Raw genomic sequence first — 113,110 nt, 5'->3', positions numbered from 1 at the left:
TCGCTGCCCGCACGTACGGCCGCGGGCGGGCGCCGGGCCGGGCGGAGGATGCCCGTCCGGCCGGGCGCCGTGGGTCACTTGGCCATGGCCTTCTCGATGTCGTCCAGGACGGACAGGGCCGCCAGGCCGCCGCCGAGGCTGGTCCACTTGGAGCCGTCGATCTCGGTGGCGTGGCCCTCGCGGACCGCGCCGAGCTGACGGTAGGCGGGCTTGGTCTTCAGCTCGGCGAACAGGTCGGCGTCCTTGCCCTTGGCGGCGAGAGTACCGATGAACAGCCAGTCGCCGTCGATCTGCTGGATGTCCTCGTCACTGATCGGGGTGGAGTGGCCCTGGCCGCGCTCGTTCTGGACGCCGGGCCGCTTGAAGCCGAGGTCCTTCAGGATGTCGCTGATGAACACGCCCTGCTGCATCACGGCGGTGCCCTTGGCGGAGTAGCGAGCCACCGAGACGGTGGCGCCGGCGCGCGGGCCGAGCTTCTTCTCCAGGGCGGCAACCTTGTTCTCGTAGCCGGTGAGGAAGGTCTTGGCCTCGTTCTGCTTGCCGAGGACCCGGCCGGTGAGGTCGAGCGCCTTCTTCCAGTCCTTGTCCTTGCCGATGGTGACGACGGTCGGTGCGACGGCCTTCAGCTGCTGGAGCACCTTCGGGTCGGCGAGCTGTCCGGCGAGGATGACGTCGGGCTTGGCGCGCAGCACCTTCTCGATGTCGGGGCCGGTGACGGCGCCGACGACCGGTATGTCCCCGGCCCGGCCGGCGAGGTATCCGGGGGCGCCCTTCTGGCCGCGGCCGGCGGTCAGACCGATCGGCTTCACCCCGAGGGCCAGCGCGGAGTCGAGGTCCATCTCGCTGAGCGCGACCACCTTGGCGGGCTTGGCGGGGACTTCGACCTCGGTGCCGGTGGCGTCGGTGACGGTGACCTTTCCGGCGCCGCCGGTCTTCGCCTGCCCGGAACCGGACTCGTCCCCTCCGCAGGCGGTGAGGGCCAGCGCCAGGGCGGTGGTGACGGCGGCCGCCGCGGTCCGGCGGACGCGCGGCAGGGTGTGGATGGACATGTCTGTGCTCTCCGAGTGGTGAAGTCCGGCGCCGGGACGGCGTTTGACGGAACAGCTGGTGCCGGGCATGCCGGGGAAACCCCGGTGTCCGGGCCTGTCGGGCGACGAAAGCCCCGGTCAAGCCTTAGGTTAGGCTAACCTTATGTTGGTTGCGCAAGAGGCCGGGCCCCCCGTGGGCGACACCCAGCCCCCTCCCTCACGGGCGTCCGGTCACCACCGGCGCATCCTGACCACCGCGGTCGCCCTGACCGTACTGCTGGCCGTCCTGGTGCTGCTGTCCCTGCTCATCGGCACCGGGTCCAGCCCCGTCGCGCGCGCGTGGGACTTCCTCACGGGCGATCCGGCAGCCCGCGCCGATGCCCAACTCCGGCTCGCCGTCCTCGACGTACGGCTGCCGCGTACCCTGGCCGCCGTCCTCGTCGGTGTCTCCCTCGGCGCCGCGGGCTGTCTCCTCCAGGCCGTCACCCGCAACCCTTTGGCCGAAACCGGACTGCTCGGCGTGAACTCCGGCGCCGCGCTCGGCGTCGTCATCGGCCTCACCTACTTCGGGGTGGACTCCTCCTACGCCCTGCTCGGCTGGGCCCTCGTCGGCGGCACGGCCGCCAGCGCGGTGGTCCTGCTGCTGGCCGCCTCGGGCCGGGCCGCGGCGTCACCGCTGCGGCTGGTGCTCGCCGGTTCCGCGCTCGGCGCCACCTTCCACGGCATGACCTCGTACGTCCTGCTCAGCACCCAGTCCACCTTCGACACGTTCCGCTACTGGACCATCGGCTCCCTGGCGGGCATCAAGACCTCGGACACCTACCCGCTGATCCCGCTCGTCGCGGCCGGCCTGCTGATCGCCTTCGGCGCCGCCCGCCCGCTGGCCGCACTCGCGCTCGGCGACGACAGCGCGCGGTCCCTGGGGCACCGCCCCGGGCTGGTCCGCGTCGTCGTCGCCGGGGCGGTGACCCTGCTGGCCGGGTCGGCGGTGGCGATCGCCGGCCCCATCGCCTTCCTCGGCCTGCTGGCCCCGCACGCCGCCCGCGCCGTCACCGGTCCGCGGATCGCCGCCCAGCTCGCCCTGTCGGCACTGATCGCCGCCGACGTGATGATCGCGGCGGACATCTTCGCCCGAGTCGCCATCCGCCCCTGGGAGACCCCTGTGAGTGTGCTCCTCGCCTTCGTCGGCGGGCCGTTGCTGATCTGGATCGCCCGCTCCCGGCGGATGTCCACGGCGGGAGGGACGGCATGACGGAGCCCGCACACGAAGCGGCGGAACCGGCAGCGGGCGGGCGACAGGCCCCGGCCCCCGCCCCCTCTCCCACGCCCCCCACCGCCGACGTCACACCGCCCGACAGCCTCGTCCTGCGGACCGGCGCCTTCTCCTGGCTCTTCCCCCGCCGCGGCTCGCTGGTCGCCGTCGCGCTCGGCGCGCTGATCCTGGTCCTGGTCGCGCTGGGTACGTTCGCCAGCTCCACCGGTATGAGCCTGTCCGAGACGCTCTCCGGCCTGCTCGGCACGGGCGACTCCGCGACGGTGATGCTGGTCCAGGACTTCCGGCTGCCCCGGATCGCCGTCGGCGTCCTGGTCGGCGCGGCACTGGGCATCGCCGGCTGCCTCACCCAGACCCTCGCCGGCAACCGGCTGGCCACCCCCGACCTCATCGGCGTGAACGAGGGCGCCACCGCGGCCGTCGTCGCCTCCGTCGTCGGCTCGTCCACCGGCATGATCGGCGAGTGGTGGCTCGGGCCGGTCGGCGCGATGCTGGCCGCCGCGCTGGTGGTGCTGTGCGCGGGCGGCGCGGGCCATCGGGGCCACCGCGTCCTCGTCGTCGGCATCGGCGTCTCGACCGTCGTCGGGGCCGTCACCGACCTCGTCATGTCCCGCCAGAACGACAACACGGCCGGTGGCGTCTTCCTGTGGACGGTCGGCAGCCTCAGCGGGCGCGACTGGTCGGTGGGTACGCCGCTGCTGCTGATCCTCCTCGGGCTGCTCCCGTTCGCCCTCGCCGCCGGGAACCGGCTCCAGTTGCTGCGCTTCGACGACGACACCGCCGCCGGGCTCGGTGTACCCGTACGGCGGATCCGCGCGCTCGCCCTGGCACTCGCGGTGGTCCTCTCCGGCGTCGCCGCGGGCATCGGCGGTCCCATCGCCTTCGTCGCCCTCGCGGCGCCCGTACTGGCCGACCGCCTCGGCGGCCGGGCACGCGTACCGGTACTGGCCTCCGGCCTGGTGGGCGGCGCGCTGATCGCCGGCGCCGACGCGCTGGGCCGGGTGATCGCCCCCGTCGAGATTCCGGTGGGCGTGGTCACCAGCGTGCTCGGCGGCCCCTTCCTGCTGTGGGTCCTCTTCCGCCCGGACCGGGGCGCGGGCCGGCCGTAGAGGAGCGGGGCGCGCCGTGCGCGCGGCGCGGTGCCGGGCACGTACGGCGGCCGGTGCGGGGCGGGAGGTGGCTCCTCGTGTCACCAACGGCCCGCGGAAGCACCGGCTCTCCCTGTCCGCGCTCTTGCCGGAGCGCTACCGTGAAAGGCGCACCGTGAGGCCGTCCAGAGCCGGGTGGAACCGGCCGCCGTGGCGGCCCCGGACGGGTCAGGTGAGAGACGAGGCGCCGGCAATTCCTGTCAGCGGGCATCAGCGGTTCCGGAGACCGGACTTCCTTCTCCCACCGCCGCGGGGGTGCGCCCGGACCCCGCGCTCACGTCGTGGAGGCGGGAGCCTGCCGATCGGCGGCCATTCATGCCTGCGACCGAACGTGAGGCGCGCATCGCCGAAGCGGTGCGCGGCCTGGTACACCGCAGCGCGGACTTCGATCCGCTGGAGCTGCTGCACGATCTGACCGAACACGCCATGGCCCTGCTGCCGGTGGCCGGGGCCGGGGTCACCGTCCTCGACGACCTGGGGCGGGTGGAGTACGCCACCGCCTCCGACGAACGCTGCCGCCGGCTGGAAGAGGTCCAGATCGAACTGGACGAGGGGCCCTGCCTCGACGCCACCCGCGGCGGTACCGTCGTGGCTCCGGCTTCGCTGACCGGTCCGGCTGCGCTGCGCTGGCCCCGCTTCGCCCGCCGCGCGCGCCGGGTCGGCGTCACCGCGGTCGCCGCGGTCCCACTGCGCACCTCCGGCGCCACCGCCGGCGCCCTCAACCTGATGAGCGGGCCGGGACCGGAGCTGCCCACCGCCAACGACCTGCGCATCGCCCAGGCGCTGGCCGACGCCACCACCGCCTGCTTCGGCCACCAGCACGATCTGCACGACCAAGCCGTCCTCATCCAGCAGTTGTCCACCGCGCTGGAGAGCCGTCTGGTGATCGAACAGGCCAAGGGGGTGCTGTCCGAACGGCTGCGGGTGAGTCTGGACGACGCCTTCGCACAGTTGCGCGCGCACGCCCGCGCGCGGCAGCTCAAACTCACCGTGCTGGCGGCGAGCGTCGCCCAGGGCTCGGTGCCCTCCGAACTGTCCGAGCCATGACATCGCGGCCGGACGGACCGCGCCCCGCGCGCACCGCCGACACCCGTCGCGTCGGCCACGCCCGTCACGAGAGGTGGACCATGCCAGGCGCCGAGTGGGAGATGCTCCTCGACCGGTTGCGCCGTGCCGCGCGCACCGGCCAGGGCCTGAACGGCGTGAGCCCCGGAACCGCCGCACGACTGCTCGGCCACGACGCCATGACCCTGTGCCTGGCCACTCCCCGCGGCCACCTGGAGCTCCTGTGGTCCGACGATGCCGCCGACCGGCTCGGCCCGGCCATGGACGATGTGCAGTACACCCTCGGTGAAGGCCCCACCCTGGAGGCGCTCCGCACCGGCCGTACCGTCACCGAGCCCGATCTGCGGAACGCGCCCGTCGGCCGCCGGCCCCAGTTCCTGCCCACCGCCGCCCGTACCGACGTCCGTACGGTGGTGGCCGTCCCGCTGCTCCTGGGTGTCGTACCCGTCGGCGTCCTGACCGCCTACCGCACCCGTCCCGGTGCCCCGAGCGCCCAGCAGGTGGCGGCGACCGACCGTTTCGCGCGGGCCGCGCTGCATCTGCTGCTGTGCACCTCCCCCGCCCGGCTGCTCACCGGTGAGCACGGCGCCGGGCCGGTCCTGCACCGTGCCGAGGTCCACCAGGCCACCGGTGTCCTCGCCGTCCAGCTCCGCGTCGCCGTCGACCAGGCCCTCCTGCGGTTGCGGGCCCACGCGTACTCCCAGGACCGCGCTCTCCTCGACGTGGCCCGCGATGTCATCGCGCACCGTCTCCGCCTCGACAACGGCTCGCCGTGACGGTTCCCGCACCACCAGGCGCGACCGGATACGGCCGGATACGGCGATCACCGCCCTCCGGGCCGTCCCGGGTGGCGCCGGCCCGCCGACCACCCAGGTGCCCCGGAGAGAATGCGCGTCACGGGAAGAAGGGGTGTGCTGGAGACCCGGCTCCCAGCCGCCCCGTCCTCAGGAGTGATCTGCATGCGTGTACGTCTCGTCCTCGCCGGCGCGGTGCTCGCCGCGGCCACCGTGGTGCCCGCGGCGTCCGCCGCCGTGGCCGACGACAGCCCGGCAGGCGCCGCCTCGAAGACCGGCGTCGGCCCCGGCGCAGGCCCGGACAGCACCGAGTTCGGCGCGGTCCCCCAGGCCAACCGCGAACTCGTCGGCCGCATCATGACCGGCCTGGCCTGAGCCTGCCCCGCCGTTCCGGCGCGGACCGCCACGCGGAGGTGCCGGCCGCGCCGGAGCCATCAGCCGGTCCGGAAGCATCAGCCGGCCCGGAGCCGGAAGACCGTCTCCGGGGCGTCCCCCTCCGCAACGTCGCCGTCCGCGTCCGTCACCGACACCGTACGCAGCCCGCGGCCTCGGCGGCGCGCTCGTCGCGCTCCGCCGACACCACAAAGAACCGCAGCTCGGCGCCGTCGTCGGCGGGCGCGGTGCGGACCCGACCGAACCGGTCGGCGGGGGTCGGCGCCGGCACGTGCAGTGGGATCAGCGCGGAACCGCCGTCGGCCAGGTGGCGGCAGCGTTCCAGCATGTCGGCGGAGGAGTCGACGCCTTCCACGTCCAGTCCGCGGCGACGCGGTGCGAGCAGCGGGTCACCGTCTCCGCAGCCCCGTTCCAGGGCCGGGCCGCCCACTTCGCGGAGTAAAGCCGTATAGGCCTCGGGGTCCGGGGAGAAGGACCGCAGCGGGGCGAGGGACTCGGCGACGAGGCCGGTGCAGAAGTCGGCCGGGTCCACGGACGTTCGCGTTCCGTCCGGTGGGAGACCGGCTTCGCGGATCGAAGCCGGGGGCCGCTGCCGGGTGCCGAGAGCAGCGGCCGCCGACGCAGGGCAGGTGCCCCGAGATCGGCGTCACCAGCGGTTTTCGTGCTACTTCGCCAGGTACCCGCCGTCCACCACATGGTCGCTGCCGGTCATGTACGAGGCGTCGTCGGACACCAGGAACGCGATGAGCGCGGCGACCTCGGCCGGCTGCGCGGTGCGCTGCAACGGCACCGAAGCGATGAGGTTGTCGGTGCTCCCGGGCGGCAGCGAGGTGACCATCGGGGTACCGACGACGCCCGGTGACACCGACAGGACCCGGATGCCGTGGTGCGCGTACTCGCGGGCCGCGGTCCGGGTCAGGGCGAGGACGCCCTGCTTGGCCGCCGCGTAGGCGGCGTGACCGCGAAAGGCCGAATGGGCGGCGATGGAGGAGAGGTTGACGATGACGCCGCCCGTCGCGGCCATCGCGGGGAGCTGGCAGCGCATCGCGTGGAAGACGCCGTAGAGGTTCACCTTGGTGATCGTGTCGAAGTCGGCGGGCGACAGCTCCGCCAGCGGGGTGAGGGGGCCGCTGATCCCGGCGTTGTTGACCGCGATCCGCAGGCCGTCGCCCATGGTGGCGGCCTCCTTGACGACGCCGGTGACGCTGTCCAGGTCGGTGACGTCCACCCGGCGGGCGAGGGCGGTGCCGCCGGCCGCGGTGATCTGCCCGGCCACCCGGGCGGCACCGTCCTCGTCGAGGTCGGCGGCCACCACCACGGCGCCCTCCGCTGCCAGCCGCTCCGCACACACCGCGCCGATTCCGGAGGCGGCGCCGGTCACCAGGGCGACGCGGTCCCGCAGTCGGCCGGGCCGGGTTCCGTCGCCGGGCGTGTGGATGTGCGTGGACATGTGCGGCTCCCGGGGAAGGGCGGAAGTGGTCAGGAGGGACGGGCATGCGCCGTGAGCGGCAACCGGTCCGGGCGCAGGACCGTGCCGACCAGCGGCCGTACGGGCGCGCCGGCGACCGGCTCCAGGCGCCGGCGCGCGGTGAACGCGGCTACCGCCAGCGTCAGTTCCGTCCAGGCGAAGTCCTCGCCGATGCACAGCCGACTGCCCGCGCCGAACGGCAGGTAGGCGTGCCGCGGCGGCTTCGCGCCGGCGTCCGGCGGCCAGCGGTCGGGGCGGAAATGCTCGGGTTCCTCGTACAGGTGCGGGTCGTGGTGCAGTGCGTACGGGCTGAAGAACACCTCGGCACCCGGGACGAGCCGTACGCCGCCGAGTGTGACCGGCCGTACGGCGCGGCGCATCAGCAGCCACGACGGCGGGTGCAGCCGCAGTGTCTCGGTCAGGACCTGCCGGGTGAAGACCAGGGCAGGTACGTCCTCGAAGCGGGGTGGCCGTCCCGCTTCGAGGACGGTGTCGAACTCGTCGTGCAGGCGCCGCTGGACGTCGGGGCGGCGGGAGATCTCGTACAGCGCCCAGGCCAGCGCGGCGCTGACGGTGCCGGTGCCGGCCAGGAAGAGGGTGATCAGCTCGTCGGTCACCTCGGTGTCGGTCAGGGCGCCTTCCGGGCCGCCCGCGAGCAGGAGCATCGAGAGCAGGTCGCCGCGGTCCCGGCCGTCGGCGCGGTAGCTGTCGACGATCCGCTGCTGGACGGCCACCAGCCTGCGCAGCGGACCGGCGTCCGGCGGCCGCCAGCCCGGCAGCAGCGGAAGGCGTTCCGCCCAGGCGTGCAGGGGGGACAGGGCGAGGCGCATCGAGTGGTACTTGACGGTCAGCCAGTCCTTGACGGCGGTGCGCAGCTCGGGGTCCTGGGGGTCCGCGAAAAGGGTGCGGAGCAGGATGTCGAGGGTGAGGCGGTGGATTTCCGGCACCAGGTCGCGTGTGGTGCCGGGTTCCCAGGCGGCGGAGCGTGCCAGGGAGCGTTCGGACATGACGCGGGCGTAACCGGCGATCCGGTCGTGGTGGAAGGCGGGCTGCATCGTGCGGCGGTGGCGGAGGTGGCGGTCCCCGGCAGCGGTGATCAGCCCGTCGCCCAGCGGGACGCGCAGGGCGTCGAACATCGCGCCCTTGTCGAAGGAACGGGCCTGGGCGGTCAGCAGTTCCCGTACCAGCTCGCCGGAGTTGACGACGTGGACCGGCCGCGGGCCGATGTAGACCTTGGTCACCGGTCCGTGGTGCCGCTGCTCGCGGACGAAGCGCAGGGCGTCCCGCCGGAAGCGCGGGGCGTGCCCGGCCAGCGGTACGCGGCCGGGGGCGACGGGCGCTTCGGTGAGGGCGTCGGCGGAGGTGTGCCCGGGGCGCGCGGTCGGCCGTGCACCACTGCTGTTCACGCCGGTCCTCCTGCTGTCCGACCGCAGGACAGCTCCTCCCCGTGCGGCTGGAGGCAGCCGCCCCGCGCGGCGGCGCGAAGCCTGCGCTGCCCGGCGAAGAGGCCCTCCACGGCGAACGCGTGGGTGTGGGTGGGGAAGTGCGTGAGGAGCGGTCGCGGGCCGTACATGAGCGGTACGCCCGGCCAGGTACCGTCGTCGCGCTGGGTCTCCACGAGGTAGGTCAGCCCCGGCGCCCAGAGGTCTTCGTCGCGGAGACCGCCCCGTTCCAGGGCTGTCAGCGCCAGGCCGGTGGCGGCCGGGGTGCTCGGGCCGCCTGCCTCGACGGGCCAGCCGCCGTCGGGGTTACGGGTTCCGGCCAGCTCGCGGGCGGCGGGGTGGCCGTCCGGTGGCGCGGGGGCGTCGAGGGCGGGGAGGACTTCGGCCGTGGCGTACGGGAGGCCCCGGTACCAGCCGGCATGCCAGCGTCCCTGGCCGTCGAGGCGTTCGGTGAGCCAGGCGCGCGCCGCGGCCAGGTCCACGCGGTGGCGGCCGGAGTGACGGGCGAGCGCGGTGACGACATGGGCGATCACGTCGTCCACCGGGGGGTCGCCGGCGGACTGCCAGGTCCGCCAGAGCCCGTCGTCCCGCTGCTGCCGGGCCAGTTGCCGCACGCCGGCGCGGATCACCCCGCCGGAAGCGCCGCTCGCGCCGTCCAGGGCGATCAGGGCGGCTCCGGTGGTGTCGTTGTCGGACTCGACGCCCAGGCGGAACGGCCAGCCGCCGTCCAGGTTCTGTGCCGCGACCAGGTAGGCGACGGCGGCGGGCAGCGCGTGGCGGTCGAAGTCCGGCGCACTCCGGAAGGCGCGCACGGCCAGCGCGGTGTCCCAGACGTCACTGGTGGTGAAGCGCCAGGTGCCGTCGGCGTGTTGGCTGGCGAGCAGGTACTCCGCGCAGCGGCGGGTGGCGGCGGTGCCGGGCGCGGCGGCCTGGAGGGCGAGCGCCGCGAGAGCCGTGGTGACCGGGTTGGCGAAGAAGTCGCCCGCCGGGGACTGCTGGTCGGCGACCGTACGGGCGGCTTGCAGGGCGGCCTGCCGGTCCCCGTGGTGGACCGCCACGAGGGCGTGTGCGGACCAGAGTTCCACGCTCGACCAGCGCTTGAGCCGTCCCGGAGCGGCGACCGCGGTGGCCAACTGCGTACGCAGCGCGTCGGGTGCGGCGCCACCGCGTACCGTCCGGCCGGTGTGCAGGGCGAGGGCCTGGAGGAGCCGGGCCCGGGCCGACAGCGCCGGATCCTCGAAGGCGGGGTGGCTCACGTCGACGGGGCCGTCGGCGCCCAAGGCCAGGGACAGCAGCGCGCTTTCCACGGCACGGGCCACCGGGTGGTGGTCCTGCGGGGCGGCTCCGGATGCGAGCCAGACCCGGCCCCGTGCGGCGGCGTGGCCGGCGCCGGGTTGCGGTGCACGCGCCAGGGCCAGGGTGCACAGCGCGGTCTCGGTGATCCGGGGGTCGGGGTCGGCGAGCCACGAGCCGTTGTCCCGCTGAGTGGTGAGGGCATGCCGGGTGGCGAGGGTGAGGGAACGATTCACCCGTGCTGCGAGCGTGGGTGACAAGCGGGCGACCGGTGGGTGCGGTAACGCGCGTCCTGCTGACATCTTGCCTCGATTTCTGCTCGTCCCGCTCGTGCTCCGTGCGTACGCGCCGTCAGCGCGCCGACCGGTCCCGCGTTCTGCCGGGCGGCCGGGGGACGACCGGGCGGCCCGGCCGCGCGCGGCGGCTCCGGGGCACTCCGGGGTACGGGGCGGCGGACCCCGCCCGAACGCCCGGAACGTAGCCTGACGGCGTGAACACCTCACAGCCGGCCGGCCACCTTCCCTCAGAGATCGTCTCCATGGCGGACACATGCTCGGCCGCCCTGCGAAACATGCCCAGGCTCGAAAACTGGCTCAAAAAGCTCGGTTTACCCGTGGACACCGCGCTGGTCCCCCTGATGTGTCTGCAAACCACGTTCTTCACCCCGTGGCTGCCGCCCGACACCTGTCTGCGGATGTCCCGGCTCACGGTCTGGCTGATGGCGATCGACAACGTCCTGGACGCGCCCGAAGCGCCCGGTTCCCCGGGCCCGGACTGGCCCACGGCCCGCGTCGACGCCTGGCACCGGATCCTCGACGGGCACGACGACGGCAGCGACGACCCCGTGGCGCGCGCTCTGGCCGAGATCATGCGGGACGTGGGCGGCAGCGGACGGCCCGAACTCGTTGCCGCGTGGCGGGAAAGCATGCATCAGACACTGACCGGCATGCGGTTCGAACACGAGACGGCCCGGACGGCGGCCACCGGCGGCACGGCGCCCCGGTTGGCCGACTACCTGCGGCACGGCGCCTGGAGCATCGGCGTCGAACAGCAGGTCACCGCCCTGTGGGCACTCCTGGACGAACCCGGCCCGGCCGGCCGCCTGCCGGTGCTGCGCACCGCGCTGCACGAGGCCGCGATCGCAATCCGCCTGCTCAACGACCTCCGTGGCCACCACCGGGAGCAGGCCGAGGGCAAGCCCGACGCGCTGGCCCTCGGCCTGACCGAGCGGGAGGCGTACGAGCGTGCCGACGCGGGGCTGGAAAGCTGCCTGCGGGCCCTGGCTCCGCTCACCGCGGCCGGGTACGGTTCCGCGGTGGCACTGGAGCGGGTGGTGATCTGGCACGCCCGGATGTACCACCGCTTCGACCCGGTACGGCCCGGCCGGACCGCCGCCCCTCCCCTGCCGGGCAGTACCGCGCCCGCACCGCCCGTCCCCCGGCCGAAGGAGGCCCCGCCCATGGGTACCGAGCAGGACGTCCTGGACGCCGTCGCGTCCGGAGGCACGTACGACACCGCGGAACTCGCCGACCTCTTCGACCGGTTGGAACCCGTCGACACCGCTTTCCTGATCGGTACGTGGCGGGGCGGCGCTTTCGAGCACACCAGCGAGAACGCCGCGTTGCTGGCGAAGATGCGGTGGTACGGCAAACGGTTCGTCGACGCCGACCACGTGGAGCCGCTGCTCTGCCGCGACGAGGACGGCACGGTCCACTCGTACACGGAAAGGGGCCTGGCCTCGCTGCGTGAGGTCGTCCACCGCGGCAAGCAGTCCACGGCGATGGTCTACGACCAGTTGCCGGTCATCGACCACTTCCGCCGTCTCACCGACGACGTCCTGCTGTGCGTGATGGACAAGAAGGGCGATCCGGAGGACTTCTACTTCCACCTCACCCGCGTACCGGAACCCGAGCTACGGACCTGACGTCGGACCACCGGTGACCGGGGCGGCGGGACACCCGCGCCACACCCGCCGCCGTGCTCGCGCCAGGCGGCCGCCAGCCGGCGTACCGCTTCGGGCTCTTGGCAGTCGTCGCGGGAGCGGGGAGCCGTCACTACGGGAGCGGGGAGCCGTCACTCCTGACCGTCCTCCGCCGGCTGCCGGGCCCGCTTGTTGCGCGCGCCCACGACCAGCGCCGTGGCCGCTCCGGTCACCGCGAGCGCTGTCGGGACCATCCAGTTGCGGTTGACGGAGTGGCCGAGCGCGTGGTCGAGGGAGATCCGGCCGGGCCCGGTGATGCTCAGCCCGGTCGTCGTCAGCCCGAGGAAGGCCGGGTGCTCGTAGCCGCCGCTCTGCGCGAAGAACCCGTTGGGGGTGTGTACGGCGGCGGCGCCCGCCATCGCGCCCGCCGCGGCCGCGCCGGCGGCGGGGGTGGCCAGCCCCAGCACCAGCAGTACGCCGCTGCCGGCCTCGGTGAGTCCGGCGACCGTGGCGTTGGCCTTGCCGGGCGCGTAGCCGACGGACTCCATGAACTGGCCGGTGCCCTCGATGCCGCCCCCGCCGAACCAGCCGAAGAGCTTCTGCGCGCCGTGCGCGGCCAGCACACCGCCGGTACCCACACGCAGGAGCAGCAGGCCGAGGTCACGTCGGTCGAAACAGGTCACGATGGGCTCCCGGGGCAGCCGGACAGGGACGGTCCCCTCCCGCCTGCCCATCGTCCCTCCCCCGGCACGCCTCGGGCTCGCCCACTCGGCCGTTCAGGTGACGGTCGCGGAGGGGACCTCGCCCCTCCGTAGGACCTACTTCGCTTCCCGCGGCGCGCGCTCCGACGTACGAGTGCCGTCGTCGAGTTCGCGCAGGAACCAGGTCAGGACAAAGCCGGCCAGCAGCACGGCTCCGGCGGCGAGAAACACGACGTGGAAGCCGTGCGCGAAGGACTCGGTGACCGACTGCGCCAGCCTGGCGTCGATGCCGTGGAGCAAGGACGTGTCGTCGAGGTCGATGCCCGTACCGCGTCCCGACTCGACCATGGCCAGGAAGCGGTGGTTGGCAGGGTCCCCGGTCACCGACGGGTCCGTGAGCAGGCTTTCGAAGCGGCGGGAGTGCAGCAGGTCGGCCAGGCGGCCGAGCGCCACCGCGAACAGGACGGAGAACAGGACCGCGATGCCGGTGGAGCCGCCGATCTGCCGGCACAGGCCGGACGCGCCGTTCGCCACCCCGAGCTGGCTCTTGGGCGCCGCGTTCTGCATGGCCAGGGTGATGACGGTCTGGGACAGTCCGATGCCGATGCCCAGCCAGCCGACGGTCAGGGTCATGCCCCACATCGGGGTCGCGGCGCCGGCCGCGGCGAGCGTCAGCAGCGCTCCGGCCATGGAGCCCAGGCCCACGACGGCGAGCTTCTTGAACCGGCCCGAGGCCGCGATCAGTTTGCCGGACACCACCTGGGAGGCGATGGTGCCCACCATGAACGGGATGACCACCAGCCCCGCCTCGGTCGGGGTCCGCCCCTGCACCAACTGGAGGAAGAGCGGCAGGGTGGTCACCGTACCGAAGATGCCGACGCCGATCGTGAAGTTGACCGCCGAGCACAGGGCGATGCCGCCCCGCCGGAACAGCCGGAGCGGCAGTACGGCCTCGTCGCCGCGCCGCAGCTCGACGGGGACGAACAGCGCCAGTCCGGCCGCGCCCAGCACGAAGAGGACGAGGGAGGCCGGCGCGGTCCAGCCCCAGGACCGGCCCTGTTCGGCCACGATCAGCAGCGGCACCAGGAACAGTGCCAGCGCCGCGGCGCCCAGTACGTCCATGCGGTGTTCGCGGCGCTCGTGCGGCAGGTCGAGGGCCCTGCGTACGGTGACCAGGGCCAGCAACCCCAGTGGCACGTTCAGCAGGAACACCCACCGCCAGCCGGCCACGCCGAACACCTCGCCGGCCTCCGCGAAGGTGCCGCCCGCCAGCGGGCCGACGACACTGGCCGCCACCCAGGCCAGTTGCAGGAAGGCGAAGTAGCGCCCGCGCTCCCGCACCGGCGCGAGATCGGCGACCACCGCGGTGGGCAGGGACATCAGTCCGCCGCCGCCCAGCCCCTGGGCCGCCCGGTAGAGGGCGAGTTCGGTCATCGACCCGGCCGTACCGCACAGGACCGACCCGGCGACGAACACGGCGATCGAGATCAGGTACATCGGCTTGCGCCCGTGGATGTCGGAGAGCTTGCCGTAGAAGGGCATCGCCAGCACGGAGGCGATGAGGTACGCGGTCGTCGCCCAGGCCTGCTCGGTCTGGCCGTGCAGATCGTCCGCGACGGTGCGCATCGCGGTGGCGACGACCGTCTGGTCCAGGGCCGCGAGGAAGACGGCCAGCAGCAGTCCCGACATGGCCGTCAGGATCTGCCGGTGGGTGAACGCCCCGCCTGTCTGGGCGGCCTCGCCGGCGGTGCCCGGATGCGCGGATGACACGGTGCCTCACTCTCCAGGCCGGGGGTCACGGCACCGTCCGCGCAGCTTGCCCGCTGCCCGCTGTCTGCCCGCGGTCGGCGCCCCGGCCGGACGCCGAGCGTAATCACCGGAACGCATTTCGACAAGCCCTTGTCATTCTCCGGAGGGAGCGCCCTTCAGCAGGCCGTTTCCGGAGCCGCGGAAATCCGCGGGGGGCCGGGGACCTACGCTGTGGCCATGGATTCCTCACCCCCGGACGTGGACGCCCTGGTCGAGGTGACCGCCGAGGTCTTCGCGGTCAACGGCCGCCTGCTGCGCGAAGGGGACTGGCTCTCCGCCCACGCGGGGCTGACCTCGGCGCGCTGGCAGGTGGCGGGGCTGCTGCTGGACGGGCCGTCGACGGTGGCCCGCCTGGCCCGGGAACGCGGACTGCGGCGCCAGGCGGTCCAGCAGACCGTCGACCGCCTACGGGCCGAAGGCGTCGTGACGACCCGCCCCAACCCGCAGGACCAGCGCAGCCCGCTGGTCGAACTCACTCCGGGCGGGCGGCAGGCCCTGGACGCTCTGCGCCCCTTGGAACAGCGCTGGCTGGAGCACCTGGCCGGGGACATCCCACCCGAGGACCTGCATGTCGCCCTCTCGGTGCTGCGCAGGCTGCGGGAGAACTTGGACGTCCGGCCGGGGCTGGATGACCGGCCGGTACCGGACGCCCGTCCGACGGCGGAGCCCGGCGCGGAGCAGCGGACCTCCTGATCCCCGAAGCGTTCCCTGCCGTTCGGGACGCCCCCTACCCCGACCGACGCCCCCGCCCATGTCCCCGCGCAGTCAGCACCGAGCACCGCATCAGGAGCCTCTACGTGATCCCCCGCCGCACCCTGCTCACCGCCTCCACCGGCATCGCCACACCGGCTGCCGAGACCGCCCCCTCCTCCCCTCGGCCCCGGCCCGGCGCCCGGACGCCCGACGTCGAGGCTCTCCACCTGGCGCCCGCCCGCGACCAGGTCGCCGCACTGTGCCGACGCGAGATCAGCAGCCGCGACCTCCTGGAGCAGTACCTCCGGCACATCGCACAGGTCAATCCGCACGTCAACGCCATCGTGACCCTCGACGCCGACGCCGCACGCGCCGCCGCGGACCGGGCGGACCGGCACCTCGCCGAAACCGGTCAGCCCCTCGGCCCGCTGCACGGACTCCCGATGACGGTCAAGGACGCCCTGGAGACGGAGGGCATGCGCACCACCAGCGGCTCCCCCGACCTCTCCGGCCACGTACCGGACCGGGACGCCGACGCCGTCGCCCTCCTGCGCGCCGCCGGTGCCGTCCTCGTCGGCAAGACGAACGTGCCGGTCATGTGCCAGGACATCCAGACGTCGAACCCCCTCTTCGGCAAGACGGACAACCCGTACGACGTCACCAGGACCGCGGGCGGCTCCTCCGGTGGCGCGGCCGCCGCCGTCGCCACGGGTCTCACCCGTCTCGAAGTCGGCTCCGACCTCGCCGGTTCGCTGCGCCTGCCGGCCGCGTACTGCGGTGTCCACGCGCTGCGGACTTCCCGCGGCGCCGTGCCCGTCGTGCCCACCCGCGGCCACATCCCCCGCCTGCCCGGCTGGGCCACCAGCAGCGACATGGTCACCCTCGGCCCGATGGCCCGTACGGCCGACGACCTCGACCTCCTCCTGGATGTGCTCGTCGCGCCCGCCCCCGCCGACCGGAGCGGGTGGACGATCACTCTCCCGGCCCCGGTCAAGAGCGAACTCGCCCAGTACCGCGTCGGTGTCTGGGCGGACGACGCCCACTGCCGCGTCGACGCCGCGACCCGCGCCCTCCTCGACCGGGTCAGCACGCTGCTGCGCTCCGTCGGCGCGAGCGTCGACGACGCCACCCGGCCCGTCGACTTCGCCGGGAGCAACACCCTGTTCCAGCGCCTGCTGTTCGCCACCGGCTCCGCCACCGCCACGGACAGCGCGTTCGCCGCCGACGTGGCGGCGGCGGAAAGGACCCCCGCCGACGACCCGGCCGGACTGTTCCTGCGCTCCCGGACGATGCGGCACCGGGACTGGTGCGTCGCCGACGAGGCGCGGCAGCAACTGCGGGCCGCGTGGGCCCGCTACTTCGCCGACCATGACGTCCTGATCACCCCGGCAGCGCCGACGGCGGCCGTGCCCGACCAGACCGGCACCCCGGCGCCACAGCGGTTCATCACGGTGGACGGCGTGCAGCGCCCGTTCTTCGACCAGACGAGCTGGGTCAACCTGGCGAGCCTGGTGGGCCTGCCGTCCGTGGTCGTCCCGGCCGACCGGACCGCCGACGGGCTGCCGCTGGCCGTGCAGATCATCGGCCCCTACCTGGCGGACCGCACACTCGTCGCCATGGCGAAGCAACTCGCGCGGCATCTGCCCGGCCCCGGTCGGCCGCCCGCCCGGACGGCATGAGCCGGTTCAGCCTCCCAGGGCTCCCGGCCTTATGGAAATTTCACCCTGAACAGGCATTAATGTTGCCCGCCACGGCAAGAGTTGCCGTTTGACTTGTTCGACCGAAGAAGGCGTGGCGAGAAGTGGTTGCACCGTCGAAGAAGGCCCTCGTCACGGCCGGGGCCGTGGGCGGAACCGCCCTCGCCACGGCCGGGGTGCTCGCCTTTTCGCTCCGCCCCTCCCCACCGCACGTCGAAAGCGCGCCCAACGCGAGCCACCCGCTCTGCAACGACATCGCCCGGCACTACCCGCGCCGCCTCCTGGGAGAGGACCGAATCGAAGCGCGGGGCACCGGTGTTGCAGTCTGGGGAGATTCGACCGTCATTCTCCGCTGCGGTATGAAACCCCCCAAGCCGACCACCGACTTGTGCCTCAACGTGAACGGAGTGGACTGGGTACTGCGGAGCGATTCGTCGAGCGAGAGCAGGGAGGAGAGTAAAAGCGAGAAGGAGAGCAAGAAAACCCTCATCACCTACGGACGCGATCCCGCCGTCGAAGTGACGGTGACGGCGGACTCGACCACCGCGGCCGGGGACACTCTGGTCGACCTCGGCGACGCGGTGCGGGCGATCCCGCAGAAGTCGAAATGCATTTAACCTCGACCTTTCGTGGGGGAAGTCTCGTTCTGGCACACGCGCGCTTCGACGCGCGCCATGTAGTCCCGGACGAGGGAGACGTACGCGTCGCGAAGGGGCTTCTCCTCCAGGTATCCCATATGGGCCGCGCCGGGCTGCGTCACATGCTCGGAGTCAGGAATCCTGTCGGCGATATCGGCGAGATGCGCGGGAACACATTCGTCGAACTCGCCGCCGAGAACGAGTGTCGGCACCCGGATCCGCTCCAGCGCGTCGAAGATGTCCCAGTCCTTGAGAGCGCCGGTGACGTGGTAGTCCGCATGCCCGATCATGGTCCGGAACGTCGTCACACTCATGAGTCCCGGGTCCAGGCTCATGGCAGAGGTACGCAGTACGCACGCGCGCAGGTACTCCTCTTGGGCCACCCGGTAATCGGGATCGCCGGTCTCACCTCTCAGCTCCCGGCCGTAGGTGCGGTCGAGTACATCGCCCGGCAGTTCCGCCATCAGGTCGCGGACCTCCCGCTCGAACCGTGGCACGCTCGCCAGGCCGTTGGCGCAGATCAGGCTGGTCCATTCCGGCGCCCGCTCGGCGGCGTACTGAAGGCCGAGCATCGCTCCCCAGGAGTGGCCGTAGACGTGCGGGCGTTCCAGGCCGAGCCCTTCGGAAACCGCGCCCAGTTCGTCGAGGAAGCGGTCCACCGTCAGCAGCGAGATGTCGTCGACCGGGTCCGAACGCCCTACCCCCAACTGGTCGTACCAGACGACCTCACGCTCCTGGGCGAGCGGGGTGAAAGCGTCGAACAGCAGATCACTCGGGTAACCCGGGCCGCCATGGACGAGCAGCAGCGGCGCGCCACCGCTGCCCGTTCTGCGGTACCACACCTTTCCTCCCGGTACGGAAATTCTGCCTTCCCTCATACCGCCTCCACTTCATGGGAACCCTCTTCCGTCCGGCCGTCGACGAGATATCCGTCGAACCGGTTCGGTGACCCCAAACATAGGAAAGAAGACCCGAAGAGATAAGGCTTGACTTCATGCCGCACTGCGGGCAGTCCGACAACGAGGACGAAAAACCCGCACGTCAGAGAGGTGGCGACACATTCGCGAGGTCATTTCCGGGCGGAAAATCGGTGGTCGGGCCCGTGGGGATCGCTGCGGATCCGCTCTCTGCGGCAGGCGAGGTCAGCCGGCTCCCCAGCCGCCGTCCAGCGGGACGGAAGCGCCGTTGAGGTACGCGGTGTGCGGGGAGCACAGCCACAGCACGGCCGCGGCGACCTCCTCGGGCTCCAGGAGCCGCTTGATCGGCGACCGGGCCAGCAGGACGTCGGCGAGCACCTTCGAGGCGTCGATCCCATGAGCCGCGGCCTGGTCGCCGACCTGTTTTTCGACCAGGGGCGTCCGCACGTAACCGGGGTTGACGCAGTTGCTCGTCACGCCGTGCTCCGCCCCTTCGATGGCGGTGACCTTGCTCAGCCCTTCCAGAGCGTGCTTCGCGGCGACATAGGCGCTCTTGTAGGCGCTCGCCCGCAGTCCGTGGACGCTGGAGATGTTGACGACGCGGCCCCAGCCGTTCGCGTACATGTGCGGCAGTGTGCGGCGCAGCAGCAGGAACGGCGCGGTGACCATCACCTGCTGCATGAGCGCGAACCGCTCCGGAGGGAACTCGGTGAGCGGAGCCACATGCTGGAATCCGGCGTTGTTGACGAGGATGTCGACCTCGGCGGGCAAGGACTCGATCGCCGCCGGATCGGCCAGGTCGACGACGTGCGCCCGGCCGCCGGTCTCCGCGGCAACGGCCTTGGCCGACTCGCCGTCCTTGTCGACCACGTGCACCGTGGCGTGCGCCGCCGCCAGCGCCACCGCGCACGCCTTGCCGATGCCACTGCCGCCGCCGGTCACCAGAGCGGTACGTCCGCCGAGGTGCACGTCGGCGGAGGGCAGGGATGCGGGGGCGGAGGCGGAAGCGGGAAAGACGTTCGTCATGGGTGGCAACGGTAAGGGGTGCCGGTGCTTCGCGGATATGGGTACGCGGATTGCGGGAGTGGCCGGCCCGATGCGGTGGGCGGGGAGGGCGAGGGGACTTATCCGTCGTACCGGAGGGGTGCCACCCTGCCGCGATGTGGCAGGCCCCACAGCGCCGCGCAGGCGCGCGCGATCTCCAGAAGTGCCAAGTCCCGGTTCGCAGGGGCCTGGAGGTCGATGCCGAAGGGGAGCCCGTGGGCGTCGCGCACGGCGGGCAGGGTGATGGCGGGCCAGCCGACGATGCTCGACGGGTCGGTGTTGCGCAGGAGGGCGGGGAACGCCGGTACCGGGCGGCCTGCGAGCAGGATGTGTTCGCCGGGGAGCAGGCGTGGCGCGGTCACGGGGGCGGTGGGCACCAGGAGTGCGTCGAGCCGGCGGTCCGCGAGGTGGGTGTGCAACAGGGCGTTCAGCGCGGGCCGGTGGACCGTCAGTGCCTGCTCGTACGCGTCTCCGGTCGGTCCGTGACCGGGCAGCGGGCGCAGGAGCCGGGCGACGTCCGGGCTCGCGATCAGGGCCGCGACATCGGGGAAGCACAGGGGCAGCCCGTGCTCGCGGAGATACCCGTCGAGGGCGCGGGACACCTCGTACAAGGCGATGGGCAGCCCGGCGGCCGCCACGTGGGTCGGTGTCCCGGCGGGCAGATCGTCCTCGACGATGGTGGCTCCGGCGGCGGCGAGTTGGGCGAGCCGGGCGTCCAGTGCCGCGAGCAGCGGCGGGGCGATGCCGTCCCGGAAGGGGTGCCGTGGAGCGCCGAACCGCAGGCCGCGCAGCACGGTACGGGGATCGGGCGGCGCCGCCGAGCGCGCGGGGCGGGCGGGGCGCGTGCCGGTGATGACGGCGTCCAGGAGGCAGACGTCCTCGACGGTGTGCGCCAGGACGCCGATGGTGTCCCGGGTCCACGACAGGGGCAGCACGCCCCGCGCGGGATAACGGCCGGTCGTCGGACGGAAACCCACCACCCCGCACAGGGCGGCCGGGAGGCGTACGGAACACCCGGTCTCGGTGCCGAGCCCGGCCGTGACCAGACCGGCCGCCACGGCTGCGGCGGTACCGCCGCTGCTGCCGCCCGCCAGACCGTCGGGCCGCCAGGGGTTGCGCACCCGGCCGTACGCGTGATTGTCGCTGGTCGCGCCGAAGGCGAGTTCGTGCATATTGGCTTTGCCCAGGACGATCGCTCCCGCGTCGCGCAGTGCCCGCACCGCGGTGGCGTCGTGCGCCGGGCGGTGCTGACGCAGCGCCGGTGTCCCGCCGGTGGTGGGCAGACCCGCCACGTCGATGTTGTCCTTGACCGCCAGGAGCACGCCCTGCAAAGGGAGTTGAGTGTCGGTACGGGTGCGGCCGGAGGTGCCGTGCCGGGCTTGCGGGGCATTCGGGGCGGGCGGAGTTTCGTCCGTCCTGGCCGCCCGGTCGGCGCGCTCGGCATCGGCGAGGACGGTCGCCGGCTCCACGCTGATGAAGGCGCGCAGGTCACGGGCGTGGGACAGGCGACGGGGCTGGAGCGCCCTGGCCGCGTGTCCGCGCGCCGTCAGCCGTCCCGCCGCCACCTCGGCGGCCACCTCGTACACCGTCCGCGGGGCGGGGCCATCGTCGGCGGTAGCGGTCATCGTCCCGTCCCCTTCCGAGGTGTGCCGGCCAGTATGACAGCGCGGAGGGGCCCGATTCGGGTGCGACTCCCCTGGGCCGGCCGGCACGGAGGTCAGGCCGTCCGACGGCTCACCCGCTCGCCGGGGCCAGCGACGTGACGAGGTCGGAGGCGGCCGGCAGCACGGCCGTACCGGCCTCCAGGCCCGCCGGGTGCAGCGCGTACACCTCTGCCTGCGCGGCCAGTGGAACGTCCCCGCGCAGCAGGTACGCCAGCCGCGCCCGGCCGAGGTCCGGGGCCGGGCCGGAACCGTCGTCGGTCGCCGGGGTGCCGATCCGGCCGGCGAACGCCTCGGTGTCCTCGCCGTCGCGGCGCCGGTAGGTGCTCCGCGAACCGTCGTGGTGGCGTACGACCACGGTGCTCGCGCGGGCGGCGGCCTGCCAGGTGGCCAGCTCGCCCAGGCCGACCCGCGCCCCGGAGGTGAACAGGCCGGTCGGGCCCCGGCCGAGGGCGGCCAGGGCGTCCACGTGGCGGTGTACGGCGTGGTGGGTCCCGGTGACGCCCTGGGCGACGTCGAGCCAGCGCATCGTACGGCCCGTCACGTCGATCACCACCGGGACCGCGACGCGGGCGCCGCCCGTGAGGTCGAAGCGCTGCTCGACCTGACGCGGGTCGAACACCGGGCCCGCCGTGCCGGGTCGGTCACGGACCATCAGCCCGGCGAACGCCTCGGCGAGGTCCTCGAAGGGCACGTCGCTGAAGGCGAAGACCACGGCCACGACGTAGCGGACACCCGCCGCGTCCAGTTGCTCCAGGTCGAGGTCGACGAACTCGGCCGCGCCGCGGGGCGCCGGGGCGCTGGTCAGGTCGCCGGAGTGCACGGCGGCGGTTTCGGCGTAGCGCGGGCTGGTGTAGTCGCAGGTGCCGGCGTGCTGCCAGTCCGCGGTGTACATCGCGGCGGACAGGTCCAGGTCGGTACGGCCGGAGGCGGCGCTCTCCATCCAGTGCAGGAACAGGCGGAGCGTACGGCCCTCGGGCAGGGGCAGTTCACTGCCGCGCGGCAGGGTCACGAGGGCGCGGGAAGCAGTCCGTTCCGCGAACGGCGCCATGACACCGTTCAGGTCGGCGTCGACCACCGCCAGCTCGACCGCCGGCCGGGCGGCCGCGCGGCGCAGCACCTCTCCGGTCAGGACGGACACCGTACGGTCGACGGCGTCCGCCGGCAGCGGGGCGCGCTCGTCCTGGACGATGTGCGCCTTGGCGTTGCCGCCCTTGGGGAAGAACACCCGGTCGTGCCCCGGCGTCGCCCGGGTCCGGGCCTCAGCGAGGGCCGAGAGCAGTACGGCCGGGGACACCCGCCGTACGGCCTTCTCCAGCGCGGCGAGGACGGCGCCGGTGCCGTTGTCCGGCAGGGCGTCGGCGGACGGAGTGTTGGCGGTGAGGCCGAGGTCCTATCGGTTTTCCGGGGGGGCCAAGGAGCGGGGAGGGACGGTGAACCGGTGCGGACGGTGACCGGATCGGAAGCGGCCGGATCGGGCCGTGGCCGGATCGGGTGGTGCCTTCGACACCCGCGTCCCCTTCCAGGCCCGCTACCTATCCCACATGACCACTTGCCTAAAGCGTTTAGGTAAGTGCATACTCGGTTAGGAAGAATCTCATCCGCATTAGCTGTACGGAAGGAAGACCATGGCGCCGCGCGTAGGGCTCACCCCGGACCGGCTGACCCGGGCGGGTGCGGAGCTGGCCGACGAGGCCGGGTTCGAGGAGGTGACCGTCTCGGCGCTCGCGCGGCGTTTCGGTGTCAAGGTCGCGAGCCTGTACTCGCACGTGAAGAACTCGCACGACCTCAAGACCCGGATCGCCCTGCTCGCCCTGGAAGAACTCGCCGACCGGGGCGCCGCCGCACTGGCCGGGCGGGCGGGCAAGGACGCCCTGGCCGCGCTGGCCAACGTCTACCGCGACTACGCACGGGAGCACCCCGGCCGGTATGCCGCGGCGCAGTTGAGACTCGACCCGGCGACGGCCGCCGCCAGCGCCGGTGTCCGGCACGCCCGGATGACCCGGGCGATCCTGCGCGGATACGACCTGACGGAGCCGGACCAGACGCACGCCGTCCGGCTGCTGGGCAGCGTCTTCCACGGCTACGTCAGCCTGGAGCTGGGCGGCGGGTTCAGCCACAGCGCCCCCGACTCCGACGAGACCTGGTCCCGGGTCCTGGACGCCCTCGACGCCCTGCTGCGGAACTGGCCGGCGCCACAGCGGCCCTGACGGAACCCGGCGAAACCCCCGGGCCGTACGGGCCGCCCGGAACACCCGCGACGCTCGCGGTACCCGAAACACTTCGATCAACAGGTTGAGACCATGCGCACCGACAGCAACTGGACCCTTACCCCCGTCACCGCGGGCCTCCTCCGCGGCGCCCTGGACGTGGAGCGCACCGAGCAGGGTGTGCTGCCGCACCGGCTGCCCGCCTGGGCCCGCGCCCAGAACACCGACGGGCAACTGGCCATGGCCGAGTCCCAGACCTCCGGCGTGCGGCTGGCCTTCCGCACTCGGGCGACCGTCCTCGAACTGGACACCCGGCCCACCAAGCGGGTCTACACGGGCGCCCCGCCCCGTCCGGACGGCGTGTACGAGCTGGTCGTCGACGGCCGTCCGGCCGGGCGGGCGAGCGTCACGGGCGGCAACACGCTGACCATCGACATGGCCGCCGGAACCGCCGAACACCGGCCCGGCCCGGCCGGCACCCTGCGCTTCGACGGCCTGTCCGGCGAGCTCAAGGACATCGAGATCTGGCTGCCGCACAACGAGACGACCGAACTCCTCGTCCTGCGCACCGACGCCCCCGTCGAGCCCGCGCCGGACCGGGGCCGCAAGGTGTGGCTGCACCACGGCAGTTCGATCAGCCACGGTTCCGACGCCGCCGGCCCGACCACGACCTGGCCCGCGCTGGCCGCCTCCCTGGGCGGCGTGGAACTCGTCAACCTGGGGCTGGCCGGCGCCGCGCTGCTCGACCCGTTCACCGCCCGTACGCTGCGGGACGCCCCCGCCGACCTGATCAGCGTCAAGATCGGCATCAACGTGGTCAACGCCGACCTGATGCGGCTGCGTGCCTTCGGGCCCGCCGTCCACGGATTCCTCGACACCATCCGCGAGGGCCACCCGACCACACCACTGCTGGTCGTCTCCCCCATCCTGTGCCCGATCCACGAGGACACCCCGGGGCCCAGCGCCCCGGACTTCTCCACGGCGAGCACCGGGCAACTGCGCTTCCGGGCCATGGGCGACCCGGCGGAACGCGCGGCCGGAAAGCTGACCTTGAACGTCATCCGGGCGGAACTGGCACGGATCGTGGCGCAGCGGGCGGCCCAGGACCCGCATCTGCACCACCTCGACGGCCGCGAGCTGTACGGCGAGGCGGACTTCGCCGAGCTGCCGCTGCCCGACGCCCTGCACCCGGACGCCGCCACCCACCGCCGGATCGGCGAACGCTTCGCCAAGCTGGTCTTCAGCGGCAACGGCGCCTTCGCGGGCCGGAACGGCGCCTGACGCCCGGGCCTACTGCCCGTGGGCGGCGAACAGGTCGAGCAGGCGCTCCAGGCCCCGGTCGCCGAACATCAGGTCCAGGCTGCCTGCGGATTCCACGGCCGACGCCTCGCTGCGGGGGAACAGGGCCGCCTCGTACGCGGCGAGAGCGGCCTCGGTGTCACCGGGGTGCGCGGCGATCGCCCGGCCGAGTTCGGCACCGTCGAGCATGGCCAGGTTGGCGCCCTCACCGGCGAACGGTGACATGAGGTGGGCGGCGTCGCCGAGCAGGGTGACGCCGGGGACGCGGTCCCAGCGGTGGCCGACGGGCAGGGCGTGGATGTGCCGCGGGACCAGCGGACCGTCGGCGTCGGCCAGCAGCGCCCGCAGGCTGTCGGCCCAGCCGTCGAAGTGGGCGAGGACGGCCTTCTTGGCGGCGTCGGTGTCGGTGAAGTCGATGGTGGCGAGCCAGTCCGGGCCGATCTTGAGTGCCGTGTACAGGTGCAGGCTGCCGTCGGGTTCGCGGTGGGCGAGGATGCCGTTGCCGTCCCCGAGGCAGAAGAAGGAGCCGCCGCCGATGAGCGCGGCGCTGTCCGGGTGGCGGGTGTCGGCGTCCAGCAGGTCGGATTCGACGAAGGAGATGCCGGTGTAGGCGGGGGTGGCCGGCGAGACCAGCGGCCGGATCCGCGACCAGGCACCGTCGCCGCCGACGAGCAGGCCGGTGGTGACGGTGCTGCCGTCGGCGAAGGTCACCTCGTGGCGTCCGCCGCCCAGCGGCCGGGCGCCGGTGACCTTGCTCCCCCAGCGGACGGTGCCTTCGGGAAGCGAGTCCAGCAGCAGGTCGCGCAGGCGCCCGCGGTCCACCTCGGGGCGGGTGCCGTCGCCCTCGTCCGCTTCCCGCAGTCGCACGGTGCCCTGGGGGTCGACGACGCGCGTGGCCTCGCCGCCCGGGTGAACGAGGGTACGGAAACGATCGTGCAGGCCCGCGGCGCGCAGGGCCTCCTGGCCGCTGTCCTCGTGGATGTCCAGCATGCCGCCCTGGGTCCGGGCGTCCCGGCCGGCTTCGAGCTCGTAGATCACCGCCTCGATGCCGTGCACGTGCAGGACGCGGGCGAGCGTCAGGCCGCCGAGGCCCGCTCCGACGATCACGACGGGGTGGTGGATGGGGGTGCTGGTCATGGTGGTCTCTCCGTTCCATGGCGGAGCCGCCGGTACGGCGGCGTACGCGAGGCGGCTCAGGGCCGAACGCGGGGCGGTTCGGTCTCCGTGCTCGGGCAGGGCGGCTCAGTGCTTGCGGGGAGTGCTCTCCGTACCGTTGATGACGGCGCGGAAGATCCAGGCCAGCCGCTGTTCGGGGCTGCCGGAGAACAGGTCGTCGCCGAGGGCGGCGATCCGCGGGTGGGTGGCGGAGGTGGCCTGCCGCAGTGCTCGCACGAGCGCCTCGTGCTCCTCGTCGGCGGCGGCGTCGCGGTCGCGGGTGGACTGTTCGGCCGCGGTGGCCGTCGCCACCTGGAGCAGGACGTCCACGCCCCAGGCGGCCTGCGCGTCGGGGACCCCGCCCTCGTGCAGCAGGGCGAGGACCGACTCGACCAGGGCCAGGTAGTTCGGCCCGGAAGGGCGGGTCACCAGCGCGGAGTGCGCCAGGCCGGGGTACTGGAAGAGGGTGCGCGTGCAGGAGCCGAGGAGGGTCACCAGCCGTTCCCGCCAGTCGCCGGACGTACGGACCGGAGAGAGGTCGACCTCGCCGAGGAGATCGTCCAGGATCGCGGCGTGCAGCTCGGCCGTGTCGGCCACGTACACGTACAGCGAGGCGGGGCCGGTGTCGAGCTCCTGGGCCAGGCGGCGCATCGTCACCCGCCGCAGCCCTTCGGACCGCATCAGGGCGACGGCGGTCCCGATGATGCCCTCGTAGGTGAGGGCGGGTTTCGCGGGGCGCTCCCGGCGGCTGCGGGAGGCAGGGGCGGAGGCCGGGGGCCGAGCAGGGCGTCGCGTAGTCACCCCGCCACCGTAACGAACATGTTCGTTACGAACAAGTTCGTCACGGGGGCCGCGTGTCACGGTGAGGTCGTGCGTCACGGTGCGACCGGCGCGTTCCGGCCGGACCGAACGGTCAGAGAGTCTCCAAAAAGCTGCCGACGATCTCGTTGAACTCGTCCGGCCGCTCCATGTTGGGGTAGTGGGCCGTCCCTTCGACGGAGACCGCGCGGCCGTTCTTGACGGTAGCGACGAGGCGCTCGGCCATGCCGATGTTGTCGGGTGAGTCGATGCCGCCGTTGACGGCGAGCACGGGGACCTCGATACCGGCGGCCCGTTCCCACGTGGCGTGGACCGGAAGAATCTGACTGGACTCGCCACTGCTGTGCTTGGCGAGGGTGCCCCTGTTCATGCCGCGGAGCTCGTCCGCGACCTTGGGGTCGACATCATCGAGACAGCGGTGCGGGCCCGCGGCGAGGAGCATGAACGCTTCCACGGACGCGTCCAGGTCACCCGACGCCATCGCCGCGTGCCAGGCACCCATGGTCCGCACGGTCCAGGGGTCGGAGTAGTACGGCTCGCTGGTGCCCGCGCCGCTGACGACCAGGCCGCTCACCAGTTCCGGGTACTCCAGCGCGGTGTCGACGGCGGTGGCCGCCCCCATGGAGAGACCCACCAGGACCACAGGGCCGGTGCCCAGCCGGCGCAGCAGTCCGGCGACGTCGTCGGCGGGCCGGAACGGCCCGGTCGCGTTGGCGGAGCGGCCGTGGCCGCGGGCGTCCGGGGCGATGACGCGGTACCGCGAGGCGAGGGCGGGGATCTGACGGTCCCACATGCGGTGATCGAGGAAGCCGCCGTGGAGGAGGACGAGCGGGCGGCCACTGCCGGTGTCGAGCCAGAACAGGTCATCCATGACAACCAAGGTGTCACAGCCCGGGCCTCATGACAACCAGGTTGTCACATCTCTGTGCGGTTGAGCGGAGGGACAGTCGGGCGGCCCTCTCAGTTCACCTCCACGTCGTCCAGGGAGTGCAGAAGGCGGGAGAGGACCCGGATGCAGGCGGTGATCTCGTCATCCGTGAGGTCGGCGCCGGCCTGGCGCAGCGCCGCCCGTTCCCGGTCGATCACGGCGGTGATGGCGGCCCGCCCCTTCGCGGTGAGGGCGATGAGCGAAGACTTCTTGTGCGCCGGGTTGGGGCGGAACCCGACCAGTCCGAGTCCCGCGGCGTCATTGGTCATCCGCTGCACGAACTGCCGGCTGAGCGCCTGGGCCCGGCCCATCTGCGGCACGGTCATCGGCCCGTGCTCGCGGAGCATGTTGAGGACCGCCCGCACCCCCACCGACAGCCCTTCGAGGGGCGCGTCCTGCTCCACCTTGCGCTGAGCACGCCGGTACAGCGGCCCCACCAGGTTGAAGATCTCCACGAACCGGTCGCCCGGATCCTCGGACGTCTGGGTGCCGTTCTCCTCGCTCACTCCCCCATCATGACACCGCGGTTGCCATGCCCCGAAGCGCGGTGCGGCTGATCGGCTCCACCGGACAGGTTGACGGGTGTGAGCGACGCGCCGCCCGGCTTCCGTACGCTGCTGCCCGCGGACGCCGGCGGGTGGGAACCCGTCACGGACGGGGAGCCCGCGGCCTCCCTCTTCCGTTCCGCCGACGGGCAGCGGTACGCCGAGTGCGTCCCCGCCGGCCACACGGCCTCGTTGGAGGCGGAGCGGGACCGCGCCGACCGGCTCGGCACACAGGACGTGCCCGGCCCGAGCGTCCTCGGCTGGCGCGTGAACGCCGAAGGCGCCGCCCTGGTGACCAGCGCCGTCGCGTGATCTCACCCTGATGTTCGCGACGGCCCGCGATGTCGTGGCCCGGGGAGCGGTCAACCCGGAGTTCCTCCCCGTCGAACAGCAGCGGACGGCTCCCGTCGAGCTGCTCACGCATCTGACTCCGCAGCTCGCGCAGCGCCTGGCGCAGGAGGCCGCGGAGACCGTCGTCTGCCACGGGACCTGTGTCTGCCCGACATCGTGCTCGATCCGGACACCCTGAGGTGTCGGGCTTCATCGACCTCGGCCGTCTCGGCCGGGCCGATCCGTACGCCGATCTCGCGCTCCTCTTCGCCACCGCCCGGGAGACGTGGGACGACGCGCAGGCGGCCGTGGCGGAGGAGGCGTTCGCCGTGCGGTACGGGATCGCGCTCGACCGCGCCGGGGAGCGCTTCTACCTGCGTCTCGACCCCCTCACCTGGGGTGAGGGGCGCCCCACCGTGGCGCACACGACGATCGCCCTGGTGGGCGGCGTGGTCAGGGCCGCGGGAGCGGCGCGGCCGGCGCCGTACGCCGTCGCAAGGCCGGTGTCGGCTCCGGCGGTGGGCGGTGGGCGATGTGCGCCGTCGGGCGGCCCGGCACCGTGCCCCGCACCGTCAAGTGCCCCGCGCCGTCAGGCAACCGGTGACTTGGCGGCCCGGCGCAGCGCCAGCGCTGCCAGGGCCTCCGGGGCACCGGCCTGGCCCCGGATGCCGGGAAAGGCGTTGATGTCCACGATGAGTGGTGCGCCGTCGCCCGCGTCGATGACGTCCACGCCGTAGACGTCCAGCGCGAAGACCGCACCGACCCGGCGCACCAGGTCCGGCCAGCCGGCCGGCAGGGCGTCGAGGGCGAGCGGCCGGTCGGGGCCCCGGCCTTCGGGCGAGAGTTCGGAGCGGCGCAGGGCGGCGAAGAGCCGACCGTCGACCGCCCAGAGTTTGTGGTCCCATCCGCTGTTCGGCACGAACTTCTGGACCACGACCGGCTCCTGCGGCCGGGTCGCGGCGAGTTGGCGCAGTTGCGTGGCGTCGTCCAGGCGGGCCACCAGGTCCTGCTTACGGCTGTGTCGGCTCTTGACCACGACCGGGCCGGGCAGGCCCGGCCCGTCGGCCAGCTCCGCGAGGGTGGCGAAGGTACGGGTGGGTACGAACGGGAGACCGGCTCGCCGGGCGCGTTCCGCCATCGCCGTACGGTCCTGGCACAGCGTGGTCGCCGCGGCCGGGTTCACCACGGGGACGCCGCGTCCCTCCAGAGCGCGGGCGAGGGCGAGCGCCCGTGGCGTACGGGACTTCAGCAGGTAGATGTCCGCGGGCCGTTCGGGAGCCCTCTCCACCGCGTCCGGGTCCAGCGTCTCCACCCGGTGCCCGGGGGCGAGCAGGGCGGTGGTGGCGGCCAGGAGAGGATGGCCTGGATCGCTTGTGACAAGGCCGATTCTCATGCGCTCTCCCCCGCCGCCGCGGGCACGTGCAACGGGACCGGGGCCGAAGACGGGGCCGGCACCGGAGCTGACGCAGGGGCCGGGACCGGCCCTCGGCCCGCACCGGCCAGCCCGAGTACGGCGCGCGCCACCCGCGCCACCGCGTCCGGGACCTGCCGGAAGCTGGGGAAGTCGTTCACGTCGACCACCACCGGGCCGTCGGGGCCCAGCAGGACGTCCACGCCGTACAGGTCGAGGCCGTAGACCGCGCCGACCTGCCCGGCGATCGCGGCCACCCCCGCGGGCAGCGGTACGCGGCGTTCGCGTACGCCGAGTTCCGGGTGCAGCGGAGAGCAGCGCTCGGTGGCGTAGAGCTCGCCGCCGACGCAGTACACCTTCAGGTCGATGCCGGAGTTGGCCACGTACGGCTGGGCGATGAGCAGCCCCTCCCGCGCCAGTTCGGGGGCCATGGCGGCCAGTCGGTCCGGTGACGCCACCAGGTGCACGGCCCGCCCCGAACTGCCGTCGGCGGGCTTGACCACCAGCGGGTACTCCGACGCCGGCAGCTCCGCCAGCAGTTCGGGGCGGGCCGCGGCGTAGGTCGGCGGTATGGGGAGCCCACGGCTGCGGCCGATCGCCGCGGCCAGCGCCTTGTCCCGTACGCGCCGTATCGACCGGGCGTCGTTGACCGTCGTCAGCCCGGCCGAGGCCGCCGCTTCGAGCAGGGTGAGCCCCGGGCCGCCGGAGACCGTCTTGAGCACCCAGGCGTCGTGCGAGCCCGCCCGTACCGCCTCGGTCATGCGCAGCAAGGAGCCGCCGGGCCGCAGTACGTCCACCTGGTGCCCCCAGGATTGCAGCTGACGGATCACCTCGTTCGGCATGCCGTCGTGCCGGTAGTGTTCCTCCACCAGGAAGCAGAGCCTCATCGATCTTCCTTGTAATCCGCCGAGCCGGCCCGGCGCGCGTAGCGAGATCACAGGATGTCATGGCCGATCGGCGGCGCCGTCCCCGGCGCCGGACCGGCCCGCCGCGCGGACTTCGCGACGGTGGGCGGCCGTAGGGGCCGCGTCACGGGAAGAGACGGCTCCTGCCGCCGACCCTGGCAAGTCGGCGACTGCGTGGACCACAGGGAGGAAGCCGGGGCGACGAGAGCAGCCGGGGTCAGTGCCCGGCGTCGGTGCCTCGCTCGCGCTCACCGGCGGCGTACTCGGAGCACAGGCAGCCCACCCCCTTCCCGATCCACTCCCGCCCGGCCCACCGCGGGTACTGCCGGACCATCAGCTCCGTCACCTCGTCGGTGATCGTCTGCTCGTCGGCCGCCGCGTCGCGGCGTGTCCACGTCTCGCGCTGGAGCAGTTCGAGGTAGTCACGCACGTCGGTGAGCAACTGCGGGCCGCCGACCGCGCCGTGGCCGGGCACCACGATCCGCGGCGCGCGGGCCGCCAGCCGCCGCACGACCGCGAGCCAACGGGTACCCGAGACGTCGGTGTCGTGCGGCGGAAACCACGGGAAGATGGCGAACTGTCCCGCTTCCACCAGGTCTCCGGTGAACAGCACCCCCGCATCGGGCACGTCGATCACCTGGTCACCCCGGCTGTGGGCCCGGCCGGTGGCCCGAAGGCGCACCACCCGGCCGCCCAGGTCGAGGTCGTGGGTGCGGTCGTAGACGTGGTCGGGCCGCGCCGGGACCACGCCTGCGAGCCTGTGCGCGACCGGCTCGCCCAGTTGCCGGAACATCTCCAGATAGCCGGGGCCCCGCTCCCGCAGATCCTCGGCCTGGTCCCGGTTGACCAGGTAGGTCGCCGCGTCGGCGAAGGCCTGCGCCCCGAAGGCGTGCTCGGGATGGAAGTGTGTCGTCGTCAGGTACAGCCTGCGTCCCTGTGCGTAGTCGGTCGCGAACTCCCGTACCGCTTCGGCGTTCCGCAGCCCCATCCCGGTGTCGACGACCAGGACCGCGTCCCGGCCGCCGATGATGCCGATGTTCGGTACGAGCGGCACTCCTTGGTCGGGGACGACCACCACGTCCCGGGCGATCTCCTCGGCTGCCGTGACGCGTACGGCGGGGTCCGGGAGCGCCTGCTCGACCATGTCGGCCACCTCGGTCATCTCGGTCATGTCAACTCCTCGACAAGTACGGCATATGGGCAAAAAGGGCCTGCGTGGGTGTGCGGCATGTCCGTACGTACGGATGTACGCCGCACGGATCCGGTACGCCGTCGAGTCCACCGCCCGGCGCCCCGCGGCGTCCAACACCGATCGCGTCTGCCCGATACCGCGCGGGTATCGTTGCCGGATGGAGCTACGCGTGCTGCGCTACTTCGTCGCCGTCGCCGAGGAACTCCACTTCGGCAGGGCCGCGGTACGGCTGCGGATGACCCAGCCGCCGCTGAGCCGGGCGATCCGGCAGTTGGAGGCCGATCTGGGCTGTGTCCTGCTGGAGCGCTCCCCCGCCGGGGCCGCCCTGACGCCCGCCGGAGCCGTGCTCCTCGACGAGGCCCGTACGCTGCTGGCGCGGGCCGACCAGGCACGCGTCAGAGTGGCCGCCGCCGCGGGCACGGCCACCCTGACCGTCGGCACCCTGGCGGACAGCGCCGGGCAGGCCGGGACCCGACTCGCCGCCGCCTACCGGGCCCGGCACCCCCACGTGGAGGTCCGCATCCGTGAGGCCGATCTGACCGATCCGGCCACCGGGCTGCGTGCCGGCCTGGTCGATGTGGCCCTGACCCGCACGCCGTTCGACACCACCGGTCTCACCACCCATGTACTGCGTTCGGACGCGGTCGGCGCGGTCCTGCGCGCCGACGACCCGTTCGCCGGACGCGGCAGCCTGCGGCTCGACGACCTCGCCGACCGTCCGTGGTTCCGCTTCCCGGACGGCACCGATCCCGTGTGGGCCGCGTTCTGGGGCGGCGGCCGGCACACCGCCCGCCGGAGCGGGCCCGTCGTACGGACCGCCCAGGAATGCCTCCAGTCCGTCCTGTGGAGCGGGACCGTGGGACTGATACCGCTGGGCCACCCCCTTCCCGAAGGGCTCACCGCCGTCCCGCTGGCCGACATGCCGCCCAGCCGCCTGGTCATCGCCTGGAACGGCGCCGACCCCGGACCGCTCGTCCGCTCCTTCGTGCGCATCGCGACGGCGGCGTGGAGCCGCGGCGGTGCCGCCGCGGCCTGACGGCCGGGTCCGCCGCCCCAGGGTCCATTTCCGGCCCCGGTGCCCCTTCTGGTGCGCCCTCGCCTCGTTGACCTCGTAAGATTCCCGCCGTAACGACTCGGCCAAGGGGAGAGAACGCTGATGGACTTCCGGCTGCTCGGGCCGGTGTCGGCCTTCTCGGGGGACGTGCCGGTGCCGATCGGGCCTCCCAAGCGCCGGGCCGTACTGGCGCTGCTGGTGCTGGCCGAGGGCGCGTCCGTGGGTGCCGAGCGCATCATCGAGGCGTTGTGGGACACCCGCCCGCCGACCCACGCGCGGACCATCGTCTACGGCCATGTGTCGGCCCTGCGGGGGCTCCTGCACGCGGATCCCGCAGCCTGTGTCGCCACCGAGGGCGGCGGGTACGCGCTGCATGCCGCGCCGGAGGCGGTGGACGTGTGGCGTTTCCGCGAACTGGTGCGCCGGGCCACGGCCGGTTCGCCCGGCGAGGAGGCGGCCGTCCTGCTGCGGGAGGCCCTCGGGCTGTGGCGGGGCCGGGTGCTCGGCGGAATCGGTGACACGCCGCTGATGGCGGCGGCGGCCGAACGGCTGGTGGAGGAACAGCTCGCCGCGCTGGAACACTTCGCCGGGGCCCTGCACGCCTGCGGCCGAGGCGCGGAAGCCCTCGCACCGCTCCAGTCCGCTCTCGAACGCCACCCGCTGCGCGAGTCGTTGGTCGCCGCCGCCGTCCGCTCCCTGCACGACGCGGACCGTCAGGCCGACGCCATCGACCTCTACCACCGTACGCAGCGCCTGCTCGCCCAGGAGCTGGGCGTCGACCCCGGCGCCGCGCTGTCCCAGGCGTACCTCGCCATCCTGCGGTCCCGGCCGGTCGTCGGCCGACAGCCGAAGCGGGACGCGTCGGCGCGCGTGCCGACGCTGTCTCCGGCGCCCGCACCCGCCCCCTCAAGCCCCCAGGCCCCGCCCCACCGGCCCACCGCGCCCGTCCCCGCAGACGCTCCCCCGCCCCTCTCCCTCCTCCCCCGCGCCCCGGCCGGCTTCGTGGGCCGTGCCGATGACCTGGCGCGTCTCTCCGAAGCCGCGCAGTCGGGCACCCCGGCCCTGTGTGTGGTCACCGGCCCGGCCGGAGTCGGCAAGACCTCGCTGGCGGTCCACTGGGCGTACACGTACGCCGGTGACTTCCCCGACGGCATCCTCTACGCCGACCTGCACGGCCTGGAACCGGACGGCACCGGCCCGCAGCCGGAGGGCGTCCTCCACGACTTCCTCCAGGCGCTCGGCACTCCCGAGGAACGGCTGCCCGCGGACGCCCGTGCCGCGGAACACCTGTACCGCTCGCTGCTCACCGGCCGCCGCGTCCTCGTCCTGCTCGACAACGCGCGCGACTCGGCGCAGGTGCGTCCCCTGCTGCCCGGCACGCCGGGCTCCACCGTGCTGGTCACCAGCCGCAACCGGCTGGAAGGGCTGGCCGCCACCGACTGCGCCCGGCTGCTGCCCCTGGAACGGCTGGCGACGCCGGACGGTGTCCGGGTCCTGCGCACCGTGATCGGTGAGGCCCGGGTGGCCGCCGATCCGGTCGCCGCGGCCCAACTGTCCGCCCTGTGCGACGGCCTGCCGCTGGCGCTGCGGCTCGCCGCGGCCCGGCTCGCCGCACGGCCCCGGCTGTCCCTGCGCGCGATGGCGGACGACCTGGTCGACGAGCACCGGCGGTTGTCCCTGCTGTCCAACGAGGACCTCGGGGTCGAGGCGACGCTGCGCCTGAGCGTGCAGCAACTGCCACCGGCCGGCGCGCTGCTCTTCCGTCAGCTGGCCCTGCACGTCGGGTCCGAACTCGACAGCGGCGCCGCGGCGGCACTCAGCGGCCTGCCGCCCGCCGAGGCACGCGCCGCCCTGGACGAGCTGGCCGCCGCCCACCTCGTCGAGGAGTGGACCGGCGACCGGTATCTGATGCACGACCTGACCAGGCTGTACGCGCGGTCCGCCGTGGCCCGGGCCGACACGGCGGGGCTGCACCGGCTGCTGGTGCACTACCTGTCCGCCGCCCAGGCCGCGGCCGCCGCCGCCGAACCCGGCAGCCAACCCTGCTGCACACTGCCCCCGGGCGTGACGCCGCCCGCCGCGCCGCCGGTCTTCGCCGGCCGCGCCGACGCGATGGCCTGGTACGTGACCGAGCGCGCCAACCTCACCTCCGCGGTGGTCGCCGCGGCCGACGCCGGGCACCCGGAACTGGCCTGGCGGATCGCCGTCCAGCTGTGGCCCCTGGTCGTGCGCCAGGTGCACGACGGCTGGGAACCGGCCCTCGAACGCGCCCTGGCCGCCGCCACCGCGCTCGACGACCCGGACGCCGAGTCCCGGCTGTGCTCGCTGCTCGGCTGGGTCCTCACCGAGAACGGGCAGCACACCGCGGCGCTGGAACACCTGTGCCGCGCCCCTGACCTGGCCGTACGGGCCGGGGACCCGCGCGGCCAGGTGATCGCGCTGATCAATTGGGCGGCCGCGCTGGAGCACGTCGGCGACCTCTCGGGGGCCGGAACCCGGCGGGAAATGGCGGCGCGGATGGCGCATGCCCTCGACCACCCGCACACCGAGTCCCTGTCCCTCTACCACCTGGCGGCCCACTGCCTCACCGTCGGCCGGCCCGACGAGGCCCTGGCCCACTGCCGTCAGGGCCTCGCGCTGGCCCCTGACGAGCAGTCGGACGAGCGCCGGGCGCTGCTCCTCGACACCTGCGGCAAGGCGCTGCAAGCCCTCGGCCGGGACAGCGAGGCCCGGCGCTGTTTCAGCGAGGCCGCGGCCCTCACCGGACCGCCCCCGCCGGTGGAAGGGGCGGCCACCGGGCAGGGCAGCGTTCCCCTGGGCGGCGGGGGCACCCCCGGCGGGAACCTGCGCGTCGTCGCGGGCTGACCGCCTGCCACGAGGTGCCTTCGCCCTCGGCCCTTGAGCGGTGACGCACGATGTGACGTACCCGGCGGCCCGTCGGGGCCGGGACGGCGTAGCCCGGTGAGCACCGGCCGTCTCTCCCCGCTCAACTGTCCAACCGTCAAAACGGAACCTTGGATTACCAGGGGACGCACCGTAAGTTTCTTGTGCGTTCCGATCCTCTTGCTGCCGTGTTCCGCGGGGAGTTGACGGAACGACCGCACCTCGGCCTTTTCTTGGCCGCCTGCGGACGGACCGGAATTCCGCCCTCCCCGCGCTTGCGCCGAGGTGGCGCGTCACCGATGCGGGGCGGCCGGATTCAGGTTCAGGGTTCAGGTTCCGCTTCAAGTCGATGGTTCCGTGCCACGGCGCGGCAGGGGGAATGCTCATGTCTTCCGGATCGAGACGTCCGGACGTCTGTGTCGTGGGAGCGGGGCCGGTCGGCCTCACCGTCGCGCTGGGCCTGGCGGTCGCGGGTGTCGGCGTCACCGTGCTGGAGAGCGCTGCGGACATCGCCGTGTCCTCCCGCGCGCTGGTCCACCAGAGCCACACGCTGGAGGGGTTCGCGCGCCTCCGGGTGCTCGACGCCGTCCTGCGTGCGGGAACACCGTTGCGCGCCCGGGATTTCCTCGTACGCCGCACGGGCGAGCGCATCCGTCATCCCACGCCGGGTCCCCGTACGGGCTCCGCTCCGGCACACAACCTGATTCTGCGGCAGGACGCGCTCAGCCGCATCCTCCTCCGGCAGTTGCTCCGCTTCCCGGCCGCCGAGGTGAAGTTCGGCTGTGCGGTGGACACGGTGCGCCAGAACGGCGAATCGGTGCGCGTCGGCTACACGCACCAGGAGGGCCGCGGGCTGCTCGAAACACGCTGGGCCGTCGGCGCGGACGGCGCCCGCAGCACCGTACGGAAATCCCTCGGTGTGGAATTCGAGGGATTCACCTGGCCGGAGCGCTTCGTCGCCACGGACATCCGCTACGACTTCGCAGCGCACGGTTATGCCGACGCGAATTTCGTCATCGATCCGGACGACGGGGCAATCGTCGTGCGGATCGATTCCGGAAATCTGTGGCGGGTGGCCTGGACGGAGCGCGCCTCCCTCCCGGAAGAAACCCTCCCGCGCCGGCTGGCGGAATTCTTTGCGCGTAACCTTCCCGGGCCCCGGCCTCGGAATTACGAACTGGTCGCACATGCCCCGTACCGCGCGCACCAGCGGACCGCCGAACGGTTCCGTGTGGGCCGGGTCCTGCTGGCGGGCGACGCGGCGCACGTCACCAACCCGACCGGCGGCATGGGGCTGACGGCCGGGCTGCACGACGCCTTCCCGCTGGGCGAGGCGCTGGCCGCCGTCCTTCTCGGGCGGTGCGGCGAGGGTGTGCTGGACCGTTACGCGGAGGCGGGCCGGGCCGCGTTCCTGACCCGGTTCTCGCCGCTCGCGACCGACCTGAAGCGCCTCGTCTTCGACACCCGTGACCCCGCGCGGCTCGCCGAGGCCCTCGTCCCGCTCCGCCGGCTGGCGGCCGACGAGGAGCTGCGGCGCTCCCGGACCGCCGCGCTCCGCTCGGCCCTGCCGCTCTCGCTGCTGGACGACGGGCGAGCCGCCGGCCGCCTCCGCCCCTACCTCGGCGCGGCAGCCGCGGGCTCCCCTCAAGGGCCGCAGGGGAATGCGGACCAGGGGCCGGAGGGACACACGGCCCAAGGACCGCAGGGACATGCGGATCGAGGGCCGCAGGGACACGCGGGCCACCACTTCGGACCCCAGGAGAGGCAGACAGCACCATGACACCGACGCGACCGGTCGCATCCCGGAGGTGGAGCGGCTTCGAGGAGCTCCACGCGCTCCAGCGGGAACGTATCGGCACGGCCCTGTGCCGGTCCGCACACTCCCCCTTCTACCGGGACCGGTTCCGCCTGCGCCAGGGCGGGACGATGCCCGGCAGCCTCGCCGACGTCCCGGTGACCACCAAGGACGATCTGCGCGCCGCCTACCCGTTCGGCATGCTGGCGGTGCCCCGGGAGCGGGTCGCCACCTACCACGAGTCCAGCGGGAGTTCGGGCCGGGCGACGTCCTCGTTCTGCACCGAGGACGACTGGGTGGACATCGCCGAGCGCTTCAACCGGATGCCGGCCGGCATCGGCCCCGCCGACACCCTGCTGGTGCGGATTCCGTACGCCATGGTGCTGGCCGGGCACATCGGTCACTTCGGCGCCCGGGCGAAGGGCGCGACCGTGGTGCCCGCCGACAGCCGCAGCTTCGCCACCCCGTACGGACGCGTCGTCCGGCTGCTGCACGACCTCGGTGCCACCCTGACCTGGTCCAACCCCACCGAACCGCTCATCTGGGCCGCGGCTGCCCGCGCCGCCGGGCTGGACCCCCGCACCGACTTCCCGTGCCTGCGCGCGCTCCTGGTCTGCGGCGAGCCGCTGAGCGAAGCGCGCCGCGAGCGGTTGGGCGAGCTGTGGAACGCGTCCGTGATCGAGGACTACGGCGCCACCGAGGTCGGACCGCTCGCCTCCGCCTGCCGCCACGGCCGGCGGCACTTCTACGCCGACCGCGTGGTGCCCGAGGTCCTCGACCCCGCCACCGGGGAGATCACCCCGGACGGTACCGGTGAGCTGGTCATCACCCCCCTGTACCGCGAGGCCATGCCGCTGCTCCGGTACAACCTGGAGGACACCGTCCAGTTGAGCCACGAGCCGTGTCCCTGCGGCAGCTGGCTTCCCGTCATCCGGCTCGCGGGCCGCGCGACGCAGGCGTTCGACGTCGCGGGGCGGCGGGTCTCCCAGTTGCAACTGGAGGAGCTGGTCTTCCGCCTGCCTGCCGCGTACGGCGTGCTGTTCTGGCGGGCGCGGGCCGAAGCGCGACGACTCGTCGCCGAGGTGGAGGTGGCGGACGTGTACGCCGCGGACGCCTGCGCCGAGCTGACCGGCGCCGTACGGGCCCGGCTGGGCGTGGACTGCGAGGTGGCTCCCGTGCCGCCGGGCACGCTGATGCCCGACGAGGTGCTGTCCGCGCCCGGCGACGTGCTCAAGCCCCGCAGCCTGTTCGGCCCCGACGAGGACTGGTCCCGTGGTCTCCTCTACTACTGATCCCGCCCCTGCCCCGGCGTACGGCCTGGCCACGCTCCCTTCCTCCACCCGCATCCTGCTCACCGGGGACGGCGCGACGACGGTCATGCTGGAAGCATTGCTCGATGTGCCGCTGCGGGTGCGGGTCGTCGTCCAGCGGGTGGTGGACACGGCGGCGGTGCCGCCCGCCGTCCGCCGGGCCCTCGCGGCCGAGCGGATGCCCCGGCTCCTGGAGCGGCTGTCCGAACTGGTCGACCCCGCTGGACGGCCGGTCAGCCGCAACCGGGTCGTCTCCGCGGTGGCGGCGACCGGCCAGCTACCGCCGCCGACGGACCCCACGCCCCTCGGCGTACGGCTGCGGGAGGAACGCCGCGCACAGCACCGGGAATTGCTGCGGTGCGGTGTCGGGCACGCGCCCGAGGCGCCGCAGTTCGGCTGGTGCGCCTTCAAGGAGTACGTGATCAGAAGCCCGGACCGGTATCCGGTCTATGTCGCGGAGCGGTTCAATCCGGCCGTGGTGGCCGTGACCTGACCCCCGGCTGCCTCGGGACGGAGCCCTTCGGGACGGGGCACCTCGGCGCGCGTTCCCGGAGCGCCACGGTGGTGGGTGCGGCAGTACGTGTCGCGCACGGCGCGATATCCGGGTACGTGCACGGTGTTCAGCAGCAGCGCCCAGCGGGCCGCGTTCGCCTCGATCCGCCGTTCGACGTCGCGCCGGGCGGCGGGCGTGGTGGCCGCGGCGAGCTGCTGCGCGTGAACCCACGCCTGCTCCCGCCAGATGCGGAAGAGCCGGCCGGCGGTGTGTCCGGCGATGGGGTTCCACCGTGCGTCGGCCAGGGCCACCACCGGGTCGTGATGACGGGCGATTTCTCGGACCGCGGGCGCGTACGCGCGGTCCAGGACTGCTTGGAAACGGTGGTAGTCGGCCTTGCGTGACGCACCTCCGGGCCGGGTGAGCCCGACGGAGGCCAGCACATAGGGCATGTCCCGCTGGATGTGCGCGTTGGCGCCGAGCAGGACGTCCTGGCCCGCGTTCACATCACCGGTGCGCGCGGCCTCGAAGGCCGTCTGCCATGCCCGCGGGACCGGCCGCCCTGCTCGGTCCGCGTGGTAGGCGTCCAGATACAGGTTGACGAAGCCGGTGTTGAGGTCTCCGGCCAGCCAGTCCGGGTCGTCGAAGGAACCTGGTCTGGCCGCGGCCGCTTCCAGAACGCGTTCGAGCTGGACGTAGATCACGGGGAAGGGGGCCCGGTGGTCACATCCCAGGGCGTCACGGAGCCGGGTCAGGGTCCGGCGTGCTTCCTGGACGCATCCCACCACCGGCCCTTCGCAGGAGAGGCGTCGGACGTCGTCGCGCGGCAGTGGTGGCGCGGCGAGGGCCGGACCACCGGCCAGAAGAGCCGCCGCCGCCACGACCGTGGTGGACAGCTTGAAGAATGCGCCACGCGTACCGGCCATGCTCCCCGCCTCCTTGTCGCCCGCCCGATGCGTCTCCCCCGTCTACCGAACGACCCGGCGCGACGAAGGTCACACCAGGGCGCCACCGGGGACGAAGCGGGCGGTGCGGGCGGGACGGCCCGGGGGCCAGGGCGGTCAGGGGCCGGGCGGTCCGGGGCCCAGGCGGTCCGGGGCCGGGCGGCCCGGGGCCGGGCGGCCCGGGGCCCGGGCGGTCAGGAACCGGCAGCTCGCGAGGGGCCGGCTTCGCCTCCGCGGTGGTGCGCGGCGAGGGCCGCGTCGGCGGTGGGGTAGGCCGGCAGCAGGGTGTCGAGGCCGGTGATGTTCAGCAGGCGGGCGAGCCGCCCGGAGACGGCGGCCAGGCCGAGGGTGCCGCCGGCCTCCTGGGCGCAGCGCCAGATCGCCACCAGGGCGTTGAAGCCGGAGGAGTCGCAGAAGGAGACGGCTTCCAGGTCCAGGACCAGGTGTCGGTGGCCCCGTCCGATGAGGTCCAGGGCCTCGGCGCGCAGGGCGGGCGCGGTGGTCAGGTCGAGATCGCCCGCGAGGGCGGCCAGGGCGAGGTCGCCTTCGGCGCGCCGGGTGGTCAGGCGGAAGGTGTCGTTCACGGTCGGTTCTCCGGCTTCCGCCCGGAGGGGCGAGACGGGGGGGCGGGACAGGGGCGCCGTCCATGGCGGCACCGGCCGCGGGAGCGGGCCGGCGGGCGCGGGCGGCGAGGAAGCCGATCAGCCCCTCGCCGCCGAGCATAACGCCGTTCGCGGTGCCGGCCGTGGCGGGCCGGTCCGTCCGAAGACGCGGTCAGAGCCGCATTTTGGTCATCCTGAATGGCTGGTTCTGTACGCGATGACCAAAAGTGGCGTGCTGTCGGTGGCGTGATCCGAGGGTCGCAACTCGGCCGCACCGACGGTGTCCAGTGGGTGAGACGGCGCCCCCCGGCGTCCCGCCGGACGCCCTCACCGCAGTTCCGGCGCCATCACAGGATCATCACACGTCCTCTACAACCTCTGCATCGAACAAATCCGGCGTACCTTCCCAACCATGCCATGTACGGGCAAGCGTGGTCGGCCGACGCCGGTGCGGCCGCATATCCCGGTGACCGGAATCTTTCGTTGACAGTCCGGAAATGCGGTCTCTACTGTTACGTGCAAATTCCGGCCCAATCCCTCCTTTCAGCTCATAGCGAGCGGACACCACCCGTTCACCATTTGCACGTGCGCATGTTTTCTGTTGTTTGCCGACCAGGTTCGCGCCTTTTCGCGGCGTGAAGAGGCAGCTCGAACGCAGCAATCAAGTACAAGGAGACACGGTGACCCCCGCACTCGCCGAACAGCAGACCTACCGCCTGTCCGAGGCCGAAACACACAAGCTCTGGCGGCTCTCCCAGCTCGCCGCCGGCGCCTCGGAGGCATCTGCGCTGGCGCTTTCCGGTCTACTTCTCGATCTGCCGAAATCCGTGCGCACCGCCCTGCTCGAATTCGCCGAGGCCGGTGCCGACTCGGGATTCCTCCTGCTGCGCGGAGTCACCGTCGGGGACCTTCCCGACACCCCCACCGTCCATCACTCCGGCGCCCTCCAGGGGCACCCCACCGACGGCACCCTGACCCTCGTGGCGGACCTTCTCGGCTCGCTCGTCGGCTACCTGGACGAGAAGGACGGCGCGCTCATCCACGACGTGCACGCCGTGCCCGGGGAGGAGAAGCGCATCGAGAACAGCGGATCGGTGGCCTTCGACTTCCACACCGAGAACGTCCACCACCCGCTGCGCCCCGACTATTTGGGCCTGCTGTGCCTGCGCCAGGACCACGAGGGCGTCGCCGCCACCCGCGTCGCCTCGGTGCGCGAGGCCGTCCGGCACCTGACCGAGGAGCAGGTGGCGATCCTGCGCACCCCGCAGTTCTACAGCTCCTACCCGGCGTCCTTCACCCGGGGCAGGACCGGCCCGGTGCCCCGTTCCGGCCCGCACCCCGCCGTCTTCGGGCCGTACGACCGGCCGTTCATGCGCTTCAACTCGCACACCACGCACGCCGCCGGCGCCGAGGCGACCGCGGCGCTGAAGGCGCTGGCCGAGGCTCTGGAAGCGGTCTGCCACAACGTCGTGCTGGAGCCCGGCGACCTCGTCGTGGTCGACAACCACGTGGCGGCGCACGGCCGCAGCGCGTTCGTCCCGCGGTACGACGGCCGGGACCGCTGGCTGCGCCGCTTCTACTCCGTACGCTCCATCCTCGGCTGGACGCAGCACATGATGCCCCGTCAGCGCGTCATCCCGACGATGGAGGACATCCAGGGCGTGCTCTGAGCCGCGCTCCGGGATGCACTTGATTCGTCCTGCCCGTGCAGTCATCGCCCAGGGCTGCGCACCCTTGCACTGAGGACCGGAATACCTTGGATTTCATAGACGTCATAGGGCTGCTCACCGCCGCGGTGGCCGCCGGGTGGGTGGACGCGGTGGTCGGCGGGGGCGGGGTGCTGCTCATCCCCGTCCTGCTGCTCAGTTTCCCGCAGTTGCCGCCGGCCACCGCCCTGGGCACCAACAAGATCGCCGCGATCACCGGCACCGCGACGGCCGCTTACATGTACGCGCGGCGTACGGCCCTGGACCGGAAAATCCTCGTACCGGCCGCCGCCTGCGCGGTACCGGCCGGCGCGCTCGGCGCGCTGTCGGCGGCCACCGTCCCCACGGCGTACTTCCGCCCGGTCATCATGGTCCTGCTGATCTCGGTCGCCCTGTTCGTGGCGTTCAAGCCGAGCTTCGGCACCCAGCCGCTGGCCCGTGAGGTGACCCGGCGGCGACGCGTCGTGGCGGTGCTCCTCGGCGGCTGTGTGGTCGGTTTCTACGACGGGCTCTTCGGGCCCGGCGTGGGCACCTTCCTCATCATCTCCTTCACCACGCTGCTCGCCACCCAGTTCCTGGAGAGCGCGGCGATGTCGAAGGTCATCAACGCCTCGTCCAACCTCGGCGCCCTGCTGGTCTTCGCGCTCCAGGGGAACGTGCTCTGGGCGCTGGGGCTCGGGATGGCCGTGGGCAATGTGACCGGCGCGCTGATCGGTTCGCGCATGGCCCTGAAGAAGGGCTCCGGCTTCGTCCGTACCGTGCTGGTGCTCGTGGTGATCGGCATGGTGACGAAGATGGCGTTCGACCAGTTCGCCTGAGGCACCGCCAGCACATCAGTACCGCCTGCACATCAGCACGTCAGCACGTCAGCACCGCCTGCACGTCAGCACCTGATGGGAACCACGCGAGAACGCATCCACACCCCACACTACGAGAGCCCGGAGGCCACCATGGACCCCGTACGGAATCTCGCTGACCTACTGACCCTGCCGGACTTCGAGGCCGCCAGTGACGCGGTACTCGACCAGGGCTGCCGGGCCTATGTCGCCGGCGGCGCCGGAACCGATCGCACCGTACGCGCCAACATCGCGGCGTTCGACGACATCTGGCTCCGACCACGCGTCCTGGCCAGTACGACGACCGAACCGCGCACGGACGTGACGGTCCTCGGGCACCACATGTCCATGCCCGTCCTGCTCGCACCGACCAGCCCGCAGCGGCTGCTGCACGAGGACGCGGAGATCGCCACCTCGCTCGCCGCCGAGGCGGCCGGCGTCGTCCCCGTCGTCAGCACGGACAGCCACGTCCCGTTCCCGGAGATCGCCAAGGCGTCCGGCCGGGCCGGCTGGTTCCAGCTGTACGCCTACCGGTCGCGCGACGACATCGCCGCGACGATCGACATGGCCGAGACCGCCGGCGCGTCCGCCCTGGTGGTCACCGTGGACGCCAGTCACGCCGCACTGCGGGTGCACGCCCAGCGCGCCGGCTTCGCCACGCCCGGACACGTGGACTTCGGGACGCTGCGCGCGCTCGGCATCCTGGAGGGCGAGGTACCGGCCGGCGCCCGCATCGACCGGTTGTCGCTGAGCTGGGAGGACCTGCTGTGGATCCGGGCCAGGACCCGGCTCCCCCTCCTGGTCAAGGGCGTACTGCGGGCCGACGACGCCCGCCGCTGCCTGGACAGCGGCGCGGACGGCGTCATCGTCTCCAACCACGGCGGACGGCAGTTGGACGGGGCGGTGCCCGCTGTGGTCGCACTGAGCGAGGTCGCGGCCGAGGTCGACGGCCGGTGCGCCGTCCTGATGGACAGCGGTATCCGCTCCGGCGTGCATGTCGTCAAGGCCCTCGCGCTGGGCGCCGACGCGGTCTGCCTGGGACGGCCGTACCTGTGGGGCCTGAGCGTCGCCGGGCGCGAAGGGGTCGAAGCGGTGCTGCGGCTGCTGCGCCGGGAGATCGAGGACACCCTCCGGCAGCTCGGCGCGGCCGAGGTCGCCGAGCTGGGGCCGCACTTCGTGGCCAAGGCCGGCACCGGGGCGGCGGCCGGAGCGGCCTGACGGCCCCGCACCACCGCCCGCTCCGCCCCGTACCCAGAGCCCCACCCGTACGGAGAGCCCCATCCGTACGAAGGGCCCCATCCGTACCGCACGCCGTACCCGTATGACGTGCCTGCACGCCGTACCCGCACGACGTATCCGCACGACGACTTTCCGAGAACGGAGACCCACGCATGTTCCACTTCTCGCGCGGCATCCCCCCGCAGGAAGCGATCCCCTCGCGGCAGCTCGCCGAGCACACCGCCGCCGTCCTGCGGGACAGCGAGGACCGGGTGTTCCAGTACGCGCCGATCGGCAACCACACGGGGGACGCGGCCCTGCGCGAGCAGCTCGCGGCCTTCCACTCGGTCGGTGCCGACCAGATCTTCGTCACCAACGGTTCCCTCCAGGCACTGGACCTGCTCGCCGCGCACCTCCTGGCGGGCGACCGCAAGGACGTGTACGTGGAGGCTCCCACCTACGACCGCGCGGTGCAGATCTTCGAGCGGCACGGCGGCCGGGTCTCCGGCATCACCCTCCGGCACGACGGCCTCGACCTGGACGCCCTCGAAGCCCGGCTGGCGACGCGCGTCCCGGCGCTCGTCTACGTCATCCCGGACTTCCAGAACCCGAGCGGCGTCACCATGAGCGAGGACAAGCGCCGCCGCCTGGTGCAGCTCGCCGAGACCCACGACTTCCTCATCCTGGAGGACATCCCCTACCGGGAGCTGCGGTACGGCGGCCAGGCTCCGGCCGGCTTCTTGGAGCTCGCGCCGGCCGGGCGGGTACTCACGATGGGGTCGCTGAGCAAGATCCTCAGCCCCGGCCTGCGCGTGGGGTACGTCATCGGCGCGCCCGAGACGCTCGGTGCCCTGGCCGCGCTCGCCGAGGGCACGTACCTCTCGCCCGCCCCGCTGCTCCAGGCGGTCGCCGCGCGGGCCCTGGAAGCGGGCCTGGCCCAGGAGAACGTGGCGGGCACCCGGGAACTGCTCGGGCCCCGGCACGACGGTGCGGTCAAGGCCGTCCGCGAACTGCTGGGCGAGGACGCGCTCCTTGCCGTACCGCACGGCGGCTACTACGTGAGTGTGCACCTGCCCGTCGCCACGGACGAGGCCACGTTCCTCAAGGCCGCGGCCGCCGAAAGTCTGAAGCTGACCCGGGGTTCGGGCTTCTACCCGGGCGACGCCGCGCCGCCGGAGGGCACGGTCTTCCTGCGGCTGCCGTTCCAGTCCTTCGAGCCGGACGAGTTCGCCGCCGGCATCGAGCGGCTGGCCGCGGTGGCGTCCAAAGGCTGACCCGCGGATACCGGTCAACGACACCGGCGCCCCCACCTCCGGCACGGACACCGTCTCCTCGAAGGTGGTCTCGTACCCTGGGAACCGACCGCCCCGGCCCGGGAGGAGACGAGAGCTGACGTGACCGGTACCGGCGCCGCGCCGGGTCCGTACCCGCCGCCGCCCTGGCGCATGAGAGGCCACCTGTGGGGTGGTCTCTTCGCCACGGGCGCGGCCCCGCCCCTCCCCCCGGACCTCTCTGCCCTGACGGCCCGTTCGCTGGCCGTGTTCGTGATCCGGTACCGCTCGGGGACCCTCCGCTACGACGAGCTGATCGTGGGGACGCCCGCTCGGCGCGGCCGGCGGGCCGGTCTGTACGTGCACTGGATCTGGGTCGACGACGAGCAGTCGCTGCGGGGCGGGCGCCGCATCTGGGGAGTGCCCAAGCAACTGGCGGAGTTCCGCTGGGAGGGGTCGCGGGTCCGGGTGACCGACGGGCAGGGGCTCGTCGCCGCGCTGCGCCTGTCGGCCAGAGGTCCGTCGCTCCCCCGAGTCCCCTTGCCGATGACCGGCTTCGGGACCCTCGACGGGGCGCGGACGGTCCTCACCGCACGGTTCACGGCTCGCCCGGGGGCCGCTTCGGTACGCGTGGAGGAGTGGCCGGCGAGGCTGCCCGCACTTCGTCACCGCGGCGCCCGCCCCGGTTTCCGCGCCGCGTCCTTCACCATGCTCATGCCCGCCCCCGCACTCCACCCCGTTCCGCCGGCCGCCTGAAACACCGAATTCACCCGCTGGTCCGGCGGCGGAAGGACGGCTCCGGCGCGACACGGCAAAGGTTTACAGCTACCGGCAATCAACCTCGGACGGCCGTTCGAGGAATGGAGAGAAAGCGGCCGGCGGCGCAGAAGGAAAGGCGGCACCGCGCGGGCCGCCCTATGCGTAATGGAGACCGGAACTCAGGAGTACGACCATCTCCGCCCCGCCTCCGACTCCGGCCGGAGTCTTGTTCACGACGTCGGCGAAGCCGTTTCCCCGGCCCGGGACGGCGCACGACGCCATGCACAGCCCAGACACCCCGTCCGGCCCCGGCACCCCGCCGAAACGCTGCTGCGTACCGGTGAATGGACACGCGGAAAGGTCGCCCGCGCGGCACCGGCGGACCGACGGCCGACGGCAGGACCGTCACGTGACGCCCCTGGACAACGGCGGCATGGTGCGTACGGCTCCGTCGGGCGGGCGCTCCCGGAGCGGCCGGGGATCAGCAGCCGTAACCGGCCCTCGCGCACCCTTCGCCTCATTTTTCGAACGCGAGAACGTGTCATTCAGGTATCCCTGCGGCAACCACGGCAAAGCACGGGGAAAATAACTTCCAGACCTGGCCAACTGGCGAAAAAGTGCCCCTGTTTCCGCCCGGCGCGGGAGGAATCTGGGGGCGTTTCGTGGAGTGGCGTGCCGAGCGAGTCCGCCACACGGCCCCGGGAGGAGCCCTCGTATGTGGCGTGGCAGGGCAAAGGCCGAACGTGCCGCGGCGGACGCGGCCGAACGGCTCATGGCGGCCGGCCGGCTGCTGAGCCGGGCGCCGGTTTCGGCGGACGGACGGGCGGTTTTCCGTACGGATCAGGGAGTGAATGACGCGCCTTACCGGGAACGGTGGGCCCACGACAAGGTGGTGCGTTCCACTCACGGGGTGAATTGCACGGGCTCCTGTTCCTGGCAGGTGTTTGTCAAGGACGGGCTCATCACCTGGGAGACACAGGCGACGGACTATCCGACGACGGGTCCGGACCGCCCGGAGTACGAGCCCCGGGGCTGCCCGCGCGGCGCGTCCTTCTCCTGGTACACGTACTCCCCCACCCGGGTGCGCCACCCGTACGCGCGCGGCGTGCTGGTGGAGATGTACCGGGAGGCGCGGGACCGGCTCGGCGACCCGGTGGCGGCCTGGGCGGAGATCACCGGCGACCCGGAGCGGCGACGGCGCTACCAGCGGGCGCGCGGCAAGGGCGGGCTGGTGCGGATCGGCTGGGACGAGGCGCTGGAGATCGCGGCCGCCGCCCATGTGCACACCCTGCGGGCGCACGGCCCCGACCGCATCGCGGGATTTTCCCCGATCCCGGCGATGTCGATGGCCTCGCACGCGGTCGGTGCCCGGTTCATGTCGCTGATCGGCGCGCCGATGCTCTCGTTCTACGACTGGTACGCGGACCTGCCGATCGCCTCGCCGCAGGTCTTCGGTGACCAGACCGACGTTCCGGAGTCGGGTGACTGGTGGGACGCGGCGTACCTGATGCTGTGGGGCTCCAACGTGCCGGTGACCCGGACGCCGGACGCCCACTGGATGGCCGAGGCCCGCTACCGCGGCCAGAAGGTCGTGGTCGTCTCCCCCGACTACGCGGACGCGACGAAGTTCGCCGACGAGTGGCTGCACCCGCATCCGGGCACGGACGGGGCGCTGGCGATGGCGATGGGCCATGTGATCCTGCGCGAGTGCTTCGTGGACCGGCAGGTGCCGTACTTCACCGACTACGTGAAGCGGTTCACGGACCTGCCGTTCCTCGTCGGGCTGGAGGAGTTGGAGGAGCACGGGGCGGGAGAGACGGATGGGGAGGGAAGGAAGGGAGCGGCAGGCGGGTCGGGTGCGGAAGGGGTGACGTGCGCAGCGGCCCGGGTGGTGCCGGGCCCGTTCCTCACGGCGCGGGACGCCGGGCTGGCCCCGGACGCCGACGCGGAGGCCAGGCGCTGGATGCCCGTCCTCGTCGACGCGGTCACGGGCGACCCCGTCGTACCGGCCGGGACGCTGGGCGACCGCTGGCGCGCGGGCGGCGAAGGGCGCTGGAACCTGGACCTGGGCGAGGTCGATCCGCGGCTGAGCCTGTACGGGCGGCCGGACGCGACCGTGGCGCGGGTGGTGCTGCCGCGCTTCGATCAGGAGCGGGGCACGCTGGAGCGGGAGGTTCCGGCCCTGCGTGTGGGCGGGCGGCTGGTGACCACGGTCTTCGACCTGCTGCTGGCGCAGTACGGGGTGGGGCGCGCCGGTCTGGGCGGGCAGTGGCCCGGCTCGTACGAGGACGCGGACGTGCCGTGCACTCCGGCATGGCAGGAGACCCTCACGTCGGTGCCGGCGCGGGCCGCGGTGCGGGCGGCGCGGGAGTTCGCGCGGACGGCGGAGCAGACCCGGGGCCGCTGCATGATCGTGATGGGGGCGGGCACCAACCACTGGTTCCACTCGGACACCATCTACCGGTCGTTCCTGTCCCTGCTGCTGCTCACGGGGTGTCAGGGCGTCAACGGCGGCGGCTGGGCCCACTACGTGGGCCAGGAGAAGGTGCGGCCTTACGCGGGCTGGCAGCAGTTGTCCACGGCCGCCGACTGGGTGCGCCCGTCCCGGCAGATGGCCGGTACGCCGTACTGGTACCTGCACACCGGCCAGTGGCGGTACGACCGGGCCCCGGCCGACGCGCTCGCCTCCCCGGCCGGCCGGGGCCTGTTCGCCGGGCAGCACACCGCCGACCTGGTGGCCCGCTCGGCCCGCCGGGGGTGGATGCCGTCGTACCCCACCTTCGACGCCAATCCGCTGGACCTCGGGCGGCGGGTCCGCGAGTCCGGCGCCGACCCCGGCCGGTGGGCCGCGGACGAGCTGGACGCCGGCCGGCTCTCCTTCGCCTGCGAGGACCCGGACGCGCCGGCCAACTGGCCGCGGGTGCTGACGGTGTGGCGGGCCAACCTGATCGGGTCCTCGGCGAAGGGCAACGAGTACTTCCTGGGACACCTGCTGGGCGCCGACGACGACGCGAGCGCGCAGGAGGTACCGCCGGAGGCCCGCCCGCGGGATGTCACCTGGCGCGAGGAGGCGCCGCGCGGCAAGCTCGACCTGCTGCTGGCGCTGGACTTCCGTATGACGTCCACGACCTTGTTCGCCGATCTCGTACTGCCGGCCGCGACCTGGTACGAGAAGCACGACCTGTCGAGCACGGACATGCACCCGTACGTGCACGCCTTCTCGCCCGCGATCAGCCCGCCCTGGCAGGCCCGTACCGACTTCGAGATCTTCCACGGGCTCGCCCGGGAAGTCGGCCGGCTGGCCGCCGGGCACCTGGACACAGCCTGCGACCTGGTGGCCACGGCCCTCCAGCACGACACGGCGGCCGGTGAGGCGCCGCCCCCGGGGCCGACGGCGCCGCGCTACACGCTCGTGGAGCGGGACTACACCGCGATCGCCGACCGGCTGGCGGCCCTCGGCCCGCTGCCACGGGAACAGGGCATGACCGTCAAGGGCGTCACCGTACAGGCCGGTCCGGAGACGGACTGGCTCGCCAAGCGCTGCGGTACGGCGGCCGACGGCACGGCGCGCGGCCGGCCGCTGCTCGACACCGACGTGAAGCTGTGCGAGGCGATCCTCGCCCTGTCCGGCACCACCAACGGCCGGCTGGCCGCCGAGGGATTCCGCGCGCTCGCCGGGCGCTGCGGCTCCGGTCGCGGCCTGGAGGAACTGGCCGCCTCGGTCGCCGAGCGGCGCGTCGTCTTCGCCGACACCCAGGCCCGTCCGGTGCAGGTGTCGGCGAGTTTCGAGTGGTCGGGCAAGGAGGGCCCGGAGCGCCGGTACGCGCCGTTCACGATCAACACCGAGCACCGCAAGCCCTGGCACACCCTCACCGGCCGTCAGCATTTCTACCTCGACCACCCGTGGATCGCCGAGTTCGGCGAGCAACTTCCCGTCTACCGGCCGCCGTTGGACCTGGCCGCGCTCGGTGAACAGCCGCGTCCCGCCGCCTCGGCGGAGCGTTCGGTGACGGTGCGCTACGTGACGCCGCACTCCAAGTGGTCCATCCACTCCGAGTACCAGGAGAACCTGCTCATGCAGACCCTCGCCCGCGGCGGCCCGGTGATCTGGATGAGCGTGGCGGACGCCGAGGCCGTCGGCGTGGCGGACAACGACTGGATCGAGGCGGTCAACGCCAACGGCGTGGTCGTCGCCCGGGCAGTCGTCTCGCACCGGATGCCGCCCGGCACGGTGTTCATGTACCACGTGCAGGAGCGCCTGGTGAACGTGCCGCTGTCGCAGACCACCGGGCGGCGCGGCGGGGTCCACAACGCACTGACCCGGCTGCTGATCAAGCCCACCCACCTCATCGGCGGCCACGCCCAGCTCTCCTTCGCCCCCAACTACTACGGTCCCACCGGCAATCAGCGCGACGCGGTCACCACCATCCGCCGCCGATCCCAGGAGGTCAGCTACTGATGCGCGTCATGGCGCAGATCGCGATGGTCATGAACCTCGACAAGTGCATCGGCTGCCACACCTGCTCGGTCACCTGCAAGCAGACCTGGACCAATCGTTCCGGCACCGAGTACGTGTGGTTCAACAACGTCGAGACCCGGCCCGGCCAGGGCTACCCGCGCGCCTACGAGGACCAGGACGTCTGGCAGGGCGGCTGGCAGCGCAAGCACGGCCGGCTGGTGCCGCGCAGCGGCGGCCGGGCCCGCCGCCTGGCCCGGCTGTTCGCCAACCCCCGGCTGCCCACACTGGACGCGTACTACCAGCCGTGGACGTACGACTACGGCATCCTGACCGACGCGCCGCTCGGCGACCACGTGCCCACCGCGCCGCCCCGCTCCCTGACCGACGGCCGGCCCACCGCCGTCACCGGCGGCCCCAACTGGGACGACGACCTCGGGGGCGGGCCCGCGCACCTCGCCGGTGACCCCGTGCTGAAGAAGATGAGCGAACAGGTGCGCCTGGAGTACGAGCAGGCGTTCATGTTCTACCTGCCGCGGATCTGCGAGCACTGCCTCAATCCGTCGTGCGTGGCCGTGTGCCCGTCCGGCGCCCTCTACAAGCGCATCGAGGACGGCATCGTCCTGGTCGACCAGGACCGCTGCCGCGGCTGGCGGATGTGTGTGACCGGCTGCCCGTACAAGAAGGTCTACTTCAACCACCGTACCGGCAAGGCCGAGAAGTGCACCCTGTGCTATCCGCGTCTGGAAGCGGGCGAGCCCACCGTGTGCTCCGAGACGTGCGTGGGGCGGCTGCGCTACCTCGGCGTCATCCTCTACGACGCCGACCGGGTCGGCGAGGCCGCCGCCACCCCCGACGAGCGGGATCTGTACGAGGCCCAGCTCTCCTGCTTCCTCGACCCGTCCGACCCCGAGGTCGCCCGCGCCGCCGAAGCCGCCGGCATCCCGCACGCCTGGGTCACCGCGGCCCGCAACTCACCGGTGTACGCGCTGATCAGTACCTACCGGGTGGCGTTGCCGCTGCACCCGGAGTACCGCACCCTGCCCATGGTCTGGTACGTGCCCCCGCTGTCCCCGGTGGTGGAGTCGCTGACCGCCACCGGGCACGACGGTGAGGATCCGGCCAAACTGTTCGCCGCCATCGACGCGCTGCGGATTCCGCAGGAGTACCTGGCCCACCTGTTCACGGCGGGAGACACGGCACCGGTGGAGGCGGCCCTGTGCCGGCTGGCCGCGATGCGTGCGCACATGCGGCGCGCGAACCTCGGCGAGGAGCAGGACCCGGCGATCGCCGCCTCGGCGGGCATGACCGCCGCGTCACTGGAAGCCATGTACCGGCTGCTGGCCGTGGCCAAGTACGAGGAGCGCTACGTCATCCCCACCGGCTACGCCGTCACCGGCCCCGACGCCGCGGACACCGGCTGCAGCCTGGAGGGCGCGGGAGCGCCCGGCATGTACGACCCGGAAGGCTTCCACGCCCCGCCCGCCGCGCCGCCCCGGGCGGAACACGCGGGCACCTCGCTGCGGGACCGGGTGAACCTCCTGAACTGGAACGGCCGCGGCCGCCCCGCCGGCCTCTTCCCCCGCCGGCGAGGAGAGTCGTGAACGCCCCACTCGTCCACCAGGCCGCGTCCCTGCTCCTGTCCTACCCCGGGCCCGACTGGCCCGCCCGGCACCGGATCGTCCGCGCCGCCCTGCGGCCGGAGACGGGCGGAGCGGCCACTCTCCTGCTGCGGTTCTGCGCCCGCGTCCAGGACGTGCCGACGCTGGCCCTCGCCGCGCAGTACGTCACCACCTTCGACCGCAGCCCCCGCCGGACCCTGCATCTGACGTACTACACCGACGGCGACACCCGGCGGCGCGGCGCCACCCTCGCCCGGATCAAGGCGCGTTACCACGCCGAGGGCTGGCAGCCGGCCCCGGACGAACTGCCCGACCACCTTCCCCTGATGCTGGAATTCGCCGCCCGCGTCCCGGCGGCCGGCCGCGCCCTGCTGCACGAGCACCGGGCCGCGCTGGAACTGCTGCGCCTCGCCCTGGAGAACCACCGCAGCCCGTACGGCGACGTCCTCGACGCCGTCTGCCGCACGCTGCCCGGCCCGCGCCCCGCCGACCGGGCCGCCGCCCGCCGCCTGGCCCGTACCGGGCCCCCACCCGTGGAGACCGTGGGCCTGGACCCGTTCCCCGGCTCCGAACCCCGAGGAGCCCGCCGGTGAACCCCCTGCACACCGCGCTGTGGGGCGTGCTGCCCTACCTCGTCACGACCCTGCTCGTCGCGGGCACCGCCTGGCGATACCGCTACGACCGTTTCGGCTTCACCAGCCGCTCCAGCCAGTTGCACGAGAGCACGCTGCTGCGCATCGGCTCGCCGCTGTTCCACTACGGACTGCTGTTCGTCGTCGCGGGTCATCTCACCGGCCTGCTGATCCCCGAGACGTTCACCGAACGCGTCCACATCCACGAGTGGCTCTACCACGCCAACGCCCTCGCGGTCGGTGGTGTGGCCGGGCTGGTCACCACGGCCGGCCTGGCCGTGCTGATCTACCGGCGGCTCCGTGTCCCCGCGGTGCGTGCCGCCACCCTGCGTACCGACCGCGTTCTGCACCCGCTGCTCGTCGCAACCCTGGTCGCCGGGCTGGCCGCCACCGCCACGACCACGAGCGACCATCCGTACGACTACCGGCAGGGCGTCTCCGTCTGGTTCCGCTCGCTGTTCACCTTCAGCCCCGACGTGCCGGTCATGGCGCACGCGCCGCTGGTCTACCAACTGCACGCCCTGCTGGGCCTGGCGCTGTTCGCGCTGTGGCCCTTCAGCCGTCTCGTCCACGCCTTCACCGCGCCCGTCGGTCATCTGTTCCGCCCGTACGTCGTCTACCGGTCGCGCGGTGCGCGGGGGAACGGCGCCGGGCGCGTCCGCCGGTGAGGGGGTGGACAGTTGTCCGAAGCGCACCGGGGCGGATACATCGGTTCGGTGGGGACGCAGTGGGTACACCGTTCACAATGAGGCTTTTCACCCCCATTGCGGCACGACCCGCCTGCCGGTACCCCGCGCCGGACGCAGGGCGCCGGGCGGCGTCACCGGCCCGCCGGCGTACGGCTACTGGTCCAGCATCCCCTTCCGCAACTGGTCCAGGGTCCGGGCGAGCAGCCGCGAGACGTGCATCTGCGAGATGCCCAGCTCGGCGCCGATCTGAGCCTGCGTCATCTCCTGGACGAAGCGCATCTCGATGATGCGGCGCCGCCGGTCGTCCAGCTCGTGCAGGAGCGGGGCGAGCGCGTTCAGGTTCTCGACCAGCTCCATCGCCGGGTCGTCGTCGCCCATGACGTCGGCGATGGCGCGGCTCTCACCGGCCGCGCCGGAACCGTCGCCGGTGCCGTCCAGCGAGCCCGCCGTGTAGCCGTTGCTGGCGGCGATCGCGTCGACGACCTCGTCCTCGGCGATCTTCAGGTGGGCGGCCAGTTCGGCGACGGTGGGTTCGCGGCCCAGGTCGGCGGCGAGCTTCTCACCCGCCCTGGACAGCTCGACCCGCAGTTCCTGGACCCGACGGGGGACGTGCACGGCCCAGGTGGAATCACGGAAGAAGCGCTTGATCTCACCCACGATGTACGGGACGGCGAAGGTGGAGAACTCGACCTCGCGCGAGAGGTCGAACCGGTCGATCGCCTTGATCAGTCCGATGGTCCCGACCTGGATGATGTCTTCCGCGTGCCCGAGGTCCTGCCCCCGGCCGCGGAAGCGGGAGGCGGCGAACCGCACCAGTGAGAGATTCATCTCGATGAGGGTGTTGCGCGCGTACTGGTACTCGGCCGTCCCCTCCTCCAGCTCGGCCAGCCGGGTGAGGAACAGCTTCGACAGTGCCCGGGCGTCCCGGGGAGCCACCTTGGTCGCGTCCGTGACGCGGGGCAGTTCGGGCGCCTGCGGCGCCCGCTCCGCCTTCACCGTCTTCGCTGCGCTGTCCTGCACGGCAAGCATGGTCACGTCTTCACCCTTCACAGTACGTACGGTCAGGTGCACCTGCCCTAGTCTTAGGTGTTCAACCCTTGCCAGTGGGAAACAGTTGCTCATGGGGGTGACGGACGGCCGACCGGACAGGGTCAGGGGAAGCGGCAGGGGTGGTCCGGCCGCTGTGCCGTTGCCCGCTCTCGGTAACATTTGCCATACGGCAATCGAAGATCGCGTGCGGTTGAATACGCACCGCACGGGCAGCACACCATGCGCGCTTGTGCTCCCACCAACCACCGAGAAAGGACCATGGGTTGAGTTTCACCGAGGCCGCGGCACGCGAGCGTGTCATCGGCACGCTGCGCGCAGAGTCCGACACCGTCTCCGACCGCTGGGTGCAGTTGCAGCTGGCGCAGGACGAGATGCGCGACATCGTCAACGAGAGCGAACTGCGGGAGGAGGCGGACGTCTTGCTGGGCGCCCTCCTGCGGGGACTGGAGAGCGACGCCCCGGTGAACCGGGTGGTGGCCACCGACCGGCCGCTGCGCCAGGCCGTGATCGATCTCTCCATGCGCAGGGCACGGAACGGCGCCATGCCGACCGTCACCTCGCTGGCCGTCCTCTCGCTCAAGGAAGCCCTCCTGGAGGCGGTGCAGCGCCAGACCCGGGACTCGGAGGAGCTGTTCGTCACCGCCGTACTGATAAACCGGCTGCTGGACCGCGCCGGCACGCTCTCCTTCGAGACGTACGTGGAAGGCCGCGAGGAGATCATCCGACGGCAGAGCCGCCAGCTCCTGGAGGTGTCCACACCGGTCGTCCGGCTGTGGCGCCAGGTGCTGGCCGTACCGCTGATCGGCACGCTCGACACCACCCGTACCCAAGTGGTGATGGAGAACCTCCTGGAGGCCATCCAGCAGCACGAGGCACTGGTCGCCATCATCGACATCACCGGCGTGCCGACCGTGGACACCGCGGTCGCCCAGCACCTGATGCAGACCGTCAACGCGGTACGGCTGATGGGCGCGGACTGTGTGATCAGCGGCATCCGGCCGTCCATCGCGCAGACCATAGCCCAGCTCGGCATCGACCTGTCGACCATCCTGACCCGCACCACCCTCGCCGACGCGCTGGCCGCCGCCGTCAAACTCACCGACGAGGCGTCCGCCCATACGTCCACGGGCGTGCAGGAGAAGCGATGAACGCCCGGCCCACGGCCGGAGTGCCCATCCTCAGGCTCGGTGACGTCCTGGTCACCGGGTTGCTCAACGAGCTGGACGACGCCACGGTGGTGGCCTTCACGGAGGAGCTGACCACCCGCATCACGGCCGACCGGGCCCGCGGCGTGCTCATCGACATCTCCCGCCTGGAGATCATCGACTCGTTCGTGGCGCGCACGCTGATGGAACTCACCACCATGGCGCGGCTGCTGGGTGCCCGGGTGATCGTCGCGGGTATGCGTCCGCCGGTGGCCATGACCCTGGCCGAACTGGGACTGCGCCTTGCCGGAGTAGAGACCGCCCTGAATACGGAACACGGCATGGCGGCCCTGGGCTGGCATCGGAGTCCCCGTCCCTCAGGAGAGGCACCACATGACGGGACCCGGTGAATACAGTGGTACCGGCTTCACCGGTACCACCACGCTGAGCGGTGACAGTACGGAGCAGGCCGGTCTGCCGACCGAGCCCACGGTGCTGCACGTGCGCAGCGAGCAGGACCTGCTCGCGATCCGGCACGCGGTGCGTGACGCCACCCTCACGGTGGGTTTCAGCATCGTCGACCAGACACGGGTGGTCACGGCCGCCAGCGAGCTGGCCCGTAACGCCTACGTCCACGGAGGTGGCGGCACGATCAGGATCGAGTACCCGACCCGCCCCGGGGCGGTGGGCCTGCGGCTGACCGTCGGCGACGCCGGCCCCGGCATCGCCGACATCGACGCGGCGCTCACCGACGGCTACACCACCGGCGCGGGTCTCGGACACGGGCTGGGCGGTGCGCAGCGCCTGATGGACGAGTTCGAGATCCGCACCCGGGAGGGTGGCGGTACGACCGTGACCGCGACGCGGTGGGCCGACCGTTGACCCTGCCCCTCGTGGTTCACCCGACGGCGTACATCCCCGTCGACCACTACAGCGCCGTGCACCTGGCCGCGCAGACCGCGCGGTCGGTCGCCCAGCGCTGCGGGCTCCAGGGGGCGCTGCCCGACCAGGCCGCGGTGATCGCGTCCGAACTGGGCAGCAACCTCGCCAAGCACGCGGTCGACGGGGCACTGTACGTCCAGGCCCTGCCGCTGGGCGCCGGCGTGGAGATCATCGCCGCGGACCGGGGGCCGGGAATGGGAGAGTTCCAGCGCTGCCTGGCCGACGGATACACGACGACCGAGACGCTCGGCGCCGGCATGGGCGGCGTCAACCGCATAGCGACCAGCTTCACCGTCCGTACCCGCGAGCCCGGCGGCACCGTGGCCTGTGCCCGGCTGACGCCGCCCGAGGACGTGGACGCCGGGCGCCGGGCGATCGGCGCCGTCTGCCTGCCCGCCGCAGGCGAGGAGGCCAGCGGCGACGCGTGCGCGGTCGCCGAGACCGAGCAGGGGCTGACCGCGATCGTGGTCGACGGCCTCGGGCACGGCCCCGAGGCCGCCGAGGCGGCGCAGCTCGCGCTGCGCACCTTCGCCAGGGTGCCGGACCAGCCGCTGCCCGGTCTGCTGACCACCGTCCACCGCGCGCTGCGGCGCAGCCGGGGCGCGGCCGTCGGACTGCTGCGGCTGCACGCCGGACGCGCCCAGTACTGCGGCGTCGGCAACGTCCGGTGTCTGACGCTCTCGCAGCAGGACATCCGGAACCGCGTCACCGGACAGCCCGGCGTGGCGGGGCTGGAGATGCCGCAGCCGCTGGTCCGCGAGATCCCGTGGGAGCCGCGCCTGACCGCCCTCCTGCACACCGACGGCATCGACCACCGCTGGGCGTACGACCCGGACCCCTTCCTCCTGCGTCTGCCCGCGCCACTGCTGGCCACGGCCCTCGTGCACGGCCACCGCCGCAGCCGGGACGACGCGACCGTACTGACCGCCAACCTTCACCAGAGACTCTCGTGAGACGCCACACTTTCCATGCGCTGCCGCCGCTGCGCCACGCCGTACGCCGGCTGGGCGCGGCCAACGCCCTGCCCGTCGAGACCCGGGCGCGCCTCGTACTGTCCGTGAGCGCGTTGGCGGACTCGGTGATACAGGCCGGGTACGGGGTCACGCTGGAGTCGTCCCGTACGTGTGCGACGGATCGTTCCTCCTCGGGCGGTCCCTCAGACGCGGACTCCCGCGGTCCCGGTGGGGCGCCGGGGAGCGCCGCCGGTGGTGCGGTCGGTCCTCAAGACGCCGAGGGGCCGGGTGACGGTTCCCGCTGCGGTGCTTCCCGCGGCCGCGCTTCCGGCGACGGGGGTTCCCGGGAGGGACGCGGGGCCGGGGCCGGGAACAAGGCCGGCGCCGAGGCCGGAGGCGGGACCGGAGCCGGGCCCGCTGCCAGGGTTCCCCGGGCCCGCTCGGGCGACGAGGGCGCCACGTCGGCTGCTGCCCGGGATGTCTCGGGCGTCTCAGGTGCCTCGGGTGCCTCAGATGCCTCGGGCGTCCCCGAGGGTGCCGCCGTCCCACCCGCCGCGAACGCCCCGGCCGGCCCCTCCGCCGCTGCCGCATCCGGTTTCCTCGCCGTCACCCTGCGCACTCCCGCCCCCGTGCTCGCCCCGCCCGCCGACGCCACCCTGCTGCTCCCCGCCGAGGTGTCACCCGACGCGGCCACCTGGCGCGTACCGCTCCCGGCCGGGACACCGGAAGTCCGCATCCCCTCGGGACGCGGGCCGGACGACGCGACGAAGGGCGGCAGCGGCCGGCGGCGCGACAGCGGCCCCGCGCCCCTGCCGACGGGCGCCTCCGACGGCAACGGGGACGGCACGGCGACCGATCCGGCCACCGAGAACCGCCTCCTGGAGGAGGAACTGCGGGTCGCGCTGGCCCGGGTGGACTCCCTCGCCGCCGACCAACGCCGGCTGACGCACGAGCTGGCCGAGACGAACAGCGGGGTACTGGCGCTCTACGTACAGCTGGAGGAGCGCGACGAACAACTGCGCACGGCCCACGGCCACATCCTGCGCGAGCTGGAGGACGCGCTGCGCCCGCCGCCGATCGCGGTGGACGGGCTGGAGGTCGCCGTCCACTACGCGCCGGCCGGTACCGACGCCCCCACCGGCGGGGACTTCTACGACTGGTTCACGCTGCCGGACGGGACGGTGCACATCACCGTCGTCGACGCGCTCGGACACGGCGTACGCAGTACGCGCAGTGCGCTGAACGTCACGCACGCCGTACGGACCCTCGCTCTGGAAGGCCACCCGTTGAAGTCCATCGTGGCCCGGACGGACGAGATCCTCGCTCCGTTCGACCCGGAGCTGATGGCCACGGTGCTGCTGGCCCGGATCGACCCGGCCGGCGGGGATCTGCTGCTCGCCAACGGAAGTCATCCGCCGGCTCTGGTCGTGCGGGCCACCGGCGGGGAAGAGTATCTGGAGGTCCGGGGGCGGGGGGTGGGCTACCCGTTCCCCGGCAGCGAGCGGCTGCTGCACGCGAAGCTGGACGAGGGAGACCTGCTCGTCCTGTACACCGACGGACTGACCGAGAGCCGCCGGGACCCCAGGGAGGGCGAACAGCGGCTGGCCGAGAGCGCGCGGCGGCACCGCGACCGGCCCGTCCAGGAGATCCCCGGCGCCATCGCCGAGGACATGCACACCGTCATCCTGCACTCCGACGACACGCTCGCCCTGGCCGTCCGGCTGTCACCGCGCTCACGCTGAGCGCTTGCCCTCCCGGGCGACGACGGCGCTGACGGTCTTGCCCTGGGGAGAGGTCTCCACCGAGGTGGAGACGGCGAGGCGGCGGACCATCGGCCATCCGAAACCGCCGCCCTCGCCGCGTACGTCCGGGTTGCGCTCACACGGCGGGTGGGGGCTGGCGTCGGCCACGGCCACCGTGACGGTGCCGGGGGCGGCCGTCAGACGCAGCGTGCAGGTGTGGGTGAGGGTGTGCCGGACGGCGTTGGTGACCAGCTCGGAGACGATCAGCACGACGGCGTCGGACGCGTCCCGGCCCGGCGGCGGTCCCAGACCTTTCAGGAAGTCGACTGCCACGTCCCGTGCGACGGCTGCCGCTTCGGGGGTGTTCTCCAGCGTCACCACCAGAGGGGGCGCAGCGGAAACCCTGTGCGGGGCCGTGGCGCTGCTCATCGGGCTCACCTCGTTTCCCGTTGGTCCGTAAGGCGTACAAGTAGGCAGCTTTCCCGCCGGAGAACGACGCAATCCACCCCCATGTCCAGGGAACCGTACGTTCCCCGTGGGTGTTTCACCGACCCCGGCGGGCTACTCGTAAGCGCTACCCCACAGACCGCGTACCCCGTCCGGCCCGGGGTACCAGGGCAATCTCGGACCGGCTCACGACAGGACCGGCCGGGAGCACCGGACACCCGCGGACACGGCCGTGCGCGGCCGTGCGGCGAGGTGTCCGCCCCTTCCGTACCTGACCGCTCATGAGATCAAGGAGGAATACGCCATGTCGTCCTCGCTGCTGGAGAGTGTGGACATCAAGGCTCCCGTCGCGGTGAGCTGGGCGCTGTGGTCGGACGTCACGCACTGGCCGAAGTTCCTGAGCCATGTGCGGCGGGTCGAGCGCCTGGACGCCACGCATTTCGTCTGGCAGCTCTCGCTGCCGGGCGCGGACAAGGATTTCGTGGCGGAACTCACAGAAGTGAAACCACAGGACCGCATCGCCTGGAAAACGACAGCGGGCGTCCATCACGCGGGCGTCGTCACCTTCCACCGGCTCAGTGACACCTCAAGCCGTGTCACGCTGCAAATAGAGTACTCACCGGAAGGTTTTGTGGAGCAACTGGGTGCCCTGACCAACCTGGATTCCACCCTCGCCAACTACGACCTCGGGGAATTCCGGAAACTCGCGGAGACCGCGGCGGCAGGCTGAACCGGGCGGGCCCGGCAGCCGCCCGGCGGCGCGTACGGCTCCGCTCCCCCGCGCCGGCCACGTCCCCGCCCCGGTTACGCCCCCGCGCCGGCCACGCCGTCGGCGGCCGCCGCCTCCCGCACCGTCTCGTACAGCGGCAGCACCCCGTCGAGACCGGTCAGCTCGAAGAGGCGGCGCAGTCCGGGCGACGGGGCGGCCAGGCGCAGCCGGGTGCCCAGGGCGGCGTGCTGCTGCAACAGCACGTTGACGGTCGTGGAGTCCGCGAAGTCCACCTGGGACAGGTCGACGACGACCGGACGCGGATCGCCTCCGGCCGGCCCGGCCCCGTCCGCGTCGACGCCCGCCGCGCGGAGGGCGTCTTCCAGTGGTGCCACGGTGTCGATGTCGAGCGGCCCGGTGACGGTGACGACCACCGCGTCCCCGGCACGGTGGCCCTCCCGCACCACGACCTGTGTCGGCCGGTCTGGGCTGGACTGTGACTGCACGGTCATCCTCGGCGGTTACGGGATCGGTGGCCGGATCCGGACTGCTGTCCGGCCGGATCGGATGATCAACAATAGAAGGGATTGTTGCCGTTTGACAATATTCCAGAAAGGCAACAATCTTGTCCCCGTCACTGAGCAACACGGCTCTGCCCGGAGTGACTTCGGATCGAGAAGCGGGGCCTGAATGACTTCACGCGGTGTCCGCGCTGTCCGCGCCGAACGTGCGGCGCCCGGTGACCGGGCGGCCGTCCTTGGCGTCCTTCGCCTCCTTGGCCGTACGGTGCAGGGCCGCCGCCCTGCGGAACGCGGCCAGTCCCGACGCCAGATCGGCGACCTGCGCCGGATCCATCCGCGCCACGATGGCCGCGACCTCGCCGGTACGCGCCGCCCGGTACTCCTCCAGGAAGGCCCGCCCGCGCAGACTCAGCCGCAGCTCCACCTCCCGCCGGCTCGTCGCGCTCTGACATCGCTCGGCCAGCCCCATGGCCTCCAGGCGGTCACAGAGGCGACTCACCGCGGGCGGCCGCGAGCCAAGTTCGTCGGCGAGGGCCCGCAGGTTAGTACCCTCGTGTTCCTCGATCACCAGCAGCGCCCGCAACTGGGACGGCGAGACCTGCGCCGAGCGTGCCGTCTCCTGACCGCGGCCCCACAGGACCTCCAGCAACTCGGAGGCGGCAAGGGTGGCCTCGGTCACCTGCTCGCGTGGGTACGACTGACCGGGGAAACGGGACACACGACCACTCTGTCACCCTCCGGCCGCCCGCGTCAGCCCGGCCATGTCGGAATCCACCGAAATAAGAATGTTTGAGAGACCGTGACCCTGAGCTGTGATGTCGAAAGAGCGGTTCGCGCGGCGGCGCCGCACGCCTTGGTGGACGCGCTGCGCGCAGCGCTCGCCGCGGCCTACGGAGCCACGGCCGTGCATCTGTTCCTCGCGGACTACGGCGGTACGGTGCTCAGGCCGTTCTCCTCGCTCGGCGAGGACCCCACAGCCGCGCTGTCCATCTCCAACACACCGGAGGGGCGCGCCTTCGGCAGCCAGGAACGGCACGAACGGCAGGCCGGACCGGACGGCGCCGTCGACCACCACCTGCCGGTGACGGTCCGCGGCGAACGCCTCGGCATCCTGACCGTCCGGCTGCCCGGCGACCGCAACCTGCCCGGGGCCGCCGACGACCTGGCCCACGCGGCGGATCTGCTCGGCCACGAGATCTTCGTCGCCGAGCGCGACACCGACGTCTACCAGCGGGCCCGCCGTACGACCCGGCTCACCCTGGCCGCCGAGATGCAGTGGCAGCTACTGCCCGCGCGCGCCTGCGTGGCCGAGGAGTACGCCATCGGCGCCCAACTGGAGCCGGCCTACGCGATCCACGGCGACAACTACGACTGGGCCGCCGACGCGGACGAGCTGACGCTCGCCGTCACCAACGGCATGGGCACCGGCATCGAAGCGTCCCTACTCTCCCACCTCGCGGTGAACGCGCTGCGCAACGCCCGCCGCGCGGGCATCGGCATCGCGGACCAGGCGGCCCTCGCCGACCAGGCCCTCTACGGGCAGTACCGCGGCTCCGCCTACGTCTCGACGCTGCTGCTCCGCTTCCGGCTCGCGACCGGCCGGGTGGAGGTCGTGGACGCCGGTTCGCCGCAGCTTTGGCGGCGCCGGGGCCGGACCATCGACCGCGTCCCCCTCGAACCGCAGCTTCCGCTCGGTATGTTCGAGGAGACGCAGTACGTGGCCCAGGAGTTCCAGGTGCTCCCCGGCGACCGGCTCCTCTTCGTCAGCGACGGCGTGTACGCGGCGGTCTCGCCGCCCGGCGAGGAGTACGGCGAGCACGCCCTCGCCCGCGCGATCCACGCCACCAGCCTGCTCCCCGCGGCCAGCGTCCCCCGGGCCGTCCTGCGCGACCTGGCCGAACACCGCGACGCCGAGTCGATGGACGACGCGCTGGTGCTCTGCCTCGACTGGTTCGGCAAGGCGGGGCACCGGGGCCGGTGAGACGGGGCCGGTTCCCGAGGGCCGGTTTCCCGGCGGCGCACCGGGCCGCGCCGCACACGGCGCGCGGCCCGGTGCCGCGGACCACCGGGGCGGGCCCGGGGCCCTGCTCCCCGAACCGGCCCTACTTCTTGATCCAGCCCTTCTTCACCAGGGCGTCACACGTGGCCACCGGGTCCTTCTTCCCCTTGTACTGCTTCTTCACTTCCTTGAGGCAGTCGGCGTACGGGAACGGAGGACCGCTCTTCTGCGCCTGGGGGTGCACCGTCGCGGCCGCCTCGACGGCCGCCCCGGTGAACAGCACACCGCCCGTCGCAACCGCCGCGGCCAGAACCAAGCTGATCCGTCGCATGGTCGTCATCCCTCCTCGGGTCTCCTCGCGCCGGGACCCAGCGCCCCGGACGCGCGTGAGCCTTCCGGCAACTCGTCGGTGACCAGCGCGCGAAAGGACTCGCCCCCGCCAACGAGCCGGCCCACCGCGGGAAACGCCGTCCGGCCCGTGGTCGCACCGTTTGCCACGGACACGGAATCCGTACGGGTGCACTTGCGGATGCGCCACGCGCTCGGACGCACCGCGGCCTGCGGTGGGCCCTGCGCAGCGGTGCGGCTCCGGCCGTTCACGTCCCGGAGGGACGACGGACACATTACCCACTGGTAATTGGTCACCCACGGGCTCCAGACTCCCCGTGCTTCCCCGTCCTCCCGACACCAAGGAGCTTCCACGTGGCCACCTCCCGCAGCGCCCGAACGGCAAGGCTCGCGCTCGCCACGGCACTTGCGGCGCTCGCCGTCACGGCCGTGCCCTCCCCCGCCGGGGCCGCCGCGTCCGCCGCGCTGCCCGCCGTCACCCCGCGGGCCGAGACCGTGTCCCTGCACGACGACGCGGCCGGGGGCAACGCCGACGCGGACGACCCGGCGATCTGGCGCAACTCGGCCGACCCGGGCCGCAGTCTGGTGATCGCCACGGCGAAACAGGGCGGCCTGCGGGTCTACGACCTCGACGCGCGCCAGGTGCAGTCCCTGCCCGCGCCCGCCGCCCCCGGCCCGGGCCACGCGCCGGGCCGCTTCAACAACGTCGACCTGATATCCGGCCTGCGGCTGTCCACGGGCCGCGCCGACCTCGCGGTGACCAGCGACCGCGGCAGCGACCGGCTGCGCTTCTACCGGATCGACCGCGACCGGGCCGACGGCCCGCTCACCGACGTGACGGACCCCGCGGCCCCGCCCGTCTTCTCCACCTCGCAGCAGGAGATCGACGGGCAGCGGACCGCGTACGGCCTCGCCACCTGGACCGACAGGGCCAGCGGCCGCTCGTACGCGCTGGTCAGCCGCCGCGAGCGGACGACCGTCGCGCTGGTGGAACTCGTCCCCGGCTCCGGCGGCACGGTCGGCTACCGCAAGGTCCGCACCCTGGACCTGCCCGCCGCCTTCCGCCTCCCGAACGGGAAGTCGTGGTCCCCCTGCGCCGAGCCCGGTGAACTGCCGCAGGTCGAGGGCATGGTGGTCGATCCGGACAACGGCACGCTGTACGCGGGCCAGGAGGACGTCGGCATCTGGCGGCTGCGCGCCGACCTGACCGGCACGCCGGAGCTCGTCGACAAGGTCCGCGAGTACGGTGTCCCGGCCACGTACGACGAGGCGACCGAGGAGTGCGTCGCGGGCGCCGACCCGGGCTACGGCGGCAAGCGGCTGACGGCCGACGTGGAGGGCCTGACGCTGGTCACCCAGTCCGGCGGCGACGGCTACCTGCTGGCGTCCAGTCAGGGCGACAACACCTTCGTGGCCTACGACCGCGAGCTGTCCGACCACAACGAGTACGAGGGCGGCTTCCGCGTCACCGCGGCCTCGGCGGCCCTCGACGGCTCGGAGGAGTGCGACGGCGCCGCCGCACTGGCGGCGCCGCTCGGCGCGAAGTACCCGAAGGGCCTGCTCGTCGTCCAGGACGGCCACGACACTCCCGGGGACGCCGAACGCCCCTCGACCGGCTTCAAGTTCGTCGACCTCCGGGATGTCCTGAAGGCCGTGGACGACTGACCCGTGACCGGGCGGGGCGACGGCCTCCGGGGCGGGCCCCGGACCGGGCTCCGGCAACGGCCTTCACCCCCGGCGGACACAGCGGCCCCCGCCGTCAGCCCCGCTCGTCCGCCGCCTCCTCGTCCGGCACCCACCGCAGTACGTCGCCGGGCTGACAGCCCAGGGTGCGGCAGATCGCGTCCAGCGTCGTGAACCGTACGGCCTTGGCGCGGCCGTTCTTCAGTACGGCGATGTTGGCGGGTGTGATGCCCACGGCGTCGGCGAATTCGCCGACGGACAGGTTGCGCCGGGCGAGCTGGCCGTCGAGTTCGACGATGATCGCCATCAGACCACCTCGGCCATCTCGCTCTGCAGATCGGTCGCCTTGCGCAGCAGGCTCCGCATGACGACGACGAGCATGGCGAACGCCGCTCCCACGCCGACGGCCACGGTCGCGGCGGCCAGGGCGCCGACGATGTCCATGCCGTCGTCGGGCGCGGGGATCTCGGCCAGGCCGAGGTGCACGGTGACGCCCGCCGCCAGCAGCGTCGCCACGACCGCGGCGCCGATGATGGTGTCGACCCAACGGAAGGCACGCGTCGTGAAGATGGCGTCGCGTTCGACCATGGTCAGCAGCATCCAGACGGCGACGAGCGCGACCTGCACACAGGCGACCCCGGCGATCGCCACCATCACGTAGGGCGTGGCGAACGCGGCGTACGGCGGGAAACGGTCGACCTCCTCGGCTGCCGTCGTCGGAATGACCACGGCCTGCCCGAAGAGGCCGAACAGGATGGCGGCGGCGATGCCCGCACGGAGTATGGCGATGAAGTAACGGTGCATCTATCGATTATCGATGGGCGCCTATCGAAAATCAATCGGTGGCGCCATCGTCCAGGAGGACGGTCGGCGGTTGCTTGCCGTCCCGGGCCGCGGCCCGCAGACTCTCGGCGATACGGGAGTAGAAGACACTCGCCAGAGCCCAAGTGCCGTCCAGATGACTGGCGTCACGGGTACGGCGCAGGGCGATCAGCGCGCCGATGACGGAGCGGCCGGACAGCATGGCCCGTACCCGCCCGTCGCCCTCGTCCGTCAGCTCGTACGCGGAGCGGAAGTGCTCCTCGTCGGCGGCGCGGGCGGCGAGGAACTCCCACGCCTCCCGATGGCAGATCAGGGCGAGCGGCCCGGTCTGAGCCGCCTTCAGGAGCAGCACGCCGTGATCGACGTCCTCCTGCGTCTCATGGCGGCCGGGGGCGGTGTCGGCCGCGTCGACGAAGACGCCCTCCTCGTCCGCGACCGCGCCCGCGTCCGATTCCTCATCGCCCTCGTCATCGTCGTCGTCCGCGAGGGGAGGGAAGGGGGGCTCCTGCCCGGTGTCGGCCAGGTCCGGGTCGGCCCACTCGGTCTCCGTCACCTCGGCCGGCTCCGTGGTCTCGGTGATCAACTGCCGTACGTCGGCGACTTCCCGGCGCAGCAGCGCCACCTCGCTCCGGACGTCGTCCAGACGCCGGCTCAGCCCCGCGACCTCATGGGAGAGCGCCTTGCGCGCCATGAGCAGAGCCGTCATGAAATCCTTGTTGCGCCCCACCGGCACCCCCGTACAGCACGTGTTCAGACGGTGTAGGCCGGAAGTCTGCCCGGCTGGGCCGAGCATCGACGCATCCCGGACGCAGCCGGTACGCGCCCGCCGCGCACCCGGCCGAAAAGGCACTCTCGCGGCATCAACTACGCGCCATGTGACTGCGCTTATGAGCGATCGGCGCACACGCGGACGAGATCGCGGGGCGTTCGGAACGGCTGACCCCCGAGCGGGAAGGGGACCCGACGGGGGTCAGCCGGACGGCGGCACTCAGGCGTCGTCGCGCAGAGCGATCCTCGAAATCACCGTCCACAGCGCCTTAACGGCGACTGCGACGGCGAATCGTGAGGCCAGCTCCTTGGTCCACGACCTCTTCTCCTTCGCGGCCATCTTGCACCTTCCTTCACTCCAGACGTCGCAGTGAAGCGGACGTGCCTCCACTGCCAGGGCGAGAAAGGGAGCTCGCCCTGCCCGGCGAAGGGACGCCGGGCCCCGCAACGCCCCCTTGCGCCGCGGGGCCCGGCTTCCCTTTATGCGCCTGGAGTGACTAGGTGCATGGCTGCATCCTAGCCGCGTGGAGAGGCGATCCGGCCCGCCGGTAGGGGAGTTCGTGGTGGGCGCGGTGGTCGTTCACGTGTCAGGGCGCGGGCGCTCGGCCGGATGCCGGGCCGGTGGGAGCGTTCAGCGGCCGAGGACCATCCACTGGGCCGGCAGGTCGATCCGTACGCCGTCCGCGCGGTGTTCGGTCATCACCAGGTCGATCTCGCCGCGGTCCAGCACCGGCAGGCCCAGGGCGTGGAAGAAACCGGGGACGGCGTCGTCGTCCGCGGCGGCGGGGGTCAGGCCGTGCGCGAAGACGTCGGCCAGCTTGGGGGGCGGGCCGTCCGCACCCTGGGCCGCGTGGGACAGGACGTCCTTGGCACCGGCCAGCGGTTCGACGACGAAGGCGCGTCCGCGGTCGCCGATCAGGGTGGCGACCGCGGCGGCGATCGCGGGGCGGGCGTCGGGTTCGCTCTGGTGGATCACCGCGCGCAGGTAGACGTTGGCGTCGCCGAGGCGCTGGTGCAGCCGCCGGACGGGGTCCTGGTCGGTGGCGTCCAACTGCTCGAACCGGGCGGTGCCGCCGGTGTCGGCCCGCCGCGCGTGGGCGACTGCGGCCTCGGCGAGGTCCACGCCGACGGCCAGCGGGAAGTGCCGGGCCAGGTAGCGGGTCTGGGTACCGGTGCCGCAGCCCAGGTCGACGACGGGCAGTGTGGCGTCGGCGAAGGGGGCGAACAGCGGCAGGTGGTGGCCGGCGGCCAGTTCGGCGGCGCAGTCGAAGATGGCGGCGCCCGGCGCGTCCGACGTGTCGCGCCAGTAGCTCTCCCACGCTTCGCGGTACCGCTCCGACACGTCCATGCGTCCTCCCGGGTCCGCTGCGTTCCTGCCTCCGGCGCTCCGGTACGGCCGGCACCGCGCTTCCGTGCTTGCCCTGCCCCACCGTACGTCCCTGGGGTCTTCGGTGCTGTGCTGTCGTCTCCTCCCGCGCCGGGGCCGTGTGCGCCGCTTTCCCCCGCCGTGCCGTCGCCCATTGACTCCTCGCGCCCGCGTGACGACACTCCACCCGCGGATGTCGACGCCGACCGGTGTCGTCCCTGCCGAGGGGCGCGTGTCGGCCTGAGGAGGCGGGCAGCCGTGTCGACCTGGGGTCACACGCGGCATGGAGCGCAAGGGCCGGACCGGCCGACGGGGACGTACGGGCCACGGGCATCCGGCGGCGGGATCGGGCGGCGCGCGCTGCTTCTCGGGGCGGCGGCCGGTGCGGCGGTCACCGCCTGCGGGGGCCCTGCGGGGCTGCCGCGCGGCCAGGTGGCGGTGCACGGCGACAGCGCGGTGTGGCTGAAGCCGATGGCCGCCGCCGGGCGCCGGATGAAGCAGGTGGCGGGCGTCGAGCTGGTGCCGGAGGCCATTCCGTCGCTGGAGTCGTTCGAGCAGGTCGTCACGTCGTCGCTGCGGACGGACCAGGCGCCCGACCTGCTCAAGTACTGGTCCGGGTACCGGCTGCGGGATCTGGCCCGTACGGGTGGCATCGTCGATCTGACCGCCCACTGGGACAGCGCGGTCGCGCGGGGCTGGGTGGACCCCTCGCTCCGCGGCGCCTTCACCCACCGGCGCCGGGTCTACGGCCTGCCGATGAACCTCGCCTACTGGGTCCTCTACTACAACACCGAGGTCTTCCGGGACCTCGGGCTCGCCGCGCCCACGACCTGGGACGGTTTCCTCGCCGCGTGCGCGCGGCTCGGACGGGCCGGCGTGACGCCCCTGCACGTCACCACGGACCAGCGCTGGCCTGCGTTCATCTGGTTCATGGAGGTGCTCAGCCGGCAGGATCCGCGGTACTACGAGGACGTGCTGAACGGGCGGGCGCGGTACACCGACCCGCGTGCCGAGCGGGCCCTGCGGACCATCGCGTCCTTCTTCGAGCGCGGCTGGTGCTCGCCCCTGGACACCAGCCACAACGACGCGGCCGCCGACGTCGTACGCGGCAGGCTGGGCATGATGCCGGGCGGCACCTTCTTCGGCCCGGTCTTCGCCGCGGCGGGCGGGCGGCCCGGCCGGGGCATCGGCGCCTTCGTCCTGCCGATGGCCGATCCGGGGGCCCGCCGCTGTGTGATCTTCGAGTCGGCCGCCCTCGTCCGTACGGTCAGCGGGCCGGACCGTACGGAGGCCCACCGGGCGACGGCGTACTGGCTGCACCCCGAGGTCATGCGGGCCTTCGCCCACACGCTCAAGGACGGCTGTCCCAACCCGCGCGTCGCGCCCGCCGATCCGCTGATCGCGGACATCGGGCGTACGGTGCGCCACGGGCGGCTGCGGAAGCTGAACCGGTTCTGGGAGCAGGGCCCGCCGGAGCTGGTGGAGGCGGTCGTCGACGATCTGGCCGGGTTCCTGCTCGATCCGTCCTCGTACCGGACGGTGCTGCGGACCGTGCAGGAGCGGGCGGACGAGGCGTGGCGGGTGTGGCGGGAGGACGAGCGCGCATGAGCCGGGGTCGTGCGGCGGTCGCGCCGCGACGGGTGCCACGTCGGCTTCCGCGCCGTAGGACCGGCCGGGCGGGTGCCGTGGCGGTCCGGCGCGGCGGGCCGCCACCGGGGATTCCGTGGGTCCTGCCGGCTGCCGCGCTCGTCGGTGTGCTGCTGGTGTATCCGTTCGCCCGCAGCGTCTACGGCAGCTTCTTCGAGGACAACGGATTCACCCGGAGCTTCACCGGACTCGCCAACTACGTACGGCTGGCGGATGACCCGATCTTCGGCAGAGCGCTGGTCAACACCCTGCTGTGGGTGGCCGGAACGCTGCTGCTGCCCGTTCTGGCGGGACTGCTGATCGCGGTCGCCACCCACCGGATGCGGTTCGGCGGCGCGGCCCGGCTGGTGATCGTGCTGCCGTTCGTGGTCTCCGGACCCGCCACCGCGGTCCTGTGGAGCTTCCTGCTGACCTCGGACGGCGCCGTCAACCAGGTGCTGCGCGGCCTCGGCCTGGACGGGCTGGCCAGGCCGTGGCTGCTGGAGTGGCCGTACAACACCCTGTCGATGATCGTCGCCGCGACCTGGCAGGCCGCCGGACTCGACGTGGTGCTGTTCTCGCTGGGGCTGCGGGCCGTGCCCCGGGAGATCGTGGAGGCCGCCGAGCTGGACGGCGCCCGCGGGTGGCGGATGTTCCGGCACATCACTCTCCCCCAGCTACGGGCCGTGACGGTCGTGGCGGTCGGCATGGCGATCGTCAACGGGCTGAAGGCGTTCGACCTGGTCTACATCCTGACCAAGGGCGGTCCCTCCCGGTCCTCCGAGACCCTGGCGCTGACCATGTACCGCGAGGCGTTCCGGCTCTTCCACGTCGGGTACGGCTCCGCGATCGCCGTGGTGCTCTCGGTGGTCGTGGTGGCCGCCTCGTGGGCGTATCTGCGGCGCCGGATGCCGGACGTACCCGGCGGGAGGCGGTGAACCACCGTGGCGGTACGGGCGATGCGGGTGGGGTTCGTCGTCGGGTGTGTCGTGCTCTGGACGGTTCCGCTCTGGCTGCTGGTGGTCAACCTCGCGACTCCGGCCGGGCGTTACGCGGGACGGCCGGAGTGGACGCCGCAGGGCTTCGCCGTGCTGGAGAACCTGGGGACCGCATGGAGCACGGCGGGGATCGGGGACAGCTTCGCCACCTCGCTGCTGTACGCGACGGTGTGCGGCGCGGCCGCGGTGCTGGTCGCGGCCATGGCCGCGTTCGCCGTCGTGATCCTGCCCGTACCGGTGCCGGCGTTCTGGTTCTGGCTGGTCTACTCCGGGACGCTCTTCCCGCTCCAGATGTTCCTCGCGCCGCTCTTCGGGCTCTACGCCGACACCGGCCTGTACGACACCCGGCTGGGGCTGCTGCTCGTGTACGCGGCCTGGGCCGTGCCCTTCGCGTTCTTCCTCGTCCGCAACCAACTGGCCGCCATGCCTCCTGAGGTGACCGAGTCGGCCATGCTGGACGGCGCGTCCCACCGGCGGATCTTCTGGCGCATCCATGTCCCGCTGGTGCGGCCCGCGTTGGGTGCCGCCTTCCTCTTCCAGTTCACCGCCGTGTGGAACGACCTGCTCCTCGGCATCACGCTCAGCCGCAGCCGGGGTGTCCAGCCCGTGATGGCGACCCTGACCACGCTCAACGACGTCTACAGCGCCGCGGGGCCGCCCGTCGCGCTGGCCGGTGCGCTCGTCGTGTCGCTGCCCACGTTGCTGCTGTTCGTGATGTTCCGGCGTCTGTTCCTGCGCGGCGTCGCCGCGACCGCGGGCTGAGGGGCCGTACCGGGACCGGCGCCGAGGGTGGGCACGGGGCACCCGGGCACGGTCCGTCCTGGTGGCGGTGTACGCCGTGGACCAGCCTCGGAGAGCAGGCAATCGAGCCCCGGAACAGCAGCTTCGAGAGGCAGTACACGACATGAACGCGAACACCTCCGTGCCCACGCGCACCGGCCCGGCTCCCGGCGCCGGCACCCGAGGGGGCGCGGACGGCAAGGCCGTCCTGATCACCGGCGCGAGCAGCGGCATCGGCGCGGCCACCGCGCGACGGCTGGCCGCCGACGGGCACCGCGTCTTCCTCGGCGCCCGCCGCACCGACCGGCTGGCGGAGCTGGCCGGCCGGATCGGCGACGCGGGCGGCTCGGCGGCGTACCGGCGTCTGGACGTCACCGACGCCGCCGACGTGCGGTCCTTCGTCGACGCGGCGCACGCCACGTACGGACGGGTGGACGTCCTGGTCAGCAACGCCGGTGTGATGCCGCTGTCGCCCCTGGAGGCGCTGCGGACCGAGGAGTGGGACCGGATGCTCGACGTGAACGTCCGCGGCGTGCTGCACGGGATCGCCGCCGCCCTGCCCGTGATGCGGGCGCAGGGCGGCGGGCACTTCGTGAACATCGCCTCGGTCGGCGCGTACGAGGTGTCGCCGACCGCCGCGGTCTACTGCGCCACGAAGTTCGCGGTGCGCGCCCTGTCCGAGGGGCTGCGCCAGGAGTCCGGGGGAGACATCCGCGTCACCGTCGTCTCCCCGGCGTCACCGAGTCCGAACTCGCGGACGGCATCGGCGATCCCCTGGCCCGGCAGGCGATGCGGGCCTACCGCGCGGTGGCACTGCCGGCCGCCGCGGTGGCGGACGCCATCGCCTTCGCGGTCGGCCGGCCCGCGGACGTCGACGTGAACGAACTGGTCGTACGGCCGACGGCGAGCGCCCGGTGACGTTCCGGCGGCGCGGGCACCGCCGGAACGTCAGGCCAGTGAGCGGAGCCACTCGACGAGGATCCGGTTGACCTCCTCGGGTCGCTCCTGCTGGATCCAGTGCCCGCAGTTCTTCAGCAGGTGGTTGGCCGACAGGCCGGGGAGCGTGCTCGGGAACGCCTCGATGGCGTCGGCCAGCCAGGTCGTGGAAGCGTCGCGGTCGCCGCCGATGTACAGCGAGGGCTGGGTGATCGGCGCGCCGTCCCAGGCGGCGAGGTCCTCCCAGTCCCGGTCGGCGTTGCGGTAGCGGTTGAGCCCGCCGGTGAGGCCCGTACGCTCGAACTCCTCCACCATCGCGTCGAATTCGTCCTCACTGAGCCAGGCCGGGCGGACACCGCGGACGAACCGGTCGGACATCTTCTTGCCCGGCGGGACGAAGAAGCAGCTCGGGACGGCCCCGGGGCCCATGGTGTCGGCGGACAGGCTGGCGTAGCAGCCCGCCAGCCAGCCGCGTACGTCGGGCTCGATCTCCGCTTCCGCGCGGCCCGGCTGCTGGAAGTAGCTGACGTAGACCTCTTCGTCGCCGCCCATCATGGCGAAGACGTCCGACGGCCGGACGCCGTTGCGGGGCGCGTAGGGCACGCCGAGGAGTCCGACGGCGGTGAACGTTTCGGGCTCGGTCAGTGCGGTGTTCGCGGCGATGGTGGCGCCCCAGTCGTGGCCGACGACGGTCGCGGTCCGCTCCCCCAGGGCGTGCACGACCGCGACGTTGTCGGCGACGTGCGCCGTCATCCGGTACGCCGCGACATCGGCGGGCTTCGAGGAGCGCCCGTAACCGCGCACGTCGACGGCGACCGCGCGGAAGCCCGCAGCGGCCAGCGCCGGGAGCTGGTGGCACCAGGAGCGGCAGGTCTCGGGGAAGCCGTGGAGCAGCAGCACCAGGGGGCCGGTGCCCTGCTCGACCGCATGGATGCGCCCGCCGGGGACTTCCACCGTCCGGTGCTGGACAGGGGGCAGTGTGTCGGTGCGCTGGTGCATCACGGGCTCCTCGCTCGGTCGGCGGACGGCGCCGGTTCCGCTGCGCCGCTTCCGCGATCATCCGTGACGGGCGGCCCTTCCCCCCAGGCTTTTTGCCGGTTCGGCAAAGAGGGCGGGTACGGGGGCGCCGCACCTGGTGTGCGGCGCCCCCCGTACCGTGCGGTCAGCGGCCCGAGGCGGCCGCCTCGGACTCCGTGGCCGCCCCCGCCAGGGACCGCAGCGCCGCCGGCAGCGTCCCGGTGTGCACCACGCCCAGCCGCTGTGTCGCCCTGGTGAGGGCGACGTACAGGTCGCTGGTCCCGAACCCGGCCGGTTCGACCACGAGCACGGTGTCGAACTCCAGGCCCTTGGCCTGCCGGGGGTCGAGCAGGACGACCGGGCGGGTCAGGTCGAGGTCCGCGCCGGTGGACACGTCCGGCAGGGCGGCGGAGAGCGCGGCGGCCAGGGCCGGGTGGTGGGCCCGCGGGGCGATGACCGCGAGCCGGCCCTCCCCCGGGCCGCCTTCCGCCGTACCCCCGTCGCCGCCCTCCCCCGCTTCCGCCGGACGGGACCGGGAGCCGTCGGCCGTCTCCCGTACGACCGCGTCGGCGACCGCCCGCGGCAGGTCGTCGGCGGTGGTGGCGAGGGCCCAGGGCCGTACGCCGGTGGAGCGGATGGAACGCGGCGGCTCGAAGGAGGCGTCCGCGGCGCGGGGCACCTCGGCCGCGATGTCCATGATCTCGCTGGGGGTGCGGTAGTTGACGCCCAGCCGGACCAGTTCCCAGCGGTCGTCCACGTACGGGGCGAGGATCGACTCCCAGGCGCCGCAGCCGCCCGGTTCCGCGGTCTGCGCCGGGTCGCCGACCAGCGTCATGGAGCGGGTCGGGCAGCGGCGCATCAGCAGCCGCCACATCATCGCGGACAGTTCCTGCGCCTCGTCCACGATGATGTGGCCGAAGGCCCAGGTGCGGTCGGCCGCGGCCCGTTCCGCGGCGCTGCGGTGGTCGGCCTCCTCCTGCCGGTCCGCGAGCCGGTCCGCGTCGATGAGGTCGTGCGCGGCCAGCACCTCGGAGTCCTCGTCGTCCTTGTCCTCGAACTCCTGGGTGCGGGAGCCGTAGGAGAGGTCGAGCACGCCCTGCGCGTACTTGATGCGCTCCTGGCGTTCCGCCTCCTGGGCGGCGCGGGCCGCGGAGTCGTCCTCGCCGAGGAGTTCGGCGGCCTCGTCCAGCAGCGGGACGTCCGCGGGCGTCCAGACGTCCTCCTCCGGCCAGGGGCCGTGGTGGCCGTTGGACCGCCGGATGGCGTCCGCGTCGGCGTCCGGGAGGTGGACGGGGTCGGCGAGGAAGTCGGCGACCAGTTGCTGCGGGGTGAGTTCGGGCCACAGCTCCTGGATCGCGGCGTGCACGTCGGGGCTGGCCGCGACCGCCTTGCCGAGCTGGGCGACGTCGTCCGGGCCGAGGAGGTTGGGCCCGCCGTACGGGTCGGCGCCGATCCGGTCGGCAAGCTGAGCGGTGAGCGCGTCGATGACGTGGAAGGCGAAGTAGGGACGGGCGAGGTTGTGCGGCAGCCGGGTGGTGCGCGCGTGTTCCCGGGCGGCGGCCGCGATGTCCGCGTCCAGCAGCAGTTCGCCGTCCTCGTGGTCGATGACGAGGGCGGGGTCGGGCAGGGCCTGCCGGTCGCGTACGAACCGCGCCAGCGCGTCCGCCATCGCCGCACTGCCCTTGACCTCGGCGGCGCGTGCGGTGTCGGTGCCGGTCGCGGTGACGCCGGGGAACAGTTCGGCGGGGGTGGCGAGCAGGACGCCCGTCTCGCCGAGCGAGGGCAGCACCTCCTCGATGTAGCCGAGGAAGGCCGGGTTGGGGCCGACGATCAGCACGGCGCGGCGGGCGAGCTGCTCGCGGTGCGCGTACAGCAGGTACGCGGCGCGGTGCAGGGCGACGGCGGTCTTGCCGGTGCCGGGGCCGCCTTCCACGACCATGACGCCGTGGTGCGGGGCTCGGATGATCCGGTCCTGTTCGGCCTGGATGGTCTGCACGATGTCGTGCATCCGGCCGGTGCGGGCGGCGTCGAGCGCGGCCAGCAGCACGGCGTCCGCGTCGGAGCCCTCGTGGCCGGTGCGTTCGGCGTCGGTGAGGTCCAGGATCTCGTCGTGCAGGGCGGTGACCTGCCGCCCCTGGGTGGTGATGTGGCGCCGGCGGCGCAGGCCCATGGGGGTGTGGCCGGTGGCGAGGTAGAAGGGGCGGGCGACGTCGGCCCGCCAGTCGACGACCATCGGCGTGCGGTCGGCGTCGTCGCGGCGGATGCCGATACGGCCGATGTGGTGGTCGGCGCCGTCACGGAACGCGAGGCGGCCGAAGCACAGGCCGTTCTCCCCCGCGTCGAGGGCGGCCAGCAGCCCGGACTGTTCGGCGACCGTCACATCGCGTTCCAGCCGTGCCTGGAAGTTGTTCCCCTCCAGCGGCAGCGCGCGCTGGACGGCGGACTCGGCCCCGGCCCGCAGTTCGGCGAGGCGCCCGTAGAGCAGATCGGTGAATTCCTGCTCCTGCCGCAATTCCTCGTTTGACAATTCAGCTCCGCTCCGATACCGTGTTCTCTAGTGGCTAGTCATGTATTGAAGAATTACCCAGACATGCAAACGCCCAATATACCCAGAGATTCACCCCGGCCGCCAATGCGGACCGGGTTTTTTTATGGGCGCGAAGGCCCACGTTCAGCCCCCACGGCACACAGCACCCTGAGCGCCCATCCGAAACTTGCAGAGGTTTCTCTGCAACCTCTGTGCAGAGATCTCTCTGCAACCTATGCTGCTGCCATGTCCGACCAGCCCCGACCCGCCCCGGAGCACAGCGCCGCCACCGGCCCCGCGCACGCCCGCCCCGCCCGCCGCCTGGACGCCCGCAGTCTGCGCGGGCTCGCCCACCCGCTGCGGATGCGCATCTTCGAACTGCTCACCCTCGACGGCCCGGCCACCTCCGCCCGGCTCTCCGAACGCCTCGGGGAGAACACCGGCACCATCAGCTGGCACCTGCGCCATCTCGCCGAACACGGCTTCATCGAGGAGGAGACCGGACGCGGCACCAAACGCGAGCGCTGGTGGAAACGGGTCGATGTCACCAACGATCTCCATACCGCCGACTTCCACGACGATCCCGATTCCCGGGGCGCTCTCTCCGTCTATCTGCATGAACTGGTGCAGCAGTACTTCAACCGCGTCACGGACTACGTCGCCGAGAAATGGGACCAGACCTGGCGGCAGGCGGGCACCGTCGCGGACTGGCACGACCTGCGGCTGTCCCCCGCGCAGCTCAAGGCACTGAACGCCGAACTGTTCGAGGTCGTCGCGCGCCACACCCCCGCGCCGGACGCCGAGGCCGCGCCGGACGCGCTCCCCGTCGTCGTACAGCTCCAGTCCTTCCCGCGCAGAGAGCGGGGCGACGCGTGAAGCGGAACACCGAGCGGCGCGGCAGCCTGCTGCGGCGCCACCGCGACTTCCGGCTGCTGTGGTGCGGCGAGACCGCCGGCAAGTTCGGCGCCTCGGTGACCGGAGTGGCGATGCCGCTGGTCGCCGTGTCCACCCTGCACGCCGGGGCCTTCGAGGTGGGGATGCTGAGCGCCGCCGCCTGGCTGCCCTGGCTGGTCATCGGTCTGCCGGTGGGCGCCTGGGTGGACCGGCTGCGGCGCCGGCCGGTCATGCTGACCGCCGCCGCGGTCTCGTGCGTCCTGTTCGCCAGTGTGCCGGTGGCCGCGTGGTGCGGGTGGCTGAGTACGGGCCTGCTGCTGGCCGTCGCCCTGCTGACGGGTACGGCGACGGTCTTCTTCCAGACCGCCTACACCGCCTACCTGCCCAGCATCCTGGCCCCCGACGACCAGGCCGAGGGCAACGCCAAGCTGCACGGCAGCGCGTCCGCCGCGCAGGTCGCCGGGCAGGGCTCCGGCGGTCTGATCACGCAGGCGGCGGGGGCGGTCAACGGGATGTTCGCCCAGGCCGCGACCTTCCTCGTCGCGCTGCTGTGCCTGTCGGGCATCCGGCACCGCGAGCCCCGCGCCGAGCGGACGGAACGGCGCCCCGGCGCACTCGTCGGCGAGGTCGGCGAAGGGCTGCGGCTGATCGCGGGCGATCCCTGGCTCCGTACGCTGACCCTGTTCGGCGCCGCCTCCAACCTGGCCCTGATGGGGTACCAGGCCGTCCTGGTGATCTTCCTCGTCCAGACCGTCGGCCTGTCCCCCGCGGCGGTCGGCGGTCTGGTCGCGGCGACCGGGACCGGGGGCGTGGTGGGCGCCTTCCTCGCCCGCCGGGCCGCCGTACGGGTCGGGACGGCCCGCGCGACGCTGCTGTTCGAGTTCGGCCTGGCGCTGTTCGCGCTGCTGATCCCGCTGACCACGGACGGCGCCGGGGTGGTGTTCTTCATCGCGGGCGGCTGCTGCGTCTCGGCCGGGGTGGTGGCCGGGAACGTGATCAAGGCTGGCTTCCAACAGCGGTACTGCCCGCCGCAGTTGCTCGGCCGGGTCACCGCCGGTTCGACCTTCCTCGGTTACGGCACGATTCCGCTCGGCGCGCTGCTCGGCGGTGCGCTCGGCTCCGCGCTCGGGCTGCGCGCGGCCATCTGGATCACCACCGCGGGGATTCCGCTGGCCGCCGTGTTCCTGCTCTGCTCGCCGCTCCGGCGGGCCCGTGACCTGCCGACGTCCCGTCAGGAGCCGCAGGCCGAGGACGACGGGGGCGACGGGTCTCCGGCCGAGGGTGAGGGAGAGCCGGCGCTGCCCCGGTCGTGACGTACGGGGGCGGCGCGCCCGCCCCCGTATCACCCACGCCTCCGTATCGCGTGCGCCCCGTACCGAGTTGGTCCAGACCTATTGACGGCCTCCCTGGGTCACCCTACGGTTCGGGCAACGCACCGTGCAGTGCCTCCATCACCCCCCGCGCACCACCGGCACCACGCGTTCCTCCCCCGCGCTCCACCGCTCCCCCTCCTCAGTCCCCCCGGCCACGGCCGGAAAGGAGCACCCCATGTTCGGTCGGGCGTCCCGCCTGCTCGGCATCGGCCTGGCGACGGCCTGCGCCGTCCCACTGCTGACCGCCGCGGCGCCGAGCGCCGCACCACGGGAGACCACCTGTCCGGTCAAGTCCAAGCCCGCGGGCAAGGTGCTCCAGGGCTACTGGGAGAACTGGGACGGCGCGGCCAACGGCGTCCACCCGCCGTTCGGCTGGACCCCGATCACCGACTCCCGTATCGGCGCGCACGGCTACAACGTGCTCAACGCCGCCTTCCCCGTCATCCGCTCGGACGGCACGGTCCTGTGGGAGGACGGCATGGACGCGACCGTGAAGGTCGCGACGCCCGCCGAGATGTGCGAGGCCAAGGCGGCGGGCCAGACGATCCTGATGTCCATCGGCGGCGCCGCGGCCGGCATCGACCTCAGCTCCGCCAAGGTCGCCGACCGGTTCGTGGAGACGGTGGTGCCGATCCTGAAGAAGTACAACTTCGACGGCATCGACATCGACATCGAGACCGGCCTCACCGGCAGCGGCACCATCAACACCCTCTCGGCCTCGCAGGCCAACCTGATCCGCATCATCGACGGCGTACTCGCCAGGATGCCCGCGAACTTCGGCCTGACGATGGCCCCGGAGACCGCGTACGTCACCGGCGGCAGCGTGACCTACGGCTCGATCTGGGGCGCGTACCTGCCCATCGTGAAGAAGTACGCGGACAACGGCCGCCTCTGGTGGCTCAACATGCAGTACTACAACGGGAGCATGTACGGCTGCTCCGGCGACGCGTACTCCGCCGGCACCGTCCAGGGCTTCACGAAGCAGACGGACTGCCTGAACAAGGGGCTCGTCATCCAGGGCACGACCATCAAGGTCCCCTACGACAAGCAGGTCCCCGGCCTGCCGGCGCAGCCGGGCGCGGGCGGCGGCTACATGTCGCCGGGGCTGGTCAGCCAGGCGTGGAACACCTATCGGGGCGGGCTCAAGGGCCTGATGACCTGGTCGCTGAACTGGGACGGCTCGAAGGCGTGGTCGTTCGGCAACAACGTCAAGGCGCTACAGGGACGCTGATCCCCGCAGCGCGCCGGGCGGACGGTACGCGGGCGGGCCCGGTCACCGGACCGGGCCCGCCCGCGTATCCGCTCAGCTCCCGCTCCCCTGGGACGCTCAGCTCTCGCCCTCCTGGGAGGGGTGCAGGCCCAGCATCTCCAGGAGCATCTTCAGCTCGTCGGCGTCACGGGCCTGACCCGCCAGGGTCAGCCGGGCCTGCCGCCGTACGGTGTCCGCCTCGGCGTCCTCGGAGGCGGCCGGGTCGGTCTGGTTCTCGCTGCGGTGGTCTTCCTTAATCATCCCCGCCATTGTCCCATCACCCGCGAGGTCGCCGGCGCCCCGGGGGCCGGTCCGGGTCCGGACCGGCCCCCGCGCGGAGGACCAGGACCCGCGCAGGCGAATTCTGAACGCGTCTTCAGAATTTCCCGAACCCGCCGCCAGGCGAATCCTGAACGCCTCCTCAGAAATTACGGATTCCTTTCCCCGAACCCTCCCCAGGGCCGTCGGTCACCGATTTCCTGAAGAGGCTTTCAGCTTTCCGGAAATCTCGCGCAAGTTTTTGACCATGCCGCGCATTGCGTGCCATCATTCTTTTCGGCGCCGACCGTTCGAGGCCGTGACGCCCAGTGCCCAAGAATTCGAGGAGGTGGTCGTTGTGCAGTACGGCGATCCTCCCAGTCCCGCTGGCCGCCCTCCCCGCTGACCGGGCCGTACGGCCCGCGGCGTCCGTCTGCCGGGCAGCGCGCCCGCCCCGCGGCGACCCGCTTCGCCGCCGCGCCGGCCTGCCCGCACGAATTCTCTCGGGTACCTCCATGACGAAACTCCGCCAGTTCCCGTCCGGCGGCGCGATGCGCGCTGCCCGAATGCGCCCCGTGGATCTCTTCATCATCTGCGGCGTCGTCGCGCTCTTTTACCTCGTGGCCCGGGTCGGGGCCACCACCGACCAGCCTTTCCGTCCCGGAAATCCGCCGGCCGTCTCCACCGACCCCGGAAATCTGCCGTACTACGCGGCGCGTTCCGTCCTGCGGATGTTCGCCGGACTGGTGCCCGCGGTGCTCTTCACCTTCGTGTTCGGCACCTGGGCCGCGCGGTCCCGGCGGGCCGCCAAGGTGATCGTCCCGGCGATCGACATCCTGCAGTCCGTACCGGTCCTGACCTTCCTCAGCATCACCGTCACCGGCTTCGTCGCCCTGTTCCCGCACTCCACACTGGGCCTGGAGTGCGCCTCGGTCTTCGCCGTCTTCACCGCGCTGGTGTGGAACATGGCACTGGCCTTCTACCAGTCGCTCGCCACCCAGCCCCGGGAGCTGGACGAGGCGGCCCGGCTGATGGGGCTCACCCGCTGGCAGCGGTTCTGGAAGCTGGACGTGCCCAGCGGCATGATCTCCCAGGTCTGGAACGGCATGATCAGCTTCGGTGCCGCCTGGTTCGCGCTCAGTGCCTCCGAGACGATCAGCGTCAACCACCGTGACAACGCCCTGCCGGGCATCGGCTCGTACGTGGCCCAGGCCCTGGACGACGGCGAAGGCGCCCGGGTCGCGCTGGCCGTCGTCGTGATGATCGTGACGGTGGTGTCGGTCAACTTCTTCTTCTGGCGGCCGCTGACGGCCTGGGCCGAGCGGTTCCGCACCGAGGAGTGCGAGATCGCCGAGCAGCCGCGCAGTTGGTTCCTGGAACTGCTGCGCCGCTCCACCCTGCCCGGTCACCTGGCGCGTGCCCTGCGCCCGGCCGGTGAGCGGCTGGACCGTGCCATGCGGGTGCTGGGCACCGGCCGCGGACGGCTGCGGCACGACGCCGCGCGCCGCAGGGCGGCCGACATCGCCTTCACCGTGCTCTACACCGCGGCCGTCGCGGCCATCGTCTGGAAGGCGTTCTCCTACGTCCTGGCGCACGTGCCGCTGCCGGAGATCGGCCACGACGCGCTGCTGGCGCTGGTCACCTACGGCCGGGTGCTGCTGCTGGTCGCCTTCTCGACCGTGGTGTGGGTGCCCGTCGGTGCCTGGATCGGGATGAATCCCAAGGTCAACCGGATCGCCCAGCCGGTCGTGCAGGTCCTGGCCTCCTTCCCGACCAACTTCGTCTTCCCGCTCGCGGTGGTGGTGCTCGGCGCCTCCGGCATCTCGCTGAACTGGGGCTGCATCGTGCTGATGGCGCTGGGCGCCCAGTGGTACGTGCTGTTCAACGTCATCGCGGGGGCCGGCGCCATCCCCGGCGACCTGCGCGAGGCCGCCGCCGACCTGGGGCTGCGCGGGTGGCTGCGCTGGCGGAAGCTGATCCTGCCGGCCGTCTTCCCCTCCTACGTCACCGGGGCGCTGACCGCGTCGGGCGGTGCCTGGAACGCCTCGATCCAGGCGGAGACCGTCAGTTACGGCACCACCACGCTCACCGCGTTCGGCATCGGCGCGTACATCCAGCAGGCCACCACCGACGGCGACTTCGCCCGCAACTTCCTCGGCGCCGTCCTGATGAGCGTCTACGTCGTCGTCATCAACCGGCTGTTCTGGCGGCGGCTGTACCGCTTCGCGATGAAGCGCTGCGCGCTGTAGCGGTGCGCGCGGCCCGGCCGCACCCGGCCAAGGGCCCCGCCCGGCCCCGCCCCGCCGTCGGCCACCTCCCCACTTCACCACTTCACCACCTCGGAGCCTCACCATGAACACCTCCGTCATCAGCGTCCGCAACCTCCGCAAGACCTTCCCCGGCCCCTCCGGCGGTGTCCTGCCGGTCCTCGACGACGTGACCTTCGACCTGTACGAGGGCGAGGTCATCGCCCTGCTCGGCAAGTCCGGCTCGGGCAAGTCGACGCTGCTGCGCCACGTCGCCGGACTGCTCGCGCCCTCCGGCGGCACCGTCCACTACCGCGAGAAGCCGGTCACCGGCCCGAACCCCGGCACGGCGATGCTGTTCCAGTCCTTCGCCCTGATGCCGTGGCTGACGGTGCAGCAGAACGTCGAACTCGGCCTCCAGGCCCGGGGTGTGCACGCCGTCGAACGGCGGGGCCGGGCGCTGCGCGCCATCGACATGGTCGGCCTGGACGGTTTCGAGAACGCCTACCCCAAGGAGCTGTCCGGCGGGATGCGGCAGCGGGTCGGCTTCGCCCGTGCGCTGGTCGTCGAGCCGGACGTGCTGCTGATGGACGAGCCGTTCTCGGCCCTGGACGTGCTGACCGCGCAGACCCTGCGCAACGAGCTGCTGGACCTGCTCGCCCACCCCGACTCCCCCACCCGCACCGCCCTGCTGGTCACCCACTCCATCGAGGAGGCCGTCCAGCTCGCCGACCGGATCCTGGTGCTCGACACCGCCCCGGGCCGCGTCAAGGCCGAGCTGCGCGTCGCCCTGCCGCGCCCGCGCGACCGCCGCGACCCGGGCTTCGAGGCCCTGGTCGAGGACGCGTACGAAGCGCTGACCGGCCGGCGCACCGCGGCCGCGCCCGACGACGCGGTCGCCCAGGACCCGCTGCGGGCCGCCGGGCCGCTGCCGGACGCCTCCGTGGAGGCCCTGACCGGTCTGCTGGAGTTCCTGGACACCCGCGGCGGTTCGATGGACCTGGCGGCGCTGGCCGACGCGCTGTCGTACGAGGTCGACGACCTGATGCCGCTGGTCGAAGCGGCCCAGTTGCTCGGCTACGCCAAGGTCACCGCCAACCGGCTGCACCTCACGGTGACCGGCCGCGGCTTCGCGCGCGCCGACATCCTCCCGCGCAAGCACCTGTTCGCGGCCGCCGCACTCGCCAACGTCCCGCTCGTCGCCACCATCCGCACGCTCCTGCTGGCCTCGGCGAGCGGTCGGCTGCGCGAGCCGTACCTGGTCGGCCGGCTCTGCGGCCACGTCCCCGAGCACGCCGCGCGCCGGCAGCTCGCCACGGCGGTCACCTGGGGCCGCTACGCCGAGCTGTACGAGTACGACGCCGACGACCGCGTCCTGCTGCTGCCCGCCGAGCACCGCCCCGCGAACGCCGCCTAGCCCCACGGACGCCCAGGACGCCAGGCGGTGGCATCCCGGGCCGACGGGAGCCGTCATCCGCGAGTGGCTCCGGCCCGTACCCGAGGAGAAGCACCATGCACCAGCGCCAGCGCAAGACCGCACCCGGCTCGTCCGCGAACCGCACCGGCGTGGCGGAGGGCATCCGCGTCCTGCTCGCCGTGGCCGTCCTCCCGGCGGTGGTGGTGGCCGCCGTCGCCCTGTCGCCGCCGGCCGCCACCCGGCTCATCTGCGCGGGGCTCCTGGGGGCCGGCTGCACCGCGGTCGGGTTCGCCGTCGCGGGCTGGCGCTGCCTCTCACGCCGTACGGACGGGCGGCGTCGGTGAACCGGCGGCGGGGGCCGGCCCGGGGCGCTGCCGGTGCCCGGCGGCGGCCCGGACTCCGGACGGCCGTACCGGCCCTGCTCCTCGCCGCCCTGCTGGCCTTCCCCGGCCTGCTGCCCAACACGCCGGGCCATCTGGGCAGCCTGGTCGAGACCGCGCTGCCCTGGTTCGGCGCCGCGGTCCCGGTCCTGCTCGGGTGGGCGGCGCTGCGCCGCTCCGTGGTGGGGGTGGCCGCGGCGCTGGTGCCCGCGGTCGTGTGGGCCTGTCAGTTCCTGCCGGGTTACCTTCCGGGAGGGGACGGCGCGCGGGCCGACTTCCACGTCCTGACGTACAACGTCGGCGGCGACCGCACCTCCCCCGCCGACGTCGCCCGGCAGGTGACCGGCACGGGCGCCGACGTGGTCGCGCTGGAGAAGGTCCCGGCAGCCGCCCTGCCCGCGTACGAGAAGGCGCTCGGCGCGGCCTACCCCCACCACACCACCGCGAACACCCTGGGCCTGTGGTCGCGTCACCCGGTGCGTGAGGTGACGGCCCTGGACCTGGGCGGCGCCTGGCCGCACGCGATACGGGCCCTGGTCCGTACCCCCGGAGGCGACACCGCCTTCTACGCCGTGCGCCTGCCGTCCGTACGCGTCCGCGCCGACGCGGGCTTCACCACAGGGGCACGCGATCGCAGCGCGGCCGAGCTGGCGTCCCGGATCGGCGCGGACCGGGCCGCGCGCGTGGTGCTGCTGGGCGATCTGAACGGCAGTCTGCGCGACCGGGGCCTGGCGCCGCTGGCCCGGCAGCTCGCCTCCGCCCAGCGCGCCGCCGGGCGGGGCCCGGGCTTCACCTGGCCCGCGGCGTTCCCGCTCGTCCGCATCGACCACGTACTGGTCCGCGGGCTGCGCACCACCGGGGCCACCGTGCTCCCCGACCGCCTCGGCAGCGACCACCGGCCGGTGCTGGTGGGGCTGCGCGGGTGAGCGCCGGGTTTGTCCGGGCGGGCCACCGGACACCCAGTGTGCGTACGTTCGAAGCGATCTCCAGGAGGCGTCCATGACAGCGCAGATCGACGACGGGCTGTGGGACGAGTTCCACAAGGCCGTCAACATGACCTCACGTGAGCTGCGGGAATGGCTGAGCGTCGAGTCCGCGGGCGAGAACAGCGAGGAGGTTCCCGACCGGGCCGGGCGGCCCCTGGGACGGCAGGTGCTGGAGATCCTGGGCAAGCGCCGCACCGACCTCACCGGCAGCGACGCCGAGGCGATGCGCCGCGTCGTGGAGATCGTCGGCAGCCAGCACCCGGAGGGCACGGACCCGAAGGCCGGCGGCGCGGACTGGCGTCATGGCCTGATGGACATCGGCCACGACCCGCTGAAGGAGTGAGCACCGGGCCGCCCCGGCTGCACGGCGGCCCCGTACCGGGCGCTTGTCCCGTACCGGGCGGCCCGTACGGCTCAGCCCCGTAGCGCCCTGGTGCGCAGCGCCAGCAGCGCCTCGAAGCGGAACCCTGGGTCGGCGAGCCGGCCGTCGAAGAGCGCGTCCAGGTGCCGCAGGCGTTTGCGGGCCGTCTGCGGGTGGATGCCGAGGGCCCGGGCGACCTCGGGGGCGGTACGGCCCCAGGACATCAGGAGCGCTTCGAGCGTCTCCGCCAGCCGTGCCGCCCGGCCCGCGGGCAGCCCGTCGAGGACGCCCAGTGCGCGGTCCCCCAGCAGGCGCCCGATGTGCGCGCCGCCGAGCAGATGGACGTCGGCCAGCCGGTCGCCGACGGTCAGGAACGCGCCGTCCGGCGCGCCCGTGTCCCGGTGGTGGTTGAGCGCGAGCCGTACGCAGACGAGGGACAGCCAGGCGTCGCGCGGCGCGACGGCCGGTCCGAGCGCCGCGGTACGGCCGCGGACCGCGGCGCGTACGTCCGCGGTCCCGGCGGGGCCGCCGCCGGTCGGCTCCGGAAGGACCGCGACGAGATCGGCGCCGCGCGGCAGCACCAGCGCGTCCGGCCACGGCACGGTGCGGCGGCTGCCCGCCGCACCGCGTACGACGAGGCAGGCGACCTCGGCGGGCAGTGGCCAGCGGGCCCGCGCCGCGAGGGGTTCGAGCGGTTCGCGGGCCGCGCCGTGCGGCTGTTCCAGCAGCGCCTGCGCCAAGGACCGCCGACTGCGCTGCACCTCGTCCTCCGCGTGGGCCTGGGCGGCGACGAAGCCCCTGACCGCCTCGTTGGACAGGGCGTTGATGTGGGTCAGTACGGCTTCGTGCAGCGGCAGGACGATCTCGGTGGGCAGCGAGGCCGTACGGGCGATCTCGGCGTAACGGCGTCCGCCGACCCGCGCGCCGACCCGGAAGGCGGCCTGGAGCCCGTCCGTGGTGCGCCCGTTGAGGAACTCCACGCGGCCCAGGTGGCGGAAGTGCCGTACGTGGTGGCCCTGTGGACTCTCCGGGGCCTCCGTCAGTTCCGCGAACTGGCGCATCGCGCGGCACACCGAAGCGACCAGGTCCCGGCCCACGGAGGAGTCGAGCGGGCGCCGGTAGGCGGGCACTTCCCGGCGGATGGCCTCGACCATCCCGGAGGCGATGGCGTCGATCCGGGGGCGCAGCAACGCGCCGAACACCGTGGGCAGTTCGTGCCAGGGGCCGCGCGCGAACGTGTCACCCGGCGTTGTGTGCATCGCGGGTCTCCTCCGGACCGTGGACGGCGGGACGCGCATGTCCCCGGGCCGGGATCGTGCCCTCTCCCGGCCCCGCCGGTCCAGCCTTGTGCGGGCGGTCGCACGAGCCGTCCCGCCTCCGGGCCGCTGTACGGAGGCTGCGGCGGCTGACCCGGTGGTGTACGGAAGTGTCACGCGGATGACACCTTTCCCCTCTCCTCACCGCTTTCCCTGGTGCCACGGGCCGTACGGCGCGAACGTGGTCCCGACATGACGCGCCGGTAGCTTCCCGGACGCCGCACGCACCACGCGGCCCCGGTACGCCGGTCCGGCGCCGTGGTGTCCGCCCTTGTGGCGCCCGTACCGAACCACGGCATGAGGAGAACAACTGATGCGCAGCAACGGGACCATGCGCGCAAGACACCGGAGACGTCCGATCGCCCCGCTGACCGGGCTCGCGGTGGCGGCCGGCCTGGTGCTGGCCGGAGCCACCGCGGCACCCGCGACAGCCGCGGCACGCACGACGGCCTCGGCACCCACGACGGCCTCCGCGCCCGCTACGACCACCTCGGGCACGTCCACCGCCGCCGACCCCGTCGGCCCGCCGCAGGGCAACTTCCTGTCCGCCTTCCTCTACTCCACGACCCGGCCCACCGCCCTCCCCACCGGCGCCAACGACTGGACGTGCGAGCCGGGCCGCGCGCACCCCCGTCCGGTCGTCCTCGTCCACGGCACCTTCGAGAACCGGTACGCCAATTGGGCCGCTCTCTCCCCCAAGCTCAAGGACGACGGGTACTGCGTCTTCGCCCTCAACTACGGCGGGACCGAGGGCCCGGCCCTGGGCACCGGCGACATCGCCGCCTCGGCCCGACAGCTCGCCGCGTTCGTCGACCGGGTGCGGGCGGCGACCGGCGCGGACAAGGTCGACATCGTCGGGCACTCGCAGGGCGGCATGCTGCCGCGGCACTACATCAAGAACCTGGGCGGGGCGGCGAAGGTCGGCCGCCTGGTGGCCCTCGTCCCGTCCAACCACGGCACCTCGCTCCTCGGCCTGGGCCTGCTGGCCCGGCTGATACCCGGCGCGGACGTCGTCGTCGGCGCGGCCTGTCCCGCCTGCGAGCAGCAGATCGTCGGCTCGCGCTTCCTGAAGGAGCTGAACGCGGGCGGCGAGACCGATCCGGACGTCGACTACACCGTGATCGCCACCTGGTACGACGAGGTCGTGACCCCGTACACCTCGGCGTTCCTGGCACCGGCCCGCAACGTCAGCAACCAGACGATCCAGAGCCACTGCCTTCTCAACACCACCGCCCACATCAACATCACCTACGACCGGACGGCGACCCGCCTCGTCCAGAACGCCCTCGACCCGGCCCACGCCCAGCGCCCCACCTGCTGAGCCGGTACGGCCCCGGTGGGCGGGCGGGCCACCGGCCCCGCCCGGCCGCCGGGGCTCCTGGGGCCGGGCGGGCCGGTGGTCAACGCGGGCCGCGAAGGCTGGCAGTATCGAGGGATGGCAGAACAGATCACAGCCGCGTGCGACGGGGCGTCGAAAGGGAACCCCGGGCCCGCGGCCTGGGCATGGGTCGTCGGGGACGGCGCGGGGACGGTGGAGCGCTGGGCGGCCGGCCCGCTGGGCACCGCGACCAACAACGTGGCGGAACTGACCGCGCTGCGGGAGCTGTTGGCGGCCACCGACCCCGCCGTGCCGCTCCAGGTGCGGATGGACTCGCAGTACGCGATGAAGGCGGTCACCACCTGGCTGCCGGGCTGGCGCAAGAAGGGCTGGAAGACCGCGGCGGGCAAGCCGGTGGCCAACCGTGACCTGATCGTCGGCATCGACGAGCTGCTCACCGGGCGGACGGTGGAGTTCGTCTACGTACCGGCCCACCAGGTCGACGGCGACCCGCTGAACGCGGCGGCGGACGGCGCCGCCAGCGAGACCGCGCGCACCCAGCAGGCCATCGGCAGCGCCCTGGGCTCCGCGCTCCCCGCGCCGGAACCGGCCGGCGCGGCGTCCGGCGGGCGGCCCCGGCAGTCGTCGGCCGCCCGCGTCCCGTCCGCGCGGGCCGGCAAGGGCGCGCGGCCGCGGGGCGGTTCCGTCAAGGCGCGGTTCCCCGGCCAGTGCCGGTGCGGACAGTCGTACGGCAAGGGCGAGACGATCGCGAAGAACCCGGACGGGTGGGGTCACCCCGCGTGCGCCGGAGCGGCCGGATAGCACCGTACGCAGCCGCCCCGCGGGCCACCCGCGGGGCGGCTGCGCATCCGTGACTCCCGCATACGTACGGGAGAATGTGGTGCCGCTCGGCGGATCGCATGGCCACCGCCCCCGCCGCGGGCAATTCCTCGGAAATATGAGCGTGACGACCCGCTCCGACACTCGTATTGCTTTCTCAAAAGCTCATCCTATTTACTGACGAAAACGATTCAGTACCAGCATCGTCCTTGCCACGCATACCTCGTACGGGTGAAGTACGTGCCTGTTGACGCCGACGTACTCCACCAAGGCGGCCCATCGGTGGAATCCTTTCTGCCGTGATCAGGGAGCTGCCATTCGGGGAGCCCCATGACGCTGCAACCACCTCCCCCCGCCCCGCGTCTGCACCGCGCCGCATCCCGGCGGCGCCGTGCGCGCGGCCCGGGGACGGAATTGCGGAAAGAGTGGCTGGTAGAATTGAAGTTTTCTCGGTGTACAGCCCTGGTGGCCGCTGTAGGGTCGTTGGCGGCCGCCCTCACGGTCGGCGCCCCGGCGGCGACGTCCCAGGAGCCGCCGCCGGCCGCCGCGGACTCGTCCCGCTACGCCCACGCGGGCGAGCAGCGGGCCTTCCAGCACGAACAGCTCCCGCAGCGGGCCATGCCCGGCGGCAGGTCCAGGGGGGTCATCACCCCCATCGGCCACCAGGGCTTCCAGCTCCGGTACGACGGGTCGGACCGCGGACGCGTGCTGGCGCTCGAACGACGCCACCGTGAGCTGCGTCCGGCTTCCCTCACGTCCTGGCTGAACTCCCGTCCGCAGGCGGCGGTGCACCTGTCGCGCTGTCCGACCAGGGTGCCGCTGTCCGGCGCGGACGGCTTCTGCTGGCAGCGCGGGTCGGCGGACGACCTGGGCTGGGCGTACGTTCCGCAGGGGCTCACCGGGTCCGGTGAGGCCGAGCCGCGCTCGGGCCGCTGGCAGGGGCGCAGCATCGTCGCCGCGAGCTGGGCGTCCAGCTACGACCACCCCAGCGCCCCGCGCAACCCCGCGAACCGGCCCTGGCGCGGCGCCAAGCAGATCGACCACTTCATGAAGGTGTCCTTCACGGACGTCACCGACCGGGGACGGCCCCGGTACCGCAGTGCCCTGCTCGTGACCCCGCGGGGCCAGGGCGGGTTCACCGCTCTGAAGGGCCACGGCGACACCCTCTCCTGGTACGGCCCCTACCTCTTCCTGTACAGCAGCGAGCGGCTGCGCGTCTTCGACGTACGCCACCTGTGGGCCACCACCACGTCCTCCGGGCGCGTGGGAGTGCGCCGCGGCTCGGTGAGCGCCAACTGGCAGGCGGCGGCGCTGCCGCAGGTCGCGCAGTACTCCTTCGTCGGCCGTAACGGGTGCGGGAGCAGGACGGACGAGACGCCGTGCTTCAGCGGCGCCTCCATCGACCACGGTGCGTCGTTCGCGCCGTCGCTGGTGACCGTCGAGACCAGTTCGCCGACCTCCCGTGTGGTGCGCTGGCCGCTGAGCCCGTCGTCCCACCTGCTGCGCTCCGACGAGCGCGGGCTGGTACGGGCCAGTGCCGGGTACCGTGTTCCGCTGGCCGGACCGCAGGGCGTCGTCCAGCACGACGAACGGTTCTACTTCACCGCGATGTGCCCGGACGCCCGCCGGGTGTTCGGTGAGCCGTACTGCCTGTACCGGGGCGACTCGGGCGGTGCCGTGCGCGTGTGGAGCCGTACCCCGGCGGCCGCCGAGAACCTGTCGTACTGGCCCGCCACCGAACAGCTCTGGGTCTCCAACGAGTCCCCGTACCGCAAGTACGTGCGCCCCCGCCCCGAGCTGAACGGCCGTGTCGTCTACAACGTCCCGCTGTCGGACGACTGATCCCGTAAGGCTGATCCCGGACGTCTGATCCCGGACGGGCCCGTACCGGCCGACGTGCACGGCGGCCGGTACGGGCCCGCTGCCCTCCGCGCGCTCAGTTCTCCGCGCGGAGGGCATTCTCCTGCCCGCCGCCCCGGGCAGGGCGGGGCGGGCGGAGTTCGCCCGGTGTCCGGCCGAAGTGCTCACGGAAGACGCGGGTGAAGTGCGGCTGGCTGGCGAATCCCCAGCGGTGGGCGATGTCCGCGACCGTCAGCCGGGCCGACGCCGGGTCGGAGAGTTGCTGCCGGGCCCGTTCCAGGCGGCGTTCGAGGATGTGGCGGGACGGGCTCAGGCCGGCCCGCCGGAAGTCCCGGCTCAGCTGCCGCGTGGAGATGCCGAGCGCGGCCGCCACGTGGGCGGCGCACAGCCGGGGGTCGGCGAGGTGCCGGTCGATGTGGTCCCGGGCCAGCAGCAGCCGGGCGCCCCGGTCCGTGCCGTCCGGGCCGCCGCGTACGGCCAGGCAGTGCACCAGCTCCAGCACGCGGCGCTCGGCCGCCGCCGTGTCGCCGGGGTCCGGGCGGCCGAAGCGGGCGGACAGGACGGTTTCGAGGCGGCGCAGGAGCGGCGCCTCGGCCGCCGTACCGCTGCTGAAGACCAGCGGCGTGGGCACCCCGCCGGGCAGGCACCGCTCGGTGAACACCTCGCGGGGGACGTCCACCAGCAGTTGGCGCATCGCGGTGGGAAATCCGAGCAGGTACGAGCGGCGGGTGTCGTAGAGGACCAGGTCGCCCGTGCCGAGGGTGAAGCAGCCGCCGCTGTGCAGGAAGACCGCTTGGCCGGAGACGAGCAGCGAGGCGAAGACCGAGTCCTTGGGGGACGTCCGGCAGGTCTGGGGGCTGCGTTCGACGACGTGCTCGTTGCCGGCGATGTCGGCGAGCCGCAGACTGCCGAGCCCGGTGTCGGTCTGGGTGGCCGGCAGGCCGTCCTCGGAGTGCGGGGAGCAGCGCAGGCCGACCAGGGCCTGACGGTTGTAGTCCTCCCACAGGTCCACCCGGTCCGCCGGGGCGACGGACCGGGTGGACATACGGGAGTAGCCGGGGGCGGGATGTCCGGGCAACTCCGCCTCCTTGCCGTGAGCGAGCGTCCGGTGGCGCGACCCCGGGGGGCCGGGCCGGGAGGCGCAGCCTACTCCGGGACGCCGCGCCCGGACACGGGCCGGGAAGGGCGGCGCCCGCTCAGCGGAACAGGCCGTCGACGTAGTCGGCGCCGAGGCCCACCCGCTCGTAGTGGGCGCGGCACATGGCGATGTAGTCGTGCACGTCGAAGTAGCCGGTGGGCCCGCCGTCCTCGTCGAGCCAGATGAGCGGCCCCTTGACGATGAACAGGGTCTTCATGGGCGCGTCGCTCGCGTACGCGACCAGGGTGTGGCCCTCGCCCGGCGCCTCGTACACGAAGTCCCCGGCCGTCGCGGTCCAGGGCCGCTCCAGGTAACCCCACGTGCCGGAGAGGGTGTAGGCGAACACCTCGTGCGGGTGGTAGTGCCGGTTGACCAGCCCCGCTTCCCTGGCGTACAGGATGTCGGACCAGGTGTTGTCCTTGACGTTGATCCACAGCGGGCGGGAGCCGACGGTCTCGGTGAAGGGGGCGTAGTACCGGTCGTCGTCGGTGGCGGCGCCCTGGATGTACACCTCGGGCAGGGCGTCCGGCTTGAAGGAGTCCTTGATCGGCTGGAGGTTCTTCCATAACTCGTCGCCTGGCTGCTCGGGCATGGCGTGCTCCGCATTCCGTCCGGTCGGGTGGGTGGCCGGAAGTCAACCCGGCCACGGCCGCCCTGTCTTCCCCGGGACGGACACCGCGCTTGCCTGTTGCCGCCGTCGCCGCCGCCCGCCGTCGTGGCCGGTGGCGGTGAGGCTGAAGGACGGACCTGTCACAGCGAACGGGTGGTTGTGGGGCCTTCACACGCCTTCTGCGGGCAGACGCTTACGGAGGGGGCACGGAAGGCTTGCGACGACGATGGGTTTGGCATGAGCGAATACGAGCGTTCCCGTACGATGCCCGCGCTGCCTGAGCATGTGTTCGATCAGGCGAGTGTCGTGGGACAACTCGACAGCTGGCTGCCGCAGGGACTGCACGTGGAGGCGGCGGACCTGCCGGCCGTGACGGTGCACGAGGACCGTACGGGCGAGGACGAGGCCGGTCTCTTCCGCGCCGAGCGGGAGCAGATGCGGCTGGAGTGGGGCACCAGGGACAGCGGCAGCTACGCCGGCTGGCTCCAGGTCGCCGGCATCGGCAGCGGCGCCAGCGAGGTGACGGTCCACCTGTCTTTCTTCGACGAGCAGCACGACCCCGGCGCCGACGCGGTGACCGACGAGCTGGACCGCAGTCTGGAGCGCCTGGACGAGCTGGTACGGCTGCGCATGGACGGCGGCGCCGCCGGCTGACGGAGGTGGGCGTACGGGCGGGGACTCCGCGTCCACGGGCGGACACGGTGCCGTACGGACGACCGCCCGCGGCGGCCGTGGCCGCGCCCCCGTACGCGGCCCGTCCTCAGCGCTTCAGCCGGAAGGTCTCCCCCCGGTGCGCGCCGGTGGCGCAGGACGCCTTCTCGGACGCCGTCATCTTGCGGGTCTTGACCACCACCGCGTTGCTGACGCCGTCCGTACCGTTGGCGGCCGGGCCGGTGACGGTGTCGGGGACGAACCAGTAGTAGTGCCCCCACTTGGGGCTGTCGTAGTGGGTCTGCCAGGTGCCCGAGACGGTCTGCATCACCTGGGCGCGCGAGATCCAGCCCACCTCGCCGGGCTGCACCGTCATGTTCAGCGAGCTGTTCTCGGTGTGCGAGCTGGACCAGGTGTGGCTGTACGTCGCGGTGACGCCGAGGTCGATGATGCCCGCGAGCTTGCCGCCCGCGGTGACGGAGACACCGGCCGAGTCGCTGGAGCCCACCGTGTCCGACCAGCCCATCGACTGGGTGGCGGGGGACGTGGTGCAGTTGTGGAGCGAGCTGGAGACCTGCCGGAAGTCGCCCAGGTACGCCGTGCCGAGTACCGGCTCGTTGAAGGTGCACTTGCCTTCGCCGGAAGCGCAGTCGGCTATCAGTTGCCTGCGGTCCGGGCCGTCGGCCGCCGCTGCGGGCACGGTCACCGCCGCGACCAGGCCCGCGGCCGCCGCCGCGAGCACCAGCGCACGCCCTCCGTACCGCACGGTGCGGTTCCTCGCCATGTCTCTGCCCCTGCTTCTCGCCCTGCCTCGTGAACGCGGCCGGCCGTTGACCCGTCAACAGGCCAACGGCCGCCGCCTGTTGCCTGAGAGGCTGGTGTAAACAGAGTCCCCATAACACCAAGTGACAGTAAAGTTATAGTTGATCCAGAAACGTCCCTATTGGTCTGGATCAATGGCGTCACCGGCCGGTCCGTCACCGACCGGGACCTCCGTCGCCTCCGACCGGGACCTCGGACGCAGTCCCGACGGCCGATCACACGGCCGGGCGCGCCCGCTATCGTCCACCACGGGCCGCCGACCAGCGGCGGACCGCACCCCAAGAACCCCTTCATTCTCCAGGAGACGGACGATTCCCATGCGCGTCATCGCCTTCGACCACCTCGTCCTCAACGTCGCGGACGCCGAGCGCGCCCTCGGCTTCTACTGCGGCCCGCTGGGCCTGGAACCGGTACGCGTCGAGGAGTGGCGCGCGGGCGAGGTCCCGTTCCCCTCCGCCCGGGTGAGCCCGACGACCATCATCGACCTCGTCGAAGGGGATCGCGGCGAGTCCAACGTCGACCACATCTGCCTGGTCGTCGAGCCGCTGGACTGGCAGCAGGTCATCGACTCGGGCGTCTTCACGGTCGTGGACGGCCCCGGCCGACGGTACGGCGCCCGGGGCGACGCGCAGTCCGTGTACGTCCTGGACCCGGACGGCAACACGGTCGAGCTGCGCTGGTACCCGCAGGACGCCGAGGCGTAACGGCGATGGCGGTCAAGACGGGCCCGGCCGTCCGCGACGCGGCGTGGTGGGCCGTGCTGTCGGTGGCCGCCGTGCTGGACCACCGGGACCACCCGCGGGCCCGGTCGCCGTGGGACTGGTGCTGCCGCCGCTCGTCCTGGCCGCGGTGGTGGCGGGCGGCCGCGAGTGGCCAGGGGCAGCCGTGGTCGTCGCCGACGGGCTGTGCGCGCTGGGCCTGATCAGTTTCCGTCACCCCGGGGAACGGCTGTCTACCGGCGCTGGCCGTGACGGCGTACCTGCTCGGAGTCCGGTCGGACCGTACGGGCCGGGCCCTGCTGGTGTTCGGCGGGTGCCTGGCGGCCGACCTCCTGCTGTGTGCCGCGCTGCGGGCCGACCCCGTGTGGTGGTTCTACACGCTGACCATGCTCCCCGCGGCCATGCGGGACTGGTCGTCCGCGGCCGCTGAGTTCCGCCGAAACGTCCCGAACATGTTCCGGAAAAATGGGCCGGGCGATGGTCCGGCGGGAATTCCGCCGAGCCACCGCCCGGAACTCTGATCTGTACGCGCATATCCGCGTGCGTCTTTCAGAGGGTCGCGCAGAAGACTGCGCGGGGGCACCAAGGGTCACATCAGGGCGCTGCGCCCAAGAGGCAGGTCACACCGGGAATGTCACCGCTTGAAGGCGTCCTTGGCCTTCTCGCCCGCCTCGCGTACGTCGCCCTTGGCGCGTTCCGCGCGGCCCTCCGCCGTCATGCGTTCGTTGCCGACCGCACGGCCGACGTTCTCCTTCACCGCGCCCTTGGCGCGCTCGGCCTTCGTGGAAGCCTTCTTGTCGGCGGTCATGGTCGCGCTCCTTTTCGGTCGAGCCGTTTCCTTGACAGTCAGTCGCGTGCCCGTGGACCCGGCCGGTAAACAGAGCGATTTCGTACGGGCGGAAATCCCCGTGCCGACAAAGGGGGGCGGGATTCGGCCGGTCCGCGCCCGGGCACCCGCGCCACGCCGGCACCGCCACGTCCGCCGTACGGCCGGCCCGGGGCGCGCCAGCGGTCGGCGTAATGAATCCGGACGCGCGGAAAGCAGGGGTGTACTCGAACGATGAACTGGTATCCGATGCGGCTGACCACACCGGTCAAGCAGCATGTCTTCGGCGGCCGGGCCGTTCCCGAACGGCTCGGCCGGGCCGGGCTGCCCGACGGGCCGGTGGCGGAGACGTGGGAGGTCAGTGATGTCGAGGGGGAGCACTCCCACGTCCTGAACGGGACGCTGGCCGGTCACACCCTGCGGGAGCTGGCCCTGAGCCACCCCGACGAACTGGTCGGGCCTGGCTGGCGCGGCCCCCGGTTCCCGCTGCTGACGAAGTTCATCGACGCGCGCCGGCCCCTGCCGGTCCATCTGCACCCCGACGACACGGCGGCCCGTGAGCGGGAGGGCGAACCCAACGGCAAGACGGAGGCCTGGCACATCCTGTACGCGCCGCCCGGCAGTACGGCGCTGGCCGGCGTACGGCCGGGCGTGGACCACGAGCGGCTGCGTCGGGCGCTGCTCGACCAGGACTTCGACGCCGTCCTGCGGCGCCTGCCCGTACGCGCGGGCCAGACCTTGTACGTCCCGGGCGGCACGCCGCACAGCTTCGGCCCCGACACCCTCGTCTACGAGATCGAGCAGACCTCCGACCTGCAACAGCATGCGATGCGCCACCGGATGGAGGACGGCGCGCCGATCGACGACACGCAGTGGCGGGCCAACGTCGAGGCGCTGCTGTGCGAGTGGAAGCCGGAGCACCGCCCGGACTTCCACGGCGGGCTGCGGCTGCCGACGGAGGGCGGGGTGGAGCGCCGGATGCTGTGTGCCGGGCCGTATTTCGCGCTGGAGAACTGGCGGGTACGGGCGCCGGGGGACGCCGTGCCGGCGTTCGACTCGTGCGTGGTGCTCAGCAACATCGGCGCCGCGACGGAGGTGACGTGCGGTGCGGTGCGGGAGACCCTCGGCCCGGCCGAGACCCTGCTGCTGCCCGCCGCGACGGTTTCCGGCGTCCGTGTCCACGGCCCCGCCGACGTGCTCCTCGGCTACCTCCCCGACCTGGAACGCGACGTCCGGGCCCCGCTCCGCGCCGCGGGCCACACTCCCGAGGTGATCGCCACTCTGGGCGAGGGGCTCGGCGCGACCGGGTGAACCGTCCCGCCAGCGCTTACTACAAATAGGTAAAAAACGCCTGAATATGCATGTTTTCCTAGGACTTCGGTGTACATCAACTAGGCCCACCCTTCGTTCGGGAGCACGGGCAGCAGTTGACCGAAGGATTGGATGAATGAACAAAAAGCTTCAGCCGGCCCAGACCCCGCCGGCTCCGGACCTGTCGGGCCGTGCTCACCGCAGCTCCGGAGATCCGGGGACCCGGCGGCCCGGCCCGGCCGGCAGCGGTCCGCGCCTCGTCGGGCACACACCCGAGTCGGCCCTCGGAGCGGGGACGCGCCCTTCCGATGCGTACTGAGACGCTTCCGGTCGAGTCCGAGTTCTTCGCCCCCCGCGCCGCCATCGACGACCTGCTGTCCTCGTTCCTGACGGAGAGGGCGCAGACCTCCGCGGTACCCGGTCAGTCGGCGCTCGTCCTCCTGTTGCGCGACTTCATCGACGGAGGCAAGCGGGTCCGCCCGCTGCTGTGCGTGGCCGGATGGCGCGCCGCGGGCGGCGAGGGAGACCCCGCGCAGGCCGTCAGACTGGCCGCCTCCATCGAGTTGGCGCACGCCTGCGCCCTCGTGCACGACGACATCATGGACGCGGCCGAGAGCCGGCGCGGACGCCCCTCGGTCCACCGGCTGCTGGCCGACCGGCATCCCCTGCCGGAGATGGCGGACCGTTTCGGCACCAGCGGCGCCATTCTGGTGGGCGACCTCGCCCTCGTCTGGTCCGACGAACTGCTGCACACCACGCCCATGCCCGACGCCCACCGCGTCGCCGTACTGCGCGTCGTCGACCTCGCGCGCGCCGAACTGATCGCCGGTCAGCACCTGGACCTGCTGACCACCGGCGATCTCGACGTGAGCATGGAGACGGCGCTGACCGTCGTCCGCTACAAGACGGCCAAGTACACCATCGAACGGCCCTTGCAGGTCGGCGCTGCCCTGGCCGGCGCGGACGAGCAGGTCCTGGACGCCTGCAGCGCCTACGGTGTGCCCCTCGGCGAGGCGTTCCAGCTCCGGGACGACGTGCTCGGGGTCTTCGGCGACCCGGACCGGATGGGCAAGTCGCACCTGGACGACCTGCGTGAGGGCAAGTGCACCAGCCTCGTCGTCCGCGCGCTGCGGGCCGCCGCTCCCGCGCAGGCCGACCGGCTGCGCGCGCTGATCGGCGACCCGGAGCTGGACGAGCCGGGCGCCGCGGAGGTCCGCGACATCCTCACGAGCACCGGGGCCCGGGCCGACGTCGAGCGGATGATCGAGGAACGGTACCGGCAGGCGCTGGACGTCCTGGACGTGGCGCCCTTCACGCACAGCGCGGTGCGCACGCTCAGGGCCGTCGCGGAGGCGGCCGTCCACCGCACGGCATGAGTGCGGCGGCCGCGTCCGCCGACGGCACCGCGCGCCGAGCGGACCGGGAACCGCCGCCCGACCAGTACGGAGCCGCCCCATGACGACCCCGACGACGAGCGCGTCCACGACGGTGGTGCAGACCGTCTGGCGGGAGATCCGCCTGAGCTGGCTGTTCATCCGCGTCGACCGCTGGACCACGGTCTTCCCCGGTACCTGCTTCGTCGTGGCCGCCACCGTCCACGCGCGGCTGCCCCTGGGCGAGGCCGCGGCCGTCACGGCCCTGGGAGCGGTGTACTTCTGGCTGTTCATCTACGAGCACACCCTGGCCAACCAACTGGTCGGCGTCGAGGAGGACCGCCTCAACAAACCCTTCCGGCCGCTGGTCACCGGGGAGAGCACCGTCCGGGGCGCCCGGCTGCGCCTGATCGCCGTCCGGATCACCTTCCCCGTGTACGGCTACTGCCTGGGCGTGCTGAAGTGGGCGCTGATGTGGCAGATCCTCTCCCTGCTCCAGCACGAGTACGGTTGGGGCCGCCACTGGCTGGGCAGGAACCTGTACGCCGGGATCGGGGTCATCGCCCAGCTGATGGCCGCGTGGGAGATCGTCACCACGCTCACACCGGACGCGTGGCGCTGGATCGTGACGCTGACGATCACGGTGACCTTCCTGATGTCCGTCCAGGACCTGCGGGACCTGCACGGCGACCGCGCGGTCCGCCGCTCCACCATGCCGCTGGTCTTCGGCGAACTGCCCACCCGGATCTTCCTGTGCGCCGGTTTCGCCGTCGGCCCCGTGTTCATCCACCACTTCCTGATGGCGCCCGCCGGGCCGCACTGGTGGACCGTCGCCACCGACGTGTTCCTGTGCGGCCTGAGCCTGCTGCTGGCGGTCCGGGTGCTGTTCCTGCGGGGCCCGGAGCACGACCAGCGCAGCTACCGCCTGGTGGAGCAGTGGTACACCTTCGCCCTCGCCGCATCCATCTACACACTTCGCTGACGAAAGGGCCCATGTGCCGTCAGAGGTCACGCAACGGCAGTCACGGCTGCGTATCGAGGGCGTCTGGAAGGCGTACGGCCGCAGGCAGGTGCTGCGCGGCGCCGACCTCGACGTACCGCCCGGGGCGCTGGTCGGTGTGGTCGGCGAGAACGGCACGGGCAAGAGCACGCTGCTGCGCATCGCGGTGGGAGAGCTGACGCCCGACCGGGGCACGGTGGTACGCGCCGGGGCGGTGGGGTACTGCCCGCAGCAGGCCGTGCTGAACGAGTCGTTCACCGTCCTGCAGCATCTGCGGCTGTTCCAGGTGGCCTACCGGCTGTCCTCCCTGGCGCGGGCCCACGAGCTGATGGACGTACTGGGGTTCGCCGACTGCGGGCGCCGGCGGACCGGGGAGCTCAGCGGAGGGACCCGGCAGAAGCTGAACCTGCTGATCGCCCTGATGCACGACCCGCAACTGCTGGTGCTGGACGAGCCGTACCAGGGCTTCGACTGGGACACCCACCAGCGCTTCTGGGCGCTGGCGGCCCGCTTGCGCGACGCGGGCCGCTCGATCGTCGTGGTCTCGCACCTGCTGCACGACCTGCACCACTTCGACGCGGTCGGCCACCTGCGCGACGGCCGCCTGGAGACCGAGGAGACCGTCCGATGAGGCCGTACCCGGCGGCGTTCGCCGAGATGCTGCACTGCACGCTCCTCGGCCAGTTGCGCAACCGTATGGCACTGCTCCTGGCGGTCGCCTTCATTCCCGCGTGGATCGCCGTGGCCCGCCTGTGCGCTTCGGACCGGGAGGTGCGTTTCCCCCTGGACTCCCTCGGCATCCGAGCCGTCTCGCAGGCGAGCCACGTCAGTCAGGTCGTCAACGCGCTCGCCGCCGTCACCCTGGTCACCGGTTTCGTGACGTTCATGGAGACGTTCAAGGCCGGGGAGATGGACCGCCGGCTGCTGCTGGCCGGCTACCCCCGCGTCCCGATGCTGCTGGCGAAGGTCACCGCCGTCGCCCTCATCACCGCTCTCCTGGCCCTGTACACCGTGGCCGTGCTGGGGGCCTCGGTGCCCGTACGGCAGTGGGGCCCGCTGGCCCTCGGCCTCTTCGGCGCCGGCCTCGCGTACGGCGGCATCGGTCTGCTGCTGGGGTCGCTGGTCCGTGGTGAGCTGGAAGGCTTCTTCCTCGTCATCATGCTCAGCCTGGTCGACACCGGCCTGCAGAACCCGGTCTTCACCGTGGTCGACCTGTCCGGTCTCGAAGTGCTGCCCTTGTACGGCGCGAACCAGCTCACGCTGGCCGCCGCGTTCACCTCCGGCACCCCTTGGCTCCACAGCCTCCTCTCGCTCGCCTGGGCCGCCGCGACCAGCGCTTCGGCCCTGCTCGTCTTCCACGTCCGCACCCGCTCCCACTGTTCGGTGAGCGCCGCGGCCACCGGGGTTCCCGCACCGGTGACCGCGGCCGGCCCGCCGGAGGCCGTCGTACGGGCCGCCTGCCGACGGTCCCGCTAGCGGGAGTCCCCGGGGCCCGTACTGTGCCGCCGGGCGTAGCGGCCCAGGGCCATGAGGGGGAAGACAAGCCGGTAGCCTTCGTACCGGCAGGCCACTCCCCCGGGCATGAGGGTGCCGGTGAACTGCGGTTCCTCCCAGGTTCCGGCGTCCGTCTGCCGCTCGGTCAGCCAGCACACCCCGGACCGTACAGCGGCGCTGTCGCGTTCTCCGGCGGCGAGCAGTCCGAGCAGCGCCCAGGCGGTCTGCGAGGCGGTGGACACGCCACGGCCGACGCACGCCGGATCGGTGTACGACTCCCAGTCCTCGCCCCAGCCGCCGTCCTCGTTCTGCACGGACGACAGCCAGGCGACCGCACGCCGCACGGCCGGGTGGCCCTCGGGAACCCCGGCGGCCACGAGAGCCGGCAGGACGCAACCGGTGCCGTAGACGTGGTTCACCCCGAAGCGCCCGAACCACGCGCCGTGGTCCTCCTGCTGCGCGAGCAGCCAGCGCACGGCCCGCCGGGTGCGGGGGTCGCGCCGCATGCCGAGGGCCGCCAGCATCTCGACCATGTGGGCGGTGACGTCGGCCACGGGCGCGTCCGCGCAGTACGCGCCGTAGTCGAAGAAGGGGAGTTTGCCGGGCAGGGTGCTGGTGTTGTCGGCGTCGAAGGCGCCCCACCCGCCGTTCGCGCTCTGCAGACCGAGACTCCAGCGCACCGCCCTGCGCACCGCGGCGTCGACACGCGCCGGGTCCGGATGGCGGATACGGCGCAGCGCGAGGACCGCCTCGGAGGTGTCGTCGGTGTCCGGATAGTTCTGGTTCTCGAACTCGAAGGCCCAGCCCCCGGGAGCGAGGCGGGGCCGCCGTACGGCCCAGTCGCCGGGCCGGTCGGTCTGCCGGGTGAGCAGCCAGTCGGCGGCCCCGGTCAGCGCGGGGTGGTCGGCGGCCAGGCCGGCGTCGAGGAGCGCGTTGGCCGACAGGCAGGTGTCCCAGACCGGGCTCTGCACGGTCTCCAGTCTCCGTACGCCGTCCTCGGGCCAGCAGGCGCAGTCCTCCAGAAAGCCGAGGGCGGCCTTGAGGACCGGGTGGTCCGGCCGGTAGCCGTGCAGGTGCACGGCGAGAACCACCCACGTGGTGATGGGGGTGCACGCCCCCCAGCTCCCGTCCGCCTCCTGCCGGTCGATGAGCCAGCGGGCACAGGCGTTCGTCGCGGTCCGGCGCACCGGGCCGGGCGCGACGCTGCGATACGCGCGCAACGCGGTGTTCACGCGCTGGAAGACGCCCGCCCAGCTCGTGATCGGCGCCGGTCCGTGGGCGGAAGCGTCGGAGCCGTCGGACACGACGAAGAGTTCGTCGATGGCGAAGGAAGCAGGCCGCACGGGCCGGTACGCGCTGATGACGCCGAGGGACACCAGCGCCTGGCGCATCGCGTAGCCGAAGGAATAGATGTTCATGGGCGCCCACTTGGGCAGCGCGATGATCTCCGGCGGGATCTCGGGCAGGTCGTCCCAGCTCCACAGGCCGAGCATGGCGAGCCAGATGCGTGGTTCCAGCGGAGCGGCCGCGGCGCCGCCCTGCTCGCGGACCCACGCCGCGCACCGGGACATGTGCTCCGCGTCCGGGGGGTGCCCGGCGAGCCGGAGCGCCACATACGCCTGGACGGTGGTCCCGAGGTGGCCCGCGCCGTCGAAGACGAGGGGCCAGGAGCCGTCCGCGCTCTGCTGCGAGCGGATCCACCGGCCGCTCGCGGCGGCCACCCGCTCGTCGAGGATGCCCAGCACGTGCCGTAGGAACAGGTCGTGGGCGTCATAGCTCACGTCCGTGCTGAAGTCCTCCTTCCACCAGCCCTCGGCGTGCTGCCGGGCCAGCAGGTGGTCGGTGGCCCGCAGCACCGCGCGCCGAGCCGCTTCCTCCGTCCCGTCGGACGGGGGGCAGGCGAAACGGAGGCCCGCCCCCTCCGCCGGGAGCGGGCCCTTCTCCCGTGGCGCGTCGTCGGCTGTCGTCGTCATGGAACTCCTGCACCTCGCTGGTGGTACGGACACCAGGAAGCTGCCCGCATCTCCCGCACGGGCGTACCCGGCGCGCGGGATATCACCTGTCTGCCGCTGTCCGCCCCACGAAGGGGTACCCCGCGCTCCCCCGGCCCCCGCTCACCCGGTCATGCACAGTTGCGCAGAACGCCCCAGAGGAGCAGGACGGCCCCGCCGGTCACCCCCGCCCACACCGACGTCAGCACGGGCGGCCGGCCCCGGACCGCGCGCAGCCAGGAGAACAGGGCCAGGGGCAGGGCGGCGACGAAGAGCGGGTTGTGGGCCAGGGCGGCGGCCACGTCGCCCCGGGTGAGGTCGCGCAGCGCCCGTAAGGTGCCGCAGCCGGGGCAGGAAAGGCCGGTCAGGGAGCGGAACGGACAGCCGGGGTAGTGCCCGGACACTTCGGGGTCGCGGAGGGCCACCAGTACGGTCAGGGCGGCGAACAGCAGGGCGCCGGACCAGGCTTCGAGCGTCCGGCGCCGGGCGCGGTGCGGCGCGGGCACGGTCAGTAGCCGCCACCCGCGGCGCTGGAGAGGAGGACGAGGAGGCCGGCGAAGAGGCCGGCCCCGAGGCTGATGAACGTCCACAGCTTCGCCTTCTTCGACGCCGCCTCGGCGCCGGCCCGGTCACCGACGCCGGCCTTGGCGTTGACCTGGGTGGCGAAGACGATGGCCGCGATGCCGGTGGGCAGGAAACAGAAGAGCGTCACCAGGATCGCCGGGACCAGGTAGTTCTGGGGCGGCCTGGCGTACTGCTGGTACCCGGGGCCGTACTGCGGTGACTGATACGGCTGCTGGTACTGGGGCTGGTACTGCGGCGGTGGCGGGGGCCCGGCGGGCGGTGGCTGGGACGGTCCGGCCCAGGGGGTGTTGCCGCCCCGGTCCTCGCCGGGCGGGCCTTGCGGATAGGCCATGACGGCCTCCTTGTCCAGTCGGTACGTCGGCCCGTGGGGGCTGTCGGTCGTGACGGTGGTGTCGGTCGTGACGGTGGTGTCGGTCGTGACGGTGGTGACGGTGGTGACGGTGGTGACGGTGGTGAAGATGTCGGCCTGCGTCGTGGGCCTCTCCGGTGTCCGGCTCCGAGGGAGCCATGGTGCGGGGAGTGACGGCTGCGACAGGAGTGGCAGGCGGCGGAGTAACCGGTCCGGGGCCGGGGCCGTACCCCCATCCCCCTCCCGCGTCATCTTCACGCCCTCGCGTGCAGGCGTCGTCGCCCGGTCGGCCGACGGCGGGCACGCCCTCCCGCATGATCTTCGCGGCGGTGCCGCAGAAGACGCCCTCGGCGCCCCCGGCTGCCGACTCGCAGGCGTCCAGGACGACCAGCCGCACCTGCGGGCCGTCGTGCATCAGGCGGCCCAGGTCCGGACCGCGGACGTGCGTCGCGGCCCCGTCCTCGGCGGACAGTCCCAGGTGCCCGGACCCGGTCTGGGGGCCGTCGAAGCCGCCGTGGCCGAAGAAGTGCGCGACGTGCGGGGCGCGGGCGCGGACCGCGACCGGCATGCTCACCCACTCGCCCCGGACCTCGAACACGTCCAGGTGGAACGGCGGTCCCCCCATGCTGCCCACCTCCCCCGCGTCCCGTCACGCGTCTCTGGTCAGCGCCTCCAGGACGCGCCGGGTCTTGCTCTCCTGTGCGAGGTCCGGCTCCAGCTCCAGCCGCCGGAGCAGGGCCAGCAGAGATGCCCGGACGACCTCGGAGCCCTCCGGTTCCACCCGCTCGGAGACTTCCAGCCAGTCCAGCGGCGGTCCGGTGCGCGGGGTCACCGTCCAGCGTTCGACGGACAGTTCGTGGTGCCGGCGGCGGACGTCGCGCCAGCGCTGGGCGCGCACCGGCCCGTAGACGGTCAGCTCCCGGAAGTCGACGGCGAGGTCCGCGCAGTCGGCGAGGAAGCGTTCCTGGGCGGCGGAGAAGGCGGTGTGCAGCGGGCGGTGCCCGGAGGCCACCGCGTCGATGTCCTGGCGGTCCCGGGTACGGGTGAGGGAGGCCGCGAGGACCTGACGCTCGCCCGCCCAGTCGCTCTCCAGGCGGAGTTCGTCGTCGCCGTGCCGGTGGAAGTCCAGCCAGTGGGCGGGGACGCGGGCGCGGCGGCAGGGGCGGAGTCTGGCCGTGGTGTCGCCCTTCTTCCCCTGGCGGGACCGCAGGCGGAGGATCACGCCGGCCTCCAGCAGCGGCAGTTCGCCCGGGTGGCGGTGGCGGGGCCCTTCACAGAAGAAGACCTGGCACCAGACGCCCCCGTCGTCCGGTGCCAGAGCCTTGGCGGCCACCTCCGCCCGCGCGCCGGAGAACGTGGCCTTGATCTCGACCGCGTCCAGCCGAGGAACGGGCCCTGCGGAGCCTGTCATGACGCGCCCCCCGTGTTCTCCGTGTCCGCGCGTGCCGCCAGTCAACTCCCCGTGCGGAGGCCGCGCTTCGGGGAGGTCCCCACATGTGCCCGCAGAAGGCGCGAGGCCCTTCAGGGGCGCCCCCCGGGGGAGCATGATGGTCCCGGCGCCGGAGTACGGGCCGCACACGGCACATGCGAGCCCCCGGGGGTGCGACATGGACGGCAGGCGACGGACTTCCGGCTGGTCCCGGCTCCCCCGCCCGGCGGGCCCTGGCCTGGTGGGCCCTGGCCTGGTGGGCCGCGGGCGCGAACGCCGCCTGATCGACGGTCTGCTGGCCGCCGGGGCCGACGGGGGTGCGGCGCTGCTGCTGTGGGGTGAGCCCGGGGTGGGCAAGACGGCGCTGCTGGAGTATGCCGCCGAGCAGGCCGGGGACGCCGCGCTGTGGGCGCGGGGCATCGAGTCGGAGACGGTCCTGCCGTTCGCGGCGCTGGCCGACCTGTTGCTCCCGTTCGGTTCAGAATTCAGGGAACTCCCCGGGGTGCAGCGCGCGGCGCTGGAGTCGTGTCTGGCCCTGTCCGGGGAGCCGCTGACCAATCCGTACGCGGCCTGCATGGGCGCGTTGAACGTGCTGGCCGCGCTCGGCGAGAAGAAGCCGGTGGTGGTGCTCGTGGACGATCTGCAGTGGGTCGACCCGTCCTCCCAGCGGGTGCTGCTGTTCGTCGCGCGGCGGGTGGCGGGCGAGCGGGTGGCGCTCGCGTTCACCTCGCGCGAGGAGCCCGGCGAGCCGGGCGCGCCGCACAATCTGCCGTCCGTCGAGGTCACCGGGCTGTCCCGGAGCGAGTGCGGGCAGTTGCTGCGGCGGTCGGGCGTCGTGACGGCGCCGGCGGTGGAGGCGGACCTGGTGAAGATCAGTGGCGGCAATCCGCTGGCTCTGCTGGAGGCCGCCCGCTCCCTCACCCCGGCGCAGGCGCGCGGCGAGGAGCCGATGCACAAACCGCCGTCGCTGGGGCGGCACCTGGAACGTGCCTGGTCGGCCCGGATCAACGCGCTTCCCGAGGCCACCCGGCAGGCCCTGACCGTACTAGCCGCGCACCGGTCGACCGCGCTGGCCGGGCTGTGCGAGGCGCTGGGAGTGCTCGGCCTGTCGCTGTCGGCCCTGTGCCCGGCCGAGGAGGACGGCCTCGTGGCGTCCACCGGCGACGGGCTGGACTTCCGGCATCCCGTGCTGCGGCCGCTGGTGCTCGGGCGGGCGCCGCTGGCCCACCGGCTCGCCGCGTTCGGTGCCCTGGCGCAGGTCACCCGCGGCCCGCTGCACGCGTGGTACCGGGCGGCGGCCGCCACCGGCCCCGACGCGCAGGCCGCCGCCGCCCTGTCGGAAGCGGCGGAAGAGGCCCGCCGACGCAGCGCGTTCGAGGAGTCCGCGCTGGCCTGGCGGCGGGCCGCGGAGCTGACCGAGGACCGGGTGGCGCGCGCGGACCTGCTGCACCGCGCCGCGTCCGACGCCTTCCTGGGCGGCTCGGCATCCAGTTCCCAGTGGTGCGAGGAAGCGCTGCGTACGACGACGGAACCCTCCGTACGCGCCGACATCGAGCTGCTGCTGGGGCGCATCCACACCTGGAACGGCGAGCCCGCGCGCGCCTACGAACTCCTCGCGGAGGCCGCGCGCACCGTCCGCCGCACCGATGCCGTACGGGCGTGCGTCCTGCTCGCCGAGGCGGTGGTGCCCGCCGGCATGGACGGCCGGGTGATCGCCGCCGTGCGGACCGCCGAGGATTCGTTCCGCCTGGCCTCCGAGTCGGGGCCGGACCGCTGGCTGAGCATGGCCCTGCTCGGGTCCGCGCTGGCGGTCTCCGGGCAGATCGGCCGGGGTGTGGCCATGCTGGGCGCCGCCGACGGACACTGCACCGGCGATCCCGTACGCAACCAGCAGTTGTACGCGCTGGCCGGGCAGGCGTGGAACTGGGTCGAGGACCACGACCGCAGCCGCCGGCTGCTCAACTCCGCCGTGGAGTCGGCCCGCCGGCACAGCGCGCCCGGCGTCCTGCCGTTCACCCTGGCCGTACGCAGCGATCTGGAGGCCCGGGTCGGCCACTGGACCGCCGGGTACGGCGACGCCACCGAGGCCCTGCACTGGTCGGAGGAGCTGGGCCAGATCTCCTGCGTCGGCTACAGCCTGGCCTGCCTGGCCCGGCTGGACGCGCTGCGCGGCGACCGGGTGCGGTGCGAGGAGCAGGTCGGCCGGGCCCGGCGGGAGGTCGGCGGATACGGCATCGGCTGCCTGGAGAGGCACCTGACCGCCGCGCTGGGGCTGGCCGCGCTCGCCCACGGTGACCACTGCGCCGCCGCCGACCAGTTGGAGCAGAGCTTCGCACTGGTCACCGCGCAGGGGGTGGGCAACCCGCTGGTCGTGCCGTGCGCGGCCGATCTCGTCGAGGCGAAGCTGCGGACGGGCGACACCGCCCGCGCCGGGGAGGTCGCGGACTGGCTGGAGGAACGGGCGCGGGCCACCGGGCTGGCGGCCGCGGAGGCCGCCGCCGCCCGCTGCCGGGGCCTGCTCGCCGCGTCGTACGAGGCCGCGCGGGCCGCGTTCGCCGCGGCGCTCGCGGCGCACGAGCGCATCCGGGAGCCGTTCGAGCAGGCCCGCACGCTGCTGTGCGAGGCGGAACTGCTGCGCCGCTACCGCCACCCCGCCGCCGCCCGGGCCCCGCTCGCCTCGGCGCTGGCGCGCTTCGAGAGCCTGGGCGCGGTGCCGTGGGCGCGGCGGGCCGCCGGTGAGCTGGCGGCCACCGGCGCCCCGCCGACGGCTCCGGCCGCGCCGGACGGTGTCTGGGAGCAACTGACGCCGCAGGAGTTCCAGGTGGCCCGTGCGGTGGCCCGCGGCCTGAACAACACCGAGGCGGCGGTCTCCCTCTTCGTCTCCCGCAAGACGGTCGAGGCGCACCTCACGCGCGTCTACCGGAAACTGGGCGTCCGCTCCCGGACCGAGCTGACGCGGCTGATGGCGTCGGGCGAACTGGTCGACTGACGTCCGTCGGGCGACGAGTGACCCCTACCACAAGGCGCCCGAATTGTCCGCCTCCGGCGGGCCGTCATCGATGGATGGGTTAGGTTCGCAGAGGCCGAGATGCCGCCCGAGCAGCCGGCCGCTGACGGCTCGCGGCGCCCTGGGAACGGCCCTAACAAGGGAGGGAATGCCATGCCAGAGCCAGTGGACCCGCCGTCAGCGGCCCGCCGTCCCGACCCGGCCGCCGTATCACCGGACGCCGACGGCACGCCGAACGACGAGTCGCGGGAGCTGGACCGGCTCCGCCGGGAGGTACGGGACCTGCGGGGCAAACTGCGCGCGCATCCGCTGATCTCCCACGCGCAGGGCCTGCTCCAGGAACGCTACCGGCTGCCCGACGCGGAGACCGCGTTCGAGCTGATGAAGCGCTGCTCGCAGCAGCACAACCTGAAACTGCGCAACCTCGCGTCCGCCGTGGTCTCCGTCCCCCGCCCCGACGACGAGCGGGGCCTGTGGTTTCCCGGCCGGTCCGGCCGGACGCCTCCGACGCTGAGGTTCCTGCCCGGCCACCGCCCGGACAAGGTCAACCGCAGCACCGTTCTGAAGCAGGTGCTGCACCAGGCGCTGGCGTTCACCGAGGCGCCCATGGGTGACCTGCAGACGCTGGAGCCCGCTGTCGGTCTCCAGATGCAGCACCATCGCGGGCTCAGCGAGGAGTTCCTCGACTTCTTCGCCGTGGTCGAGGAGGGCACGTCCTGCGCCGTCGCCGCCCGGCGCCGGGTACGCGTCGTCGCGGACGTCGCCACCGATCCGGCGATCAGCGAACCGGCCCGCGAAATGATCCTCGCGGTCGGCAGCCGCACCGCGCACAGCCTTCCGATGCTCTCGTCCGCCGGCCGTGCCGTCGGGGTGTTCTCCCTCCACCTCCCCAAGCCGGGACAGGACCTCACGCGAGTGCAGGCCACCGCCCTGGACGGGGTGGCCGCACAGGCGGGCCGGTGGCTGGAGTGGCACCACCGCACGGTCCTGATGGACGCCCTGGAGGACCTGCACCGACGCGGCAGGGACCTGCGGGCGGACGCGGCCCGGCGGCGCACGGAATAGAAGATTGTTCCGGCCGGTTGGGGTGGCGACGGCGAACAGCCCGACCGTCCGGCCGTTTCGACGCGCCGGCCGCGGAACGGGTACGGGGGACCGCCAGTCGCTCAGTACCCGGCTGCAAGGAGATGATGAGCATGAGCAACGCGCCCGGACAGGACGCCGCCACGGCCACCGCACTGCCGCACCGGACCGGACTCGCCGACCGCGTCGACGACGGCGCCGCCTTCGACTACATCGTGTGCGGGGCCGGTTCGGCCGGTTCCGTCCTGGCCGGCCGGCTCGCGGCCGACCCCGCCGTCACGGTGCTGCTCGTCGAGAGCGGCGGCGACGACGATGACGAGCGCGTGCGCAACCCCGACCTGTGGCCCGCCAATCTCGGCACCGAGCGGACCTGGGACCACGTCACGGAGCCGAACCCGCACCTGAACGGGCGCCGGCTCGCCTACGCGACGGGCCGCGGCCTGGGCGGGGGCGGCGCCGTCAACGCCGGTGTGTGGGCCCGCGGGCACCGCAGCGACTGGGATTCCTACGCCGAGCTGACCGGCGATCCCGCGTGGGGCTACGCACACGTACTGGAGCTCTACCGGAAGATCGAGGACTGGCAGGGCGCGCCCGACCCCGAACGCCGGGGCAGCGGTGGGCCCATGCGGATTCAGCCGGCGCAGGACGTGCACCCGCTCTTCACCGCCTTCCTCGACGGCGCCGAGGCCACCGGCGTCTCCCGTTTCGACAGTTCCAACGGCGCCCTGATGGAGAAGGACGCCGGCTGCTCCGTACGGGACGAGAACTACCACGCGGGCGTACGGCAGACCCCCTTCAGCCGCTATGTCGCCCCTCTCCTGGGGCAGCCCAACCTCACGGTCCTGCCGCACGCGACGGTCTCCCGCGTGCTGCTCTCCGGGGGCCGGGCCTCCGGCGTGGAGTTCGTCCACGACGGCAAGCCGGTGCGCGCGCACGCGGCACGGGAGGTGGTGCTGTCGCTGGGCGCGATCGGCACCCCGGCCGTCCTCATGCGGTCCGGGATCGGGGACGAGGCCGAACTGCGCTCCGCCGGCGTACCGGTGGTCCAGCACCTGTCCGGCGTCGGCCGCAACCTCGACGACCACATACGCCTGCCCTGCATGTGGGAGGCCGAGGACGTGCCGATGCCGGTGCCCACGCGCAGCCAGGCCGTCTGCTTCTGGGGCGACGACACGCGGCCGGGCGCGCCGGAGTTCGTCATGTACCTCTCGCCCGCCCCGTCCGTCTCCGCCGAGAGCGCGGCCCAGTACCCGCCGCCGGAACGGTGTTTCACCCTGATGCCCGCCATGCGCCTGCGCCCCGGCAGCCGCGGCCGGGTCCGCCTGGCGAGCCTGGACCCGCTGGTCGGGCCGCGCGTCGAGACGAACTTCTTCGCCGACCCCGACGACGTACGCTCGGCCCTGTCCGCGGTGACCATGGCCCGCGAGGTCGGCAACTCCGCCGCGCTCCGCCCGTTCGCCGAGCGGGAGGTGTCCCCCGCGTCCTCCGCGGCGGACACCCTCGATCTGTTCCTGCGCAACGCCGTCGAGACGTACTGGCACCAGAGCGGCACGGCCCGGATGGGCCGGGACCAGGACGCCGTCGTGGACGCCCGGCTCAAGGTGCACGGCGTCGACGGCCTCCGCGTCGCCGACGCCTCGGTGCTGCCCCATGTGACGGTCGCCAACACGATGGCCCCCTCCATGGTGGTCGGCGAGCGGGCCGCGGAACTGATCACAGCCGACCAGGGCTGACCGCGGCAGGCGGCATCGGCCGGCCGGGTCCGGCCGATGCCGCCGCCGTCCGCGTCCGCCCCGCGCCGTCGGCTGTTTGTCATGCTGGCGCTGAAGGTCAGGGCGTCGAGACGGCTGGAGGGGTGCCATCGTGGCACTGGGCGCGGCGGACGACGGCGTGGGGCCGACGGGCGAGGCGGCCGCTTTCCGGGTACTGCGGGAGCGGCTGCGCAGCCCGTTCGGGAGTGACGGGGTACGTGCGGGGAACGGGCCGCCCGGGGTCGTCGTGGTCGTGCCGAGCTTCACACTCGACCAGGCCGGGATGGACAAGATTCCCGGGATCGTCCACTACGAGGAACGCCTGCTCGCCTTCCTGCACCTGCTCCGCGACCCGCGCCGTCATCTCGTCTACGTCACCAGCCTGCCGCTGCCCGAGCCGCTGGTCGCCTACGCTCTCGGGCTGGTCCGTTCGCTGTCCGTCCCGGACGCCCGGCGCAGGCTCGTCCTCCTGGACTGCGGGGACGACCGCCCCGTCCCGCTCACCCAGAAGGTTCTCCGGCGCCCCGACCTGCTGGCGCGCATCAGCGGCCTGGTGCGCGCGCCGGAGGACGCCTGCCTGCTCGCCTTCAACGGTTCGCGGCACGAGCGGTCGCTGGCCGTACGGCTCGGCGTGCCGCTGTACGCGTGCGACCCGGACCTGTCGCACCTGGGGACCAAGAGCGGTGCGCGCGCCTTGTTCAAGTCCGCCGGTGTGCCCGTACCCCGCGGTGTCGAGGGGGTACGGGACCGGGACGACCTGGTCGCCGCGCTCACCGAGCTGCGGGCGGCGCATCCCGACGTGGACCGCGCCATGATCAAACTGAATGACGGCTTCGGCGCCGGCGGCAACGCGATGTTCGCCTTTCGCGGGGCGCCCCGGGGCAGCGGTGCCGGGCGCTGGATCCGGCGCGTTCTTCCGGACCGCATCGAGTTCGCCGCTCCGCCCGACGACTGGGCGCACTACGCCGGGAAACTGGACGTCATGGGCGGTGTCGTGGAGGAGTTCCTGGACGGGGCCGCGGTCGCCTCCCCGTCCGCCCAGGTGCACGCGTCCCCGTCGGGCGACGTGCAGGTGATCTCCACCCAGGACCAGCTCTTCGACGCCGCCCTGCGCCAGACGTACACCGGCTGCTCCTCCCCCGCCCGGGCGGAGTACCGTCCGGCGCTGCGGGAACTGGCCCACCGGGCGGGCCGTGCCCTCGCCGCCGCGGGGATGGTCGGTATCGCCAGCGTCGACTTCGTCTCGGTGCGCGGGACGTCCGGTTTCCGGCACCATGCCGTGGAGATCAATCTGCGGATGGGCGGCGGCACGGCGCCCCTCATGTTCCTGCACGGCGCGACCGGCGGCAGCCACGCCCCCCGGGCCGGGGAGTTCCTGACCCCGGAGGGGGAACCGTGCTGTTACGTCGCCTCCGACCGCCTGCACCGGGACTCCTACCGCTCGCTCACCCCGGAGCGGGTCCTCGACGCCGCCTCCCGCGAAGGACTGCTCTACCGGCACGAGGACCGCCGGGGGGTCGTCCTCCACATGCTGGGCGCGCTGCCCGGCTTCGGGAAGCTCGGTGCCGTCGCCGTCGACCGTTCGGCCGAGGCGGCGCACGGGCGCTTCCGCCGGTTCGTCGCTCTGCTGGACGCCCTGGGCGCGCCGGGCGCCGCCGCCCCGGGCACCTGGTGAGCCGTACGCCCGTCAGCCGTGCGGGCCGGCCGTCCGGAGGCAGGCGGCGCGGAGCCCGCCGCCGCGCTCCTCACCGGGCTCGCGCGGGTGCCACGGTGACACCGTAGAGGCGGATCTTGCGGTAGATGGTGGCCCGGGAGATGCCCAGTTGCCGGGCCGCCGCGTCGCGGTTGCCCGCGGCGTCGTGCAACGCCCGTACGATCGCGTCGCGTTCGGCGGCCTCCCAGGGGGTGAGAGTGCGGCGGCAGGAACTGTGGCACTCCGGCGCGAGGTCATGCGGTTGCAGGTCGGCCTGCCGTCGCCCGCGTGCCGCCTGCTGGAGCACCCTGCTCAAGTGCCGTACGTTGCCCGGCCAGTCGCAGCGGGTGAG

Annotated in this window: 101 protein-coding genes and 4 pseudogenes (1 of these 105 cut by a window edge); 62 read left to right on the top strand and 43 right to left on the bottom strand. The window is 72.9% G+C overall.

Annotated elements, in window-relative coordinates; all coding sequences use genetic code 11:
• Positions 1–74: 74 nt before the first annotated feature.
• Positions 75–1,049: an iron-siderophore ABC transporter substrate-binding protein gene (locus AB0A97_RS18370; protein ID WP_361150672.1), complete on the bottom strand. Its 975-nt coding sequence runs from the start codon at positions 1,047–1,049 to the stop codon at positions 75–77.
• Between the two features lie 142 nt (positions 1,050–1,191).
• Here AB0A97_RS18370 and AB0A97_RS18365 point away from each other — a divergent pair, with 142 nt between their 5' ends.
• The 5 genes from AB0A97_RS18365 (at position 1,192) to AB0A97_RS18345 (ending at position 5,683) form a co-directional block, all read left to right on the top strand.
• Positions 1,192–2,280 (top strand): iron ABC transporter permease, encoded by a 1,089-nt coding sequence (locus AB0A97_RS18365; protein ID WP_361150670.1) that lies wholly within the window; start codon positions 1,192–1,194, stop codon positions 2,278–2,280.
• Positions 2,277–3,410, top strand: a complete 1,134-nt coding sequence (locus AB0A97_RS18360) for an iron ABC transporter permease (protein ID WP_361150668.1) — start codon at positions 2,277–2,279, stop codon at positions 3,408–3,410. Before AB0A97_RS18365 ends, AB0A97_RS18360 begins: the two co-directional genes overlap by 4 nt.
• 354 nt (positions 3,411–3,764) lie before the next feature.
• Positions 3,765–4,496: a GAF and ANTAR domain-containing protein gene (locus AB0A97_RS18355; protein WP_361150665.1), complete on the top strand. Its 732-nt coding sequence runs from the start codon at positions 3,765–3,767 to the stop codon at positions 4,494–4,496.
• 80 nt (positions 4,497–4,576) lie between these two features.
• Positions 4,577–5,290, top strand: coding sequence for a GAF and ANTAR domain-containing protein (locus AB0A97_RS18350; RefSeq protein ID WP_361150662.1), 714 nt, complete (start codon positions 4,577–4,579; stop codon positions 5,288–5,290).
• A 183-nt stretch (positions 5,291–5,473) separates the two neighbouring features.
• Positions 5,474–5,683, top strand: a complete 210-nt coding sequence (locus AB0A97_RS18345) for a hypothetical protein (RefSeq protein ID WP_361150659.1) — start codon at positions 5,474–5,476, stop codon at positions 5,681–5,683.
• 145 nt (positions 5,684–5,828) lie between these two features.
• Here AB0A97_RS18345 and AB0A97_RS18340 read toward each other — a convergent pair whose 3' ends face one another.
• From AB0A97_RS18340 to AB0A97_RS18325, 4 genes are all read right to left on the bottom strand, one after another.
• Positions 5,829–6,233, bottom strand: coding sequence for a class I SAM-dependent methyltransferase (locus AB0A97_RS18340; protein WP_361150656.1), 405 nt, complete (start codon positions 6,231–6,233; stop codon positions 5,829–5,831).
• Positions 6,234–6,365: 132 nt separating this feature from the next.
• The gene (locus tag AB0A97_RS18335) at positions 6,366–7,151 is read right to left on the bottom strand and encodes an SDR family NAD(P)-dependent oxidoreductase (RefSeq protein WP_361150654.1); all 786 of its coding nucleotides are present in this window, start codon (positions 7,149–7,151) and stop codon (positions 6,366–6,368) included.
• 29 nt (positions 7,152–7,180) lie between these two features.
• A complete protein-coding gene (locus tag AB0A97_RS18330) occupies positions 7,181–8,575 on the bottom strand; it encodes a cytochrome P450 (protein WP_361150652.1) in 1,395 nt (464 codons plus the stop codon).
• Complete coding sequence (locus tag AB0A97_RS18325; protein ID WP_361150649.1) at positions 8,572–10,140, bottom strand: prenyltransferase/squalene oxidase repeat-containing protein; 1,569 nt, start codon at positions 10,138–10,140, stop codon at positions 8,572–8,574. The genes AB0A97_RS18330 and AB0A97_RS18325 overlap by 4 nt, the downstream gene beginning before the upstream one ends.
• 335 nt (positions 10,141–10,475) lie before the next feature.
• On the opposite strand from AB0A97_RS18325, the gene AB0A97_RS18320 reads away from it, so the two are divergent.
• Positions 10,476–11,828: a DUF4334 domain-containing protein gene (locus tag AB0A97_RS18320; protein ID WP_361150647.1), complete on the top strand. Its 1,353-nt coding sequence runs from the start codon at positions 10,476–10,478 to the stop codon at positions 11,826–11,828.
• A 149-nt stretch (positions 11,829–11,977) separates the two neighbouring features.
• On the opposite strand, the gene AB0A97_RS18315 is transcribed toward AB0A97_RS18320, so the two are convergent.
• Together AB0A97_RS18315 and otr(B) are read right to left on the bottom strand one after the other, a co-directional pair.
• Positions 11,978–12,508, bottom strand: a complete 531-nt coding sequence (locus AB0A97_RS18315) for a DoxX family protein (RefSeq protein ID WP_361150644.1) — start codon at positions 12,506–12,508, stop codon at positions 11,978–11,980.
• 135 nt (positions 12,509–12,643) lie between these two features.
• The gene (otr(B), locus tag AB0A97_RS18310) at positions 12,644–14,296 is read right to left on the bottom strand and encodes an oxytetracycline resistance efflux MFS transporter OtrB (RefSeq protein ID WP_361150642.1); all 1,653 of its coding nucleotides are present in this window, start codon (positions 14,294–14,296) and stop codon (positions 12,644–12,646) included.
• A gap of 216 nt (positions 14,297–14,512) precedes the next feature.
• Between otr(B) and AB0A97_RS18305 the strand changes: the two genes are divergently transcribed.
• The 3 genes from AB0A97_RS18305 (at position 14,513) to AB0A97_RS18295 (ending at position 17,342) form a co-directional block, all read left to right on the top strand.
• Entirely contained in the window at positions 14,513–15,028 is a 516-nt protein-coding gene (locus AB0A97_RS18305; protein ID WP_361150640.1) for a MarR family winged helix-turn-helix transcriptional regulator, read from the top strand.
• Between the two features lie 104 nt (positions 15,029–15,132).
• Complete coding sequence (locus tag AB0A97_RS18300; protein WP_361150637.1) at positions 15,133–16,707, top strand: amidase; 1,575 nt, start codon at positions 15,133–15,135, stop codon at positions 16,705–16,707.
• Positions 16,708–16,829: 122 nt separating this feature from the next.
• The gene (locus AB0A97_RS18295) at positions 16,830–17,342 is read left to right on the top strand and encodes a DUF3515 family protein (protein WP_361150635.1); all 513 of its coding nucleotides are present in this window, start codon (positions 16,830–16,832) and stop codon (positions 17,340–17,342) included.
• Here the strand turns inward: AB0A97_RS18295 and AB0A97_RS18290 are convergent.
• The 4 genes from AB0A97_RS18290 to AB0A97_RS18275 form a co-directional block, all read right to left on the bottom strand.
• Positions 17,339–18,241 (bottom strand): proline iminopeptidase-family hydrolase, encoded by a 903-nt coding sequence (locus AB0A97_RS18290; RefSeq protein ID WP_361150633.1) that lies wholly within the window; start codon positions 18,239–18,241, stop codon positions 17,339–17,341. The genes AB0A97_RS18295 and AB0A97_RS18290 overlap by 4 nt on opposite strands.
• A gap of 264 nt (positions 18,242–18,505) precedes the next feature.
• Positions 18,506–19,306 (bottom strand): 3-hydroxybutyrate dehydrogenase, encoded by an 801-nt coding sequence (locus AB0A97_RS18285; RefSeq protein WP_361150631.1) that lies wholly within the window; start codon positions 19,304–19,306, stop codon positions 18,506–18,508.
• 98 nt (positions 19,307–19,404) lie between these two features.
• The gene (locus AB0A97_RS18280) at positions 19,405–20,949 is read right to left on the bottom strand and encodes an amidase family protein (protein ID WP_361150628.1); all 1,545 of its coding nucleotides are present in this window, start codon (positions 20,947–20,949) and stop codon (positions 19,405–19,407) included.
• Positions 20,950–21,058: 109 nt separating this feature from the next.
• Positions 21,059–22,282, bottom strand: coding sequence for a TerD family protein (locus AB0A97_RS18275; RefSeq protein WP_361150626.1), 1,224 nt, complete (start codon positions 22,280–22,282; stop codon positions 21,059–21,061).
• A gap of 331 nt (positions 22,283–22,613) precedes the next feature.
• On the opposite strand from AB0A97_RS18275, the gene AB0A97_RS18270 reads away from it, so the two are divergent.
• Positions 22,614–23,195: a WHG domain-containing protein gene (locus AB0A97_RS18270; protein ID WP_361150624.1), complete on the top strand. Its 582-nt coding sequence runs from the start codon at positions 22,614–22,616 to the stop codon at positions 23,193–23,195.
• A gap of 93 nt (positions 23,196–23,288) precedes the next feature.
• Entirely contained in the window at positions 23,289–24,476 is a 1,188-nt protein-coding gene (locus AB0A97_RS18265; protein WP_361150622.1) for a GDSL-type esterase/lipase family protein, read from the top strand.
• A 9-nt stretch (positions 24,477–24,485) separates the two neighbouring features.
• Here the strand turns inward: AB0A97_RS18265 and AB0A97_RS18260 are convergent, their stop codons facing one another.
• The 4 genes from AB0A97_RS18260 to AB0A97_RS18245 form a co-directional block, all read right to left on the bottom strand.
• Positions 24,486–25,631 (bottom strand): NAD(P)/FAD-dependent oxidoreductase, encoded by a 1,146-nt coding sequence (locus AB0A97_RS18260; RefSeq protein ID WP_361150620.1) that lies wholly within the window; start codon positions 25,629–25,631, stop codon positions 24,486–24,488.
• 105 nt (positions 25,632–25,736) lie between these two features.
• Complete coding sequence (locus tag AB0A97_RS18255) at positions 25,737–26,450, bottom strand: TetR/AcrR family transcriptional regulator C-terminal domain-containing protein (protein WP_361150618.1); 714 nt, start codon at positions 26,448–26,450, stop codon at positions 25,737–25,739.
• A 112-nt stretch (positions 26,451–26,562) separates the two neighbouring features.
• Positions 26,563–27,339: an alpha/beta hydrolase gene (locus AB0A97_RS18250; protein WP_361150615.1), complete on the bottom strand. Its 777-nt coding sequence runs from the start codon at positions 27,337–27,339 to the stop codon at positions 26,563–26,565.
• 89 nt (positions 27,340–27,428) lie between these two features.
• Positions 27,429–27,902 (bottom strand): MarR family transcriptional regulator, encoded by a 474-nt coding sequence (locus AB0A97_RS18245; RefSeq protein ID WP_361150613.1) that lies wholly within the window; start codon positions 27,900–27,902, stop codon positions 27,429–27,431.
• A gap of 78 nt (positions 27,903–27,980) precedes the next feature.
• Between AB0A97_RS18245 and AB0A97_RS18240 the strand changes: the two are divergent.
• Positions 27,981–28,672: pseudogene (locus AB0A97_RS18240) on the top strand (phosphotransferase); the annotation flags it as partial.
• Positions 28,673–28,860: 188 nt separating this feature from the next.
• Here AB0A97_RS18240 and AB0A97_RS18235 read toward each other — a convergent pair.
• The 3 genes from AB0A97_RS18235 to AB0A97_RS18225 form a co-directional block, all read right to left on the bottom strand.
• On the bottom strand, positions 28,861–29,664 hold the full coding sequence (locus AB0A97_RS18235) for an alpha-L-glutamate ligase (protein WP_361150611.1): 804 nt from the start codon (positions 29,662–29,664) through the stop codon (positions 28,861–28,863).
• A complete protein-coding gene (locus tag AB0A97_RS18230; protein ID WP_361150608.1) occupies positions 29,661–30,569 on the bottom strand; it encodes a hypothetical protein in 909 nt (302 codons plus the stop codon). Before AB0A97_RS18230 ends, AB0A97_RS18235 begins: the two co-directional genes overlap by 4 nt.
• Before the next feature lie 235 nt (positions 30,570–30,804).
• A complete protein-coding gene (locus AB0A97_RS18225) occupies positions 30,805–31,758 on the bottom strand; it encodes an MBL fold metallo-hydrolase (RefSeq protein WP_361150605.1) in 954 nt (317 codons plus the stop codon).
• A gap of 178 nt (positions 31,759–31,936) precedes the next feature.
• Between AB0A97_RS18225 and AB0A97_RS18220 the strand changes: the two genes are divergently transcribed.
• From AB0A97_RS18220 to AB0A97_RS18200, 5 genes are all read left to right on the top strand, one after another.
• Complete coding sequence (locus AB0A97_RS18220) at positions 31,937–32,815, top strand: LysR substrate-binding domain-containing protein (RefSeq protein WP_361150603.1); 879 nt, start codon at positions 31,937–31,939, stop codon at positions 32,813–32,815.
• 120 nt (positions 32,816–32,935) lie between these two features.
• A complete protein-coding gene (locus AB0A97_RS18215; protein ID WP_361150600.1) occupies positions 32,936–35,698 on the top strand; it encodes a BTAD domain-containing putative transcriptional regulator in 2,763 nt (920 codons plus the stop codon).
• A gap of 403 nt (positions 35,699–36,101) precedes the next feature.
• Positions 36,102–37,496 carry an FAD-dependent monooxygenase gene (locus AB0A97_RS18210; protein WP_361150598.1) on the top strand — a complete coding sequence of 465 codons (1,395 nt, stop codon included), beginning with the start codon at positions 36,102–36,104 and terminating at the stop codon, positions 37,494–37,496.
• Positions 37,493–38,803 (top strand): AMP-binding protein, encoded by a 1,311-nt coding sequence (locus AB0A97_RS18205; RefSeq protein ID WP_361150596.1) that lies wholly within the window; start codon positions 37,493–37,495, stop codon positions 38,801–38,803. Before AB0A97_RS18210 ends, AB0A97_RS18205 begins: the two co-directional genes overlap by 4 nt.
• The gene (locus tag AB0A97_RS18200) at positions 38,784–39,314 is read left to right on the top strand and encodes a hypothetical protein (RefSeq protein ID WP_361150593.1); all 531 of its coding nucleotides are present in this window, start codon (positions 38,784–38,786) and stop codon (positions 39,312–39,314) included. The genes AB0A97_RS18205 and AB0A97_RS18200 overlap by 20 nt, the downstream gene beginning before the upstream one ends.
• On the opposite strand, the gene AB0A97_RS18195 is transcribed toward AB0A97_RS18200, so the two are convergent.
• Both AB0A97_RS18195 and AB0A97_RS18190 read right to left on the bottom strand, forming a co-directional pair.
• The gene (locus AB0A97_RS18195; RefSeq protein WP_361150590.1) at positions 39,269–40,240 is read right to left on the bottom strand and encodes a DUF5995 family protein; all 972 of its coding nucleotides are present in this window, start codon (positions 40,238–40,240) and stop codon (positions 39,269–39,271) included. The genes AB0A97_RS18200 and AB0A97_RS18195 overlap by 46 nt on opposite strands.
• Positions 40,241–40,452: 212 nt before the next feature.
• Positions 40,453–40,842 carry an STAS domain-containing protein gene (locus tag AB0A97_RS18190; RefSeq protein WP_361150587.1) on the bottom strand — a complete coding sequence of 130 codons (390 nt, stop codon included), beginning with the start codon at positions 40,840–40,842 and terminating at the stop codon, positions 40,453–40,455.
• Positions 40,843–41,540: 698 nt separating this feature from the next.
• Between AB0A97_RS18190 and AB0A97_RS18185 the strand changes: the two genes are divergently transcribed.
• From AB0A97_RS18185 to narI, 9 genes are all read left to right on the top strand, one after another.
• A complete protein-coding gene (locus AB0A97_RS18185; protein ID WP_361150584.1) occupies positions 41,541–42,530 on the top strand; it encodes a TauD/TfdA family dioxygenase in 990 nt (329 codons plus the stop codon).
• Between the two features lie 86 nt (positions 42,531–42,616).
• Positions 42,617–43,384 carry a TSUP family transporter gene (locus AB0A97_RS18180; RefSeq protein ID WP_361150581.1) on the top strand — a complete coding sequence of 256 codons (768 nt, stop codon included), beginning with the start codon at positions 42,617–42,619 and terminating at the stop codon, positions 43,382–43,384.
• Positions 43,385–43,459: 75 nt separating this feature from the next.
• The gene (locus AB0A97_RS18175) at positions 43,460–44,620 is read left to right on the top strand and encodes an alpha-hydroxy acid oxidase (RefSeq protein WP_361150578.1); all 1,161 of its coding nucleotides are present in this window, start codon (positions 43,460–43,462) and stop codon (positions 44,618–44,620) included.
• A 173-nt stretch (positions 44,621–44,793) separates the two neighbouring features.
• Positions 44,794–45,894, top strand: a complete 1,101-nt coding sequence (locus tag AB0A97_RS18170) for a PLP-dependent aminotransferase family protein (RefSeq protein WP_361150575.1) — start codon at positions 44,794–44,796, stop codon at positions 45,892–45,894.
• 120 nt (positions 45,895–46,014) lie between these two features.
• On the top strand, positions 46,015–46,647 hold the full coding sequence (locus AB0A97_RS18165) for an acetoacetate decarboxylase family protein (protein WP_361150573.1): 633 nt from the start codon (positions 46,015–46,017) through the stop codon (positions 46,645–46,647).
• Positions 46,648–47,365: 718 nt separating this feature from the next.
• Complete coding sequence (locus AB0A97_RS18160) at positions 47,366–51,109, top strand: nitrate reductase subunit alpha (protein WP_361150570.1); 3,744 nt, start codon at positions 47,366–47,368, stop codon at positions 51,107–51,109.
• On the top strand, positions 51,109–52,710 hold the full coding sequence (gene narH / locus AB0A97_RS18155) for a nitrate reductase subunit beta (protein WP_361150568.1): 1,602 nt from the start codon (positions 51,109–51,111) through the stop codon (positions 52,708–52,710). The genes AB0A97_RS18160 and narH overlap by 1 nt, the downstream gene beginning before the upstream one ends.
• Positions 52,707–53,321, top strand: coding sequence for a nitrate reductase molybdenum cofactor assembly chaperone (narJ, locus tag AB0A97_RS18150; RefSeq protein WP_361150566.1), 615 nt, complete (start codon positions 52,707–52,709; stop codon positions 53,319–53,321). The genes narH and narJ overlap by 4 nt, the downstream gene beginning before the upstream one ends.
• Positions 53,318–54,028, top strand: a complete 711-nt coding sequence (gene narI / locus AB0A97_RS18145) for a respiratory nitrate reductase subunit gamma (protein WP_361150564.1) — start codon at positions 53,318–53,320, stop codon at positions 54,026–54,028. Before narJ ends, narI begins: the two co-directional genes overlap by 4 nt.
• Positions 54,029–54,202: 174 nt before the next feature.
• Here narI and AB0A97_RS18140 read toward each other — a convergent pair whose 3' ends face one another.
• On the bottom strand, positions 54,203–55,078 hold the full coding sequence (locus AB0A97_RS18140; RefSeq protein ID WP_361151081.1) for an RNA polymerase sigma factor SigF: 876 nt from the start codon (positions 55,076–55,078) through the stop codon (positions 54,203–54,205).
• Between the two features lie 284 nt (positions 55,079–55,362).
• Here AB0A97_RS18140 and AB0A97_RS18135 point away from each other — a divergent pair, with 284 nt between their 5' ends.
• From AB0A97_RS18135 to AB0A97_RS18115, 5 genes and pseudogenes are all read left to right on the top strand, one after another.
• On the top strand, positions 55,363–56,247 hold the full coding sequence (locus tag AB0A97_RS18135; RefSeq protein ID WP_361150562.1) for an STAS domain-containing protein: 885 nt from the start codon (positions 55,363–55,365) through the stop codon (positions 56,245–56,247).
• Positions 56,244–56,654 (top strand): STAS domain-containing protein, encoded by a 411-nt coding sequence (locus AB0A97_RS18130; RefSeq protein WP_361150559.1) that lies wholly within the window; start codon positions 56,244–56,246, stop codon positions 56,652–56,654. Before AB0A97_RS18135 ends, AB0A97_RS18130 begins: the two co-directional genes overlap by 4 nt.
• Positions 56,638–57,126: an ATP-binding protein gene (locus AB0A97_RS18125; RefSeq protein WP_361150557.1), complete on the top strand. Its 489-nt coding sequence runs from the start codon at positions 56,638–56,640 to the stop codon at positions 57,124–57,126. Before AB0A97_RS18130 ends, AB0A97_RS18125 begins: the two co-directional genes overlap by 17 nt.
• An 11-nt stretch (positions 57,127–57,137) precedes the next feature.
• Complete coding sequence (locus AB0A97_RS18120; protein ID WP_361150554.1) at positions 57,138–58,139, top strand: SpoIIE family protein phosphatase; 1,002 nt, start codon at positions 57,138–57,140, stop codon at positions 58,137–58,139.
• Between the two features lie 878 nt (positions 58,140–59,017).
• Positions 59,018–59,881, top strand: a pseudogene (locus tag AB0A97_RS18115) (PP2C family protein-serine/threonine phosphatase); the annotation flags it as partial.
• Here the strand turns inward: AB0A97_RS18115 and AB0A97_RS18110 are convergent.
• The gene (locus tag AB0A97_RS18110; protein WP_361150552.1) at positions 59,873–60,310 is read right to left on the bottom strand and encodes an ATP-binding protein; all 438 of its coding nucleotides are present in this window, start codon (positions 60,308–60,310) and stop codon (positions 59,873–59,875) included. The pseudogene AB0A97_RS18115 and the gene AB0A97_RS18110 overlap by 9 nt on opposite strands.
• 322 nt (positions 60,311–60,632) lie before the next feature.
• Here AB0A97_RS18110 and AB0A97_RS18105 point away from each other — a divergent pair, with 322 nt between their 5' ends.
• Positions 60,633–61,058, top strand: coding sequence for an SRPBCC family protein (locus AB0A97_RS18105; protein WP_361150550.1), 426 nt, complete (start codon positions 60,633–60,635; stop codon positions 61,056–61,058).
• Positions 61,059–61,132: 74 nt separating this feature from the next.
• Here the strand turns inward: AB0A97_RS18105 and AB0A97_RS18100 are convergent, their stop codons facing one another.
• Both AB0A97_RS18100 and AB0A97_RS18095 read right to left on the bottom strand, forming a co-directional pair.
• Positions 61,133–61,471: an STAS domain-containing protein gene (locus AB0A97_RS18100; RefSeq protein WP_361151078.1), complete on the bottom strand. Its 339-nt coding sequence runs from the start codon at positions 61,469–61,471 to the stop codon at positions 61,133–61,135.
• 262 nt (positions 61,472–61,733) lie between these two features.
• Complete coding sequence (locus tag AB0A97_RS18095; protein ID WP_031000248.1) at positions 61,734–62,276, bottom strand: MarR family transcriptional regulator; 543 nt, start codon at positions 62,274–62,276, stop codon at positions 61,734–61,736.
• 81 nt (positions 62,277–62,357) lie between these two features.
• Between AB0A97_RS18095 and AB0A97_RS18090 the strand changes: the two genes are divergently transcribed.
• Complete coding sequence (locus AB0A97_RS18090) at positions 62,358–63,539, top strand: PP2C family protein-serine/threonine phosphatase (protein WP_361150547.1); 1,182 nt, start codon at positions 62,358–62,360, stop codon at positions 63,537–63,539.
• Positions 63,540–63,660: 121 nt separating this feature from the next.
• Here AB0A97_RS18090 and AB0A97_RS18085 read toward each other — a convergent pair whose 3' ends face one another.
• Positions 63,661–63,897, bottom strand: a complete 237-nt coding sequence (locus tag AB0A97_RS18085) for a hypothetical protein (RefSeq protein WP_361150545.1) — start codon at positions 63,895–63,897, stop codon at positions 63,661–63,663.
• 362 nt (positions 63,898–64,259) lie between these two features.
• On the opposite strand from AB0A97_RS18085, the gene AB0A97_RS18080 reads away from it, so the two are divergent.
• The gene (locus tag AB0A97_RS18080; protein WP_361150542.1) at positions 64,260–65,570 is read left to right on the top strand and encodes a phytase; all 1,311 of its coding nucleotides are present in this window, start codon (positions 64,260–64,262) and stop codon (positions 65,568–65,570) included.
• 94 nt (positions 65,571–65,664) lie between these two features.
• Here the strand turns inward: AB0A97_RS18080 and AB0A97_RS18075 are convergent, their stop codons facing one another.
• From AB0A97_RS18075 to AB0A97_RS18060, 4 genes are all read right to left on the bottom strand, one after another.
• Positions 65,665–65,895 (bottom strand): helix-turn-helix transcriptional regulator, encoded by a 231-nt coding sequence (locus AB0A97_RS18075; RefSeq protein ID WP_361150540.1) that lies wholly within the window; start codon positions 65,893–65,895, stop codon positions 65,665–65,667.
• Positions 65,895–66,392, bottom strand: a complete 498-nt coding sequence (locus AB0A97_RS18070; protein ID WP_361150538.1) for a DUF2975 domain-containing protein — start codon at positions 66,390–66,392, stop codon at positions 65,895–65,897. The genes AB0A97_RS18075 and AB0A97_RS18070 overlap by 1 nt, the downstream gene beginning before the upstream one ends.
• Positions 66,393–66,423: 31 nt before the next feature.
• Positions 66,424–67,116, bottom strand: a complete 693-nt coding sequence (locus tag AB0A97_RS18065; protein WP_361150536.1) for a hypothetical protein — start codon at positions 67,114–67,116, stop codon at positions 66,424–66,426.
• A 693-nt stretch (positions 67,117–67,809) separates the two neighbouring features.
• Positions 67,810–68,526: a class I SAM-dependent methyltransferase gene (locus AB0A97_RS18060; protein WP_361150534.1), complete on the bottom strand. Its 717-nt coding sequence runs from the start codon at positions 68,524–68,526 to the stop codon at positions 67,810–67,812.
• Positions 68,527–68,802: 276 nt separating this feature from the next.
• On the opposite strand from AB0A97_RS18060, the gene AB0A97_RS18055 reads away from it, so the two are divergent.
• The 4 genes and pseudogenes from AB0A97_RS18055 (at position 68,803) to AB0A97_RS18040 (ending at position 72,866) form a co-directional block, all read left to right on the top strand.
• On the top strand, positions 68,803–70,152 hold the full coding sequence (locus AB0A97_RS18055) for an ABC transporter substrate-binding protein (protein WP_361150532.1): 1,350 nt from the start codon (positions 68,803–68,805) through the stop codon (positions 70,150–70,152).
• Between the two features lie 77 nt (positions 70,153–70,229).
• Positions 70,230–71,108: a sugar ABC transporter permease gene (locus tag AB0A97_RS18050; RefSeq protein ID WP_361150530.1), complete on the top strand. Its 879-nt coding sequence runs from the start codon at positions 70,230–70,232 to the stop codon at positions 71,106–71,108.
• 21 nt (positions 71,109–71,129) lie between these two features.
• Complete coding sequence (locus tag AB0A97_RS18045) at positions 71,130–71,930, top strand: carbohydrate ABC transporter permease (RefSeq protein WP_361151076.1); 801 nt, start codon at positions 71,130–71,132, stop codon at positions 71,928–71,930.
• Positions 71,931–72,072: 142 nt separating this feature from the next.
• Positions 72,073–72,866: pseudogene (locus AB0A97_RS18040) on the top strand (SDR family oxidoreductase).
• Between the two features lie 30 nt (positions 72,867–72,896).
• Here the strand turns inward: AB0A97_RS18040 and AB0A97_RS18035 are convergent.
• On the bottom strand, positions 72,897–73,883 hold the full coding sequence (locus AB0A97_RS18035) for an alpha/beta hydrolase (RefSeq protein ID WP_361150528.1): 987 nt from the start codon (positions 73,881–73,883) through the stop codon (positions 72,897–72,899).
• A 163-nt stretch (positions 73,884–74,046) separates the two neighbouring features.
• Positions 74,047–76,413, bottom strand: a complete 2,367-nt coding sequence (locus tag AB0A97_RS18030) for a UvrD-helicase domain-containing protein (RefSeq protein WP_361151073.1) — start codon at positions 76,411–76,413, stop codon at positions 74,047–74,049.
• A 261-nt stretch (positions 76,414–76,674) separates the two neighbouring features.
• Between AB0A97_RS18030 and AB0A97_RS18025 the strand changes: the two genes are divergently transcribed.
• The 3 genes from AB0A97_RS18025 to AB0A97_RS18015 all read left to right on the top strand — a co-directional run bounded on the left by AB0A97_RS18025 (position 76,675) and on the right by AB0A97_RS18015 (position 79,926).
• Complete coding sequence (locus tag AB0A97_RS18025; protein WP_361150525.1) at positions 76,675–77,304, top strand: helix-turn-helix domain-containing protein; 630 nt, start codon at positions 76,675–76,677, stop codon at positions 77,302–77,304.
• Entirely contained in the window at positions 77,301–78,635 is a 1,335-nt protein-coding gene (locus AB0A97_RS18020) for an MFS transporter (RefSeq protein WP_361150522.1), read from the top strand. Before AB0A97_RS18025 ends, AB0A97_RS18020 begins: the two co-directional genes overlap by 4 nt.
• 235 nt (positions 78,636–78,870) lie before the next feature.
• Positions 78,871–79,926, top strand: a complete 1,056-nt coding sequence (locus AB0A97_RS18015; protein ID WP_361150520.1) for a chitinase — start codon at positions 78,871–78,873, stop codon at positions 79,924–79,926.
• A 96-nt stretch (positions 79,927–80,022) separates the two neighbouring features.
• Here AB0A97_RS18015 and AB0A97_RS18010 read toward each other — a convergent pair whose 3' ends face one another.
• Entirely contained in the window at positions 80,023–80,205 is a 183-nt protein-coding gene (locus tag AB0A97_RS18010; RefSeq protein ID WP_361150518.1) for a hypothetical protein, read from the bottom strand.
• 512 nt (positions 80,206–80,717) lie between these two features.
• Between AB0A97_RS18010 and AB0A97_RS18005 the strand changes: the two genes are divergently transcribed.
• From AB0A97_RS18005 to AB0A97_RS17985, 5 genes are all read left to right on the top strand, one after another.
• Positions 80,718–82,451, top strand: coding sequence for an ABC transporter permease subunit (locus tag AB0A97_RS18005; protein ID WP_361150516.1), 1,734 nt, complete (start codon positions 80,718–80,720; stop codon positions 82,449–82,451).
• Positions 82,452–82,554: 103 nt separating this feature from the next.
• On the top strand, positions 82,555–83,865 hold the full coding sequence (locus AB0A97_RS18000) for a nitrate/sulfonate/bicarbonate ABC transporter ATP-binding protein (protein WP_361150513.1): 1,311 nt from the start codon (positions 82,555–82,557) through the stop codon (positions 83,863–83,865).
• Between the two features lie 95 nt (positions 83,866–83,960).
• Positions 83,961–84,209, top strand: a complete 249-nt coding sequence (locus AB0A97_RS17995) for a hypothetical protein (RefSeq protein ID WP_361150511.1) — start codon at positions 83,961–83,963, stop codon at positions 84,207–84,209.
• A complete protein-coding gene (locus tag AB0A97_RS17990; protein WP_361150509.1) occupies positions 84,206–85,171 on the top strand; it encodes an endonuclease/exonuclease/phosphatase family protein in 966 nt (321 codons plus the stop codon). The genes AB0A97_RS17995 and AB0A97_RS17990 overlap by 4 nt, the downstream gene beginning before the upstream one ends.
• A gap of 73 nt (positions 85,172–85,244) precedes the next feature.
• Positions 85,245–85,574 (top strand): DUF3140 domain-containing protein, encoded by a 330-nt coding sequence (locus tag AB0A97_RS17985; protein ID WP_361150507.1) that lies wholly within the window; start codon positions 85,245–85,247, stop codon positions 85,572–85,574.
• A gap of 71 nt (positions 85,575–85,645) precedes the next feature.
• Here AB0A97_RS17985 and AB0A97_RS17980 read toward each other — a convergent pair whose 3' ends face one another.
• Positions 85,646–86,851, bottom strand: coding sequence for a helix-turn-helix domain-containing protein (locus AB0A97_RS17980; RefSeq protein WP_361150504.1), 1,206 nt, complete (start codon positions 86,849–86,851; stop codon positions 85,646–85,648).
• A gap of 370 nt (positions 86,852–87,221) precedes the next feature.
• Between AB0A97_RS17980 and AB0A97_RS17975 the strand changes: the two genes are divergently transcribed.
• The 3 genes from AB0A97_RS17975 (at position 87,222) to AB0A97_RS17965 (ending at position 90,908) form a co-directional block, all read left to right on the top strand.
• Positions 87,222–88,229: an alpha/beta fold hydrolase gene (locus AB0A97_RS17975; RefSeq protein WP_361150502.1), complete on the top strand. Its 1,008-nt coding sequence runs from the start codon at positions 87,222–87,224 to the stop codon at positions 88,227–88,229.
• A 114-nt stretch (positions 88,230–88,343) separates the two neighbouring features.
• On the top strand, positions 88,344–89,048 hold the full coding sequence (locus tag AB0A97_RS17970; RefSeq protein WP_361150499.1) for a ribonuclease H: 705 nt from the start codon (positions 88,344–88,346) through the stop codon (positions 89,046–89,048).
• A gap of 483 nt (positions 89,049–89,531) precedes the next feature.
• Complete coding sequence (locus AB0A97_RS17965; RefSeq protein WP_361150497.1) at positions 89,532–90,908, top strand: hypothetical protein; 1,377 nt, start codon at positions 89,532–89,534, stop codon at positions 90,906–90,908.
• 94 nt (positions 90,909–91,002) lie between these two features.
• Here AB0A97_RS17965 and AB0A97_RS17960 read toward each other — a convergent pair whose 3' ends face one another.
• Complete coding sequence (locus AB0A97_RS17960; RefSeq protein WP_361150494.1) at positions 91,003–92,004, bottom strand: helix-turn-helix domain-containing protein; 1,002 nt, start codon at positions 92,002–92,004, stop codon at positions 91,003–91,005.
• Positions 92,005–92,122: 118 nt separating this feature from the next.
• Positions 92,123–92,656 (bottom strand): 2,4'-dihydroxyacetophenone dioxygenase family protein, encoded by a 534-nt coding sequence (locus tag AB0A97_RS17955; protein WP_361150492.1) that lies wholly within the window; start codon positions 92,654–92,656, stop codon positions 92,123–92,125.
• 255 nt (positions 92,657–92,911) lie between these two features.
• On the opposite strand from AB0A97_RS17955, the gene AB0A97_RS17950 reads away from it, so the two are divergent.
• On the top strand, positions 92,912–93,328 hold the full coding sequence (locus tag AB0A97_RS17950; protein WP_361150489.1) for an SRPBCC family protein: 417 nt from the start codon (positions 92,912–92,914) through the stop codon (positions 93,326–93,328).
• A gap of 106 nt (positions 93,329–93,434) precedes the next feature.
• On the opposite strand, the gene AB0A97_RS17945 is transcribed toward AB0A97_RS17950, so the two are convergent.
• The gene (locus AB0A97_RS17945; RefSeq protein WP_361150486.1) at positions 93,435–94,109 is read right to left on the bottom strand and encodes a hypothetical protein; all 675 of its coding nucleotides are present in this window, start codon (positions 94,107–94,109) and stop codon (positions 93,435–93,437) included.
• 355 nt (positions 94,110–94,464) lie between these two features.
• Here AB0A97_RS17945 and AB0A97_RS17940 point away from each other — a divergent pair, with 355 nt between their 5' ends.
• From AB0A97_RS17940 to AB0A97_RS17930, 3 genes are read left to right on the top strand one after another with little or no spacing between them, the layout of a single operon-like run.
• Positions 94,465–94,851: a VOC family protein gene (locus AB0A97_RS17940; RefSeq protein ID WP_361150483.1), complete on the top strand. Its 387-nt coding sequence runs from the start codon at positions 94,465–94,467 to the stop codon at positions 94,849–94,851.
• A gap of 5 nt (positions 94,852–94,856) precedes the next feature.
• The gene (locus tag AB0A97_RS17935) at positions 94,857–95,069 is read left to right on the top strand and encodes a hypothetical protein (protein WP_361150480.1); all 213 of its coding nucleotides are present in this window, start codon (positions 94,857–94,859) and stop codon (positions 95,067–95,069) included.
• Between the two features lie 45 nt (positions 95,070–95,114).
• Positions 95,115–95,387, top strand: a complete 273-nt coding sequence (locus AB0A97_RS17930) for a hypothetical protein (RefSeq protein WP_361150478.1) — start codon at positions 95,115–95,117, stop codon at positions 95,385–95,387.
• Positions 95,388–95,500: 113 nt separating this feature from the next.
• Here the strand turns inward: AB0A97_RS17930 and AB0A97_RS17925 are convergent, their stop codons facing one another.
• On the bottom strand, positions 95,501–95,674 hold the full coding sequence (locus AB0A97_RS17925) for a CsbD family protein (protein ID WP_361150475.1): 174 nt from the start codon (positions 95,672–95,674) through the stop codon (positions 95,501–95,503).
• Positions 95,675–95,926: 252 nt separating this feature from the next.
• Here AB0A97_RS17925 and AB0A97_RS17920 point away from each other — a divergent pair, with 252 nt between their 5' ends.
• The 5 genes from AB0A97_RS17920 to AB0A97_RS17900 all read left to right on the top strand — a co-directional run bounded on the left by AB0A97_RS17920 (position 95,927) and on the right by AB0A97_RS17900 (position 100,852).
• Entirely contained in the window at positions 95,927–97,003 is a 1,077-nt protein-coding gene (locus AB0A97_RS17920) for a type I phosphomannose isomerase catalytic subunit (RefSeq protein ID WP_361150473.1), read from the top strand.
• A gap of 308 nt (positions 97,004–97,311) precedes the next feature.
• Positions 97,312–98,379, top strand: coding sequence for a polyprenyl synthetase family protein (locus AB0A97_RS17915; protein ID WP_361150470.1), 1,068 nt, complete (start codon positions 97,312–97,314; stop codon positions 98,377–98,379).
• A gap of 79 nt (positions 98,380–98,458) precedes the next feature.
• On the top strand, positions 98,459–99,358 hold the full coding sequence (locus AB0A97_RS17910; protein WP_361150467.1) for a UbiA family prenyltransferase: 900 nt from the start codon (positions 98,459–98,461) through the stop codon (positions 99,356–99,358).
• Between the two features lie 13 nt (positions 99,359–99,371).
• A complete protein-coding gene (locus AB0A97_RS17905; protein ID WP_361150465.1) occupies positions 99,372–100,007 on the top strand; it encodes an ABC transporter ATP-binding protein in 636 nt (211 codons plus the stop codon).
• Positions 100,004–100,852, top strand: coding sequence for a hypothetical protein (locus tag AB0A97_RS17900; protein ID WP_361150463.1), 849 nt, complete (start codon positions 100,004–100,006; stop codon positions 100,850–100,852). Before AB0A97_RS17905 ends, AB0A97_RS17900 begins: the two co-directional genes overlap by 4 nt.
• Here the strand turns inward: AB0A97_RS17900 and shc are convergent.
• The 5 genes and pseudogenes from shc to AB0A97_RS17875 all read right to left on the bottom strand — a co-directional run bounded on the left by shc (position 100,849) and on the right by AB0A97_RS17875 (position 105,206).
• On the bottom strand, positions 100,849–102,843 hold the full coding sequence (shc, locus tag AB0A97_RS17895) for a squalene--hopene cyclase (protein WP_361150461.1): 1,995 nt from the start codon (positions 102,841–102,843) through the stop codon (positions 100,849–100,851). The genes AB0A97_RS17900 and shc overlap by 4 nt on opposite strands.
• Positions 102,844–102,992: 149 nt before the next feature.
• A complete protein-coding gene (locus AB0A97_RS17890; protein ID WP_361150459.1) occupies positions 102,993–103,367 on the bottom strand; it encodes a DUF2752 domain-containing protein in 375 nt (124 codons plus the stop codon).
• Between the two features lie 2 nt (positions 103,368–103,369).
• Entirely contained in the window at positions 103,370–104,047 is a 678-nt protein-coding gene (locus tag AB0A97_RS17885) for a CD225/dispanin family protein (RefSeq protein ID WP_361150456.1), read from the bottom strand.
• A gap of 52 nt (positions 104,048–104,099) precedes the next feature.
• Positions 104,100–104,363: pseudogene (locus AB0A97_RS17880) on the bottom strand (CHAT domain-containing protein); the annotation flags it as partial.
• A gap of 81 nt (positions 104,364–104,444) precedes the next feature.
• A complete protein-coding gene (locus tag AB0A97_RS17875; RefSeq protein WP_361150454.1) occupies positions 104,445–105,206 on the bottom strand; it encodes a hypothetical protein in 762 nt (253 codons plus the stop codon).
• A gap of 196 nt (positions 105,207–105,402) precedes the next feature.
• Between AB0A97_RS17875 and AB0A97_RS17870 the strand changes: the two genes are divergently transcribed.
• From AB0A97_RS17870 to AB0A97_RS17855, 4 genes are all read left to right on the top strand, one after another.
• Positions 105,403–108,213, top strand: a complete 2,811-nt coding sequence (locus AB0A97_RS17870) for an AAA family ATPase (RefSeq protein WP_361150451.1) — start codon at positions 105,403–105,405, stop codon at positions 108,211–108,213.
• 171 nt (positions 108,214–108,384) lie between these two features.
• Positions 108,385–109,296, top strand: coding sequence for an ANTAR domain-containing protein (locus tag AB0A97_RS17865; protein ID WP_361150448.1), 912 nt, complete (start codon positions 108,385–108,387; stop codon positions 109,294–109,296).
• 131 nt (positions 109,297–109,427) lie between these two features.
• Positions 109,428–111,047: a GMC family oxidoreductase N-terminal domain-containing protein gene (locus tag AB0A97_RS17860; protein WP_361150445.1), complete on the top strand. Its 1,620-nt coding sequence runs from the start codon at positions 109,428–109,430 to the stop codon at positions 111,045–111,047.
• Positions 111,048–111,177: 130 nt separating this feature from the next.
• Positions 111,178–112,740: a peptide ligase PGM1-related protein gene (locus AB0A97_RS17855; protein ID WP_361150443.1), complete on the top strand. Its 1,563-nt coding sequence runs from the start codon at positions 111,178–111,180 to the stop codon at positions 112,738–112,740.
• 70 nt (positions 112,741–112,810) lie between these two features.
• On the opposite strand, the gene AB0A97_RS17850 is transcribed toward AB0A97_RS17855, so the two are convergent.
• Positions 112,811–113,110 carry the 3' portion of a helix-turn-helix domain-containing protein gene (locus AB0A97_RS17850; RefSeq protein WP_361150440.1) on the bottom strand. It continues 1,680 nt past the right edge of the window, so only the last 300 of its 1,980 coding nucleotides appear in the window; the start codon falls outside the window, past its right edge; the stop codon is at positions 112,811–112,813.

This window comes from Streptomyces sp. NPDC045470, from assembly GCF_040646595.1.
Classification (GTDB): Bacteria; Actinomycetota; Actinomycetes; order Streptomycetales; family Streptomycetaceae; genus Streptomyces.
The sequence above is the reverse complement of the archived record's forward strand: the minus strand, read 5'-3'. Positions and strand labels throughout refer to the sequence as shown.

What these genes read in the sequence shown, in the direction of transcription:
- AB0A97_RS18070 (WP_361150538.1), bottom strand. Translation starts at nt 66,392, where the DNA reads ATGCACCGTTACTTCATCGCCATACTCCGTGCGGGCATCGCCGCCGCC.
- AB0A97_RS17980 (WP_361150504.1), bottom strand. Translation starts at nt 86,851, where the DNA reads ATGCACACAACGCCGGGTGACACGTTCGCGCGCGGCCCCTGGCACGAA.
- AB0A97_RS18235 (WP_361150611.1), bottom strand. Translation starts at nt 29,664, where the DNA reads ATGAGAATCGGCCTTGTCACAAGCGATCCAGGCCATCCTCTCCTGGCC.
- AB0A97_RS17955 (WP_361150492.1), bottom strand. Translation starts at nt 92,656, where the DNA reads ATGCCCGAGCAGCCAGGCGACGAGTTATGGAAGAACCTCCAGCCGATC.
- AB0A97_RS18060 (WP_361150534.1), bottom strand. Translation starts at nt 68,526, where the DNA reads ATGGACGTGTCGGAGCGGTACCGCGAAGCGTGGGAGAGCTACTGGCGC.
- AB0A97_RS18220 (WP_361150603.1), top strand. Translation starts at nt 31,937, where the DNA reads ATGGAGCTACGCGTGCTGCGCTACTTCGTCGCCGTCGCCGAGGAACTC.
- AB0A97_RS18335 (WP_361150654.1), bottom strand. Translation starts at nt 7,151, where the DNA reads ATGTCCACGCACATCCACACGCCCGGCGACGGAACCCGGCCCGGCCGA.
- AB0A97_RS18350 (WP_361150662.1), top strand. Translation starts at nt 4,577, where the DNA reads ATGCCAGGCGCCGAGTGGGAGATGCTCCTCGACCGGTTGCGCCGTGCC.
- AB0A97_RS17920 (WP_361150473.1), top strand. Translation starts at nt 95,927, where the DNA reads ATGAACTGGTATCCGATGCGGCTGACCACACCGGTCAAGCAGCATGTC.
- AB0A97_RS17935 (WP_361150480.1), top strand. Translation starts at nt 94,857, where the DNA reads ATGGCGGTCAAGACGGGCCCGGCCGTCCGCGACGCGGCGTGGTGGGCC.
- AB0A97_RS18280 (WP_361150628.1), bottom strand. Translation starts at nt 20,949, where the DNA reads ATGACCGCTACCGCCGACGATGGCCCCGCCCCGCGGACGGTGTACGAG.
- AB0A97_RS18370 (WP_361150672.1), bottom strand. Translation starts at nt 1,049, where the DNA reads ATGTCCATCCACACCCTGCCGCGCGTCCGCCGGACCGCGGCGGCCGCC.
- AB0A97_RS18230 (WP_361150608.1), bottom strand. Translation starts at nt 30,569, where the DNA reads ATGAGGCTCTGCTTCCTGGTGGAGGAACACTACCGGCACGACGGCATG.
- AB0A97_RS17910 (WP_361150467.1), top strand. Translation starts at nt 98,459, where the DNA reads ATGACGACCCCGACGACGAGCGCGTCCACGACGGTGGTGCAGACCGTC.
- AB0A97_RS18360 (WP_361150668.1), top strand. Translation starts at nt 2,277, where the DNA reads ATGACGGAGCCCGCACACGAAGCGGCGGAACCGGCAGCGGGCGGGCGA.
- AB0A97_RS17870 (WP_361150451.1), top strand. Translation starts at nt 105,403, where the DNA reads ATGGACGGCAGGCGACGGACTTCCGGCTGGTCCCGGCTCCCCCGCCCG.
- AB0A97_RS18175 (WP_361150578.1), top strand. Translation starts at nt 43,460, where the DNA reads ATGGGAACCACGCGAGAACGCATCCACACCCCACACTACGAGAGCCCG.
- AB0A97_RS17865 (WP_361150448.1), top strand. Translation starts at nt 108,385, where the DNA reads ATGCCAGAGCCAGTGGACCCGCCGTCAGCGGCCCGCCGTCCCGACCCG.
- AB0A97_RS18355 (WP_361150665.1), top strand. Translation starts at nt 3,765, where the DNA reads ATGCCTGCGACCGAACGTGAGGCGCGCATCGCCGAAGCGGTGCGCGGC.
- AB0A97_RS18035 (WP_361150528.1), bottom strand. Translation starts at nt 73,883, where the DNA reads ATGCACCAGCGCACCGACACACTGCCCCCTGTCCAGCACCGGACGGTG.
- AB0A97_RS18305 (WP_361150640.1), top strand. Translation starts at nt 14,513, where the DNA reads ATGGATTCCTCACCCCCGGACGTGGACGCCCTGGTCGAGGTGACCGCC.
- AB0A97_RS17875 (WP_361150454.1), bottom strand. Translation starts at nt 105,206, where the DNA reads ATGACAGGCTCCGCAGGGCCCGTTCCTCGGCTGGACGCGGTCGAGATC.
- AB0A97_RS18290 (WP_361150633.1), bottom strand. Translation starts at nt 18,241, where the DNA reads ATGAGGGAAGGCAGAATTTCCGTACCGGGAGGAAAGGTGTGGTACCGC.
- AB0A97_RS18160 (WP_361150570.1), top strand. Translation starts at nt 47,366, where the DNA reads ATGTGGCGTGGCAGGGCAAAGGCCGAACGTGCCGCGGCGGACGCGGCC.
- AB0A97_RS18125 (WP_361150557.1), top strand. Translation starts at nt 56,638, where the DNA reads ATGACGGGACCCGGTGAATACAGTGGTACCGGCTTCACCGGTACCACC.
- AB0A97_RS18270 (WP_361150624.1), top strand. Translation starts at nt 22,614, where the DNA reads ATGGCGCCGCGCGTAGGGCTCACCCCGGACCGGCTGACCCGGGCGGGT.
- AB0A97_RS17950 (WP_361150489.1), top strand. Translation starts at nt 92,912, where the DNA reads ATGAGCGAATACGAGCGTTCCCGTACGATGCCCGCGCTGCCTGAGCAT.
- AB0A97_RS18110 (WP_361150552.1), bottom strand. Translation starts at nt 60,310, where the DNA reads ATGAGCAGCGCCACGGCCCCGCACAGGGTTTCCGCTGCGCCCCCTCTG.
- AB0A97_RS18215 (WP_361150600.1), top strand. Translation starts at nt 32,936, where the DNA reads ATGGACTTCCGGCTGCTCGGGCCGGTGTCGGCCTTCTCGGGGGACGTG.
- AB0A97_RS17925 (WP_361150475.1), bottom strand. Translation starts at nt 95,674, where the DNA reads ATGACCGCCGACAAGAAGGCTTCCACGAAGGCCGAGCGCGCCAAGGGC.
- narH (WP_361150568.1), top strand. Translation starts at nt 51,109, where the DNA reads ATGCGCGTCATGGCGCAGATCGCGATGGTCATGAACCTCGACAAGTGC.
- AB0A97_RS17945 (WP_361150486.1), bottom strand. Translation starts at nt 94,109, where the DNA reads ATGGCGAGGAACCGCACCGTGCGGTACGGAGGGCGTGCGCTGGTGCTC.
- AB0A97_RS18285 (WP_361150631.1), bottom strand. Translation starts at nt 19,306, where the DNA reads ATGACGAACGTCTTTCCCGCTTCCGCCTCCGCCCCCGCATCCCTGCCC.
- AB0A97_RS18075 (WP_361150540.1), bottom strand. Translation starts at nt 65,895, where the DNA reads ATGGCGATCATCGTCGAACTCGACGGCCAGCTCGCCCGGCGCAACCTG.
- AB0A97_RS18130 (WP_361150559.1), top strand. Translation starts at nt 56,244, where the DNA reads ATGAACGCCCGGCCCACGGCCGGAGTGCCCATCCTCAGGCTCGGTGAC.
- AB0A97_RS17985 (WP_361150507.1), top strand. Translation starts at nt 85,245, where the DNA reads ATGACAGCGCAGATCGACGACGGGCTGTGGGACGAGTTCCACAAGGCC.
- AB0A97_RS18010 (WP_361150518.1), bottom strand. Translation starts at nt 80,205, where the DNA reads ATGATTAAGGAAGACCACCGCAGCGAGAACCAGACCGACCCGGCCGCC.
- AB0A97_RS18250 (WP_361150615.1), bottom strand. Translation starts at nt 27,339, where the DNA reads ATGGATGACCTGTTCTGGCTCGACACCGGCAGTGGCCGCCCGCTCGTC.
- AB0A97_RS18140 (WP_361151081.1), bottom strand. Translation starts at nt 55,078, where the DNA reads ATGCTTGCCGTGCAGGACAGCGCAGCGAAGACGGTGAAGGCGGAGCGG.
- AB0A97_RS17975 (WP_361150502.1), top strand. Translation starts at nt 87,222, where the DNA reads ATGCGCAGCAACGGGACCATGCGCGCAAGACACCGGAGACGTCCGATC.
- AB0A97_RS18210 (WP_361150598.1), top strand. Translation starts at nt 36,102, where the DNA reads ATGTCTTCCGGATCGAGACGTCCGGACGTCTGTGTCGTGGGAGCGGGG.
- AB0A97_RS17885 (WP_361150456.1), bottom strand. Translation starts at nt 104,047, where the DNA reads ATGACGCGGGAGGGGGATGGGGGTACGGCCCCGGCCCCGGACCGGTTA.
- AB0A97_RS18205 (WP_361150596.1), top strand. Translation starts at nt 37,493, where the DNA reads ATGACACCGACGCGACCGGTCGCATCCCGGAGGTGGAGCGGCTTCGAG.
- AB0A97_RS18025 (WP_361150525.1), top strand. Translation starts at nt 76,675, where the DNA reads ATGTCCGACCAGCCCCGACCCGCCCCGGAGCACAGCGCCGCCACCGGC.
- AB0A97_RS18005 (WP_361150516.1), top strand. Translation starts at nt 80,718, where the DNA reads ATGACGAAACTCCGCCAGTTCCCGTCCGGCGGCGCGATGCGCGCTGCC.
- AB0A97_RS18015 (WP_361150520.1), top strand. Translation starts at nt 78,871, where the DNA reads ATGTTCGGTCGGGCGTCCCGCCTGCTCGGCATCGGCCTGGCGACGGCC.
- AB0A97_RS17915 (WP_361150470.1), top strand. Translation starts at nt 97,312, where the DNA reads ATGCGTACTGAGACGCTTCCGGTCGAGTCCGAGTTCTTCGCCCCCCGC.
- AB0A97_RS18000 (WP_361150513.1), top strand. Translation starts at nt 82,555, where the DNA reads ATGAACACCTCCGTCATCAGCGTCCGCAACCTCCGCAAGACCTTCCCC.
- AB0A97_RS18195 (WP_361150590.1), bottom strand. Translation starts at nt 40,240, where the DNA reads ATGGCCGGTACGCGTGGCGCATTCTTCAAGCTGTCCACCACGGTCGTG.
- AB0A97_RS18170 (WP_361150575.1), top strand. Translation starts at nt 44,794, where the DNA reads ATGTTCCACTTCTCGCGCGGCATCCCCCCGCAGGAAGCGATCCCCTCG.
- AB0A97_RS18065 (WP_361150536.1), bottom strand. Translation starts at nt 67,116, where the DNA reads ATGACGGCTCTGCTCATGGCGCGCAAGGCGCTCTCCCATGAGGTCGCG.
- AB0A97_RS17970 (WP_361150499.1), top strand. Translation starts at nt 88,344, where the DNA reads ATGGCAGAACAGATCACAGCCGCGTGCGACGGGGCGTCGAAAGGGAAC.
- AB0A97_RS17860 (WP_361150445.1), top strand. Translation starts at nt 109,428, where the DNA reads ATGAGCAACGCGCCCGGACAGGACGCCGCCACGGCCACCGCACTGCCG.
- AB0A97_RS17900 (WP_361150463.1), top strand. Translation starts at nt 100,004, where the DNA reads ATGAGGCCGTACCCGGCGGCGTTCGCCGAGATGCTGCACTGCACGCTC.
- AB0A97_RS18345 (WP_361150659.1), top strand. Translation starts at nt 5,474, where the DNA reads ATGCGTGTACGTCTCGTCCTCGCCGGCGCGGTGCTCGCCGCGGCCACC.
- AB0A97_RS18045 (WP_361151076.1), top strand. Translation starts at nt 71,130, where the DNA reads ATGCGGGTGGGGTTCGTCGTCGGGTGTGTCGTGCTCTGGACGGTTCCG.
- AB0A97_RS18085 (WP_361150545.1), bottom strand. Translation starts at nt 63,897, where the DNA reads ATGACGACCATGCGACGGATCAGCTTGGTTCTGGCCGCGGCGGTTGCG.
- AB0A97_RS17940 (WP_361150483.1), top strand. Translation starts at nt 94,465, where the DNA reads ATGCGCGTCATCGCCTTCGACCACCTCGTCCTCAACGTCGCGGACGCC.
- AB0A97_RS18365 (WP_361150670.1), top strand. Translation starts at nt 1,192, where the DNA reads ATGTTGGTTGCGCAAGAGGCCGGGCCCCCCGTGGGCGACACCCAGCCC.
- AB0A97_RS18105 (WP_361150550.1), top strand. Translation starts at nt 60,633, where the DNA reads ATGTCGTCCTCGCTGCTGGAGAGTGTGGACATCAAGGCTCCCGTCGCG.
- AB0A97_RS18260 (WP_361150620.1), bottom strand. Translation starts at nt 25,631, where the DNA reads ATGACCAGCACCCCCATCCACCACCCCGTCGTGATCGTCGGAGCGGGC.
- AB0A97_RS18265 (WP_361150622.1), top strand. Translation starts at nt 23,289, where the DNA reads ATGCGCACCGACAGCAACTGGACCCTTACCCCCGTCACCGCGGGCCTC.
- AB0A97_RS17995 (WP_361150511.1), top strand. Translation starts at nt 83,961, where the DNA reads ATGCACCAGCGCCAGCGCAAGACCGCACCCGGCTCGTCCGCGAACCGC.
- AB0A97_RS18320 (WP_361150647.1), top strand. Translation starts at nt 10,476, where the DNA reads ATGCCCAGGCTCGAAAACTGGCTCAAAAAGCTCGGTTTACCCGTGGAC.
- AB0A97_RS18225 (WP_361150605.1), bottom strand. Translation starts at nt 31,758, where the DNA reads ATGACCGAGATGACCGAGGTGGCCGACATGGTCGAGCAGGCGCTCCCG.
- shc (WP_361150461.1), bottom strand. Translation starts at nt 102,843, where the DNA reads ATGACGACGACAGCCGACGACGCGCCACGGGAGAAGGGCCCGCTCCCG.